General features: G+C 40.8%; 100 protein-coding genes and 1 pseudogene (2 of these 101 only partly in view). 83 read left to right on the top strand and 18 right to left on the bottom strand.

Translation table 11 applies throughout. The features are described from left to right. The 9 genes from WAA20_RS14185 to sdaAA form a co-directional block, all read left to right on the top strand. A protein-coding gene (locus tag WAA20_RS14185; RefSeq protein WP_073385587.1) for an alpha/beta hydrolase-fold protein crosses the window boundary here: on the top strand, positions 1–769 show its 3' portion. Its footprint begins 314 nt before the window's first position; the window shows 769 of its 1,083 coding nt (coding positions 315–1,083); the start codon falls outside the window, past its left edge; its stop codon occupies positions 767–769. Between the two features lie 125 nt (positions 770–894). Further along, positions 895–1,206, top strand: a complete 312-nt coding sequence (locus tag WAA20_RS14180; protein WP_073385586.1) for a hypothetical protein — start codon at positions 895–897, stop codon at positions 1,204–1,206. Positions 1,207–1,356: 150 nt separating this feature from the next. Next, the gene (locus WAA20_RS14175; RefSeq protein WP_073385584.1) at positions 1,357–2,370 is read left to right on the top strand and encodes a metal ABC transporter substrate-binding protein; all 1,014 of its coding nucleotides are present in this window, start codon (positions 1,357–1,359) and stop codon (positions 2,368–2,370) included. Between the two features lie 106 nt (positions 2,371–2,476). Next, on the top strand, positions 2,477–3,193 hold the full coding sequence (locus tag WAA20_RS14170) for a metal ABC transporter ATP-binding protein (RefSeq protein WP_073385583.1): 717 nt from the start codon (positions 2,477–2,479) through the stop codon (positions 3,191–3,193). Next, positions 3,183–4,028 (top strand): metal ABC transporter permease, encoded by an 846-nt coding sequence (locus tag WAA20_RS14165; RefSeq protein WP_073385581.1) that lies wholly within the window; start codon positions 3,183–3,185, stop codon positions 4,026–4,028. Before WAA20_RS14170 ends, WAA20_RS14165 begins: the two co-directional genes overlap by 11 nt. Next, positions 4,025–4,855 (top strand): hypothetical protein, encoded by an 831-nt coding sequence (locus WAA20_RS14160; RefSeq protein ID WP_073385580.1) that lies wholly within the window; start codon positions 4,025–4,027, stop codon positions 4,853–4,855. Before WAA20_RS14165 ends, WAA20_RS14160 begins: the two co-directional genes overlap by 4 nt. Positions 4,856–5,193: 338 nt before the next feature. Continuing rightward, the gene (locus tag WAA20_RS14155; RefSeq protein ID WP_073385578.1) at positions 5,194–6,948 is read left to right on the top strand and encodes a glycoside hydrolase; all 1,755 of its coding nucleotides are present in this window, start codon (positions 5,194–5,196) and stop codon (positions 6,946–6,948) included. A gap of 156 nt (positions 6,949–7,104) precedes the next feature. Beyond that, the gene (sdaAB, locus tag WAA20_RS14150; protein ID WP_073385576.1) at positions 7,105–7,770 is read left to right on the top strand and encodes an L-serine ammonia-lyase, iron-sulfur-dependent subunit beta; all 666 of its coding nucleotides are present in this window, start codon (positions 7,105–7,107) and stop codon (positions 7,768–7,770) included. 4 nt (positions 7,771–7,774) lie between these two features. Next, positions 7,775–8,650 (top strand): L-serine ammonia-lyase, iron-sulfur-dependent, subunit alpha, encoded by an 876-nt coding sequence (gene sdaAA, locus WAA20_RS14145; protein WP_073385619.1) that lies wholly within the window; start codon positions 7,775–7,777, stop codon positions 8,648–8,650. A 71-nt stretch (positions 8,651–8,721) separates the two neighbouring features. Here the strand turns inward: sdaAA and WAA20_RS14140 are convergent, their stop codons facing one another. Further along, a complete protein-coding gene (locus tag WAA20_RS14140) occupies positions 8,722–9,600 on the bottom strand; it encodes an aldose 1-epimerase family protein (protein WP_073385575.1) in 879 nt (292 codons plus the stop codon). A gap of 223 nt (positions 9,601–9,823) precedes the next feature. On the opposite strand from WAA20_RS14140, the gene WAA20_RS14135 reads away from it, so the two are divergent. The 16 genes from WAA20_RS14135 (at position 9,824) to WAA20_RS14060 (ending at position 26,965) form a co-directional block, all read left to right on the top strand. Further along, on the top strand, positions 9,824–10,945 hold the full coding sequence (locus WAA20_RS14135) for a DUF5692 family protein (protein WP_073385573.1): 1,122 nt from the start codon (positions 9,824–9,826) through the stop codon (positions 10,943–10,945). A gap of 344 nt (positions 10,946–11,289) precedes the next feature. Beyond that, a complete protein-coding gene (gene metK, locus WAA20_RS14130; RefSeq protein WP_073385572.1) occupies positions 11,290–12,477 on the top strand; it encodes a methionine adenosyltransferase in 1,188 nt (395 codons plus the stop codon). Positions 12,478–12,643: 166 nt separating this feature from the next. Next, entirely contained in the window at positions 12,644–13,555 is a 912-nt protein-coding gene (locus WAA20_RS14125; protein ID WP_073385570.1) for a cysteine synthase family protein, read from the top strand. A gap of 73 nt (positions 13,556–13,628) precedes the next feature. After that, positions 13,629–14,798 (top strand): aminotransferase class I/II-fold pyridoxal phosphate-dependent enzyme, encoded by a 1,170-nt coding sequence (locus tag WAA20_RS14120; RefSeq protein WP_073385568.1) that lies wholly within the window; start codon positions 13,629–13,631, stop codon positions 14,796–14,798. A 171-nt stretch (positions 14,799–14,969) separates the two neighbouring features. Then, positions 14,970–16,457 (top strand): nitrogenase component 1, encoded by a 1,488-nt coding sequence (locus tag WAA20_RS14115; RefSeq protein WP_073385567.1) that lies wholly within the window; start codon positions 14,970–14,972, stop codon positions 16,455–16,457. Next, positions 16,458–17,798, top strand: a complete 1,341-nt coding sequence (locus WAA20_RS14110; RefSeq protein WP_073385565.1) for a nitrogenase component 1 — start codon at positions 16,458–16,460, stop codon at positions 17,796–17,798. It begins immediately after the preceding gene. Between the two features lie 29 nt (positions 17,799–17,827). Beyond that, the gene (locus WAA20_RS14105) at positions 17,828–18,214 is read left to right on the top strand and encodes a NifB/NifX family molybdenum-iron cluster-binding protein (RefSeq protein WP_073385563.1); all 387 of its coding nucleotides are present in this window, start codon (positions 17,828–17,830) and stop codon (positions 18,212–18,214) included. A 68-nt stretch (positions 18,215–18,282) separates the two neighbouring features. After that, the gene (locus tag WAA20_RS14100) at positions 18,283–19,158 is read left to right on the top strand and encodes a radical SAM protein (protein ID WP_073385561.1); all 876 of its coding nucleotides are present in this window, start codon (positions 18,283–18,285) and stop codon (positions 19,156–19,158) included. A gap of 165 nt (positions 19,159–19,323) precedes the next feature. Continuing rightward, the gene (gene nifH, locus WAA20_RS14095; RefSeq protein WP_073385560.1) at positions 19,324–20,184 is read left to right on the top strand and encodes a nitrogenase iron protein; all 861 of its coding nucleotides are present in this window, start codon (positions 19,324–19,326) and stop codon (positions 20,182–20,184) included. Between the two features lie 45 nt (positions 20,185–20,229). Beyond that, entirely contained in the window at positions 20,230–21,015 is a 786-nt protein-coding gene (locus tag WAA20_RS14090; RefSeq protein ID WP_073385558.1) for a methionine ABC transporter ATP-binding protein, read from the top strand. A gap of 23 nt (positions 21,016–21,038) precedes the next feature. Further along, positions 21,039–21,866, top strand: coding sequence for a methionine ABC transporter permease (locus WAA20_RS14085; protein ID WP_081373668.1), 828 nt, complete (start codon positions 21,039–21,041; stop codon positions 21,864–21,866). Then, a complete protein-coding gene (locus tag WAA20_RS14080; RefSeq protein WP_139263608.1) occupies positions 21,781–22,734 on the top strand; it encodes a MetQ/NlpA family ABC transporter substrate-binding protein in 954 nt (317 codons plus the stop codon). The genes WAA20_RS14085 and WAA20_RS14080 overlap by 86 nt, the downstream gene beginning before the upstream one ends. 33 nt (positions 22,735–22,767) lie before the next feature. After that, positions 22,768–23,733 carry a LysR family transcriptional regulator gene (locus tag WAA20_RS14075; protein ID WP_073385557.1) on the top strand — a complete coding sequence of 322 codons (966 nt, stop codon included), beginning with the start codon at positions 22,768–22,770 and terminating at the stop codon, positions 23,731–23,733. Between the two features lie 130 nt (positions 23,734–23,863). Further along, positions 23,864–24,853, top strand: coding sequence for an acyltransferase (locus WAA20_RS14070; RefSeq protein ID WP_167562657.1), 990 nt, complete (start codon positions 23,864–23,866; stop codon positions 24,851–24,853). Between the two features lie 20 nt (positions 24,854–24,873). Further along, positions 24,874–25,992, top strand: a complete 1,119-nt coding sequence (locus WAA20_RS14065) for a macro domain-containing protein (RefSeq protein ID WP_073385554.1) — start codon at positions 24,874–24,876, stop codon at positions 25,990–25,992. Positions 25,993–26,230: 238 nt separating this feature from the next. Further along, positions 26,231–26,965, top strand: coding sequence for a vWA domain-containing protein (locus WAA20_RS14060; RefSeq protein ID WP_073385552.1), 735 nt, complete (start codon positions 26,231–26,233; stop codon positions 26,963–26,965). A gap of 130 nt (positions 26,966–27,095) precedes the next feature. On the opposite strand, the gene WAA20_RS14055 is transcribed toward WAA20_RS14060, so the two are convergent. The 4 genes from WAA20_RS14055 to WAA20_RS14040 form a co-directional block, all read right to left on the bottom strand. Then, positions 27,096–27,722: an SOS response-associated peptidase family protein gene (locus WAA20_RS14055; RefSeq protein ID WP_073385551.1), complete on the bottom strand. Its 627-nt coding sequence runs from the start codon at positions 27,720–27,722 to the stop codon at positions 27,096–27,098. Between the two features lie 31 nt (positions 27,723–27,753). Next, positions 27,754–28,005, bottom strand: a complete 252-nt coding sequence (locus tag WAA20_RS14050) for a hypothetical protein (protein ID WP_073385549.1) — start codon at positions 28,003–28,005, stop codon at positions 27,754–27,756. A 91-nt stretch (positions 28,006–28,096) separates the two neighbouring features. Continuing rightward, entirely contained in the window at positions 28,097–29,503 is a 1,407-nt protein-coding gene (locus WAA20_RS14045) for a hypothetical protein (protein ID WP_073385548.1), read from the bottom strand. Further along, the gene (locus tag WAA20_RS14040; protein ID WP_073385546.1) at positions 29,503–30,210 is read right to left on the bottom strand and encodes an XRE family transcriptional regulator; all 708 of its coding nucleotides are present in this window, start codon (positions 30,208–30,210) and stop codon (positions 29,503–29,505) included. The genes WAA20_RS14045 and WAA20_RS14040 overlap by 1 nt, the downstream gene beginning before the upstream one ends. Before the next feature lie 323 nt (positions 30,211–30,533). On the opposite strand from WAA20_RS14040, the gene tnpA reads away from it, so the two are divergent. The 4 genes from tnpA to WAA20_RS14020 all read left to right on the top strand — a co-directional run bounded on the left by tnpA (position 30,534) and on the right by WAA20_RS14020 (position 33,983). Then, positions 30,534–30,962 carry an IS200/IS605 family transposase gene (tnpA, locus tag WAA20_RS14035; RefSeq protein ID WP_073385545.1) on the top strand — a complete coding sequence of 143 codons (429 nt, stop codon included), beginning with the start codon at positions 30,534–30,536 and terminating at the stop codon, positions 30,960–30,962. 3 nt (positions 30,963–30,965) lie between these two features. After that, entirely contained in the window at positions 30,966–32,288 is a 1,323-nt protein-coding gene (locus tag WAA20_RS14030) for a transposase (protein ID WP_073385543.1), read from the top strand. Between the two features lie 260 nt (positions 32,289–32,548). Next, complete coding sequence (locus tag WAA20_RS14025) at positions 32,549–32,851, top strand: hypothetical protein (RefSeq protein ID WP_073385542.1); 303 nt, start codon at positions 32,549–32,551, stop codon at positions 32,849–32,851. A 226-nt stretch (positions 32,852–33,077) separates the two neighbouring features. Continuing rightward, entirely contained in the window at positions 33,078–33,983 is a 906-nt protein-coding gene (locus tag WAA20_RS14020; RefSeq protein ID WP_073385540.1) for a DUF2268 domain-containing protein, read from the top strand. A gap of 121 nt (positions 33,984–34,104) precedes the next feature. Here WAA20_RS14020 and WAA20_RS14015 read toward each other — a convergent pair whose 3' ends face one another. From WAA20_RS14015 to WAA20_RS14000, 4 genes are all read right to left on the bottom strand, one after another. After that, positions 34,105–35,271 (bottom strand): AI-2E family transporter, encoded by a 1,167-nt coding sequence (locus WAA20_RS14015; protein WP_073385539.1) that lies wholly within the window; start codon positions 35,269–35,271, stop codon positions 34,105–34,107. A 15-nt stretch (positions 35,272–35,286) separates the two neighbouring features. Further along, entirely contained in the window at positions 35,287–36,108 is an 822-nt protein-coding gene (locus tag WAA20_RS14010; RefSeq protein WP_073385538.1) for a permease prefix domain 1-containing protein, read from the bottom strand. A gap of 86 nt (positions 36,109–36,194) precedes the next feature. Beyond that, complete coding sequence (locus WAA20_RS14005; protein ID WP_073385536.1) at positions 36,195–36,524, bottom strand: PadR family transcriptional regulator; 330 nt, start codon at positions 36,522–36,524, stop codon at positions 36,195–36,197. 279 nt (positions 36,525–36,803) lie between these two features. After that, positions 36,804–38,384, bottom strand: coding sequence for a DUF3472 domain-containing protein (locus WAA20_RS14000; protein WP_073385535.1), 1,581 nt, complete (start codon positions 38,382–38,384; stop codon positions 36,804–36,806). A gap of 214 nt (positions 38,385–38,598) precedes the next feature. Here WAA20_RS14000 and WAA20_RS13995 point away from each other — a divergent pair, with 214 nt between their 5' ends. The 11 genes from WAA20_RS13995 (at position 38,599) to WAA20_RS13945 (ending at position 53,903) form a co-directional block, all read left to right on the top strand. Then, positions 38,599–39,780: a MerR family transcriptional regulator gene (locus WAA20_RS13995; RefSeq protein ID WP_073385533.1), complete on the top strand. Its 1,182-nt coding sequence runs from the start codon at positions 38,599–38,601 to the stop codon at positions 39,778–39,780. A 405-nt stretch (positions 39,781–40,185) separates the two neighbouring features. Beyond that, positions 40,186–40,887, top strand: a complete 702-nt coding sequence (locus WAA20_RS13990; RefSeq protein ID WP_073385532.1) for a LytTR family DNA-binding domain-containing protein — start codon at positions 40,186–40,188, stop codon at positions 40,885–40,887. A gap of 86 nt (positions 40,888–40,973) precedes the next feature. After that, a complete protein-coding gene (locus WAA20_RS13985; protein ID WP_073385530.1) occupies positions 40,974–41,636 on the top strand; it encodes a GHKL domain-containing protein in 663 nt (220 codons plus the stop codon). Positions 41,637–41,845: 209 nt separating this feature from the next. Further along, a complete protein-coding gene (locus WAA20_RS13980) occupies positions 41,846–43,711 on the top strand; it encodes an ABC transporter ATP-binding protein (RefSeq protein WP_073385529.1) in 1,866 nt (621 codons plus the stop codon). Next, positions 43,671–45,548 carry an ABC transporter ATP-binding protein gene (locus WAA20_RS13975; RefSeq protein ID WP_242951141.1) on the top strand — a complete coding sequence of 626 codons (1,878 nt, stop codon included), beginning with the start codon at positions 43,671–43,673 and terminating at the stop codon, positions 45,546–45,548. The genes WAA20_RS13980 and WAA20_RS13975 overlap by 41 nt, the downstream gene beginning before the upstream one ends. 271 nt (positions 45,549–45,819) lie before the next feature. After that, the gene (locus tag WAA20_RS13970) at positions 45,820–47,394 is read left to right on the top strand and encodes a hypothetical protein (protein ID WP_073385527.1); all 1,575 of its coding nucleotides are present in this window, start codon (positions 45,820–45,822) and stop codon (positions 47,392–47,394) included. A 98-nt stretch (positions 47,395–47,492) separates the two neighbouring features. After that, positions 47,493–48,635, top strand: a complete 1,143-nt coding sequence (locus WAA20_RS13965; RefSeq protein WP_073385526.1) for a hypothetical protein — start codon at positions 47,493–47,495, stop codon at positions 48,633–48,635. Between the two features lie 24 nt (positions 48,636–48,659). Next, positions 48,660–50,276, top strand: coding sequence for a hypothetical protein (locus WAA20_RS13960; protein WP_139263606.1), 1,617 nt, complete (start codon positions 48,660–48,662; stop codon positions 50,274–50,276). 227 nt (positions 50,277–50,503) lie between these two features. Next, complete coding sequence (locus WAA20_RS13955) at positions 50,504–51,841, top strand: O-acetylhomoserine aminocarboxypropyltransferase/cysteine synthase family protein (protein ID WP_073385523.1); 1,338 nt, start codon at positions 50,504–50,506, stop codon at positions 51,839–51,841. A gap of 263 nt (positions 51,842–52,104) precedes the next feature. Beyond that, complete coding sequence (locus WAA20_RS13950) at positions 52,105–53,076, top strand: hypothetical protein (RefSeq protein WP_073385521.1); 972 nt, start codon at positions 52,105–52,107, stop codon at positions 53,074–53,076. Positions 53,077–53,243: 167 nt separating this feature from the next. Further along, positions 53,244–53,903: a dimethylsulfonioproprionate lyase family protein gene (locus WAA20_RS13945; RefSeq protein ID WP_167562654.1), complete on the top strand. Its 660-nt coding sequence runs from the start codon at positions 53,244–53,246 to the stop codon at positions 53,901–53,903. A gap of 345 nt (positions 53,904–54,248) precedes the next feature. Here WAA20_RS13945 and WAA20_RS13940 read toward each other — a convergent pair whose 3' ends face one another. Further along, positions 54,249–54,587: a cupin domain-containing protein gene (locus tag WAA20_RS13940; RefSeq protein WP_073385518.1), complete on the bottom strand. Its 339-nt coding sequence runs from the start codon at positions 54,585–54,587 to the stop codon at positions 54,249–54,251. A 178-nt stretch (positions 54,588–54,765) separates the two neighbouring features. On the opposite strand from WAA20_RS13940, the gene WAA20_RS13935 reads away from it, so the two are divergent. From WAA20_RS13935 to WAA20_RS13900, 8 genes are all read left to right on the top strand, one after another. Then, a complete protein-coding gene (locus tag WAA20_RS13935; RefSeq protein WP_073385517.1) occupies positions 54,766–56,232 on the top strand; it encodes a histidine kinase in 1,467 nt (488 codons plus the stop codon). Next, complete coding sequence (locus tag WAA20_RS13930) at positions 56,217–56,957, top strand: response regulator (RefSeq protein WP_073385516.1); 741 nt, start codon at positions 56,217–56,219, stop codon at positions 56,955–56,957. The genes WAA20_RS13935 and WAA20_RS13930 overlap by 16 nt, the downstream gene beginning before the upstream one ends. 450 nt (positions 56,958–57,407) lie before the next feature. Continuing rightward, complete coding sequence (locus WAA20_RS13925; RefSeq protein ID WP_073385514.1) at positions 57,408–58,553, top strand: TRAP transporter substrate-binding protein; 1,146 nt, start codon at positions 57,408–57,410, stop codon at positions 58,551–58,553. A 146-nt stretch (positions 58,554–58,699) separates the two neighbouring features. Further along, positions 58,700–59,230, top strand: coding sequence for a TRAP transporter small permease (locus tag WAA20_RS13920; protein ID WP_073385512.1), 531 nt, complete (start codon positions 58,700–58,702; stop codon positions 59,228–59,230). Further along, complete coding sequence (locus WAA20_RS13915) at positions 59,227–60,528, top strand: TRAP transporter large permease (protein WP_073385511.1); 1,302 nt, start codon at positions 59,227–59,229, stop codon at positions 60,526–60,528. Before WAA20_RS13920 ends, WAA20_RS13915 begins: the two co-directional genes overlap by 4 nt. Positions 60,529–60,637: 109 nt before the next feature. Beyond that, positions 60,638–61,111: a hypothetical protein gene (locus tag WAA20_RS13910; protein WP_073385509.1), complete on the top strand. Its 474-nt coding sequence runs from the start codon at positions 60,638–60,640 to the stop codon at positions 61,109–61,111. 68 nt (positions 61,112–61,179) lie between these two features. Then, positions 61,180–62,250, top strand: coding sequence for a TRAP transporter substrate-binding protein (locus WAA20_RS13905; protein ID WP_242951140.1), 1,071 nt, complete (start codon positions 61,180–61,182; stop codon positions 62,248–62,250). 212 nt (positions 62,251–62,462) lie between these two features. Beyond that, positions 62,463–63,671: a hypothetical protein gene (locus WAA20_RS13900; RefSeq protein ID WP_073385508.1), complete on the top strand. Its 1,209-nt coding sequence runs from the start codon at positions 62,463–62,465 to the stop codon at positions 63,669–63,671. 350 nt (positions 63,672–64,021) lie between these two features. Here the strand turns inward: WAA20_RS13900 and WAA20_RS13895 are convergent, their stop codons facing one another. The 3 genes from WAA20_RS13895 to WAA20_RS13885 all read right to left on the bottom strand — a co-directional run bounded on the left by WAA20_RS13895 (position 64,022) and on the right by WAA20_RS13885 (position 67,150). Then, entirely contained in the window at positions 64,022–64,681 is a 660-nt protein-coding gene (locus WAA20_RS13895; RefSeq protein ID WP_073385506.1) for a TrkA family potassium uptake protein, read from the bottom strand. 68 nt (positions 64,682–64,749) lie between these two features. Further along, positions 64,750–66,138, bottom strand: a complete 1,389-nt coding sequence (locus tag WAA20_RS13890) for a potassium transporter TrkG (RefSeq protein ID WP_242951139.1) — start codon at positions 66,136–66,138, stop codon at positions 64,750–64,752. A 148-nt stretch (positions 66,139–66,286) separates the two neighbouring features. Then, the gene (locus WAA20_RS13885; protein WP_073385504.1) at positions 66,287–67,150 is read right to left on the bottom strand and encodes an AraC family transcriptional regulator; all 864 of its coding nucleotides are present in this window, start codon (positions 67,148–67,150) and stop codon (positions 66,287–66,289) included. Positions 67,151–67,452: 302 nt separating this feature from the next. Between WAA20_RS13885 and WAA20_RS13880 the strand changes: the two genes are divergently transcribed. Together WAA20_RS13880 and WAA20_RS13875 are read left to right on the top strand one after the other, a co-directional pair. Then, positions 67,453–68,853 (top strand): MATE family efflux transporter, encoded by a 1,401-nt coding sequence (locus WAA20_RS13880; RefSeq protein WP_073385503.1) that lies wholly within the window; start codon positions 67,453–67,455, stop codon positions 68,851–68,853. Positions 68,854–69,187: 334 nt separating this feature from the next. Then, on the top strand, positions 69,188–70,624 hold the full coding sequence (locus WAA20_RS13875; protein ID WP_073385501.1) for an amino acid permease: 1,437 nt from the start codon (positions 69,188–69,190) through the stop codon (positions 70,622–70,624). Between the two features lie 117 nt (positions 70,625–70,741). Here WAA20_RS13875 and WAA20_RS13870 read toward each other — a convergent pair whose 3' ends face one another. Together WAA20_RS13870 and WAA20_RS13865 are read right to left on the bottom strand one after the other, a co-directional pair. Continuing rightward, a complete protein-coding gene (locus WAA20_RS13870) occupies positions 70,742–72,103 on the bottom strand; it encodes a sensor histidine kinase (protein ID WP_081373664.1) in 1,362 nt (453 codons plus the stop codon). Then, positions 72,104–72,811 (bottom strand): LytTR family DNA-binding domain-containing protein, encoded by a 708-nt coding sequence (locus WAA20_RS13865; protein ID WP_073385500.1) that lies wholly within the window; start codon positions 72,809–72,811, stop codon positions 72,104–72,106. A gap of 510 nt (positions 72,812–73,321) precedes the next feature. On the opposite strand from WAA20_RS13865, the gene WAA20_RS13860 reads away from it, so the two are divergent. The 3 genes from WAA20_RS13860 to WAA20_RS13850 all read left to right on the top strand — a co-directional run bounded on the left by WAA20_RS13860 (position 73,322) and on the right by WAA20_RS13850 (position 79,325). Next, positions 73,322–75,682 carry a glycoside hydrolase family 3 C-terminal domain-containing protein gene (locus tag WAA20_RS13860; protein WP_073385498.1) on the top strand — a complete coding sequence of 787 codons (2,361 nt, stop codon included), beginning with the start codon at positions 73,322–73,324 and terminating at the stop codon, positions 75,680–75,682. Positions 75,683–75,768: 86 nt separating this feature from the next. After that, positions 75,769–76,326, top strand: a complete 558-nt coding sequence (locus tag WAA20_RS13855) for a GtrA family protein (protein WP_073385497.1) — start codon at positions 75,769–75,771, stop codon at positions 76,324–76,326. 74 nt (positions 76,327–76,400) lie between these two features. Next, positions 76,401–79,325: a glycoside hydrolase family 3 protein gene (locus WAA20_RS13850; protein WP_073385495.1), complete on the top strand. Its 2,925-nt coding sequence runs from the start codon at positions 76,401–76,403 to the stop codon at positions 79,323–79,325. 154 nt (positions 79,326–79,479) lie between these two features. Here WAA20_RS13850 and WAA20_RS13845 read toward each other — a convergent pair whose 3' ends face one another. Beyond that, complete coding sequence (locus WAA20_RS13845; RefSeq protein ID WP_073385493.1) at positions 79,480–80,394, bottom strand: DMT family transporter; 915 nt, start codon at positions 80,392–80,394, stop codon at positions 79,480–79,482. Between the two features lie 275 nt (positions 80,395–80,669). Here WAA20_RS13845 and WAA20_RS13840 point away from each other — a divergent pair, with 275 nt between their 5' ends. The 14 genes from WAA20_RS13840 to WAA20_RS13775 all read left to right on the top strand — a co-directional run bounded on the left by WAA20_RS13840 (position 80,670) and on the right by WAA20_RS13775 (position 96,987). Further along, complete coding sequence (locus tag WAA20_RS13840; RefSeq protein WP_073385492.1) at positions 80,670–81,698, top strand: lysylphosphatidylglycerol synthase transmembrane domain-containing protein; 1,029 nt, start codon at positions 80,670–80,672, stop codon at positions 81,696–81,698. Beyond that, the gene (locus WAA20_RS13835; protein ID WP_073385490.1) at positions 81,698–82,366 is read left to right on the top strand and encodes a CDP-alcohol phosphatidyltransferase family protein; all 669 of its coding nucleotides are present in this window, start codon (positions 81,698–81,700) and stop codon (positions 82,364–82,366) included. Before WAA20_RS13840 ends, WAA20_RS13835 begins: the two co-directional genes overlap by 1 nt. 100 nt (positions 82,367–82,466) lie before the next feature. Further along, a complete protein-coding gene (locus tag WAA20_RS13830) occupies positions 82,467–83,279 on the top strand; it encodes a phosphatidylserine decarboxylase (RefSeq protein WP_073385489.1) in 813 nt (270 codons plus the stop codon). A gap of 222 nt (positions 83,280–83,501) precedes the next feature. Continuing rightward, complete coding sequence (locus WAA20_RS13825) at positions 83,502–84,050, top strand: hypothetical protein (protein WP_073385487.1); 549 nt, start codon at positions 83,502–83,504, stop codon at positions 84,048–84,050. A gap of 104 nt (positions 84,051–84,154) precedes the next feature. Then, complete coding sequence (locus tag WAA20_RS13820) at positions 84,155–84,838, top strand: response regulator transcription factor (protein WP_073385486.1); 684 nt, start codon at positions 84,155–84,157, stop codon at positions 84,836–84,838. Then, on the top strand, positions 84,838–86,070 hold the full coding sequence (locus tag WAA20_RS13815) for an ATP-binding protein (RefSeq protein WP_073385484.1): 1,233 nt from the start codon (positions 84,838–84,840) through the stop codon (positions 86,068–86,070). Before WAA20_RS13820 ends, WAA20_RS13815 begins: the two co-directional genes overlap by 1 nt. Before the next feature lie 163 nt (positions 86,071–86,233). Continuing rightward, positions 86,234–86,914 carry a hypothetical protein gene (locus WAA20_RS13810; protein WP_073385483.1) on the top strand — a complete coding sequence of 227 codons (681 nt, stop codon included), beginning with the start codon at positions 86,234–86,236 and terminating at the stop codon, positions 86,912–86,914. Positions 86,915–87,116: 202 nt separating this feature from the next. Further along, on the top strand, positions 87,117–88,457 hold the full coding sequence (locus WAA20_RS13805; protein ID WP_073385481.1) for an extracellular solute-binding protein: 1,341 nt from the start codon (positions 87,117–87,119) through the stop codon (positions 88,455–88,457). Positions 88,458–88,622: 165 nt separating this feature from the next. Continuing rightward, a complete protein-coding gene (locus tag WAA20_RS13800; RefSeq protein ID WP_073385480.1) occupies positions 88,623–89,534 on the top strand; it encodes a carbohydrate ABC transporter permease in 912 nt (303 codons plus the stop codon). Beyond that, positions 89,527–90,372: a carbohydrate ABC transporter permease gene (locus WAA20_RS13795; RefSeq protein WP_073385478.1), complete on the top strand. Its 846-nt coding sequence runs from the start codon at positions 89,527–89,529 to the stop codon at positions 90,370–90,372. Before WAA20_RS13800 ends, WAA20_RS13795 begins: the two co-directional genes overlap by 8 nt. 145 nt (positions 90,373–90,517) lie before the next feature. Then, positions 90,518–92,371, top strand: coding sequence for a sensor histidine kinase (locus tag WAA20_RS13790; RefSeq protein ID WP_338801256.1), 1,854 nt, complete (start codon positions 90,518–90,520; stop codon positions 92,369–92,371). 99 nt (positions 92,372–92,470) lie between these two features. Continuing rightward, a complete protein-coding gene (locus WAA20_RS13785; protein WP_073385475.1) occupies positions 92,471–94,048 on the top strand; it encodes a response regulator in 1,578 nt (525 codons plus the stop codon). A 143-nt stretch (positions 94,049–94,191) separates the two neighbouring features. Beyond that, positions 94,192–95,625: a TldD/PmbA family protein gene (locus WAA20_RS13780; RefSeq protein ID WP_073385474.1), complete on the top strand. Its 1,434-nt coding sequence runs from the start codon at positions 94,192–94,194 to the stop codon at positions 95,623–95,625. Between the two features lie 87 nt (positions 95,626–95,712). Then, on the top strand, positions 95,713–96,987 hold the full coding sequence (locus WAA20_RS13775) for a metallopeptidase TldD-related protein (RefSeq protein WP_073385472.1): 1,275 nt from the start codon (positions 95,713–95,715) through the stop codon (positions 96,985–96,987). Positions 96,988–97,052: 65 nt separating this feature from the next. Here the strand turns inward: WAA20_RS13775 and WAA20_RS13770 are convergent, their stop codons facing one another. Next, a complete protein-coding gene (locus tag WAA20_RS13770) occupies positions 97,053–98,108 on the bottom strand; it encodes an AraC family transcriptional regulator (protein WP_073385470.1) in 1,056 nt (351 codons plus the stop codon). Between the two features lie 249 nt (positions 98,109–98,357). Between WAA20_RS13770 and WAA20_RS13765 the strand changes: the two genes are divergently transcribed. The 15 genes and pseudogenes from WAA20_RS13765 to lgt all read left to right on the top strand — a co-directional run bounded on the left by WAA20_RS13765 (position 98,358) and on the right by lgt (position 114,257). Then, a complete protein-coding gene (locus tag WAA20_RS13765; protein WP_338801251.1) occupies positions 98,358–99,836 on the top strand; it encodes a sugar ABC transporter ATP-binding protein in 1,479 nt (492 codons plus the stop codon). Between the two features lie 12 nt (positions 99,837–99,848). Next, positions 99,849–100,826: an ABC transporter permease gene (locus WAA20_RS13760; RefSeq protein ID WP_073385467.1), complete on the top strand. Its 978-nt coding sequence runs from the start codon at positions 99,849–99,851 to the stop codon at positions 100,824–100,826. Between the two features lie 29 nt (positions 100,827–100,855). Continuing rightward, positions 100,856–102,058: a substrate-binding domain-containing protein gene (locus WAA20_RS13755; protein ID WP_073385466.1), complete on the top strand. Its 1,203-nt coding sequence runs from the start codon at positions 100,856–100,858 to the stop codon at positions 102,056–102,058. A 16-nt stretch (positions 102,059–102,074) separates the two neighbouring features. Beyond that, positions 102,075–103,058: an ABC transporter permease gene (locus tag WAA20_RS13750; RefSeq protein WP_073385464.1), complete on the top strand. Its 984-nt coding sequence runs from the start codon at positions 102,075–102,077 to the stop codon at positions 103,056–103,058. Further along, positions 103,051–104,592: a family 78 glycoside hydrolase catalytic domain gene (locus WAA20_RS13745; RefSeq protein ID WP_073385463.1), complete on the top strand. Its 1,542-nt coding sequence runs from the start codon at positions 103,051–103,053 to the stop codon at positions 104,590–104,592. Before WAA20_RS13750 ends, WAA20_RS13745 begins: the two co-directional genes overlap by 8 nt. Further along, complete coding sequence (locus WAA20_RS13740; protein ID WP_073385461.1) at positions 104,593–106,353, top strand: glycoside hydrolase family 3 N-terminal domain-containing protein; 1,761 nt, start codon at positions 104,593–104,595, stop codon at positions 106,351–106,353. Positions 106,354–106,377: 24 nt separating this feature from the next. Beyond that, on the top strand, positions 106,378–107,010 hold the full coding sequence (pgmB, locus tag WAA20_RS13735; RefSeq protein ID WP_207649268.1) for a beta-phosphoglucomutase: 633 nt from the start codon (positions 106,378–106,380) through the stop codon (positions 107,008–107,010). 313 nt (positions 107,011–107,323) lie between these two features. After that, positions 107,324–108,223, top strand: coding sequence for a helix-turn-helix transcriptional regulator (locus tag WAA20_RS13730; protein ID WP_073385460.1), 900 nt, complete (start codon positions 107,324–107,326; stop codon positions 108,221–108,223). Positions 108,224–108,350: 127 nt separating this feature from the next. Then, on the top strand, positions 108,351–108,503 hold the full coding sequence (locus WAA20_RS13725) for a Maff2 family mobile element protein (RefSeq protein ID WP_073385458.1): 153 nt from the start codon (positions 108,351–108,353) through the stop codon (positions 108,501–108,503). A 715-nt stretch (positions 108,504–109,218) separates the two neighbouring features. After that, the gene (locus WAA20_RS13720; protein WP_242951138.1) at positions 109,219–109,944 is read left to right on the top strand and encodes a hypothetical protein; all 726 of its coding nucleotides are present in this window, start codon (positions 109,219–109,221) and stop codon (positions 109,942–109,944) included. Beyond that, complete coding sequence (locus tag WAA20_RS13715) at positions 109,931–110,869, top strand: nucleotidyl transferase AbiEii/AbiGii toxin family protein (RefSeq protein ID WP_073385455.1); 939 nt, start codon at positions 109,931–109,933, stop codon at positions 110,867–110,869. Before WAA20_RS13720 ends, WAA20_RS13715 begins: the two co-directional genes overlap by 14 nt. A gap of 91 nt (positions 110,870–110,960) precedes the next feature. After that, positions 110,961–111,755 (top strand): sugar nucleotide-binding protein, encoded by a 795-nt coding sequence (locus WAA20_RS13710; protein WP_073385454.1) that lies wholly within the window; start codon positions 110,961–110,963, stop codon positions 111,753–111,755. Between the two features lie 95 nt (positions 111,756–111,850). Beyond that, a pseudogene (locus WAA20_RS13705) lies at positions 111,851–111,943 on the top strand (Maff2 family mobile element protein); the annotation flags it as partial. A 174-nt stretch (positions 111,944–112,117) separates the two neighbouring features. Further along, complete coding sequence (gene ychF, locus WAA20_RS13700) at positions 112,118–113,215, top strand: redox-regulated ATPase YchF (protein ID WP_073385453.1); 1,098 nt, start codon at positions 112,118–112,120, stop codon at positions 113,213–113,215. Between the two features lie 13 nt (positions 113,216–113,228). Beyond that, a complete protein-coding gene (lgt, locus tag WAA20_RS13695) occupies positions 113,229–114,257 on the top strand; it encodes a prolipoprotein diacylglyceryl transferase (protein ID WP_073385452.1) in 1,029 nt (342 codons plus the stop codon). Between the two features lie 157 nt (positions 114,258–114,414). Here lgt and WAA20_RS13690 read toward each other — a convergent pair whose 3' ends face one another. After that, positions 114,415–115,017, bottom strand: coding sequence for a zinc ribbon domain-containing protein (locus tag WAA20_RS13690; RefSeq protein WP_073385451.1), 603 nt, complete (start codon positions 115,015–115,017; stop codon positions 114,415–114,417). Positions 115,018–115,166: 149 nt separating this feature from the next. On the opposite strand from WAA20_RS13690, the gene WAA20_RS13685 reads away from it, so the two are divergent. Beyond that, a protein-coding gene (locus WAA20_RS13685) for a helix-turn-helix transcriptional regulator (protein WP_073385450.1) crosses the window boundary here: on the top strand, positions 115,167–115,343 show its 5' portion. Its footprint extends 210 nt past the window's final position; the window shows 177 of its 387 coding nt (coding positions 1–177); the start codon lies at positions 115,167–115,169; its stop codon lies off the right edge, out of view.

Below are 115,343 nucleotides of genomic sequence, written 5' to 3'. Positions count from 1 at the left end.
CGAGTTCACACATGCAACTTATTATTCTGAAACCTGCGGACTGGAGAGGGGGTATAGCATACTTCTTCCGGCAGATTATAGCGAAGATAAGAAGTATCCGGTTTTATACCTTTTACATGGTATCTTTGGTAATGAGTACTCTTTTTCCTCAGATGGAGAGAATAGAATTAAAGAGATCGTAGGCAATATGGCGGCAGATGAGCTCATAGATGAGACAATCGTTGTGTGCCCTAACATGTACGCAACATCTGATCCGAACCAGCAGCCTGGTTTTGATAGCGAGAGCGTTCTTCCTTACGACAATTTCATCAACGATCTTGTTAATGACCTGATGCCTCACATTGAGAGCGAATATTCAGTTCTTACAGGTAGAGAAAATACTTATCTTGCAGGCTTTTCAATGGGCGGCAGAGAGACAATTTATATCACACTTCAAAGACCTGAGCTCTTTGGTTATGTATGTGCAATCTCTGCAGCACCGGGAATCGTTCCCACAACAGATAAATTCATGACTCACGAGGGAATGATCGAAGAGAGCGAGATGAAATTTGCTGATGGCGCAGTAGAGCCTGAGGTATTCATAATCTGCTGCGGTAGCAAGGATTCAGTAGTTGGAACATATCCGAAGCAGTATCACGAGCTTTTAGAAGCTAACGGAGCTGATCATATCTGGTACGAGATCACTGGCGCAGATCATGATAATACAGCTATCAAGAGCGGACTGTTCAACCTGTTTAAGCAGATCGCATTTGATAAGGCTAATAGCTAAAAAAGTCGATCAATATTTATCCCCTCAATATGAGGGGATATTTTTATGGTTGCTAAATCAAAACGTTGGTTGTATAGTAGTTGGGAACGGTTCTCAAAATAAATTCAAGAAGGGAGGAAACAGCAATGCCAAATTCAGATGTATCTAAGCAGAAAAGAATTGCGGCAGGTATCATTGGTATGTTAATGATCATTGTTATGCTGTTTTCTGCCTTTTATATTTCTACTGAAACAGGCCATGATTGTATAGGAGAAGACTGTCCAATCTGTGCCTGCGTTCAGCAGTGTGAGAATGTGCTTCATAAAATAGGCGGTGGCCTTGCATTTATTATTTCTGTCATCGCTCCTGTTATTTGCGCTATAATCTGCGCGATTCTTTTCGTCTCTGATATTCAGAAACAGACTCTTATTTCTAGAAAAATCCGTATGAATAATTAAAAAGACCTCCAAGGGATAACTATACCTTTTATTGTTGTACACGCTTTTTGATATATAACTTAGGCGTGTGTTTTGGTATAGCCTTTTAATTCACGACAGGAACATTAAATAATTATTGACTTGAAAGCTTATTATTCTTGGAGGTTTTATATGAAAAAATACATATCTATCATTATGGTCGCTGTTATGACAGCGGTCCTTCTTTGTGCATGTGGCAATAAGAGCACAGCACCTTCTGAAAACACAGTATCTGCAGCTGGCACAGACAAGCTCCAGATCGTAACAACTATTTTCCCTGAATATGACTGGGTTATGAACGTACTTGGTGACAAGGCTTCCGATGCGGAAGTAACAATGCTTCTTGATAATGGCGTAGATCTTCACAGCTACCAGCCTACAGCAGATGACATTCTTAAAGTCGCAACCTGCGATCTGTTCATATATGTAGGCGGCGAGTCTGATGAATGGGTTGAGGATGCTCTCAAGGAAGCTACAAACAAGGATATGGTAGTTATCGATCTTCTCGACGTTCTTGGAGATTCTGTCAAAGAGGAAGAAGTAGTCGAAGGTATGGAAGCTGAAGAGGAAGAAGAGGAAGAGGCCGAAGAAGGTGAAGAAGAGGAAGTCGAGTACGATGAGCATGTATGGCTCTCTCTTAAAAATGCGCAGGTCCTCGTTCAGAACATCTCAGATTCTCTTCAGAAGATAGATCCTGATAATGCCAGCTCTTACGCAGACAACACTGCAGCATATATTGAAGAGCTCAAAACTCTCGACGAGAAGTATCAGTCAGCAGTAGAGAGCGCTACATATAATACTCTTTTATTTGGTGACCGCTTCCCGTTCAGATATCTTGTTGACGATTACAACCTTGACTATTATGCCGCTTTCGTTGGATGCTCAGCTGAGACTGAAGCAAGCTTTGAGACCATCAAATTCCTTTCTGAGAAAGTAGATGAGCTTTCACTTCCTGCTGTTATGACAATCGAAGGTGCCGAGCACAAGATCGCAGAAACAATCGTTTCAAACACCAAGGATGGCAACAAGCAGATCCTTACAATGGACTCAATGCAGTCAACAACTTCAAAGGACGTCACGGCCGGCGCTTCATACCTTTCTATTATGGAAAAAAATCTTGAGGTTTTGACTCAGGCTTTGAACTGACAGTGATTTGGTTGAACAAAAAAGTTTATATCTACTTTGATGATTTTTATAAAAAAGATATATATTAAACAATTGGTTATATAACTGGCTGGAAAAGAGGATAAACATGGCTTTGATCACAATTCAGAATCTGTCGCTCGGGTACGAGTCGAAGGCTATAATAGAGAATCTAAATTTCTCGGTAAATTCAGGTGACTATCTTTGTATAGTCGGAGAAAATGGCTGCGGCAAAACTACGCTTATGAAAACCCTGCTGCATCTTCAGGAGCCGATAGACGGCAGCATTTTGACAGGTGACGGGCTTAAGAAGAACGAAATCGGTTATCTTCCCCAGCAGACAATAGTTCAAAAAGACTTTCCTGCATCTGTGAGAGAGATTGTTCTCTCCGGATGCCAGGGGCGTTGCAAATTAAGGCCCTTTTATACAAGGGAAGAAAAAGAGCTTGCTGATACCAATATGGAGCGCATGGGAATTCTTGATCTAAAAAACAGATGCTATAGAGAACTGTCAGGAGGCCAGCAGCAAAGAGTTCTCCTTGCAAGAGCCTTATGTGCGACCAGAAAGATCCTTCTTCTTGATGAGCCGGTTTCAGGACTTGACCCTAAGGTTACATCACAAATGTATGAAACTATACAAAAGCTAAACAAGGAAGGCATAACCATAATCATGATATCTCATGATATTAAGGCAGCAGTCCGCTACGCCAGCCATATTCTTCATATTGGTGAAAAGATCTTTTACGGCACAAAAGAAGAGTATATGAAAAGTGATATAGGAAAAATGTTTCTAAGAGAGCAAGAGGTGATAAGTAATGATAGATGAGCTTTTTATGTATCTTCAATATCCATTTGTAAGGTACGCACTTATAGTTGGCGTACTAATAGCTTTATGTTCGTCACTACTTGGCGTAACCCTCGTGCTCAAGCGCTTTTCATATATTGGGGATGGATTGTCACATGTCGCCTTTGGAGCTTTAGCAATAGCATCAGTTTTAAATTTTACTAATAAAATGATTTTGATACTTCCGATAACTGTTATAAGTGCGGTGCTTCTTCTTCGAACAGGTCAGAATGCGAAGATAAAAGGCGACGCAGCCATAGCAATGATCTCTGTCGGAGCGCTTGCATTTGGTTATCTTCTAATGAATATTTTCTCTACATCATCAAATCTTTCGGGTGATGTGTGCAGTACCTTGTTTGGTTCAACTTCAATACTTACCCTTACGCAGAAAGAAGTGTGGGCTTGTATAGCCTTGTCTATTGCGGTTGTAGTGATATTCATTCTTTTTTATAACAAGATATTTGCAGTGACATTTGATGAGAACTTTTCAAAGGCAGCAGGCACTAATGCAGGAGCCTATAACCTCCTTATCGCAATAGTCATCGCTGTAATTATCGTTCTTGCCATGAACCTTGTCGGATCACTTCTGATATCAGCTCTTGTTATATTTCCTGCACTTTCTGCAATGAGAGTGTTTAGAAGCTTTAAGGCAGTTACGGTCTGCTCAGCAGTTTTCTCTGTAGTATGCGCATTTCTTGGAATGGTAATATCTATCCTTGCGGGGACGCCGGTAGGATCAACTATTGTGGCTGTTGATGTGGCTGGCTTTCTGGTATTTTGTATCACAGGAAGAATCAGGGAAGGAGTGCGGATATGAAGAATTACAGATTTGTAAAGGGTAATAGCTGTAAAGATGGTACGGATTATAGCGGTTTATGTAATAAAAATGCTATTGGTATAAATAGAAAGTGGAATAAAATTTTTGCTATATTCGTATGCACTTCAATTATGGCTTTGACTGGATGTAGCGACATAAGCCCGTCAAGACCAAATACACTCGCACCTACAGTTGATGATGTGCTTCAGCAGGGAATGGCAAACGAGGATCAGAACAACGCATCCGGTCAGGATTCATCCGCTCTGGATTTCTCCAGTCAAAATACTACTAATCAGAATTCATCAGCGCAGTCCAATAATGGTCAAAATTCTTCTATGACTGGTAATGACCAGAATTCTTCATCTCAGAATTCTGCAAGTCAGGCTTCGAATAGCACCGGAAGCGGCAGACAGAGCGGTGTTAATGATGGCGCACCGGAGCCGGATCCTATCAGTGAATCAGATCTTACAAATAGCAGCACTGATGGAATTGATATAGATCTTACAACGCTGTCTGCAACAGTTGTATATTCCGAAGTTTATGACATGATGTTCTATCCGGAGAACTATGTTGGTAAGACAGTGAAGATGGACGGAATGTTTACGTACTATTATGATGAAGCTAATGATAAGTATTATTTTGCATGCATAATAATGGATGCAACTGCATGCTGTTCACAAGGCATAGAATTTGAGCCATCTGAGGATTTCACTTATCCTGACGACTTCCCGGAAGATGGAGGGGATATCTGCGTTGTGGGAGTCTTTGATACATACGAGGAAGACGGCTTTACATACTGCACTTTGCGGAATGCAGAAATAGTTTAAAAGTATAGCATAGTAGAAAATTCTTGAGGCTATCAGGTAGCTGATGAGTTGTATTTTATCGATGCATTATATTTTTTGTGAAGAAGGTTTTTTTCCGAAAAATATAATGCATTTTTCATGCTTTTCTAAGAGCAGAAGTGTAGAATATTCTTATAACCTGCAGCGAAGAGGGGGGAATAAAGTTCACTGCAACGGCAAAAGTATTTTTTATGGGAATAGTAAATACTACGTGAGGGGAAGTTTGAAAATATAAAATTTTCAAACTTCACAAAGTGGTGTCGCGAGCTCCACCACTTAAACCATTAGTCACTCGTTTTACTCGCGACATGAGGTTAACTATGAAAAAAGGAATTAAGAAAGCCGCAACCCTGGGGCTTACAGGAATGCTAGCAGCATTTGAAATCGGATGCGGCGCCGGGACTTCTACGTCAGGCGTGGGAAGTAGTGAAGGAAATAATACTAATGTGGAGAATGGGAACATGGAACTGGAAGTAACTAAAACTATCAAACTTGATCTGTCTAAGGCGCAGACTTTTAATGATACAAATGGCGATGGCTATGGAGAATTCCAGGGCTTTGGAACGTCACTTTGCTGGTGGGCTAACAGGCTTGGTTATAGCGAGAAGCTTACAAGCGAAGCTGCCACAGCTTTTTTTGACCCGGTTAATGGACTTGGAATGACTATCGGAAGATACAATGTTGGCGGCGGTGATAATGTATGCGACTTGTCTGATTCTGAGATTGAAAGCATGCAGGATGAAAATCCATTCCTTCATAAATCTCATATCGAGCGCTCAGACTCTATCGTTCCGGGCTATTGCGTAGATGTTACCAAAATAGACCTGACAGCAAATTCAAAAGAATACTATGAAGAGAATTTTGACAGGGCAGATTTTGAGTGCGGCTTTGCATGGAACTATGACTGGGAAGCTGACAAGAATCAGATGAATATATTGAAAGCTGCTGCAGATGCGGCAGGAGATGAGTTCATTGCAGAAGCTTTTTCAAACTCACCGCCTTATTTTATGACAGTTAGCGGTTGCAGTTCAGGAGGAGCTGACCCGTCAGCTGACAATCTTCGCGAAGATTCCTATACTGCTTTTGCCTGCTATATGGCTGACGTCATTGAGCATTGGGCAAATGAAGGTGTGATCAATTTCCAGAGTGTATCGCCTATGAACGAGCCTGCAACAAGCTATTGGGAGTACCTGAGCCCCAAGCAGGAAGGATGTCATTTTTCACCGGGAGAGTCTCAGTCAAAGATACTGGTAGAACTTAATGAGCAGCTTCAGGAAAAAGGTATAGATATAGTAATATGCGGTACCGATGAAACCAGCATAGATTCTGCATATCAGTCATATATCACACTTACAGATGAAGCTAAAGACGTAGTTACCAGAATCGATACTCACGCTTATCAGGGCACTCAGCGTAGCACACTTAAGGCTCTTGCAGAAAATGAAAATGTGAATCTCTGGATGAGCGAAGTCGACGGTACCTATTCAATTGGTATGCTGGAGACCGGAATGCAGGCAGCGCTTGGCTTTTCAGATGAGATCATCAGAGACTTAAATGGCATGATGCCAACAGCATGGATCATGTGGGATGCAGTGGATGTCCATGTGGATTCTAATAACAAGTTCGACACCTGCACAAGAGCTGAGGCGGATGAGATAATCGCAACAGGCGTTCCGTTCTGGGGAATTGCGATTGCAGACCATGACACAGAAGAACTCCTTCTTAGCAAAAAATATTATGCTTTTGGTCAGTTCACTAGGTACATAAGGCCTGGTTACTGCATAATTGGCGCAGACGATTATACAGTAGCAGCCTATAATCCTGCTGACGGTTCTATAGTAATTGTAGCTATTAACACAAGACCGGATGACGTCAAGTGGGAATTCGACTTATCTGACTTCGAAGGCCAAATGTCTGATAAGACCATTACAGTTACAAGAACCAGCGGAACCATGACAGATGGCGAAAACTGGGCAGAAGTTTCAGACTGCGTTGACTTGACTTCAGCCTCTAACGAGCAGTCATTCACCGCTACACTTAAAGGCAGCTCAGTTACAACTTTTGTGATCAAATAAGAAATACGGCATGTGCACTCTAATAACAGGCACATGCCTTTTTTGACATGTGAAAAAAATACATAAAAGATTGAAGTTTATTAATCCACCTCGCCATTTTATGTGATAATATAGGTGAGTCCTAATGATGATTTCTATATTTAGAGGAGATACAAATTGAATCTTTTTGACATAATAGGCCCCATAATGGTTGGACCATCAAGCTCCCACACTGCAGGAGCCGTAAAAATAGGATATGTTTCAAGAAAGCTCATGGGTGAGCCAATTGCGGAAGCGACAATTAACCTGTATGGCTCTTTTCTTGCAACCGGAATGGGCCACGGCACCAGATTTGCTATAGTGGCAGGCCTTCTTGGAATGAAGCCTGATGATAAAAGAATCCCGGAGAGCTTTAAGTATGCCGACGAAGCCGGAATGAAACTGAGCTTTGGAGAAGCTGAGCTTGCAGAAGCTCATCCTAATTCAGCACAGCTTATTTTGACAGGCGTATCCGGAAGAAAGCTTGAAGTAATAGGAGAGTCTATCGGAGGATCTCTTATCAATATAGCCCAGATAGACGGAATCAAGGCTAACTTCTCAGGAGACTATCCTACACTGATCGTACACAATGTGGATCAGCCCGGCCATGTTGCAGAAGTTACCAGCATGCTCGCTCACAAGGCTATCAATATCGCAACCATGCAGCTCTACAGATCCAGCAGAGGCGGAGAGGCAGCTATGGTAATCGAGTGTGATAAGGAAGTTCCGCTTGAGTCAATCAAGTGGCTTGCCCACCTTGAGGGTATTACTAAAGTTATCTACTATAGTTTGGATGAAGGATGAGCCTATGAGTTTTGCAAAATTAACAGATATAATTAAACAGTCCAATGAGCATAATATCAGCTTCTGGGAAGTTGTAATGCTCGATGACATGAAGGAGCGTAACGTATCAAGAGAAGAGAGCTTTAATGAAATGCTCGTTATGCTTCGCGCCATGAGAACAGCCGACCAGGAATATGATCCCACACTTCGTTCTGCAAGCGGCCTTGCAGGAGGAGACGGAGAGAAGCTCCATCAGTACAGAATGAAAGAAAATAGGCTCATCGGCGACTATCTTGTTGAAGTTATGGAAAAAGCGATCAAGATGGGCGAATCCAATGCCTGTATGAAAAGAATAGTAGCAGCACCTACAGCTGGTTCCTGTGGCGTAATACCTGCAGTTCTTCTGACATATGAAGAGCAGAAGAATGTCGATGAGGAAAAGATAGCTCAGGCACTTTACGTAGCAGCCGGTATAGGAGAAGTTATCGCTGCAAGTGCATGCATAGCAGGAGCTGGCGGCGGATGCCAGGCTGAGATTGGCTCAGCAAGTGCTATGGCAGCAGGTGCTCTTACATATCTTGAAGGTGGCAATAACGAAGAGATAGTTCACGCAGCAGCTCTTTCTCTTAAAAATATGCTGGGACTTACCTGCGATCCTGTAGCAGGACTTGTAGAAGTGCCCTGCATCAAGAGAAATGTTTCAGGAGCAGTTAACGCAGTAGTATCATCGCAGATGGCTATCGCAGGTATCAGAAGCGCGATAGAGCCTGATGAAGTTATAGATTCTATGCGCCGTATCGGTAAGCAGATACCGGAGTGCCTTAGAGAGACATCCAGAGAAGGACTTGCAATAACACCGTCTGCTATAGCTGTAACAAAGCGCCTTAGAGGTAAGAAATAAAAATATATAAATGATATAGGCCCCGTCTGCACTATGAAGCTGCAGCCAGGGCCTTATTTTTTGAAGTTATATTAGAAAGTCATTGTATAGCTTTCTTCAAATACCTCATCCTTTTTGAGTGTATTACCATACTTTCTATTCTCAAGCTTCTTATCAAAGTCATCACCATCAGCTCTGCCATACCAAGGCTCGATGCACATGAATGGTGCACCTTTACCGGCAGGAGACCACAGACCAAAGAGAGGAGTATCGAAGTCGACAGTAACGATTCTCTTATCATTTTCAAATAAGGAAACGCTTTTTGCCTGAACATCCTCAACTACGAGAGCATCCCCAGCGAAGAGCTCATCAGACAGATGAAGCTTTCCGTCATCAAGTGTATATTCATTTGTCTTAGAAGTTATGAGGCCTTCTGAATTAAGTACATATGAAGTGAGTTTTTCCTTGGAAGGAGCGCTTGCTGATGCACCTTTTTCCTTAGAGAATGTCAGGTAGGAATCTTGGAGTTTGCAGTTAAATGCAGGGTGAGCGCCGATTGAGAAGTAGATAACTTCCTGATCCTTGCCGGATATGCGCCAGATAACTTCTACGCTTCTTACTGAAAGGATATATTCAATCTCAAGCATAAATCTGAAAGGATACTTTTTAAGAGTATCGTCGTTATCTTCAAGGCGGAATACGATTCTGTCACTAGAGCTGTCTACAAGAGAGAATTCCATATCTCTTGCAAAGCCGTGCTGGGACATTTCGTAAGTCTTGCCGTCATATACAGACTCTTTGTCCTTATAATTACCAACCAGTGGGAAAAGAACCGGTGAAGTGCGCTTCCAATATGCAGGATCAGCCTGCCACATATATTCATGGCCGGATTTATCTTTGACGGAGCGAATCTCGGCGCCAAAGCTTTCAATAGATACTGTAAGTTCTTCATTAGAAATATTGTAAAGCATATCAGCCTCCTGGAATGTTTGTAATACAACTTGCTGCTGTTTTTAGATCATGACATAGATTATATACGAATCAGCCTATTATCATCAAGAATCTATGTTTGGTTGCTGGGGTGTTTAACGTGCATTAATCTTGATACAGTGAATTAGTACATTGAATTTTGTTTGCATAATACATATAATTAATTTGTAGCTTTAACTATTTGAAATCAAGGAGGAAATACATATGATATTTCAGCTTTACTCATCTAGTGCTTCTATGCAGCTTCTGGGATGGATCCTGGTTTTTGCAGGCCTGATCCTTATCAATGAGATTGGCCGTCGCACTAAAATTGGCGGAATGATCGTATTTGTTATCATTCCTGCGATTCTGACGGTATATTTCATAGCTATTCATTGCGGTGCATTTGGCGGTGATGCAAACCCGACAATGGCATATATGGATGGCTGGTTCCATTACTTCAAGCTATATGCTGCTGACATCGGCTGCGTCGGCTTCATGATGATCAAGTATAAATGGGGCCTTGGTAAGAAAGAATGGTTCAAATGGTGGCCTTGGTTTATCGTAGCTGCTAATATCATGATCGCGAACGTATCTGATCTTGAATCAGCATGGGCTGCATATAATATCACTGGCGACCTTTCAGGCGCATGGTGGGCTTCAAATGAAGGTGTATTCATCTATGGCGGATGGTGGAATGTTCTTAACTGCATCGCAGGTATGATCAACATCTTCTGTATGACAGGCTGTATTAAGCTGTTTACATCTAATGACAAGAATAAGAGCGATATGCTCTGGCCTGATATGACTATATGGTTCATTCTTGCTTATGATGTTTGGAACTTTGAATATACATACCTCAACCTTCCTACACACAGCTGGTATTGTGGTGTTGCACTTCTTCTTGCTCCTACATTTGCAAATGCATTCTGGAACAAGGGTGCATGGATCCAGAACCGTGCAAATACACTTGCTATCTGGTGTATGTGGGCTCAGGTTATCCCGCTCTTCCAGCTTAAAGGAACATTTGCAGCAGCTCTTCCAAGAGTATATGGCGGGGCTACAGAAGCTGGCATTACAACAATGGATCTGTATGAACAGGCTATCGCTCTTTACAATTCAAATGTTGGAAAGACAGCTGCTGCAGGTCAGGCTATTGAACAGATGGGTATTACAGCTGATCCTACAGCACAGGGCGTTATCGCAATCCTGTCTGTTATCGTCAATGTAGTCTGCATCATGGTTATCATCAAGCGCTCTATCAAAGCTGGCCGCAATCCTTATTCCAATAACGTATTTGAAGGAACAAGAGATTTCGAAGAAGCTATGGCAAGAGCAGAGAAATAATCAGCACATAGAAATTCATCCATGAATTTCTAAACATTTGCGCAATGCATCCGTGCATAGCATTCATATAAGGATAATAAGACTCCTGATATGGTCGTGAGACTGTATCAGGAGTTTTTTGTTGAGCCAATTGGCAAGACCACATACAAATTCATTTGCCAGATGGTGCGCCTTTCATTGGAAACTCCCCATTCTATAGCCATAAAAGAACAGCCTATACCCTGTTATAGGAAAAAACTATTATACAAACCTTGAAACGGGTGCTAATATACAATCATTCAATTCCTAGCGGAAAAGTATGAAAACAAAAAACACGGTCAATAGGCAAGAAGGAGGAGACAAATATGGGAAAATTATTCACATCAGAATCAGTAACTGAAGGACATCCGGATAAGGTAGCAGATCAGATTTCAGACGCAATACTCGATGCACTTTTGGAACAGGATCCTACGTCAAGAGTTGCAGCTGAGACAACAGTAGCTACAGGACTTGCTCTTATCGTAGGTGAGATCACAACTAAAGCATACGTTGATATCGCTAAGGTAGTAAGAGACACCGTTAGAGAGATCGGATACACCAAAAACTTGGATGGATTCAATGCAGATTCCATATCAGTTCTTCAGTCAATCGATGAACAGTCAGCAGACATTGCACTTGGTGTTGATAAAGCATACGAGTCCAAGCAGGAAGGCGCAGACAAGGACTACGGAACAGGCGCCGGCGATCAGGGTATCATCTTTGGATACGCAACTAATGAGACACCTGAGTATCTGCCACCTGCAATCTCTTTTGCCCACAGGCTTACAAGACAGCTTGCCAAGGTAAGAAAAGATGGAACACTCGCTTACCTCGGACCTGATGGTAAGAGCCAGGTTACAGTCGAGTTTGATGACTCAGGCAAAAAAGTTAAGAGAATCGATACCATCGTAATCTCAACTCAGCACAGCGCTGATGTATCTCAGGAAACAATCCATAAAGATGTAAAAGAATATGTTATAAACGCTGTTATTCCAGCAGAACTTCTTGATGAAAATACAAAGTATTTTATCAACCCTACAGGAAGGTTCGTAATCGGAGGACCTCACGGAGATTCAGGTCTTACAGGCAGAAAGATAATCGTTGATACCTACGGCGGTGCAGGACATCACGGCGGCGGTGCATTCTCCGGTAAGGATCCGACAAAGGTTGATAGAAGCGCAGCTTACGCAGCAAGATGGGTGGCCAAAAACCTTGTAGCTGCTGGAGCAGCAGATCAGCTTGAGATCGAACTTGCATATGCGATCGGCGTTGCAGAACCTGTTTCTATCTCAGTTGATACATTCGGAACAGGTAAGTATTCAGATGAAAAGCTTGTAGAGGTTATCGAGAAGGTATTCGATCTTCGCCCTGAAGCGATCATTGATTCACTTGATTTAAGAAGACCTATTTATAAGAAGACTGCAGCATACGGGCATTTTGGAAGAGATGATGCAGACTTCACATGGGAGAAGCTGGATAGAGTTGATGAGATTAAAGGAGTTTTAAATGCGTAAGCATTTAAAACTCCGGAAGGCAAATCTTCTTCGAAGATTCGACTTCCAGGGAAAGGAATGCGTAAGCATTTAAAACTCCGGAAGGCAAATCTTCTTCGAAGATTCGACTTCCAAGGCTGAATTTTATGGAACGGTAGAGAGATGTAGACAAGGAGGAGACTAAGAGATGAAATACTACGAATCATTAAAGGACGCTATCGGTAACACACCAATGCTCAAGCTCCAGCGAGCTGACGAGAGCATTACATCAGATATATATGCTAAGCTGGAGCTTTTCAATCCTTGCGGAAGCGTCAAGGACAGAGTTGGATATGCAATGGTTGAAGATGCAGAGAAAAGAGGAATCTTAAAACCCGGTAGCGTGATCATAGAGGCCACAGCGGGGAATACCGGAATTGGAGTTGCATTTGGCGCCCTTAATAAGGGATATAAGGTGATATTCGTAGTTCCTCTTAAATTCTCTCCTGAAAAGCAGACTCTTATGAGAATGCTTGGCGCCGAGATCATAAATACTCCTACAGAAGGCGGGATGCAGGGCGCGATCAAGAAGGCAGATGAACTAGTAGCATCTACCCCCGGAGCTGTTCAGCTTGGACAGTTCGTAAACCCTGAAAATCCTGGAGTTCATTATAGAACAACAGGTCCCGAAATCTGGAGAGATATGTCAGGACACATCGACTACTTCGTAGCAGGTGCCGGAAGTGGCGGAACATTCTCAGGTATCGTCAAATATCTCAAGGAGCAGAACCCTAATATAATAGCTATTTTGGCAGATCCTGTGGGCTCAACTATGGGAGGAGGAGAGCACGCTGATTATAAGATAGAGGGAATTGGTAATGACTTTATTGCCGACACCATGGACATGTCACTTGTAGACAGAGTCGTTAAGGTTAACGACGATCAGGCATATGGTCAGGCAAGAGAACTTGCTCATACAGAAGGCGTTTTTGCTGGAAGCTCATCAGGAGCGGCTTTATATGTAGCTAAGCAGATTGCAAAAGAAGTACAGGGCAAGAATATCGTTACAGTATTCCCTGACAGAGGAGACAGATATTTCAGTGAACATCTGTATGAATAATGGTATGAAATTGATTCATATTAATTATATGTAGTAAAAGAATTTATTTGGTAAATATAGCGAGGTGACGATCATGGCTGTTAGCAAATTCAGTAATCATAAAATAGAGACAAAGTTAATCCACGGCGGTATCTACGGCGACGAGCTTACAGGCGCCGTAAATGTCCCGATATATCAGACATCAACCTATGAACAGGAGATTCCAGGCGTACACAAGGGCTTTGAATATTCCAGAACCGGTAACCCCACAAGAAAAGCCCTTGAAGCCCTCATCGCAGATATTGAAAACGGAACCCAGGGCTTTGCCTTCGCATCAGGACTTGCTGCTATTACAACGGTTCTCAGCCTTTTCAAGCAGGGCGATAAGCTCATCATATCAGACAACGTATATGGAGGAACCTACAGAGTCTTAAGCAAGGTCTTCGATAACTTTGGCATTGGTTTTATCTCAGTTGATACAACAGATCCTGCCAAGGTTGAGGCAGCAATAACAAGTGATGTAAAAGCTATTTATATAGAAACTCCAACTAACCCGCTTCTTGGTATTACAGATCTTCAGGCAATTTCTGATATAGCCCATAAGCATGGACTTCTTCATATAGTAGATAACACTTTCTATACTCCTTACATCCAGAGACCAATCGAATATGGTGCAGACATAGTAATCCACAGCGCTACCAAGTACCTTGGAGGTCACAGCGACCTTGTTGCAGGTCTTGTAGTAGTTAATGATTCAGTACTCGGCGAAAAAATTGCATTCATTCAAAACGCAGCAGGAGGCGTTCTCGGACCCTTCGACTCATTCCTCCTTATAAGAGGTATCAAGACACTTGGCGTTCGTCTCGACAGACACGTAGCTAATGCAGAGAAGATAGCTGACGCTCTTAAGAACAATGCAGATGTGAAAAAAGTATACTATCCGGGCTTTAAGGATCATCCCGGCTATGAAGTAAATAGGAAACAGGCTAAGAACGGCGGAGCAATGATCTCCTTTGAGCTTACAGAAGGTCACGATATCAACAAGTTCTTCAGAGCACTTTCCATCTTTGCACTTGCAGAAAGTCTTGGCGGCGTTGAGTCACTCGTATGCCACCCTGCAACAATGACACATGCAGCTATTCCGAAGGAAGTAAGAGACAGTGTTGGAATCACAGACGGCCTTATTAGAGTATCTGTCGGTATAGAAGACGGCGACGAACTTGTAAGAGATATTCTTCAGGCAATTGAGGCATCACGAGCTTAAAAAACATCAGGTTACTTTTGGAAATAGAGTTATCACGAGATTAAATTCACCTGGATATATCTTTTAACTATAACTGGAGATATCTTACAAGTATTATTCAAAATTTTTTAACAATGATATAGTTCTTTTCAACAAATAATCAAAGTTAAGAAATCAGGCAGGAGGAAAGAAATGGGCAAGTTAGATGTAAGTATTCCCGAGGTTTCCATAAGAGAGATAAGACTTGGTTCGATCACAGGTTATCAGGGATCAGCCAAAGGTCTTGTTAATGAATCGGGATGCGGCGGACTTAAGAACAGGGATCGTAAATTCCAGCAGTGTGCGGGATGTTCGATCAGCAAAGCCGCATGTATGGTCACTCTTATTCAGGATGCAGCGGTTATCATACATGGACCTGTGGGATGTGCATCATGCCTTCATGAGTTCAACTTTACATACTATGTAAATGCAAAACCAAGAAGAGGCATCGACAATCCTACTCAGAGAAAGATCTTCTCAACCAATCTCAAAGAGACAGACACAGTTTACGGCGGAGCTAATAAGCTTGCAAAAGCGATCCGTGAAGTAAACGAAAGAACAAATGCATCAGCAATCTTTGTACTTAGTTCCTGTGCATCAGCAATCATCGGTGATGATATCGAAAGCATCGCAAATGAAGCTGAAGAAGAGATCGGAAAGCCGGTAGTTGCTATCTACTGCGAAGGCTTCAGATCAACAGTATGGACAACAGGTTTTGATGCAGGCTATCACGGAATCGTAAGAAAGCTGGTTAAGCCCCCGGTAAAAAAAGACAACGGACTTATAAATGTTATCAACTTCTGGGGTTCAGATGTATTTACCAAGTGGTTCGAGCCATTTGGAGTAAAGCCAAATCTCATCACACCATATTCAACAGTAGAAGGCCTTGCACATGCTTCTGAGGCAACAGCTACAGTTCAGATCTGTCCTACACTTGGTTCATACCTTGGAGCAGCTCTTGAACAGGAATACGGAGTACCGGAGATAAGAACAGCAGCTCCATACGGAATCATTCAGACAGACAGATGGTTCAGAGAACTTGGTAAGCTTCTTCATAAAGAAGACGTTGCAGAAAAGATCATTAAAGAGAAAAAAGAGAAATATCTCCCTAAGATAGAAGAGCTTCGTAAGAGACTTAAAGGAGTAAGAGCATACGTAACAGCAGGATCCGCTCACGGACATGCACTTTTGAACATAGTTGGTGACCTTGGAATGGAAGCTGTAGGAGCAAGCGTATTCCATCATGATCCAACTTATGACGGAGGCGACGGCGCAGCAGATCTTCTTGAAAGAAGAGTAAGAGACTACGGCGATGTTCCTAACTACAATGTATGCGCTAAGCAGGAATTCGAATTCGTAAATGTACTTAACAGGATTCGTCCTGACATCCTTCTTGCAAGACACGGCGGAATCACACTTTGGGCAGCAAAGCTTGGAATTCCTTCACTTCTTGTAGAAGACGAGCAGGCTAACATGGGTTACGAAGGACTCATAAGCTATGGTGAGAAGATCGTTGAAACTCTTGAAAACACAGAGTTCATCGAGAACCTTTCAAAGCATGCTTCAAATCCATACACAGAGTGGTGGATGAACGAGCAGCCTGACACATTCCTTAAGGAAGCTAAGACGGAGGTTATTTAAATGGGAGCAGGAATAATTGAACAGGAAAGATTTACATGTGCTCTTGGCGCAATGCAGACAGTAGTTGCAATCCCGAAGGCACTTCCGATCTTACATTCAGGACCAGGTTGTGGTGATATGGTTTCAGGTTTTTTCCAGAGATCAAAGGGATATGCAGGCGGCAGTACAACACCTTGTTCCAACTTTTCAGAAAAAGAAGTTGTATTCGGTGGTGTAAACAGATTAAGAGAGCTTGTAGATAATTCATATAAAATACTTAATTCAGATCTTCAGGTTATTTTCACAGGATGTACAGCAGGTATTGTAGGCGACGATGTACAGTCTGTTGCTGAAGAGTTCAGAGATCAGGGTAAACCAATTGTATATGTTGAAAGCCCCGGATTTAAGAGTAACAACTACGTATCACACTCAGTGGTAGTCAATGCCATCATCGATCAGTACGTAAGTCAGTACGAGGACGAGTCCACATTCAGAAGCCAGAAGAATACAGTCAATGTATTTGCTTCAATCCCTTATCAGGATATGTTCTGGAGAGGCAACCTTGATGAGTACAAGCGCCTCCTTGAAGCTATCGGACTTAAGGTCAACATCCTTTTTGGCGACAAGTCAGAGGGTGTGCGTGAGTGGCAGAGTATACCAAAAGCAAACTTCAATATCCTGGTTTCTCCATGGTATGGAAAAGATATAGTCGATCATCTTAAGGATGTATACGGCCAGCCATATGTGCAGTATCCAAACATTCCGATAGGCGCAAATGAGACAGAGAAGTTCCTTAATAAAGTCATTGCTTTTGCCATAGAGCAGGGCGCAGACATCAACGAGGTTGAGGCTAAGAGATTTATAAAAAGAGAATCAGATGCCTACTACGCTCAGCTTGAGGACCTTGCAACATTCCTTCTCGAGTTCAGATACGGACTTCCAAACCATGCACACATCATCCACGACGCAGGATATGTTCTTGGAATCTCAAAGTTCCTTATAAACGAAACCGGAGTTATTCCAAAGGAACAGTTCATCGTAGATGATACGCCTGAAAAATATCAGGAAGAGATAGAAAAAGAACTAAAGAGTATATCAAAGAAAAGAGAGGTGCCGGTTTTCTTTTCACCAGATGCAGGTCTTGCACAGAACAGGATAAGAGAAACAGAGCATAAAGGCAAGGGCATCATCATCGGCGCAGGCTGGGACAAGCAGATAGCCCGTGAAAAGAACTACGACTTCATATCAGCTGCGATCCCTACAGATTACAGACTTGTCATGAGAACAGGATATGTCGGATTCGCTGGCGGCCTTCGTCTTATCGAAGATATCTACAGTAATACACTTTCAAAGTTCGCATAAAGAATGAGGAGAGCCCGAAGGAGGCTATTATGGGAAAATTTAGAGTGGCATTTGCCAGCAGTAATAATGCATATATAGATGAACATTTTGGTTCAGCACAGTATTTTCAGATATATGACATTGACGAAGAGGAAGCTGAATACGTAGAAGAAAGAAGGATCAATCCTCTGTGCAAGGGTCACTGCGAAGGCGGATTTGACGCAGCGTATGACCTCTTGATAGATGCAGATGCGATCTTCGTTTTAAGGATCGGCGAATCCGCAGCTTCGTACATGATACAGCATGGCAAAAGAGTCTTCGAAGCACATGGCTTTATTGAAGATATTGTAAAAGAGCTGATAGCTGACGGCTTTGCAAAAGATGAAGACAATGCGCAGGAAAATGATACTGAAAGTAAGACCCTGGCAGCAGGCTAAAGGTTGGTTTACTAAGGAACAGCCGAAGTTGCAGGCTAAGGGAAGTTTTATAGAAAAGAGGCAGTACAGTGGCAAAAAGTTACCAGGAGCTTACGCAGAACCATCCATGCTTTGCCCGTGGCCAGAAGAGCAATAAAGGAAGAATACACCTTCCTGTGTCACCGGGATGCAATATAGCATGTAAATTCTGCGACAGACAGATAAATGATTATGAAGACAGACCGGGAGTTGCAAGTGAAGTAATATCACCGGAGGAAGCACTAGAAGCAGTAGGAAGGGCGATCGCAATAAATCCTGACATCCACGTTGCAGGAATCGCGGGCCCTGGCGATACACTCGCTACAGACTTTGCACTTAAGACATTCAGACTTATAAAGGATAAATTCCCTGATCTTATCAAATGTATGAGTACCAACGGACTCATGCTTCCCGACAGGGCAGATGAGATCATAGATGTAGGGGTGGATTCTCTTACAGTTACAGTCAATGCAGTAGATCCCAAAATCCAGGCACAGCTTAATAGCGCGGTTGTATATCATGGGAAAAGATATACAGGCGAAGAAGCAGCTAAGATCCTCATTCACAATCAGCTTGAAGGAATAAGGAAAGTAGCAGCTTCAGGGACATCCGTTAAGGTTAATACTGTTCTTGTCCCTGAGATCAACAAAGATCATATAGAGACTATAGCAAAGACAGTTTCTGAGGCGGGAGCCAAGATCTACAACATCATCCCTCTCATACCACAGGCAGAGCTTGCATGGTGCAGTGCACCGACTTGTCACGATATTGAGAGAGCAAAGGCTACAGCAATTAAATACATAGATGTATTCATGCACTGCTCAAGATGCAGAGCCGATGCGGTTGGAGTTCCGGGAGGAATTGATATTTCAAAACTTGTATATCTTAAAGTGCTTAATACAAAACAGACATTTAGCCACGGGTAATATGAGTTTAAAAATAAATTTTTAAACTCTGGAGTGTAAGGGAGTTTAAAAAAATTTTTTAAACTCCTGGAGTGTAAGGGAGTTTAAAAAAAATTTTTAAACTCCTGGAGTGTAAAACTGCGTAGCAGTTTTAACTCCACAAATAAAAATTGGAGGAAGATAGAGATGGCAGAGAAAGAGCTTAGACAGATAGCGATATATGGAAAAGGTGGAATTGGTAAGTCAACTACAACGCAGAATCTTACAGCAGGTCTTGCTGAACTTGGAAAGAAGGTAATGGTTGTAGGTTGTGATCCTAAAGCGGATTCTACAAGACTTTTACTTGGAGGTCTTCATCAGAAGACTGTTCTTGATACACTTCGTGAAGATGGAGATGTACAGCTTGATTCAATCATGAAGGAAGGCTTTGGCGGTACAAGATGCGTTGAGTCAGGCGGTCCTGAACCAGGTGTTGGATGTGCTGGTCGAGGAATCATCACATCAATAGGTCTTCTTGAAAGACTCGGAGCTTATACAGAAGATCTTGATTATGTATTCTATGACGTACTTGGCGACGTTGTATGCGGCGGTTTCGCAATGCCAATCCGTGAAGGTAAGGCTAAGGAGATCTACATTGTAGCATCAGGCGAAATGATGGCTCTCTATGCAGCCAACAATATTTCAAAAGGTATATCAAGATACGCAAGAACAGGCGGCGTAAGACTTGGCGGAATCATCTGCAATTCAAGAAATGTTGATAGAGAAAAAGAGCTTCTTGAAGCATTCGCAAAAGAGCTTGGAACACAGCTTATCTACTTCGTACCAAGAGACAACATCGTACAGAGAGCTGAGATCAACAAAAAGACTGTTATCGCATATGATCCAAATTCAAAGCAGGCAGATGAATACAGAAGCCTTGCAGAAGCGATCGACAAAAACACATTCCTTACAGTACCAAAGCCAATGACTCAGGAAAGACTTGAGGAGATTCTTATCGAGCATGGACTTATAGATACAGAGGAATACGCTCAAGCACAGGCAATCTGAGTTTCAAATATATTTGAAACTCAAAATAGAGGAAGGAGCGGATATATGGCAGAATTCGTTACTATCAAAAACTTACATAAGAATTTTATAAAAGATTCCGTTCCTATCAAGGTTTTAAATGGCGTCAATCTCACGGTCAACAAGGGAGAGATATTCGGAGTAATCGGTTTTAGCGGAGCCGGCAAATCTACGCTTGCAAGATGTATCAACAGGTTAGAGACTCCTGATTCAGGACAGATCATTGTTGATGGAACTGAAATACTGAGCCTTTCTGACAAGGAGCTTAGAAAGAAGCGCAAGAAGATCGGAATGGTATTTCAGAATTTTAACCTTTTTGAATCAAAGACCGTATATCAGAACATAGCTTATCCCCTTGCAATAGATGGATACAAGAAGTCTGAGATTAAGAAAAAAGTTATTGAGGCAGCAGAAATGGTCGGTCTTTCAGATAAGCTCTCAGAATATCCTGGAGGACTTTCAGGTGGACAGAAGCAGAGAGTTGGAATCGCAAGAGCACTTGTCGGTGATCCTGATCTTCTTTTATCAGACGAGTCCACATCTGCTCTTGATCCGCAGACTACTATCCAGATCCTGGACCTTCTAAAAGAGATCAACAAAAAGACCAATATCACGATACTCATGATCACTCACGAGCTTGATGCGATCAAGTATACCTGCAGGAAAATGGCAGTTTTGGAAAACGGCGAGATCACAGAAGAGGGACTTGTTGAAGATATTTTTAAGAATCCTACAAGCAGGACCGGAGCTCTTTTTGCAAAGGTATTTAATGAGATGCAGCATACGGAGCTTGGTGATGGTGCAGGAATTTAGAGATATACAGGGAGGAATTACAGATGAGCTTGCTTAATGAACCGTTTTGGAAAGTATTCTTAGCTTCTTTTTCCAAGGAAGTGTGGGACAGTATACTGCCTTCAGTGTGGGATACGCTTTATATGACTTTGATCGCAAGCGCCATAACGCTGGTATTTGGAGTGATACTCGGGATCGTGCTTACGGTGACTAATCCTACGGGACTTGCGCCTGTCAAGCCTTTATACACAGGAATGGGGGGACTTATAAATGTCCTTAGATCACTTCCCCAGATGATAATGATCATATTGATGATCCCCGTTTCAAGGCTGATCTTCGGAAAGTCCTACGGAACTAACGCCTGCATAATCGCTATAGCAGCAAGCTGCATACCTATGTACGCAAGAATGGTCGAGTCTAGCCTTCTTGAGATCGAGAAAGGCAAGATCGATGCTGCGAAGGCACTTGGAAGTACAAATTATCAGATAATCACAAAGGTTATCATTCCAGAGACTTTCCCGTCACTTATCAGAGGATTCACGCTGGCAGTCATATCTGTAATATCAATGACAGCTCTTGCAGGAAGTTTTGGAGCAGGCGGAATCGGCGATATCGCTGTAAGATTCGGTTATCAGAGATTTCAACACGATGTTCTCTTTGCAACTGTATATGTCCTGGTGATCTTAGTGCAGGGCATTCAGCTTCTTGGAGACCGCGTTTCGAGACATATACTTATAAAAAGGCATCTGCTTTCGGCAGGTGTGAGGAGAAAAAGGAGGAAACATTATGAAAAAAAATCTGACAAAGACACTGAAAATAGTTACAACAGCACTGGTGTCAACAGCCATGCTGGCAGGGTGCTCACAAACTAGTGAAGGAGATACAAACGTAGCACAGGCAGCAGGTGAAGAGGCAAAGGATAATGCTGGTACTGATGCTAGTAGCGAAGAAGTTTTAATTGACCTTTCAGCTTATGACATCTCACAGTCCCAGCTTGGAACAGTAAACGCAGATGGCCTTAGAGAGATCACTGCGATCGCAGATCTTACACCTCACTCAGAGCTTCTTGAGTACATTGAGCCATCACTTGAAGCAGCAGGACTTAAGGTTGTACTTGTAGCCACAGCAGCAGACTCTACAACACTTGAAAAGACTCAGAATGGCGAGATCGATTTCAACTTCTATGCACACTGGCCATATGTAAACGATCAGAATGAAACTAATGGTTTTACTTTAGTTAATGCAGGAGACATTCACGTTGAGCCTATAAGAGCATATTCGGATAAGTATACATCAGTAGATGAGATATCTGATGGTGACGTAGTTGCAATTCCTAACGATGCAACTAACGAGTACAGAGCACTTAAGATTCTGGAAGAACAGGGCCTTATCACACTTGATGACAGCGTAGATTCAACACTTAGCGCAACAGTTGACAGTATCGTGTCTTACGAAAAGAATATCGAGATCGTAGAGCTTGATTCTGCTCAGATCATTCCAACCAAGGATGATTTCGATTTCTTTATTACAAATACTAACAAGGCACTTGAGGCAGGTATCACATCAAACGTACTCTTTAGCGAGAGCGGTGATAATAACCCATTTGCAAATATCATCGCAGTAGCATCAGGCAATGAGAATGATCCTGCAATTCAGGCAGTAGTTGCAGCGCTTCGTTCAGAAGCTGTTCGTAAGTATATCGAAGAGAAGTATAACGGAGCAGTAATACCGGCGGACTAAGAAGTTCAAAAGGTAACAAGGGAGACGGACTATATGACTATAAATCAGATCAGATACGTGATATATATTGCAAAGTGCGGTTCTTTTAACAAGGCAGCAGAGCAGCTCTTTGTAGCGCAGCCGTCACTTACAAATGCTATACAGGATCTGGAAAAAGAGCTTGGGATAACTATTTTCATAAGAGGATCACACGGAGTATCTCTTACTCCCGATGGTTCAGAAGCCCTGCTTCATTTCAGGCACCTGTATGACCAGTACGAGGATATCATCGACAAGTACTGTGTTAATCGCGATATCAGAAAGAAGTTCGGAGTCTCGACCCTTCACTATTCATTTGCAGTAAAGGCATTCGTTGAACTGGCAAGGAACCTGGATACAGCCAAGTATGACCTTGCTATAAGAGAGGGAAGAACATTAGACGTTCTGGAAGATGTTCAAAAGAACAGGAGCGAGATTGGAATCCTTTATCTTAACGATTTCAACAGAGTCTTTATCAAAAAATTACTTAGACAAAAAGAGCTGGAGTTTCATCATCTTATCAATTGCAGAGCGTATGTATATCTTTGGAAAAAGCATCCTCTTGCCGACCGTACAAAAATAAACTTTGATGATTTGAAAGCGTATCCATGCCTCTCCTTTGAACAAGGTGATGAAAGCTCTTTTTATATGGCTGAAGAAGTACTCAGCACAGAAGATTATGACAGAGTGATCAAGGCCTGCGACAGGGCTACGATGCTCAATCTTATGAGGGGACTTAATGGTTACACTTTATGCTCCGGAATAATCTGCGAAGAGCTAAATGGCGATGACTATGTAGCGGTTCCATTTGAAGATGACAGGATCGAGACTGACAGTTCGATGGAGATAGGGTACGTGACGGTCAAGCACAAGAGTCTTAGCAGTATCGGGGAGAGGTACATCGAGGAGATAAGAAATTATCTAGAAGCACTCGGGGGGCTTGACGAAGAACCTGAGGAACCATTGAAGAAAATCGGATAGGAATTTAGAACTGGTAAACCTTATGTTTATCAGTTCTTTTTTATTCATATTAAAGATAATTGTTGGAATATTTGGTAAAATAGAAAAAATAATACTTGATAAACAGGTTAGTAAAGGGATGGGGAAAGGGATGAAAATAAGTAAAATCAGTACGCACAGGGCACCACTCATGGGATTTGCCATGATCATGATAATTATTTTTCACACAGATATTATTTATCCGCATTGGCTGGATCTTATCAAGAATTTTGGAGACTTTGGAGTTAATCTCTTTTTTGCTATTTCAGGATTTTCAATGTGTTATGCATGGAAGAAAAATCCGGATACTAAAGTCTTTTTGAAAAACAGACTGCTCAGGATATTGGTCACTGTATTACCGGTTTCTATACTCTGGAATCTTTTTGCAATTGCTACAAAGGAGACAACGATAGCAAGTGCAGTATTAAAAATACTTACTTTACAGTACTGGATTGACGGGAATCTGTTTCAGTGGTTTGTAAGTGCGATAATCGTTTTTTACCTGATAACTCCACTGTGGATGAAGCTTTATGACCGAAACAGGAGCATATGCTTTGTGGCCACTTTTTTGATAATTCTTATAAGCTGCATTATTGCTTCTATGGGTATGTTCAATCACACGGAAGGATTTGTTTTCAGGATTCCGGCTTATTTTATTGGTTTAGTACTTGGCAAGATCGTTAACAGGGAAAAAGAACTGTCTGTTTATATCAATATTGCTTTTATAGTTTTGCTGATAATTAGTATAGTTGGATCTTGGATTATCCGTTTTGATACACTGCTGTATCCATGGAAATATCTGATTTATGTCTTTTTGACACTTCCTGTTTTATTTATACTTGCGGCTTTTTTTGACCTGATCAAAGGAAAACTTTTTTATAAGATATGCGGCCTGGGCGGCGTGATAACGCTAGAAACATATCTTTTTCAGGAGAAGATCTTAAAGGTAGTGCACTTTGTGTGTGATAAGATCAATAATACTTTTGATGCTAAAAACATTATAATAAATATAGTTACGATAATACTGACTATAGTTGTTGCTGTTGTATATCATAAGATAGTAAATAAAGTGACATTAACTCTTAGAAATAAAAATAAATAAAATTCTGGGGATTTCTGAGTATGGCATTTCAGATCATAAGAAATGATATTACAAAAGTGAATACGGATGTGATCGTTAATACGGCTAATCCGGAAGTGGCGATCGGTGATGGCGTAGACTCTGCAATATATATGGCTGCAGGAAAAGACAGACTTCTTGCAGAAAGAGAGAAGATTGGATATCTTACACCTGGAGAAGTTGCCATTACCCCCGCATTCGGCCTTACTGCAAAGTATATAATTCATGCAAGTGGACCTTCATGGGATGGGGGAGATAAGGGCGAAGCTAAGCTTTTAAGAGCCTGCTATGATAAGTCGCTTAAACTTGCTTTGGATAATGAGTGCAGGTCGATTGCTTTTCCGCTTCTTGCAACGGGTTCTTATGGATTTCCTTCAAAGCTTGGTATTGAGATCGCGGTAGATTCTTTTACAAAGTTTCTTGAAGATCATGATATGGAGATATTCCTTGTGGTCTTTGAGAAAGAGACACTTAAGATCTCCGGCGAACTTGTTGAGGAAATTGCAAGTTTTATAGATGATGAGTATGTGTCGAAAGCGCTGAGCGAAGAATATGGGCGTGATGGTGCTCCGGTAGATATGCTAGGAGCTTCTGCATGTAAATTCGACGCTGTTATTGAAGGGATGCTTGATGCACCTGTATTGAGTCCAAAGGATGCATCAGCTATAGGAAAGCGTAGGAGTGGACGATTACTTGCATCTAAAGCTGCATTTGGATTGGAAAAGCCTCAGAAGGATCTTGAAAGTGATGCTTCACTTGATGATGTGATCAAGGGGATTTACAAGGAATCATTCGAGAAGCATCTTCAGAAGATGATCAATAAAAAGGGACTCAGAAATTCAGAGGTTTACGCTGCTGCAAATATATCAAAACAATATTTTTCCAAACTTTTGAAAGGTCAGGTTAAGCCGTCCAAGGAAAAGGTTCTGGCACTTGCTGTAGGGCTTCGGCTTAATATGGATGAAACGATAGATTTCTTGAAGCTTGCAGGATATGCGCTGTCGCCTATATCTCAGACGGATGCGGTGGTAGAGTATTTTATAGAGCATGAAGATTACAATGTTTTGAAAATAGATATTGTGCTGTTTGATTACGGACTAGATCCGCTGTCAAAAGGATAATTACAAAGGTCGCCTTCGGGTTGACCTTTTTTCTTTTGCCAAAGGGTATTATCAAATCATCAGATAGCCAAAGCCTCAATACAGTATAAGACATAGTCCATGAGCCAAAATAAGAATAGAAATTACTGGATTAGACAATGGATAAGCAAGATAACAGGAGTCAATATCTGGCGCGCAAGGTAATGGAGCCTGTATAAAAGTTCGGTTGGAGGCGTAGAAAATCAGGAGGGCAGAGAAAATGAGTAAAGGTTATACAGAGATAGTTTATATTTTGGATAGATCAGGTTCGATGAGCGGTCTTGAAGCAGATACCATTGGTGGCTTCAATTCTATGATCAAGCAGCAGAAGAAAACAGGCGAAAAGGCTGTAGTATCAACTCTTTTGTTTGATGATACCTGCGAAGTTATTCATGACAGGATTCCGATCGAAAAGATCGAGAAGATGACTGATAGGCAGTACTATGTAAGGGGCTGCACGGCACTCCTTGATGCAGTGGGTGGTGCGATCAAGCATATAAGCAACATACATAAGAATGGTTCAAAAGAAGATAGGCCGGAAAAGACGATCGTAGTTATTACCACAGACGGTATGGAGAATGCCAGCAGGCACTATTCTCGCGAGAAAATTGAGAAGATGGTAAAACATCAGCAAAAGAAATATGGATGGGAATTCATATTTATAGGTGCTAATATTGACGCCTACGCAGAAGCTCAGAAGTATGGTATCCGCAAAGAAAGAGCTGTTAATTACGTATGTGACGATATCGGCACTGCTAATGTATATGCCGGCGTATCTAAGGCTGTATGCTCAGTAATGAAGGCAGATAGTTTGTGTCAGGCATCTGCAAGTCTTGATAGAAGCGGATGGGATGAAGATATAAAGACGGACTATGCGAAGCGCGGGAAGAAAACCGTAAATAAAGGTTTGAAGAGGGGATTTATGAAGCTTGGAATAAATAATTGGGAAAATTGACAACAATCAGCATTAGTGAGACATTCAATATATAAAGAGGTGCTACCCGTTCAGCAACGGTTAGTCCGAAATTGGATTATTGATGAAAGATAAAAATTTTAGTTATGTTAGCGGCAAAAAGCTGAGAGCGTCAACTCTCAGCTTTTTCTATAACCATATCTTCAAGCGCATACCTGGCTATCTCTTCAGGATCTGACGATGGGCTTATCCAGTCATCAATCTTATCTGTTGGAAGGATAAGAGGCATTCGGTCGTGAATCTTGGAAAGTTCTTTGGTGGGATCTTTTGTCAGGACTACAAAGACAGGATAGCCGTCTTCAATACGGTACAGGCCGCATAGCCAGGTCACTGTTAATCCGGCGGGCTGTATTGCAAACTTGTCACCTGTTTTTTCTTTACCATCAGGGCTTTTGAAGTGTTGCCATTCATAGTAGTAGGAAGCTGGGATGATGCATCTGTGAGATTTCCAGGCATCTTTAAAAGTCGGCTTAACACCTGCTGTTTCCATGCGGGCATTGAAAAGGGTTCTCTTGTTATCTTTAGATAGAAATCCCCACTGCATGGGATATGCACATCTTTCGCCTTTGGGATTTGGAGCCAGGACAGATACGATATCTGTAGGACGGATTTCACCATATGTTATAAATGGCCTTGCGTGGGTATCAATAAATTTCTGTACGAGTCTCGATCTTGAGGCTGCATCTATTATATCTTTTAATTCCGGAAGATCTTTTTCAAGGGCATATCTGGTACACATAAACTTCTCCTATAGCTGTTAGAAAATTATGCTATGGCGCTTCATCTATTGAAATGGTATCGTCAAGGTAATTGTCTGTTACATCTGCCTGCGTCTTTACAAGTTCATCATCAAATCCCTTAAGTGCATCAAATGGGCTGAATATCTTCGCTCGTCTTGAAAGGTCCATGGCAGGATGCTTTAATGAAAAACTGTCGTATTTATCATGCACAGGCTTTCCTTTCTCTAAGACATTTTTATATCTGAAAGAGGAAGGGAGTGCATTGCTATATGTGGTATTCATAGCGTTCCTCCTTCGTTACATAATTCAATAAGTATAAGGTTATATCGAATCATCATAATATAGAATCGTTCGCGCTTTTATTTCATAAGGCTTAAGCCTTATGGCCACCAATCTGCTCGTTTCTCATTCTGGTGGTAGCGCCTTCTAAAAAGTTTGTTCCTTTTAGTAGGGCATTGGCTCCGTACTTGTTTCTGACTTCAAGAAGAGCAGCGTGAATTTTCTTCTCCCTATCCAAGGCATCATAATCAGTAAAGAGATCCAGCTGATATATTCCATCATCGCTTGTAACATCGCAGGCACTGACACCGAGCCTTCTAAGCAGGATCCTGTGATCGCTCTTTTTTGCAATGTCCTGCATGATCTTAGGAATGATGATATTTGCAGCATTAGTAGCGGCAGTTAATCTGACAGTTCCGTTGGAGTGAGCAGGATGGAGTCTTCCGTACCAGTCGATGGAAAGTCTGCCGTCATATTCAGGAAAGTATTCCATGCTCTTGTAATCGTAGCTGATCCACCATGTGAATCTTGAGGATACAAGGTCCTTTTTGTACATATCGCAGCACAGGACGTCGATCATCTCTTTAAATACAATGCAGGCTTCTTTATATTTGTAAGGTCTTGGAAGCACCTGACCATTGGTAAGAGAGTGGTTGTCGCTCTTATAGTGCTTGATATCATACATGGTGACAGGTTCTATCCCCCAGGCGTGATCGATCAGTATCTCTGCATCAATACCGAAGATCTTATAAAAAAGCTCTTCATCCAGCTGTGAACGTTCTGCAATATCACCCATGGTGTACATATGATTTTTTTCAAGTCTTGCGGCCTTACCGCGGCCTATCTGCCAGAAGTCGGTGAGAGGCCTGTGTTCCCACAAAAGAAGTCTGTAGCTTTCTTCCGTAAGGGCTGCGATTCGCACGCCGTCTTTATCGGCAGGAGCTTTCTTAGCCACTATGTCCATGGCAACCTTGGCAAGGTATAGGTTAGTTCCGATTCCGACAGTTGCTGTGATGCCGGTATTCTTAAGAACATCACGTATTATGGTAAGAGCCATGAAGTGGGCCGGATGCTGGCAGGCCTTTCTGGCGGCATCTTCATAGAAGTGAAGATAAGGCGTGCAGTCAATAAAACATTCATCAATGCTGTATACATGGACATCTTCCGGCGATACATACTTTAGGTATATTCCATATATCTTTGCAGAGATCTTTTCATATTCCGCCATACGCGGAGTCGCCGTGATATAACGGACTTTAGTATTGTGCAGCTTTTCATATTTACTTATCGCCTGTTTTGCTTCAAAAAGTCTTGGCCTGCTTGGAACGCCGATAGCTTTAAGAGCAGGAGATACCGCAAGGCAGATGGTCTGATCTGATCTGCTTGCATCTGCTACGAGAAGCTTGGCGGATAGGGGGTCGAGGCCTCTGGCAACACATTCAACAGAAGCATAGAAGCTCTTCATATCTATGGCGATGTAAGTTCTTTGGTTAGTATCCATTAATCTTCAGCAAGCTTGCCAAATATTTTGAAGGTGCTGTATTCGCCCACTTCAATAGGTTTGTATTTGGCATTGAGTGAAACAAGGAATGTTCCTGATTTATTAACTACATATTTTTTGATATAAGTCATACCATCCAGGAAAAAGAGTCCGATGTCACCTGATTCGAGCAGGTCTTTCTGCTCGATCCAGACAAGCTCTTCGTCATGGAACCTGGGTTCCATACTGTCTCCTGTGATGTATACGCCAAAGTTGGCTTTCTTGGGAACCGGTTCTGAGATCTCCATCATCTCGAAGTTCTCTTCATCAAGAAGATTACCGGTACCTGCTGATGCAGAGATGAGGGCTATCTTCATAAGACGAGGTTTAATATCAATAAGTTTTGCACTTTGCTTCTTGTAATCTCCGGATTTCTTAAGAAGATCAATGTATTCGAGCGCCTTCTGAGTGCCTTCAGTATTGAGGTCTTTAAAAGGATCCAAAGGATTCTCACCAATGAATTCTGTGTAAATATCGTTGATCTTAAGTATCTCACATACCGTCAGAAGAGCTTCGGCACTGGGGGTGGTGTTCCCTTTCTCCCAGGCGCTGATTCCTGCGTTGGTAATAACGATATTGTGCTCTGCAAGCTGGCCTGCAAGGTCTATCTGGGATAGTTTCATGGCTTTGCGATGTTTGGCAATGACTTTACCTATGTCTTTTTTCATATATTCCTTCCTGCTGCGTTGGTTTTTCGAAGGCTGGTTTTTCGAAGCTCAATCAGTATCAATTCTACAGTTAAAATATAACATATGTTTATACAAAAATCAATTTGCAATTGATAATGTATTTTACAGGGATTATAATATCATTGTACAGTTGAAAATTACACGTTAGTAACCTGAAAAATCAATTTTTGGTCGAAAGCCAAGTGTCAAGGCGATTGTTGATAACATTGGCGGCGCACACTCGTGACTTCAGCCTCGTGACTTTAGTCATGAGTTAGCCGCATTTTCTTGACTTTGCTAATTACGTATGGTATTATACGGACATGGATAAAAATAGCATATTTGCAATAAATTCAGATGTAACGCATGGTAGAGGATATGTATACTGCTTGCAGTACCATATAGTATGGTGCACCAAGTATCGTAAGAAGGTCATTATTGGCAATATAGAGTCAGATGTTAAAGAACATCTTTACCGTACAGCCGAAGATTTAGACATTAAAATCCTTGCTATGGAAACAATGCCTGACCATATACATATGCTTATAGAATGTAAACCTCAATGCAGGATTTCAGATGCAATTAAAGTATTCAAAGGCAATACTGCAAGATGGCTGTTTCTTACACATCCAGAAATCAAAACTAAGCTTTGGGGTGGACATTTATGGAATCCATCATATTTTGTAGCAACTGTAAGTGAGCGTACTAAAGAGCAGATCACTAATTATATAAGCAGTCAGAAAGAAAAGTAACACATGAAGATATACTCCACGTATTCCGTTAAAATAAAACAATACAATCATATATTTTCTGAGACAGTAACTATATACAGGGATGCTGTCAATTTTCTTATGGATGTATGTCTGGCTGAATGGGACTTGGTTTATGCCATAAAAGGTAATCAGGCTCAAATGATGTATGTAGAGTCGCTTTGTCATAAAACCAAAGAGAACTCTTCTCCTAAATACGATTTCGATTCCAGATTCTATAAGATGCCGTCATATATACGCAGAGCAGCAATATCTGAAGCTATAGGCAAAGTATCATCTTATAAGTCTAACCTTGCTAACTGGAAGTTAACTCCTACTGGTAAGAAACCTACTCTTAATAACTGTGGGTACGTGTATCCATCCTTATATCGCATAGGAATGTATAATCTCACAGGCGATTATTCTGCACAGATTAAGATATACCATAACAACACATGGAATTGGCTATCCATTAGTCTTCGCAAATCAGACATGGATTATATCTATCATAGGTGTAATGGTCGTAAGATGTGCGCTCCTACGCTTCAGAAACGAGGTAAAGAATGGTTTTTAGACTTCCCGTTTGAAGAAAAGGCTACTCTTATAGATACAAACAACCTTGTAGTTGGCGTTGACCTTGGTTTAAATTCAGCATGTACGTGTTGCATCATGGATTCAAAAGGCACTATCTACGGCAGACGTTTCCTTAGACTGCCAAGTGAAACAGACCGTTTGAACCATGCTGTAAACCGTATAAAGAAAGCCCAGCAGTATGGCAACCGTAAGATGCCGAGGCTGTGGGCTAAAGCTAAAGGTATTAACGATGATATAGCTGTTAAAACAGCTAACTTTATCATAGAAACAGCCGTAATGTACAATGCTGACACCATAGTTTTTGAACACTTGGATCTTGCAGGTAAAAAGCGTGGCTCTAAGAAACAAAAGCTCCATATGTGGAAGGCAAAGTACGTGCAATCTATGGTAACAGACAAGGCTCACAGACTTAGTATGAGGATATCTCATATTTGCGCATGGGGAACATCACGACTTGCTTTCGATGGCAGTGGCAGAGTTCTTCGAGGTAAGGACGCAGATATGCCCTCATACAGTTTGTGTAAATTTCAAAATGGCAAAACATACAACTGCGATCTTAATGCTTCGTATAATATAGCAGCTCGCTATTATATACGAGAAATTTTTAAATCCTGTTCGGTGACGGACAGGTTGGACATTGAGGCTAAAGTCCCTCAGTGCTCTAAGAGAAGCACCTGCACGTTGGCTGACCTTATTAGCTTAAATGCGGTCTTAGACAACATATTAGTTGCCTAAGTACTGAGTTTTAGCCGTATGGACAGAAACGCAGTCCGATGCCCTAAAAGGCAACCGCAACGTAGATTGCGGCAATAGGAAGCACGCGACTTTAGTGTGAGGCTTCACGGGAGAGTTAGAAGTTGACAGCGTCGTTCAAAATAAGAATGATAACAATATCAATGAAATAGTTGATAATCTGGACTTATTTGACGATGATCTGATGTCACTGGTTTTCAAGAAAAATATACCGGCAACAGAGCTGGTGCTCAGATTTTCAATTGCTGGCAGATGGACTTCGCCATTACAAGGAAACAGAGAAAGGTCGTGAGATTGTGAGCGAAAAAGTTGAAAGATATGCCAAAGAATATGCCAAAGAACATGTTAAAGAATATGCTGAAGACTATGCTAAAGAATATGCTAAAAAATATGTTGAAGAAAACAGAATTAGTACACTAGCTAGTAATGTTGAGATGCTGATGAAAAATACATCTTTTACGTTGGAACAGGCATTTACAAATCTTGAAATTTCTGATGATGATAAGGTTATTATTACCAAAATAATACAAGAGCATCAATCATAAGGTGTAAAAGAGAACTTTTCATCTTGTGATAACCACACTACATTCGCAATCATCATAATATTGTGTTTATTAGGGCAGTAGATTCAAAAAGATCTACTGCTTTTTCTCTTGACTCTGACGTAGCGTAAGAGTTTATAGTTTTCATATGAAGCCAACGGGTACAGACGTATACCTACTTCATATGACATAAATTAACCAAGGCAGAACCCTTACGGAGGAATTAACAATGAAAGTAAACCGCGTATTTTCGCCGGATATCTACACTAAGATAATGCTGGCAGAACCTGATAAAAAAGACGATATCTACCGCTACGAAATGATGATGCCATTTAAAGGCAAATGGGATCTATATCACATCCCTATGAAGCCAACGCATCCTGGCGGGTACGATATCATTATGGCTAATAACAGACTTGGACTTATGCCGCCATCAGAAATAGACAGTAAGTTAAGAGAAAGCATTGAAGCTTTATATGACGAGAGTATCTGGGATTCATGCCAGAAAGCTATAGAAACGGCGTTAAAGAGATTTGAAGATCAGGGAGTTGAGCTTAAAGTTAAAGAATATCTTTATTCTATATTCCTTGCTAATCCAAAGAATGCTTATACGATCATGAATGAGGGCTACTGCGGTGATGGAGGCATTCCGGGATACATCATGGGATGGCTGATTCCATCTGCTGACACTATAAAAAGGCTCCCGGCTGCGCTGGCACATGAGACCAATCATAATGTAAGGTATCAGTATATAAAATGGACAAATGATATAAATCTTGCTGAGATGATCGTTAGTGAAGGTCTTGCAGAGAACTATGCTACAACAATATTTGGAGAGGAGTTCCTCGGACCATGGGTTACAAAAACAGATATGGAGCTTATGCCTCTTATCAAAGAGATAATACACGATGGTCTTAATGTAACTGGATTTGCCGAGATAACAGGTTATCTTTACGGTGATGAGATGGCTGAACTTCAGCAGTTTCCTAAAGCTGGCCTTCCATACTGTGCAGGATATGCAACAGGTTATTATCTTATTAAATATTATCTTGAGAAAACTCATATCCCGATCGAGAAGGCAACTATACTTCCTGCCGATGAAATACTTGGAGAAGTGGAAGAATTCTGGACATAGAACTGCATCCATGCAGTTCTAAACATGTCCTAACTACGTCCTGTAATTTTGGACATAGAATGATTTTGTGAACTACCCATCACCTAAAGGTAATGAGCTTCTAAGAGCCTAACGGCTCCATTTAATTATCGTTGTTTTCATTTCTATTGGCATCAGTTACATCATCCTTGCTAACAGCTTCGGATTCCTCTAGCTTCCTTTTATCAGCCATTTTCTGAAGATATCTCTCAAACTGTAGTTTAATAAGAGCTGCGCATGGAACTGCGATGATCATGCCGGCGATTCCGCCGAGGGCACCACCGCCGATTAAGGCTGCAACTACAAGTAAGGGGTGTACTTCGACGTTATCGGATAAGAGCTTTGGATTGATGATGTTACCATCGATAAACATTACGATAGCAAATATGATGACACCAAGTATCATCTTGTCAAAAGCACCTGAAGGCAGGCAGACAACAACGCAGGTCAGGTATCCGACAACAGGTCCCAGATATGGGATGAGATTGCCAAGGCCTGCAAATACACCGACTACAACAGCATAAGGAACACCAACTATAGAAAGAATGATGGTGATAAGTACGCCAACTATAAGAGCATCTGTAAACTGGCCGCGGATGTAGCCGGAGAAGGCGTTGTCGGCGTCTGTTAAAAACAGTTCAAGTCTTTCTTCTGCCTTATTACCAAATATAAGCTTGAAAGCTCTGGTCCAGTATCCTGAAAGGTGGCTACTGTCAAGCAGGAAGTAGATAGAGAAGATCACTCCGAATAACAGTCCTGAGAAGAAGCTTCCAACAGCTCCGGTTACAAGAGATACCACTTGGCTGATGTTTACAGAAGATATACCTTGAGCTTCCAACTGCTGTACTACGAACTTCCAAATAGATTCGTAGTCTTCTTTTAGTTTGAAAAATATATTTTTGATAGATTCAATATTTATTGATTCTATATTCTTATAGATAGCAACTGCGATCAAAGTCAGTATCAGAGCGATAGCAGCAAGTACTATGAGAAAGGTAAGAAGGACACTGAGAGGCCTTGCCCATTTATGTTTCTTTTTTCTGTTAAAGAGCTTTTCTAATCTGACTACTATTGGCAGAAAGAGGTAGCAGATGATTCCGCCGATAATTATGGGCTTGAGTACTGCGGAAAAAATTGACCACAGTTTGATCCAGAAGGAACCACTACTGATAAGCAATAAGATGATGCCTATTGTTATAAGTGTTGTTATAGAAGCATATAAGCATATCTTTAAATATTTTTTATCGAATCTATCAAAAAATTTATCCAAATCTATACCTCCGGATTACTTGTTCTTAAGCTCAAGAAGTGTCTCGCAAGGACTTGTTGTTCTTGTGGAGTTAAGAATACAGAATACGCCGGCACCTACAAGTGGGAAGATGAGAGCAGGTCCAAGTGCTTCTGTGAAGAAGTCAATAAATGAAATGATTCCGAAAAATGTAACCGGAACAACGCTTATTATGCAAAGGAGAACTCCAAGAGCCAGCATAAATGTTTTGGTTTCCTGATGTTCCATAAGTTCATTCTGTACACCGGGTTCTGCATCCAGGGCCAGAGCGCAAGGTTCTTTTTCCAGGAATTCCCATGCTTTACTCTTGCTACATGATACAAGGATAAAGCCAACTCCGATAGCAACAAATAAAAATAAAACTGCAACTCCTAAAGCATCAAATATACCTGAAAAAAGGCTAAGGAAGAAGATATTGCCAAGCCCGGAAGCAAGTATAGGTCCGATCGGAGCAAGTATGCACATGAAAACGCCAAGACCCAGAGTACTTCTTGAAGCTGATACATCAGAGATATATTTGAATGCTTCATCCATGGATATGATGCGTCTGTTTGCAACATTCTGGTTATTTGGAATATCTCTTACGACTTCAAGTGCTGTGTCATTACTGTTTTGTCCAAGGAATTCCATAAGATCTTCTTTGTTGCCAAATTCGGAGATAATAGTACCGATTATCTCATTTTCAGGCATGCCGCTTTCTTTAAGTTCATTGTATTTGTCTTCCATCATAGACAAAAGTTCCTGCTTTGCCTTTCTGGACTGTGGCGAGTCCGGAATAGTAGCAAACATAGTTTCCAGATAATTTTTGATTGTCTCCATAATGATTCCCCTATTTCATTTTTCTAATTATTATTGTAACAAATTCAAAGATATAAAGCTTTTTTAATTATCGTTTACTACGTGCTTTACAAATCAATGAATCTTTCGATTACATCCTTGGTCAGCTGCCATTCTTCACACTTTTCCTGATAGTACTTAAGGCCGGAATCTGTGATCCGGTAATAGGTACGTTTTTTGCCATTGTCAGCTTCCTTACTAAAGGAGGTTATGTAGCCGTTCTTCTCAAGCCTTGTAAAAGCTGAGTAGAGCGTGGTCTCCTTGATAAGGTACTTGTCATCGGACACGGCTTTGATATTCTTGGATATCTCGTAGCCGTAGGATGGCTCTTTTCTCAGGAAAAAGAGGATGATGGTGTCATTATAACCTCGGATCACATCACTGCTGATCTCTTGCATAAGATGAGCCCTCTTTCAAATTTATATGTTTAATTAATCGCAAAAGGTATTAGATGAAGTCTTGATTGTTGTGCCGGTAACGCTTTTCCTGGTACTTACTTCACTCGTCATTACTGTACTGTCCATTATTATTCTCCTTAAAAAGCTCATATACTACGACAAACATACTACGACTGTCATAGTAAATATACTACTACTGTCGTAGTATGTCAACAGAGAATAGTAACTAACGAAAAATCCCCGCCACCTTAAGGTGACGGGGGATTGAAAATTGCGGCATTATTCGAATATATAGTCGCCAAGAACTCCGTTTGAAATTGAGCAAATTGGAAAATACCATGCGCCTGTATAACTTCTTGTTAAGTAATCATCACGGTATCTTATTTCCTGGTATCCAGTAGAATCTGTAATGATAGCATAGCAATCTGTTTCTATATCGTTTATGAGTGTCTCCCAGGAAATATTGTATGTAATATCATTTCTAAATATTTGGACTGTATATCCATTTTCATTTGTAGTAATACTGTAAACTTTTTCTTCGATACCATTTACAAGCGAGTAATAAGTATCAGTGTTGCCATCAGAATCAATTCTATCGGAAAAAGCTACAGATGAATTTCCATCTGATATATTTACAAAAGTATCGTTTTTATCGCCATCAATTGTAGGATCATCGTCATATATGCCATATGGATCACCATCGAAATAAGTCCAAGTTATATCTATTGTATAGATTGGTTCGGAGCTTACGGTTGTCTCGAATCCGTAATCATGGGCGAAATCAAAGTCAGGAGCGGAGTCTGTCATTTTAATAGTGAAAGTATCCTGAGTAGGAAGTGAAGTCTGGGTTTTTACAAAATCATCGCCACTTCCGCAGGTGTAGCCCCAGAAATAGTCCTCTGTAGCACCAAAGTTATAGCCGCCTTTTTTGTTATCATGCTCAGCATCAGGAGTATCAACTTTGAGAGTAGCAGTGTCTATAGCAGTCCATTTATCGCTACCATATTCCATAACATAGATGTTATTAAGATTCATGCTTCTAAGCTCGTTACAGGTATTTCCAATATAGTTCTCCATGAAGCAAGACATAGCTCCTTCAAGATAAGAGTTCTTGATATGGGTGTCATAAGCTGCATAAAGAGTCCATTCACCGCTTTCTTTATCTTGGATCCACTCTTCAACAACGGTTGTATCTGTCCATTCGGGATCGAAAGCTCTGATGACCATCCTGTACCAGTGGTTTTTTTCCCATGAATATGTTTTTATATGCTTTACACCGGAACCTTCATTGTCAAAATTTTCTGCAGTATCTTCTGGATAGATTAAAGTTGCAAAGGCTAAATTAGGATCGGATACATTTTCATTTTTCCAAAGAGAAAGAACTGCAACTCTATTGCCTCCATCGTTCTGTAGTCCAGCATAGGCACCGGCTCCATTATGCATGTTCCAGTTACACAAAGCCCAATAGGTATTTTCAGGATCATCAGAAGTTTTGAAGTCAATACTAAACGCGCTGAAAGCTTTGGATGTACCGCTAAGATCAGGATCAAGATAAATATTATGCGCCATGCGATCTTCCGGATTAGGATCAGAAGGATCTATATCATAAGGGTAGCCTTCTGTTCCGAATAAAGATTCTACTGAAGCTTCCGTATCATCTGTTGCAGATGAATTGCTATCAGAATCATTTTCCTTTTCATCATCAGATTCATTTTGGTTATCTGATGAATTGTCTTTATCACTTGATGTTTCTTCATCATTTTTTGACATATCAAGCGATACACCTGATCCTGAACAGCCTGTCAGTAACGAAACGGTCATGATAGATGACATAAAAAGACTTAATATTTTTTTTCTCATATCAATTAACCCCTTTTTATTTTGTTCAATTCATTATCCTTCAAAATAGATTATAGGTAAAGAGTGAAAAAATTATTGACTTCGCCCTTGGGGCAACCTTTATCGTATAATTAGTGATAACAAACGCGCGTATTTGGAAAAAGAGATATGGAGTTTGAAATTGTTATTTCAACTCATATAGTCGCTCTTTTACTTGCAACATAAGGAGGAAAGTATGGAAGAGAAAATGACATCAGGCGAGTTTGCGAATAAGGCGGGGGTATCTGCCAAGGCTCTTCGTATCTATGACGAGAAGGGACTTTTAAAGCCGGTTGGCTATTCTGAAGGCAATTACAGATTGTATGATAAGAGTTCTTTATTAATATTAGAAAAAATAATTGCACTTAAGCATGTAGGCTTCAGCCTTGAGGAGATTAAGTCGAGTCTTGAAGATGATGATAACAGCTCGATCAAGGATACTCTTAAGAAGCAGCTTGAAATGATGGAAACTAAGATCTATGAGATGCAGAAGGCTGCGCAGTGTATCAAAACAGCGCTTATAAGGCTGGAAGAAGATCCTAACTGGGATGACGTTGCTGATACTATCAAGAAGATGGAGATGGGTCAGGGCGCTGATGAAAGAAGATGGTTCGCTCAGTCACATGCGGCAGATGACGTAGAGTGGTATGAGAAGATTTGGGATTCAATGGATTTTAGGGGAGGGGATCAGGTTCTTGATCTTGGCTGCAGCTATGGACTTCTCTGGAGGGAAAATCTTAAAAAGTTCCCTGAGAATTTCAAGGTAGATGGCTACGATCTTCACGGAACCTGGGCTGACGATCTGGTAAGTGACATGGATTCTATCAAGGCGAATATTCCGGAAAGCTCAGATATAAAGGTTTATTTTGAAGATCTGGAAAAAGATGAGACGTGGGATAGTATACCAAAAGAAAAGTATACTAAGATCATTGCTCACTACCTTATTCTATATTTAAACGATCCGGAAAAGTTTGTAGAGCATGTATCCAAGGTTCTCAGGGAAGACGGCGTATTTTCTGCGACCTATTGTAATACTTCAGCAGAACACGATTTCTGGGAGCAGGAGATTGCAGAGATGGGGCTTGATAATTCTTTTGTCAAGAAGAGAAGGAAATATCTGGACGACAAGGACAAATGGTTACAGGATATCCTTGAAAGCTACTTTGCAAGAGTTGATAGGGTAAGGCTTCCGGGACCTATGCGATTCGATAAGTCAGAAGAGCTTTATGACAGACTTACAAGGAGATTTTCTGCCTGCAAGAAGTATCTGGAGGATAATAAGGAGATTTTCTGCAGCTATTTCGATAAAAAGATAGAAGCAGAAGGATCCATAGTCATCGATATCGACACAGTTTTCTATCGCTGCTATATGAGGTGATTTGCGAAGGGGAAATGGCTCGGTTGTCGAGTGCTCCTGGGGCCGACAGTAAATAAATGGTTTTCTTGTCAGGATAGTTTTATAAAATTCAAGGCATGATATCTGGAGATTTCTATTCCCAGGGTCCGAAACTACAGGACGTAGTTACGACATGTTCAGAAGTTCATGGATGAACTTCTATGTCGGGAACTCGCTTCGCTCAGACATGCGGACCCTAGGCGGGAATATAAATCTCCATCTATCAAGCTCTTGAATTTAATAAAACTCTCAAAGACAAGAAAACCATTTATTTACTGTCAGCCCCAGGAGCACTCGACAACCGAGCCATTTTCGGAAGTACGAAGTAGGAGAGGATTAGTATGAATAAGTGCGCCGACTTTTGGCTTTTTGTGCTAGTATAACAGTATGAGCGATTATAAGATAGCGATCTGTGATGACACAGAAGTGGATAGAAACTATATAAAAGATATTGTAAGTAACTGGGCACGTCAAAGTGGTCATAGCGTAGACATCTGCCTTTTTTCTTCAGCAGAAGAGTTTCTATTTGAATATGAAGAGGATAAGAGTTACCAGATCCTTCTGCTTGATATTGAGATGGGCAAGATGGACGGCGTGACTATGGCCAAAAAGATACGAAAGACAAGTGACAGCGCCCAGATCGTATTTATCACAGGCTATTCTGATTATATAGCTGAAGGATACGAAGTAGCGGCGCTGCATTATCTGATGAAGCCGGTCAAGGAGGATAAGCTGTTTGAAGTTCTTGACAGGGCTGCTAAGAAGATCTCAAAGGACGGGAAGGTGCTTATACTTGAATCAGGCGGCGAGATAGATATGGTTCCGATCTACAGGATTCGCTATGTTGATGTCAGGGCTAACTATATAACTGTTCATGCGGATAAGGATATTACGGTTAAAAAGACTCTTAGCGAGATAGAAAAAGAGCTTGATGAGAGATTTTTCAGGGTCGGAAGATCCTGTATTGTAAATCTGACTTGCATAAGCAGAGTTACAAAGACGGATATCTACTTTAATGATGGCGGATCTGTACAGCTTCCGAGGGGAAGCTATGAGAAGGTTAATCGCGCGATCATTAATAACTCCTGAATCAGTAATATGTTTGATTTAGAATAGTTTTTGATTAAATTGCTGAAGATGACATCAATGAATCTGAGTACGAGTGGAATATCATTATGAATATTTTTACAAAAAAGATAGACAAAGAAATAGAAGTATACCAGCGCGAACTTGTAGAGACTCACTACAAAGAAGTTGATAACATGTACAGGAAAATGCGCGGCTGGAGGCATGACTACCGTAACCACATCCAGATGATGAAGGCTCTTGCGGCCAATAATGACATGGATGGGATCAAGGCGTATCTGGATCAGCTTGATACGGATCTTAATACTGTTGATACCGTTATCAAGACAGGTAATGCCATGGCGGATGCAATCCTTAACAGTAAGATATCTCTTGCTCAGTCCAAAGATATAAATGTTCAGGTGGATGCCCACATTCCTGTTAAGCTCAAAATGTCAGAACTTGACCTTTGCTGTATCATAGGCAATCTTTTTGATAATGCGATAGAGGCGAGTTTAGAGCTTCCTGCCTCCGAGCGCATTATCCGTGTATATATGGACATGAAGGGCACTCAGCTCTATATTTCTTTTACCAACTTTACAGCAGGTAAGAAGCTCAAGAAGATCGGTAAACTCTTTAGCACCACCAAAGGTGAAGGGCACGGTTTTGGCCTTATCAGAATTGACGGAATCGTAGAAAGGCTCGGCGGTTACCTTAGCAGGAACAGTGAAGACGGAGCGTTTACAACAGAGATTCTGATACCGCAAATGTAAGTAAAACACAAATTCATCCCCAGAATAAAGCAATTCATCCCCGAAGAAATTTGGGGATGTTTTTTATGCTATGATTACAATGTCAAAAGACATGTAGCGAATCAATCCGGAGAAAAAGCTGCGAAAACACAAAAATAGAATTAAAGAAAACAGAATCAAAATGATTCGGGCACCAAGAGATTAGAACGATAATAAATGGGGCGGTAATTATGGATAATAATACTGATAAAACGAAGGAAAACAAGAAAAAGCCAAAATATTCCATTCCAAGTAATATAGCATTCATGATAAGCAAAGCCTGGAACGGTCATAAGATAGTACTTGTCATCTGTCTTGCAACGGCTCTTACAACATTTGGTAAGAACGTAATTCAGATGCTTGTAGCACCATTGATCCTGCAGGTTGTTGAAGAGGGCGGAAGCTTTTCATCATTTGTGATAAGGGTGGCAGTATTTACACTTCTTATGATCTTCTTTGGCGGATTACTTGAGTATCTAAATGGTAACAGTCTGTTTGGAAGAGTCGGCACTAGAGCCGGCATTGTCATAGATCTGGAGCGGAAGCGCTGCACGACTTCATATCCCAATCTATATAATACCAAATTCATAGAGGCTTCTGAAAAAGCTTATGAAGCTGTTGGCGGCAATAATGCTGCTACTGAGGCTATCTGGGGGACGCTGGAAGGTCTTATTGCAAACAGTCTCGGATTTATCTTTTATCTGATACTGATATCTGGCCTTGATGTAAGGATAGCAGTTATTGTTACGGTGCTCACAATAATAGGATTTGTTGTTAATGCCAAGATTTCCAACTACAGCTACAAGCATAAGGAAGAAAAAGCGGAGATCGTTAACAAGCTGTTCTATTGTAATAATGTACTTAAGGATAGAAATTATGCAAAGGAGATCAAACTGTTTGGAGTAGCGAACTGGGCAGGTGATCTTTGGGAAAAGAATATGAAGCTTTTGGCAGTTTTTATCAATAAAAATCAAAAGCGTCTTTTCCTTGGAAATCTATTGGATGTGGTACTTACCTTTTTGAAAAATGCAGTTGCATATTATGTACTGATATTCATGGCAATAAGCGGAAAGATTACGTTGTCAGAGTTTCTCCTATATTCTGCGGCCGTTACAGGATATTCGGAGTGGGTTGGGGGAATCCTTAATCAGCTTCTTGAGCTTCATAAGCAGAGCATAGATCTTTCTATCTTACGCGAATTCATCGATTGGGAAGAACCTTTTAGATTTGAAGGCGGAAAAAAGGTACCTGAGGCTCCGTATGTTTTTGAATTAAGAAATGTTACTTATCGCTATCCTGAAGCTGATAAAGATACTATCAAAAATATGAACCTTAAGATTGAACCCAAGGAAAAGATAGCGATCGTAGGACTTAACGGCGCTGGAAAGACAACACTCATAAAGCTTCTTTCAGGATTCCTTGATCCGACTGATGGACAGGTACTTCTTAACGGAATTGATATAAGAGAGTTTAACAGGCAGGAATATTACGATATTTTCTCAGCGGTATTCCAGGAGTTTTCGGTTATTCCAGCTACGATAAAAGAAAACGTCACTCAGACAAATTCTGATTATGATGAAGATACACTTAAGGAAAGCCTTGAAAAAGCAGGCCTTTTAGAAAAGATAAACAGTCTTTCAAAAGGTATAGAGTCTCAGATAACAAGAAATGTATTTGAAGATGGCCTTGAACTGTCAGGAGGCGAAACACAAAGACTAATGCTTGCAAGAGTTCTTTACAAAGATTCTCCGATCATCCTTCTTGATGAACCGACAGCAGCGCTTGATCCTATAGCAGAGAACAACATCTACCTTCGCTATAACGAGATGACAGAAGGTAAACAGTCTGTTTTCATATCACACAGACTGGCTTCAACGAGATTCTGCAACAGGATCCTATACTTAGAGGATGGACAGATCAAAGAAGAGGGAACTCACGAACAGCTGATGGCTAAAGACGGAAAATACGCAGAAATATATGGTGTTCAGAGTAAATACTATAAAGAGGATGGCGACAATGAAGGATCAGATTTCGATGAAAACAGCGCTAGTGCGTGAATTTAAAGCTTTAAAAATCTGGAGCAGGTATTCAAAGGGTATGATAACACTGATCATAATATCAAAGCTCTTTTCAAAATTTTCTATTTATGTACCAATTGCTCTTACAGCAAGATTTATAAATATGATAGCAGCATCAGAGCCTGCAGAAGATATATCAAAAATGGTGCTTATAACACTCTTGATAACAGCAGGGCTTTCTGTAATATCTTCGTTACTGGCAAGACTTTTGGAAAAGCATAGAAATTATAATATACTATGGCAAATTGTCGAGAAAATTCTTGCAGACAAAAAGTCAAGTATGGACTATGTCGATGTTGACAGTCAAAAGATTGCAGATATGCAGGCGCAGATAGAGCAGAACATGAACTGGTCATCCTGGGGGCTGCTCCGTTCAATATACTGCTTGGAAAATCTACTTGATTCTGTACTTTCAATTATCTGCTGTCTTGCTTTATCAGTTAGTATGTTTGTACTACCTGTTACAAAAGTCAAATTTACTATTCTTAATAATCCGCTGATTGCTGCTTTGATAGTAGTACTTATGGTAGTTAATGCAACACTTTCCGGATACTTTTTTAGCTTCAGGCAGAAGGCATGGTCTGATTATTCGGATGAAGCAAGACTTGGAAACAGAAGATTTTCAGCCTATGGATGGTTTTCTCACGACCGTTCAAGGGCAGCAGATATAAGACTTTACAGACAGGATAAGATTACAACAAGTTATATGAGCAGCGGTGATATATTTACAGAAAAGTCTTCAATTGCTGAAAAGTTTATAGGTAAGGTAGGCATTCTTTCATCCCTCTCTGTTGTTTTTCAGAATATAATGGCCGGCATCATATACTTTTTTGTATGCGCCAAGGCATGGGCAGGAGCTTTTCCGATAGGCTCTGCTACTCAGTATATTGCAGCTGTTACAGGCGTCTTTTATGGAATAAACGGACTTATATCTCAGATTGAAGAATTAAAGAGTAACGGTAAGTTCCTAGAGGATACTTTTGAATTCTTAAGTCTCCCCAACAATATGTATCAGGGAAGTCTCACAACTGAAAAAAGGCGTGATAACAAGTATGAGATCGAGTTTAGAAATGTCTCCTTCAAGTATCCGGGTAGTGATGATTATGCACTTAGAAATGTAAATCTTAAGTTTAATGTTGGTGAAAAGCTGGCTATCGTTGGCATGAACGGATCCGGCAAGACAACTTTTATTAAGCTTCTCTGCAGACTTTATGATCCTACGGAAGGTACTATCTTCCTTAATGGAATCGATATCAGGAAGTACCGCTATGATGAGTACATGAATATCTTTTCTATAGTTTTCCAGGATTTCAAATTGTTTGCAATGCCGCTTGGTGAGAACGTTGCAACAAGCCATTCATATGATGAAGCTAAAGTTATGAAATGCCTGAGGGAAGCAGGCTTTGATGACAGATTTGATAAGATGCCCAAAGGCCTTAAGACACATCTTTACAAGGATCTGGATAAAGAAGGCGTTGATGTCTCCGGCGGCGAAGCTCAGAAGATCGCTATTGCAAGAGCTCTTTACAAGGATGCACCATTCATCATCCTCGATGAGCCGACTGCAGCTCTTGATCCTGTTGCAGAAGCAGAGATATATGAGAGATTCAACGACATGGTGGATGACAGAACAGCAGTATACATAAGCCACAGGTTATCTTCCTGCAAGTTCTGTGATGAGATAGCTGTGTTCCATGAAGGTCAGGTAATTCAGAAAGGGACTCACCAGGATCTTCTCAAAGATGAATCCGGCAAGTATTATGAACTCTGGAACGCCCAGGCCCAGTACTATACTGATGAAAAAGCTGTGTCATGAGGGGAGAAGTGGATTACTATTAGGAATATGGAACTGGTAAACGGATGTGTTTATCAGTTCTTTTTTTATTTACAGGTTTAGTATCGATCATTATTAGGCTGTTCATCCGGGAAAAATGTCATTTCGTCGGATTGTGAAGAAATAGAGCTAATGGTTATGTACAATAATGTGGGGAATTTAGGACTTGCTCATTTTTATACAACATATTATTTCAAGTCTTACAGTAGAGACTGCTTATAGAAACAAGGAATAGGTAATTAAATAGAGAACAATGAGAAAAAAGATACTATTGATATATGTCATATGTACATTTGCTATGACCGGATGCAGACTGACAATGCCCGGATCGGATGATTTAAGCCATGATAACCTTATGATAGATGAAACAAGTTCGTCAGATACTTCTATTGAAGATAATGATGATGGTTCGGCTGATGCCAGTAATAGTTTGATAGGGTCAGCAGACGATTTGCCTTGGGAATCACCTATGGCAGATTATGTTCCGGATTCACCGTATTCAAGTTATATCAGCTTTGTTAGTGGAAAAGTAATTACTAAATGGGATGATGAATATTTCTCTGATTATGTAACAGGAAAATATAAATATGCATGTTGTGATCTTAGCGGAGATGGAGTGCCAGAACTGGTTATATTGTACCAGGAAGGTGATAAAGAAAAGATAATAACATTTAGCTATGATGAAGAAGATGGAACAATATATGAGTCATTAAAACGAGGTTTTAATTCGGAATGTGATTATATTTCTAATAATGGCTTTGTACTTCTTTATGAATATGAAGATACAGACGGTAAAATTACTTGTGGAAAAACAGAAGATGAAAACTATATTCAGAGGATTCACGTTAAATTATCAAGAGGTTTTAATGATATAAGTGATTCAGCTTTTTTATGGGAAAGAGGAGCTGGAAGTAGTGAATATGAGGGACCTTCTGAAGAAATATATAATCGGGTCATGGAAATGGCAGAAGATCAGGTGACCCTATTTGACGGAGATAATCCTGAAGACATAATCCCTTATCTTGAAGAATGCGAAGAAAACTTTGAAAATTCATATGAATATTTCAAATTATTCAAGCAGCAGGGAAATGGTCTGTTTTATCGTAATAACTCTGATATTCCTGATAATGAATATAAAGATGCAGAGTCTGCATATGAGGCATTCATAAATGATGAAACATGTGTTAGATGTGAATATGTGAAAGAACCTTTTAATTCTGATTTTTCATATGTTTATGGGGATAAATATAATATGTCTTCCTTGTTTTATCCTGAATATTCTCAAACAATGGATTCTCATTTAATTGATTGTGGTAGTGATGGAAGCAAGGAACTTGTAGTAGATATTACAAGTACTTTGAGCCCGGAAACTATCGACTATTTATACGTTATTAGTTTTTATGAAGGACATCTGTATTTGAGATTTGCTGGACAGAGCAGCTCTCGGGCAAGGATTGATATAGGAGATGACGGCTATATTATTTATAGTGGAAGTTCAAGTGTAAATAGATGCGGAGTAGACGAAGCGTTCTTAGATAATAACATTGAATTTCATTATGTATATAAGTCAGATGAAGTAAGTAATGAAGGATTAAAAGACTTTTTCCCGGAAGCTTACGAAATATCTCCTGCTGGAGACGTTATGACTATCTATATCTATGATATAGATGGCAAAAAATACTATGTTCCGTATTTTTTTGAAGAAGTGACAGATGAAGAAGACTATTCTGATTTCATGAACGCATGTATTGAGTGCGGAATATCTTTCTCCTCACAGGAAGAAGTTGACGCCCTGATTGAGGAGAAAAAGGCTGAATATGGTTTCTGATTAGTGGCTTAATATCATCTAATAATGGCAGGGGTGAGCTAGTGTAGCCCCTGCTATTACTTGAGGTGTGTGAAGAGGTAAAGGGAGAATAAAGATTGATGGGAAATAATAAGAAAAGAAGGTGTTACATTACTGTAATTCTATTGGCAGTTTTGACTGTAGTATCAGGATGTAACAAGGTCAATGATTCGAATAAAGGCAGTGAAGCGAGTGCTAGAGCTGGTGCAAGTGATACAAATAGCAGCAATAATGCGACTGATGCAAACGCAAGTAATGGCGCTAGCGATGATGCTCAAACAATTGTAGACGATACTGCTATAAATGGTGATAATGACGCTGCTGAAGCAGATTCAGAAGTGACAACTGAGAATCAGTATGAAATATATAAAGAATATATTTCACCTAAGAAAAAGGATGAAATCCAGCTGGATAGTGAATCTGAAAGTCTGTATAAGGGATTCTTAAATGGAGATATTGAAGCTGAATATGCTTCAGATGGGGATATAACCAGAGCTTTATGCTTAGCAGAAGTGCTTACAGATGGAGAGAGCTATACATTAACAGAGATTGAAGAAAAATTGTGTGACGGATGTGAGTATGCTGAAGATTGGATATATGAAAATAATATATGTGAAGAATATATCGATCTTGGGCTGGATGGAACGTATGAATTAAAGACAGATATTGGTGCGGCCGCTTTTAACTTGACATTGGTTGTAAAAAATGTTGATGGACATCTAAAGATATGTTTTGCAGGAGATTCATGGGATAGTAGTTTTATCACAGTGTTATTTACGGGGGAAGTTTCTTTATTTAATAGAGAAAGTAATAGTGTTCACTCTGCTGAACAAGGATTTTTAGATGAAAATGGTAATTACAAATTTTGGAACAGATCAAAAGAGGAAGGATTTCATATAGGCGAAACTGGTGATCTTTACTATAATGATCAGTTTATTGGTTCAGGAATAGGATTATATGTAATCGAAATAAGTTTTGATACAGAAGCAGTAGAACCGTACTATTATGTATATATTGTTGATATAGATAATAATACCTTGGAAGAAGAGAATTCTAATCCTCAAGATCCTTATAATCTGGCGAGAGCTGCACTTGAGGCGGAAGGAAAAAATGCTATAACGATGGATGAATTACAGATACTTCAGGATGAGAAGCGTCAGGAAATAGGTTTTGACGACAAGCTGTACTATTATGGAGATGAACTTAAACCAGATGAAGAATAAAAAGAATTATTCATAAATTCTTGGATGAAGATTTTGATTATTTCAGCTAGAGGATTAAATGATTTGACAATGAGAAAAAAGATACTATTGATATATGTTATATGTACATTTGCTATGACCGGATGCAGACTGACAACATCCGGGGCGGATGATTCAAGCCAAGATAACAGCCTTAGCATGGATGAATCGAGTTCGTCTGATTCTTCTATAGAAGATAGTGATGATAGCTCGACAGATTCCAGTAATGGTTTGATAGGGCAAGCAGATGATTTGCCTTGGGAATCTCCAATGTCAGATTATGTTCCTGAGTCACCTTTTTCCCAATATATCGAATTCGTAAAAGGAGAAAAAACTACAAAATGGGATGATAATCATTTCTCAGACTATATATTAGGAAAATATAAATATGTTTGTTGTGATATTAGCGGAGATGGAGTACAAGAACTAATAGTTTCATTTAATACTGATGATGCAGAAAGACTGATAGCCTTTAGTTACAATGGTGAAGAAGATACTATTTATGTGGTTTTAGACCAAGATACTAATTCTGAATATGATCGTATTTCAAAAAATGGTTTTGTACTTGTAAATATATATAAAGATGAATCAGGTAACATGATTAGTGGAAAGACCGATGAGGTATCTTGTACTCAATGGATAGATGCAGTAATGACAGATGGGTACAATCATGGGTATGCTGACTATGTTTATGAATGGAAAAGAGAGGCGGGAAGTAGTGAGTTCGAAGGCCCATCTGAAGAAATTTACGATCAGATAATGGAAATGGCAGATGATCAGGTAACATTATATGAAGGTGTGAATCCTGAAGACATGATTCCTTATCTTAAAGAATGTGAAGAAAATTTTGAGAATTCATATGAAGATTTCAAATTATTCAAGCAGCAGGGAAATGGTCTGTTTTATTGCAATAACTCTGATGTTCCTGATAATGAATATAAAGATGCAGAGTCTGCATATGAGGCATTCATAAATGATGAAACATGTGTTAGATGTGAATATGTGAAAGAACCTTTTAATTCTAATTTTTCATATGTTTATGGGGATAAATATCATATATCTTCCTGGTATGTTCCTGAATACTCTGAGAGTGTGGAAACTCGCGAGCTTGATTGCGGTAGTGATGGCAGTAAGGAACTATTGATAGACATTACTAGTACAACAGCTATAGATAATGTGTATGTCATCAGTTTTTATGAAGGTCATTTATACTTGAGATTTACTGGAGAGAGTAGCGCACGTTCACGTTTTGATATTGGAGATGACGGATATATTTATTCTAGTGGAAGTTCGAGCGCATATACTTCTGGAGAAAAGGAAGCGTTCTTTGATTCTAATGTTGATTTTCACTTTATATATGTGTTACACGTGGTAAGTAGTGAAGATTTAGAAGAGTATTTCCCTGAGGCATTCGAAATATCTGGTGCTGGAGAAGGTTCGACAATATATATCTATGAGATAGATGGCGAAGAGTATTATGTTCCTTATTCTTTGTGGGAACCAGCGGATGAAGAAGATTACACTGATTTCATGAACGCATGTATTGAGTGCGGAATATCTTTTTCCAAACAAGAGGAAGTAGATGCCTTGATTGAAGAGAAAAAGGCGGAGTACGGTTTCTGATCGATTTCTTCAGGACTGAGGCTCTACTCTAATACATAGGAACTATAGCTGAACACATAGCGATAGTTCAGTAATATAGCCAAAAGCAATACCAAGCTATAGCTAAAATCTATAGCTACAGGTATTGCTTTTTATTTTGATGGGGCGTATTATTCATTTAACAGTTAATCCTACCGAAACGGTATGAAAAGTATGAATATAGAAAACGGCAAGAGGAGGACATGGTTATGAGCAATATCAAATCTATTGAAAAAGAAGAGAACTGGGGAATAGGAACTAAGTGCATACAGTCAGGATACAGACCAGGGATCGGAGAGCCAAGAGTTCTTCCTATCTACCAGTCTACTACATATAAATACGAGGACCTTGATCAGGTTGAGCGACTTTTTTCACTGCAGGAAAGCGGTAATAAGTATTCAAGAACAGGCAATCCTACATTGAATGCGTTAGAAGCTAAGGTTGCAGCACTTGAAGGCGGAGTTGGAGCTCTTACAACAGCTTCCGGTCAGGCAGCAGTATTCCTTGCAATATCCACTATAGTTCAGGCGGGCGATCACATCGTAGCATCCAACGCTATCTACGGCGGAACATATACACTTCTTGATGTAAGACTCAGAAAGCTTGGCATAGAGACAACTTTCGTTGATCCCGAAGCTCCAATAGAAGAGCTGAGAAAAGCATTTAAGCCTAACACCAAGATCGTCTATGGCGAAACGCTTGGCAATCCGGCACTTGGAATTCTGGACTTCGACAAATTCTCAGCACTTGCTAAAGAGTTTGATGTTCCATTCCTTGTTGATAACACTCTGGCAACACCATTCTTAAGTAAGCCTATAAAGCACGGAGCTGACATTGTTATCCATTCAGGAACAAAATATATGGACGGACATGCAGTTGCCCTTGGCGGAATAATAGTAGACGGCGGAACCTACAACTGGGCTAACGGCAAGTTCCCTGACTTCGTAGAACCGGACGAGCAGTATGCTAATACATCATATACAGGAAAGTTTGGCAACAAGGCATTCATCACCAAGGCAAGAGCCCAGTACTTAAGAGATTACGGCCCAGTACTCAGCCCTCTTAATGCATTCCTTATAAACCTTGGCCTTGAATCACTTCACTTAAGAGTACCAAGACATTCAGACAATGCGCTTAAGCTCGCCAAGTTCCTTCAGAATAACGAAGCAGTTAACTGGGTCAACTATCCAGGCCTTGAAGATAACAAAAATCATGAGAGAGTGAAAAAATATTTTGACTATGACGGAGCAAGCGGAGTACTTACCTTCGGACTTAAAGGCGGAAGACAGGCTATAAAGACTTTCTTTGCATCCCTCAAAGTAGCTGCACTTGTAGTACACGTAGGAGATGCAAGAACATCAGTCCTTCACCCCGCAACCAGCACTCATTCCCAGATGAGCCCCGAAGACAGACTCAAAGCAGGCATTCCTGAAGACATGATCAGAGTCTCAGTCGGAATCGAAGACGCAGATGACATTATCGCAGATTTTGCACAGGCAATTAATAAAGCAGTAAATATAAGCGAAGTAGAGCAGAAAGCGGTTTGACTTAAACTCGTTGTACCAATAGACAAGTACTTTCAACTGAATTCAGACCTCCGGCAAATAGATACAAATGCCGATTTTGAAAATGTTCCTGATTTTTGTTAGGGGGTTAGGAGCGAAAGTACAGCGTGTTTACGACAGCGGATAACCCCCTTACAAAAATCAGGAACATTTTCACATGAGGCATTTGTATCTATTTGCCGGAGGCCTGAATTCAGGGCGAAAACCCTAATACAACGAGCTTATGAAGCATTTTGGAGGACGGTATGAATATTGAAGTTGATATAAAGAAATACTTTGAGTTAAAAAATGATACAGATCATATAAAGGATAAAGTTGACATCTCAGTTGAGTCTCACGCTTATCTGCCTCAGGTCGAAGATGTTAAGAGCGACTGGCTGTCATTTGTATCAGTTCCTGCATTTAAGATTGCAAGAAAGGAAAACGGTAAGGACTTTGATTCCTTCCTTTCCCTTGGAACAGGCTCCGGCCTTGACGTTCTTGCAGGTGCAGAGATACTGGGCGCCCAGACCCTTGGCTTTACAGACCTTCAGAAAAGCGTTGTAGATATAGCAAGGCAAAATGTAGAAAAAGGCCTTAAACAAAATGACTCTTACAATCTCCTTAGCGGCGCAGGCGACCTCTTTGCTCCATTTGCAAACGAGACAGAACCTGAAAAGCGTCCGAAGTTCGACGTCATATACGAGAACCTCCCGAACGTGCCGCTGACAGATGACAAGGAAGTAACAGACAGCCGCAACAGTGGTCATTATCTTGAAAAAAGAGTCGAAAGGATCCCTTCTGAGGTTCACGAAGACATGCTGGATCTTCACTATCTGGCACTGGTTCAGTCCGGTGAATACCTTACAGATAACGGATTTGTCTTCTCTCTGATGGGTGGAAGAGTACCTCTTAGTTCTTTTATCAGACTTGGAGAACAGGCCGGGGTTAAGTCCGAGATCTATACCTATCAGTGGAAGGTTCAGGCTGAGCCATTAGACGTTATCGGCGGCTATGCCCAGCAGGAAAAAGAGGGATTTGGCCCCTTCATCTTCTACAGAGCAGAGGATCTTGAGAAAGCATTTGAAGGCGTAAGTGTAGAAGAGTCCGGAAAGAAAGCTTTTGAAATTGAGAAGTCCTTGGAAGATAAGAGACTTACTGCAACACAGGCTTTTGAAATCTGGAAAAACGGAGGCACTATCGGACACACAGTTGTCGTGCTTAAATCACATGTATAAAGAAATCCCAGATTAAGAAAATACTGAATTAAGCGATACTGGATCAAGCGATAACGAATCAATAAATACTAAGGCAGAGATCTTGATTAAGATATGTTAAGTCAAGAAATATTTGATCAACATATCTTGAATCAGAAATGTTCAATCAAAATATACGGAATCAAGATATGGTAAATCAAAGTATACTAAGTCAAGACATATTAAATCAAAAGATAATAACTATAATCGGCGAAGCATTTAAGCTTCTTAATAATCAAGGAGATCTTTTGGATGGTTATGCGTCAGATGTAAGTATACCAAAAGACGATATAAGTAAAGAAATAGCAAAGGTGACATCATTAGTCATTCCGGATCAGGTCGAGCCCTTTGAAAAGAGCTCATCCCCTCTTATTCAGTATGTAAGGTCATCTACCCTACATGGGAATACTGAAACGGAGCCTTTGCTGGATTTAATAAAAGAAGTGGCAGACTACCTTCCATGGAAATACAACTATGAAGATCGAAGTGACCTCGGTTCCTACTTGGGCTGGGCCGAACTCATCGGCCCCGAAGCTCCCTTTAGAACCTCTGAATACTGCCTCGGCTTTACTCTTATATCCCCCAACACACTCTATCCCGAACACAAGCATCCAGCTACTGAACTTTATAAAGTCCTATCAGGAACATCAGATTGGACCCTCGAAGGAGTTACAACTCCAAGATCTCCAGGAGACATTATACTACATCCATACAATAGAGTTCATAAAATGGAGACACATGAAGAAACACTATTAGCTCTTTATACCTGGACTGGGAATGACGTGGTTACATTGTCGACATATACATAACATCGTACATATAAGAAAACATCGATACTTTGAATATTCCTGAGGATGGCCGTTGATAAATGATTTGGTTGTCTTTGAAAATTATATATTAAATTCAAGAGCTTGATAGATGGAATGATATATTCTGTTTGGGATTCATTGTCTGAGCGTAGCGAGTTTATGAATCCCAGAATATATCATTTCAGATATCATGCCTTGAATTTTATATAATTTTCATGACAACCAAATCATTTATCAACGGCCATCCTCAGGAATACGCCAAAGCCCTTGCTTTTTTTACAAGCAAAGGCTTTTATTGTTGTCTAAAACATGTTATTAATAAATTGAAATATGAGGTATGGGGGATTAGTCGTTAACGAAATCTTCACGGTATGGGGCAAAGATATCTAAAAGGATTCCCTCTTCAAGGCATACGCAACCATGCTCAACGCTGTCTGTCTTAAGAAGTGTGTCGCCTTTTTCTACAATGTGTTTTTCACCCTCAATTTCAAACTCAAACTTACCGCTTACCACGTAAGTTATCTGAGTATGAGGATGGTGATGAAGGGCTCCCACAGCGCCTTTTTCAAAATGATTCTCAACAGTCATTACATCGCCGCTGTAAGCCAGAACACGTCTCACTACGCCATTGCCAAGATCCTGAGCAATTGCATCCTTGTGATAAACCCATCTATCATTTTTCATACTATACCTCCGTTGTGTTTACTTTTATTATGATATGCTATCAATATATAAGCATAGTTATAAATAATATAAAAGGGAAAATCTGAACTATTTATACTGAAGATATACTCCTGATTTACTATTGATAATTATAAATTATTAACTGCCTTCCACGGGCACCGACTAACAAAGAAACAATATGAAGAATCTGTGGCTTAAACTCTCAATTGAAAGAAAGACAAGAATCTACTCACTTACCATCATTGTGTTGATCGTTGCGGTAGGTGTTTTTAACATGTTCATAATTGGCGGTTCCATCAAAGAGCTTGGAACCGTTCTTTCAGACCTCACCAAGTGCGTTAATGTCCAGACTGCTTTTGAAGAAGAGAACGATGCTTTTGAAAAATACATGCGAAGCGATATAGACGTTAACCGCGAAAACTACGAAAAAGCCTGCCTTCACACAAGAGCATGCATTACAGCTCTTCCCTACATTTACAGCATGATTGGCCCTGAGAGATATGCAAGGACCTGGAGGATCATGAACGCCTATGACTACTATGAATCCCAGAGAGATGAAGTCATTGAAGAGATACTAAATGGCGAGCTCAATCAGAAAATCTACGACCTTTATGATATGCAGGATAACATCAATTCTTACATTCAGGATCTTACCAGGATCACTGTCAAAGACGGCAGCGCTCTTTATTCCAAAAAGGTTACACTTATCGACAGACTTCCCCTTGCTCTTGTGATTATCAGTACTATAGGTCTTTTTCTGACAATAGCTTTTGGAAGAGTGCTGTCAGCGACTGTTACAAGGCCTCTTAAGAAGCTGGCGGAAGGTGTTCATGATATCTCTGAGAAAAAATTTGATTCGCCTGACATAAAGGTGTCGAATAAGGATGAGATCGGAGAACTTGTAGATACCTTCAATATCATGAAGCACGCCATGTCCGAGCACATCACTACCCTTCATGAAAATCAGGAGCTTACGGAACGTGTCCATAAAGAAGAAATGGAAAAGGTCGAGATAGAAAAGCAGCTCAACCTTGCAAGACTGGACCTTCTTCAAAGCCAGATCAATCCGCATTTTCTTTTTAATACCCTTAATGTAATATCCGGCATGGCAGAACTTGAAAATGCAGATACGACCCAGAAGATGATAACCAGCCTTTCACATCTTTTCAGATACAACCTTAGAACCAGTTCCCAGTTTGTATCCCTGTCTCAGGAGATAAGCATTGTTGACGACTATATGTATCTCCAGAAGATGAGATTCGGATCAAGACTTATGTATACCAAAAATATATCGGAGGAACTTGATACAAACAGTATCACAGTCCCTGCTTTTCTGCTTCAGCCTGTTGTTGAGAATTCCGTCGTTCATGGAATTGCTCACATGGAAGAAGGTGGAAGAATAGAACTTTCGGCCTGGAAAGAAGATGATGCGCTCTACATAAGCGTTATGGATACCGGAGCAGGAATGCCCAAGGATAAGGTTGATGAGCTTAATGCAAAGTCAATCTCTGTAACCCAGGAACATACAGGCATCGGACTTTTTAATGTTCAAAAGAGGATAAACAGTCTGTATACAAATAGTAAAGTTATAGTTGACAGTACTCAAGGAAAAGGAACAACGGTGACCATATGTATAAGATCCTGATCGCAGATGATGAAATGATAGAACGAATGGTTCTTCGCAAAAAACTTATAGACAACTTTGGAGATAGCTGCGAGATAACAATTGCAGAGAATGGAAGAGAAGTCGTTGATAAGTACGAGCAAAAAGGCGCAGACCTTCTGATCCTCGATATCGAAATGCCCGGCATGAACGGCCTCGACGCCGCCAAAGCCATAAGAAAGATGGGGAGTGAGTGCAGCATAATCTTCCTCACCGCCTTCAACGAATTCGACTACGCCAGACAGGCAATATCTGTCCACGCTTTAGAATACCTCTTAAAACCCTGCGATGAAAAAGAACTTGTTCTCTCCGTAGAAGAAGCCATAAGAGTAAGTAAAAATCACGATTCAAGGCGTCTTCTGGAACTCTGCGAAGCCAGTGCCAGAACCCAGGCAAGCACAGCTGATGCGATCCTAAAATACATCGAAAGAAACTATAGTGAAGAACTCTCCGTACAAGTTATGGCAGAAAAATTCGCTTATTCGGAAGTTTACTTTTGCAGACTTTTTAAGCAGCATTTCGGTGAAAGTTTCATAAGCTTTCTTACCAACTATAGAATTAAGAAGGCTGTGGAGTTATTAAAGACAACTAAAATGAGCGTAAAGGATATAGGTAAAAATGTAGGTTATGAAGATTCTAACTACTTTACTAAGGTATTTAAAAGAGTTATGAAAGTTCTGCCTAGTGAATATCGACAAAGTACTTGAAGATTCCTGGGGATGGCAGTTGATAAATGATTTTAAGACCTTTGAAAAATATATAGAATTCAAGAGCTTGATAGATGGATATTTATATTCTTTTCAGGGTCCGCATGCCCCCGCGAAGCGAGTTTCGGACCCTAGAATATAAATATCCAGATATCATGCCTTGAATTCAATTTATTTTTCATGGTCATAAAATCATTTATCAACTGCCATCCCCAGGAATCTTCTCTGCTATTGTGTATATTGTACATAAATACCTTCTGTATATTGTTTATATTATACGTAATTTAAAATTCTGGTTAAGATTTTACTATCTGATGTAAAAATATTGCTATTTTTGGCCTTTTTTTCCGCTTATATAATGTGCTTGTAAACAATAAATAAGTTACAGAAAAACGGAGTTTATAAGGAAACTCTCAATTCTGTAACCGATCATAGGCGGGAGGGAAGACCATGAGAAAAAAACTTTTTAGTGCTTTAATGAGCGCATCTATCGCAGTAGCAATGATGTCCGGCTGCGGACTTAATGCACCTGCAGAGACTGGCGCTGGTGCTACACAGGACACCGCTCAGGACACCACTCAGGAAGTTAAAGAGAGTACTGAAGATACAGGTGCCAGTGAAACAGGTTCTGAGTATGAAGTTAACGAAGCTGCAGCAGCTGATCCTGCTGTAACACTTACAATGGCAGAGGTTAATCCACTTGATGGAACAATCTGCGGTGCCATGGATATGAAATTCAAAGAAGCAGTAGAAGCCATGTCTGGCGGTTCTATTACTATCGATCTTCAGGGCAGTGGTGTTCTTGGCGTTGAAGCAGACATCCTTGATGGTATGCTTGGCGGAACAGGAACAGTTGATATCTGCCGTATTTCAGCATTTGCTCTTAATTCATATGGTTGTGACAAGGCAACACTTCTTTCACTTCCTTATACTTTCCAGGATAGAGATCACTTCTGGACGTTCGCTAATTCTGAACTTGCTCAGGATTTCCTGAATCAGTCTTCAGAGCTTGGCCTTGGTGTTAAGGGTCTTTACTATGGCGAAGAAGGATTCCGTCATTTCTTCACAGTATCTGATAAGCCTATTTCTTCACCTGATGATATGAAAGATATGAAGATCCGCGTATCTAATGACCCTGTTATGACAGCTATGGTTGAGAACCTTGGTGCAACACCTTCACCTGTATCTATGGCAGAGATCTATCCATCCATGCAGAATGGTACTATCGATGGCGCAGAGCAGCCAACAGTTAACTATCAGTCAAACTCTTTTGACGAAGTAGGTCCTAACCTTACACTTGATGGACATACACTTGGCGCTATGATGACTATCATTACAGAGAAGTCATGGGGCGAGCTTACAGAGAATCAGCAGCAGGTAATCCTTGATGCAGGCAAGATCGCTTCTGATTACTGCAGAGAAGTTTCAGAGCAGAAGGAAGAAGCAGTTCTTGAGCAGCTCAAGGCTGATGGCCGTAACATAATCGAAGTTACAGATAAGACACCTTGGCAGGAAGCATGTAAACCAATCGTAGAACAGTATGCTACAGGAGATCTTGCAGATATCTATCAGCAGATTCTCGATATGGCTAAATAATTGAAACAGTATTTACTAAAAATATAGTTCACGGCCTCGGAATCTTGATGAGTTATGCTCTTTGAAAAGATTATGACTTAGGTAATTCCGGGGCCCGTGTGCTGTTTTGTATACAGTAGTTCGCAGTTTATGATTGGGGGTTATATATGCCTGGATTTTTTATAACACTTAGAAAAGTAGAACCCGTATATCAGCTTGTTTACAAGATATTTCTGAACATTTGTAAAGCTTTGCTGGTTGCGGATATTCTGATAACAAGCTGGATCGTTCTGGCTCGTTATATTAAAGTGATTCCTGCTCCAAACTGGGGCGAGGAGCTCATACTTACTCTTATGGCTTATATGGCAGTTTTGTCAGCATCACTTGCCATAAAGAGAAACGCACACATCAGGATGACATCTTTTGACAGATATCTTCCTAAAAATCTCATCATCGCACTTGACCTTTTGGCAGATATAGCAGTTCTTATCCTTGCTATCATCATGCTTGTTGTTGGCTGGAAGTACGCACTTTCAATAGGAGCTAAGGGCTCATATATCAGTATGCCCTGGCTGTCTAAATTCTGGATGTATTTCCCGATTCCACTTGCAGGTGTAGCTATGATCTTCTTTGAAGTGGAAAGAATTGTTCTTGATTTCGAAAGATTTTTTGTTAAGGAAAAGGAGGATAAGGCATGACTATAAATACTACAGCTATCGCCATCCTGCTTATCAGCTTTCTGGTAATGGTATTTTTGAGATTTCCGATTGCTTATTCAGTTGCTATATCATCTATACTGTGTCTTGCTTATCAGGGGCTTCCCCTTGCAACACTTTCACAGCAGATGATCAAAGGCATCAGTTCTTTTTCACTTATGGCGGTTCCGTTTTTCATCACCATGGGTGTACTTATGGGATCGGGCGGTATCTCGGAAAAACTTTTAAATCTTGCAGATGCCTGCGTAGGATGGATGACAGGCGGACTAGCAATGGTTAATATCGTAGCTTCCTATTTCTTTGGCGGAATATCAGGATCTGCAGCAGCTGATACAGCTTCTCTTGGATCACTTGAGATCCCGATGATGGTAGACAGAGGCTACGACAAGGATTTCTCTACAGCAGTTACGATCTCATCTTCAGTAGAGGGTATGCTTGTTCCACCTTCTCACAACATGGTCATCTATGCGACAACAGCCGGCGGCCTTTCAGTTGGAGCCTTGTTCCTTGCAGGCTATCTTCCTGGAGCACTTCTTGCTGTATGTCTTATGATCGGATCATATATCATTTCTAAAAAAAGACATTATCCAAAGGGCGAAAGATTCAGCATTGGTAGACTTTGGAAGGAATTCACCACTTCTATCTGGGCCCTTTCTGCAATACTTATTGTAGTAGTCGGAGTTGTAGCCGGTGTATTTACAGCTACAGAATCAGCGGCTATTGCTGTTATCTACTCACTTCTTGTAAGTGTTTATGTTTACAAGGGAATTACATGGAAAGGAGTATGGAAAGTAATCGATTCCTGTATTGATACTTTATCTATAGTTTTGATACTTATAGCAACATCCAATGTATTCGGTTACTGTCTTACAACTCTTCATGTTCCGGAGCTCGCAGCCAGAGCTATAACGGGAGTATCAAGGAATCCATATGTGATTGCCCTCCTTTTGAATTTGATACTTCTGATACTTGGTATGATCATGGATATGGCACCTATTATCCTGATCTCAACACCAATCCTTCTTCCTATCGCAACCGCTATTGGTATCAATCCTATACAGTATGGCATCATGCTGGTACTCAACTGCGGTATCGGACTTCTGACTCCACCTGTCGGAGCAGTTCTGTTCATAGGTTCAGCTATTGCTGAAGAGCCCATGGAGAAGGTAGTTAAGGCCGAGCTTCCATTCTATGTGATGATGATAATCGCACTTATCCTCATTACATTCATTCCTGCGATAAGCCTCATAATACCTCAGCTTCTTGGCTATACTTTGTAGGAAAAAAACTTTGGACCCTTTGCTGTCACAGGCAGAGGGCCTTATCGATACTTTTTGTATGTCGTTGATTAATGCTGCATAATACGGTTATTATAAAAGGGGGAAGCAAATGAAATATGAGTATAAGTATAGAAATACTGCGGGGGATTTCTTCTTTTTCAATATGACTAACATCTACAGCCAGTGGACTGCACTTGTAAATATCATATTCACTGCAGCTATGGTAGTTCTTATTGCAAGCAGATGGAGCGATTCTCATATTTTTTTCCAAGGTATAATGGTTGTTGGACTGCTTTTGTTCCCTGTAATTCAGCCTGTATGTATATATTTGAAGTCTTCTAGGCAGGCGGAAAGTACATCTTGTGATACTGAGCTTTGTTTTGATGAAGCAGGTATGCATATTAGAGTTCAGAATCACAATCAGCTGATAAAATGGAAAGATTATAAAGCTACTGTTAACAGGCCTTTTGTGCTGGTTCCTGTGCCTGATGGGAAGCATGCATATATACTTACTGAAAGGATTTTAAAGGGACAGCATAGGGATCTTTATGAATTCATAAACGGAGCAAGTAGTAGGAATTGACTTTGTAGATGAGATCATAAACTAAGTAGGAATTGACTTTTGAGATAAGATCTTAAACGGAGCAAGTAGTGGCAGGAAGAGATTTTGTTAATAAGATCATATATAGAATAGTCTGCGTAGCTATAGCAGTTACGCTTATTGTTATGTGCATTCCAGGGTGCGGAAGTAGCAGTTCAAAAGAAGATATAGCCCCTGAATATCAGACTATCTGCGAAGAGTATAAGGATGTAAGCCCTAAGTATGTGTTCTCATATGCTGAGAATCAGGCCAAAGACTATCCGACTTCTCTTGGCGCTATCAGGTTCGCCTACCTTGTACATCAAAAGTCCAAGGGCCGTATTCAGATAAGGGTTTATACGGATTCCGAACTCGGCGACGAACCTGACCTTGTAAGAGAACTTACAAGAGGCGGACTTGATTTTATCAGAGCATCCATGTCAGGTCTTACTGAGTACAACTCTGAAGCCAATGTCCTTGTCATGCCTTATTTGTACAAAGATGCAGACCATATGTGGAAGGTCCTTGATGGTGATATTGGGCAGGAGATAATGGATTCTTTTGAAGGAACGGGGATGGTTCCTTTGTCCTGGTATGATGCAGGCGTCAGGAATTTCTATTCAAGCGAGCCGGTACATACCTTAGAAGATATCAGCGGCAAGGTCATACGTATTCAGGAGTCTGACATTATGGAGGATATTATCACAGACCTTGGTGCTGTTCCGTATCCGACTATGTTTGATGAGGTATATTCGGCTCTTCAGACAGGGCGTGTCGATATGGCTGAGAATAACCTCTCAAGCTATGAATCCATGGAGCATTATAAGGTGGCGCCTTATTATATCGTCGATGAACATACAAGGATTCCTGAGCTCCAGCTTATATCCCAGACAACCTACGATAAGCTTACCGACGAGGAAAAAGAGATAATTACCTCCTCCGCACAGGAGTCAGCTTTGTACGAAAGAGAGCTCTGGAAGGAGAGGGAAGAAGTATCAAGGAAACGTGTCATTGAAGGCGGCTGCGAGATAATTTATCTTTCAGATAATGAAAAGGAGCGATTCAGGAAAGTAATCGAGGGCGTTTACAGTAAGTACTGCGGCGATTACATGGATTTGATCGAAAGAATACAGAAGTACTGAGATATATAGTATTTAAAAGAAGAGTATCTTAAGTCTTTAAAAAAAGATATCAAATAAAAGGCAGCTCATCTAATATGTATTCCAGATTCTGATTATAAGATAGTTTCAGTTAATAATTAGAGGCTGTTTACCGATATATAGATAGAGAAAACTATCATTATATCCTGCTGGCAAGGATGTATTTATATGTGCGTTACAAGGAGGTAAGCGCTATGGCAGGAAGTTTCAGGATTGAGGCTTATTCAGCTTTATATAATAGTTTGAACAATAAATCCGGAAGTAAAGGAGACAGGTTTGCAAACTCCTTTTCTTCCAGTGTTTTTGTGTCCGGGAATACTTCAGGCAATGGCTTATCCGTAGCAGGTAGCACCTCTAAATCAGAAATATATCAAGGTATATCAGAAGGCATAAAGGAAGATACTAAAAGAAGAGAACAGGAAGAACTTAAGCGTATCCATGATCAGCTTCGTCAGATGAAGAAAGACGAACTGAGAAAACAGCAGATCAAGCAGGAAAAACTTACGAATCCAAATGCGGATTTCCCTATATCGCCAAGTAGTATCGATGACTTCTTAAAACTCTCAGGAGCGCCTGAAAATGAAGAGGAAAAGGAAGAAGAATTAGAAGTTACAAGATATAACTACAAAGACGTAGCCAATAAAATAGTAAGAGCTAAAACCTCGCAAAGCGCTGGTCAGGCAGTACTTAGCGCTAAGAGAAAAGTTGTTGAAGTTAAGCGCATGATAAGTAAAGGCGACGGAGACCCTGAAGAGCTTCAATTAGCCCTCACTCATGCTAAGCGAATGGAAATGGCTGCCCGCAAGAAAAAACACCACCTTGAACTTGAAGAATACGCAGAAAACACCCACAAGCTTGATGAGAAACTAAACAAAGAAGAAGACCAGGCACAAAACATCCGCTCCATGGAGACCCTTGCAGCAGAAGATGAGCTATCCAAACAGGAAGACGCCATCTTTGAAGTAAGACAGGACATGATAGAAGAAGTCATGGACAGCATCAGAGAAAGCAGCATGGAAGTATCAGATGAGGAACTTGCATCTATAAATGAAATGATCTCAAACTTCGGCGAAGAACAATTAGAAATGCTTGAAGAAACCATGCAAATGCTCGAAGAAATGGAACTCATCAACCCCCACATGAGCGAAGAAGAGCTTGAGAAAGTTAAACAAAGGCACAGAGCTTCTGAGAATAAGGCAATCGTAAAAGCTAACATGGACTATCTAAAAGGAATGTTCAAACACCTTGAAGATAAGAAAGGCATAACTCCATCAATAGGTACGGGCTCCTCACACATGTCAATGCCCGCTTTTACAGCGTCGGCAGCGCCATCACCAACACCAGCTCCAACCGCCTTTGTTGACACAGGCGCCCAGGCAGGCTCCGTAGATATAAGCCTTTAAGCTTTGAACTATACGTAATAACTTTACTAGGTGGAATGTCTCATCATTAATTAACCCAAATGCTCGGCTATAAATTGCTCTATTACGCATTAACGATAAAGCAGTCCGAGACAGTACATTAGAACCAATTAACCAAAACGTTTTGAATATCGCAGTAAAACAGGCAGATGCCCCTGAAATAATCCTCGAGCGTAATCCGTACGAGGAGTGTTCAGGGGCATCGTATGTTTAATCGTAAAGCAACTTATCGTCCTCAATATAAATGCAATGCGAACTGCAAAAGCCCCTACGACGAGTGGCAAGGTAGCTCGAGGATTATTTCAGGGGCATCTGCCGTCCCATTGCATGCATCAAGAATGTATGCTGCGATCCAGCTTAGACAGGTTGTTCTTGTGAAGGATCATGATGAGCGGATTGCAAGCCTTAAGTGGCTTGTCCGGATCAACGGATTCCTCGACCTTGCCGTCTTTTATGGCAATAACGTTCACCCCGTATTTTTGTCTGAGATTGAGCTCCTTAAGTGTCTTTCCAACCCATTTATCCTTTGGCACCATCTCAACAAGGCAAAGCTCATCACTTACGTCAAAGTACTCAAGGAAGTTACTTGCGATAAGTCTTTTTGCAGTCCTGATTCCACTTTCTTCTTCAGGATAGATGATCTCATCTGCTCCGACTTTGGTAAGAACCTGGCCCATTCTATCGCTTCCGGCTTTTGCAACGACCCATTTTACGCCGCATTCCTTAGCTACCATAGTGCATATGATACTTGCTTCAAGGCTCATACCCATGCAGATGATAGCACAGTCTATATTTGAGATTCCCATTGCTTTAATGGCTGTAGGGTCTGTGAGGTCAGCTTCTATAGCAGCAGTGGCTTTAGCTGAATACTGCTCGATTATATCTTCGTCATTATCAACTACCATAACGTCAGCGCCGCTTTCAAGAAGCTTGTCAGCGATCGCCTGACCGAATTTTCCAAGTCCAAGTACTACGAATGAATTGTATTTCATTTTATTAAATCCTCCATATGATCAATCTATCAGGTAATATAGCTCCCTGAAGTTTGAAATGTTCTTTTTTATCCAACTATAAAGTGTCCGTCTGAATACTTAATATCGTTCTTGTCAGCGTGTGATGTCTTGAAGAACAGCGCCATGGATATAGGTCCTATTCTTCCCGCATACATGCCGATCATTACTATTATCATTCCGGATAGACTTAAGTTAGGTGTAAGTCCTCTTGATAATCCGACTGTTCCTGTAGCGCTGAAAATTTCATAAGTAGCAGCTAAAAGAGAAATTCTTGCAGTCTGCATCAGTGCCATTATCAGGGCAAAAGTGATGATAAGGTTTGATGTAATGATCGCAGTAGCTTTGTTTATCAGCTTTGGAGAAACAGACCTTTTGAAGACTACAGCTTCTTTTCTGTCTCTGATAAAAGATACTGAGTTCATAAAAAGTACGAATATCGTAACTGTCTTAACTCCGCCCGCTGTACCAACAGGAGATCCGCCTATGAACATATAGATACAGCCAATAAGGCAGGTCGATGGTGTGAGACGATCCTGTGGGAGAGTGGCAAATCCGGCAGTTCTGAATGTAACTGACTGGAAGAAGCTGCTAAGGATCTTATTACCCAGAGGAAGATCTGCAATTGTTCTTGGGTTATTCCATTCGAAGAACAGTACAAACAGTGTTCCTGTTATCAGTAAAAAGAGTGTAAGGCTGATGACCAGTTTGGTGTGCTCATTAACTTTTTTCCAGAAGGTTATAAAATTGTATCCTCGCTTATAGCTGATCTTGGCAGTTTCAATGATATCGAACCATACGACGTAACCAAGACCGCCAAGTACGATCAAAGTGATGGTTATGGCATTTACTGCTACATTTGTGTTGTAATCGATAAGGGAATTGGGACCTATAACATCCATTCCGGCGTTACAAAAAGCTGATACGGAATTGAATATAGATATCCATAGACCTCTCAAAAATCCGAACTTAGGGATGAATACAAAAGAATAAAGAACCGCACCTACGCCTTCAACAAGGAGCGTGTCTCTTATTACCCTTCGCAGGAATTTTATAAGTCCGTGTATGGAATCGAGATTGTAATAATCCTGAATCAGGAGTCTGGTGCTTAGAGAGAACCTTTTTTTCAAAAGGATCATTATCTCAGAATAAAGAGTGATAACACCAAAACCACCTATCTGTATAAGGATAAGGATTATCATCTGGCCGAAGATTGACCAGTGTGAAAAGGTATCTACAACTACAAGACCTGTAACACAGATTGAAGTAGTTGCAGTAAACATAGCTGTGGAAAAGCCTGTGTGCTGGCCACGTGCAGTAGCAAATGGAAGCATCAAAAGAGCTGCTCCAACTATGATAGCGAGCAAAAAGCCAAGAACGATGATCTGGGTAGAAGACATTCTGGCCTTTGCTTTATAGTTTTCATTGATAAGTTTCAAAATACTCCCCCCAATGGTTAATTAATTCACGACTTAACCATTATATAGTAATGCTTTATGATAGTCATCATCAAATTTTAGTGTCGTCAGTATCCTCTGAAACGAAGTGTTTATCAATGGCTTGGACGATCCTGCAGATGCAGCGTTCTCACACAGTAACCATATATTTACGGAACTGGCTTGGTGAGCAGTTCTTGATCTGGTGAAAGACTCTGTTGAAAGTCGAGATGCTCTTAAAACCTGACAGATAGGCAACTTCCGTGATAGGAATCGAATCATCTCCAAGGTATCTCTGAGCTTTCCTAACCCTTTCTATCATCAGGTATTCAACGAAATTGTAGCCTGTTGTCTCTTTGAACATCCTGGAGAAGTAGTTGGGGCTAAATCCCGCCATGGAGGCTACGTCATTTAAAGACAGATCCTGATTGCAGTTCTTATTTATATAGACGCAGGATTTCTGTATCTTATAGAGGGCTTCGGAATTGATGCTGTCAGGTGTATAAGCTGACTTATCATAGGCATTATCCGCTTCCCTGCACAAAACGGTCATGAATTCCAGAAGGTTTATTATTTTCCTTACTCTGTAAAAAGAATCCTGGTCTTTATCCAGATCACAGATCTTATCAAGATATTCTGATAAAGACTGCAAAAGGTCCGGATGTTCGCTGCATTTAAGCAGGTGAAGTCTTCTTAGCTTAGGAATATAGGGTATAAAGTCATTAAGACTTTGCAAAAGAGCAGAGTCGAACTGAAAACCTATAAGTCTTTTGGCAGCATTTTTTATGGTCCTGTGAAGTTCTCCCTGCCATACAAGCAGGATATCACCGGGATTTAAAGAGTATTCCTTGCCGGAGATTTCTGTTATAGGGCTATCGCTTACAGCGGAGCTCTTTGGATAATAGATTATCTCTATCTCTTTGTGCCAATGGACGGGGTAATTGAGGGGATAATTCTCTGTTGGTATTACGTTTACATCAAAGTCTAAATTAAGGATTTCCTGTATATTTTCCATTACATAACCTCATGTTGCGAGTGACTAATTTCAATGTTTTTAAGTGCTTATTTTTTGCTTTAATAATTTGAAGTTTTTTAATGCGCATGATAAACACCAAAATCTTGATAAAGCTGATAAACACTGCATTTATACGGCTTTGAGCACATTTCTTGCTGATATTCATCATACGCTTTTTTCTATCTATAAGATATAGATTTTATATTTTTTTCATAAAAAATGAGAAAAATGAGATTGAAAGTAGAGAGTTATTCATGACAGGCACGAATATAATTTGAATTTAAAGGAGAGAGTGATTAATTATGAAAAAATATAAGATCGTAGATATGACTTCGGGTAGTCCTCTTAAGCATATCCTTATTTTTACGATTCCGCTTGTGATCGGTAATCTGTTCCAGCAGCTTTACAACATGGTGGATTCAATTGTTGTAGGACAATATGTAGGAAAAACAGCTCTTGCTGCGGTTGGTGCATGTGGTTCCATGAACTTTTTGTTCTTTTCCCTAAGTTTTGGTCTGTCCAATGGCGTGGGAATCCTGGTATCTCACAGATTTGGGGCTAAGGATGAGCAGGGAATCCGCAAGACGATTGCAAGTTCTTATTATGTGCTTACGACCGTGTCTGTGCTTATTACGACAATAGCTTTTTTCCTAGCGCCGGTCCTTTTAAGACTATTGGATACGCCATCAACTATAATCAATGATTCAACTGCATATATCAGGGTCACATGCCTTGGAATCCTTGGAATAACGCTCTATAATGGCGTTGCTGCAACGCTTCGTGCTCTTGGAGATTCAAGGACTCCTCTGTACTTTCTTATCTTTTCAAGTATACTGAACATCGCACTTGACCTGGTATTTGTTATTAATTTCAACATGGGAGTCGTGGGAGTAGCCCTTGCGACTATCATATCCCAGTATGCATCAGCTGTTGTGGCTTATGTATACGCTTTTAGAAATGTTGAATATTTCAAGGTTTCAAAAGAGGATCGTAAGGCTGACAGAAATTATATAAAGCAGGAGATCCGCCTTGGAGTTCCGCTTTCACTTCAGTCATCAATGATCGCTGTTTCATGCCTGGTGCTTCAGGGCGTTGTTAACAGCTTTGGTGAAAATGTCGTAGCTGCTTTTACCATAACAAGCCGAGTAGAGCAGCTTGTACAGCAGCCCTATAATTCTATCGGAACAGCGCTTATGACCTATGCTGGTCAGAATATTGGAGCCGGAAATATTGAAAGAGTTAAGAAGGGCTTCTGGCAGGCAGCAGGCCTTGTCGCAGGATTTAGCTGCATCATGGTGGCAGTAATGTATATATTTGGTGCGGGTATTTCAAGGATATTCGTATCAGATGCAGAAGTAATAAAGATGAGCTACACAGCACTAAAAATAACCAGTCCGTTTTATCTTGCGCTTGGTATGATCTATGTTCCAAGGGCACTGTTAAATGGATGCGGTGATGCAGGCTTTGCTATGATCAACGGTATCACAGAGGTGGCAGGAAGAATTCTGTTCTCTCATTTTATGCTCTTTTTCGGTTTTTTCGGATTCTGGTCAGTATGGGTTACAACAGGTGCAACCTGGCTTCTTACAAGTATCGTGTGTATGTTGCGATTCTTTAGCGGCGTATGGATGAGAAAAGCAGAGGTAAGCCCCAGAAGAAGATTACATCTGACAGTGCCGAGGGCACTTGTTAGAAAAGCCTGATCGAAATTGTGATAAGTTTAAAAATCCCTTACGTTTTACTTTGGTAAATCGTAGGGGATTATTATTTTACTTGGAATTCCCTGTAAAATAAGCATTTATATTTATCACTATAAAGCATAAGAGCGTTGAAGGGGTAAAACGTTGGCGCGTTGGCGTAGCAAAATATATCAAAATACTTGATTTAACTTGTCATTTACTCGTAATAGCGTTATAATTACTTTTCTGCGTTGAAGTTATGCGTAAGTTAAGTGCTTCTGCTTTTTGGCAGAAAAACTTAAGAATACATATGGCTTTTGATCGCAGAAAAAACTTCTAGGGAAAAGGAATAAAAACAATGAAACAAGAAAAGAAAATGACAGGAATGACACTTGCGTTCATTGCGTTTTCAACTGTTTGGGGGTTCGGAAATGTTTTAAACGGATTTGTTTATTTCAACGGAATTCAGGTTATCTTCAGCTGGATCCTTATGTTCGCTCTGTACTTCATTCCATATGCACTTATGGTTGGAGAACTCGGTTCAGCATTTAAGGAATCCGGTGGTGGTGTAAGCTCATGGATCCACTCTACTACAGGTCCTAAGCTTGCTTACTATGCTGGTTGGACATATTGGGCATGCCACATTACTTATATTGCTTCAAAGTCATCAGGTGGTCTTAAGGCTCTTAGCTGGGCTGTGTTCCAGAATGGTGAGAAATATGACAGCTTCCCGACTTGGGCTGTTCAGCTTGTTACTTTAGTAGTTTTACTTGTATTCTGCTATATCGCTTCTCGTGGTCTTAACCCACTTAAGAAGCTTGCTACAATCGCTGGTACATCTATGTTCGTCATGTCAATTCTTTATATTCTCATGATGTTCGCTGCACCGGTGATCAATCCAAATGCTGGATTTGTATCAATGGAGTTTACAAAAGAGGCACTTATCCCGACTTTTAACTGGAAATACTTTACATCTCTTTCAATCCTTGTATTTGCAGTTGGTGGTTGTGAGAAGATCTCTCCTTATGTAAATAAGGTTGAAAAGCCAAGCAAGAACTTCCCTAAGGGAATGATTTTACTTGCTATCATGGTAGTTATATGCGCTATCCTTGGAACAATAGCTATGGGAATGATGTTTGATCCTGCTGTGATCAACGAGTCCGAAGAATCTTTCAATTCTTATAACTCAAACGGATCATATTGGGCATTCCAGAAGCTTGGTGAGTACTATCATGTTGGAAATGCTATTATGATCATATATGCTATCTGCAATGCGATCGGACAGCTTTCAACACTTGTTATCAGTATTGATGCTCCTCTTAGAATGCTTCTTGATAACGAAGATTCAAGAGAGTTCATCCCTTCAGCTCTTCTTAAGAAGAACGACAAGGGCGCTTATGTTAACGGTATCATCATGGTAGCTATTCTTTCAGGCGCGATCATCCTTATTCAGTCATTTGGATCTGGTGCTGCTGAGGTTCTTACACAGCTTACAAAGCTTAATTCAGTATGTATGCCACTTCGTTACCTTTGGGTATTCTTTGCATACATCATGCTTCGTAAGGCTAGAGATAAGTTCAATCCTGAGTACAAGTTTGTTAAGAATCAGGCAGTTGCTATATTCTTTGGATGCTGGTGTTTCGCACTTACATTAGCAAGCTGTATCCTGAAGATGTACGATAAGAATCATACAACATTTGCACTTAATGTAATCACTCCTATTGTTCTTATCATACTTGGACTTGTGCTTCCTGTTATTGCTAATATCGAAAAGGAAAATAAAAAGAAAATATAAGATAAGCATATAGAAATCGATAAGCATAAATAACCTATCAAAAGTAAAAGCAGATCGGATCATTTTCGGTCTGCTTTTTATCATGTTATTTTCGTTTTATAAAAAATACTATTTTTACTATATATCTCCGGCTGCCAGTAGAACTTTAACTTTGAACCAGCCTTCTTCATAGCTGCAGTTCATGGCACCTCCATACTTTTCTGCAACCTGAGCTATTGATTTAAGACCGTATCCGTGCCTTACACTGTCTACTTTTGTAGTCCTTGGCAGGTTATCATTTCTGAAGATACCTCTTTTTTGTTCATTACAAAGGCATACATTAGCGCTTTCTGAATAATTATCACATTCAACTATTATAAAGCTGTTTCTGCTTCGTACAGACAGCGTTATAAGTCTCTTATCAGGCTCCAGTACCTGCTGGGTTGCTTCAATCGCATTATCAAGTATATTTCCAAACAAGGAACAGATGTCCTTAACATGAATATCAGAAAGGAGCTTACCATCGACCATAGCATTTAAAGTAATACCTTTCTTTTGGCATTGGAGACTTTTGGTCGTAAGCACTACATCAAGAACCTTATTTCCTGTATTCATAAAGGATTCCTGAATGGCTATTGCCTGTTCCATATCAGCAAGGACTTCAGCCCTTCGTTTTGGATCATCCTCGTTTTTCAGGGCCATGACATAATGCTTCATATCATGCATCTCTTTACGAAGAGCTTCAGAATTATCTATTGTCTGCTTATACTGCTCATACTGTTTTTGGAAAAGCTGATTGATCGCTGTACTTTCTTTTTTGAGAGCAAGCTCATTCCTTCGTCCCATCTCAGTCATCAGCATAAGCAGCCCTCCGAAATCGACCAGTGTACGTACATACAGCATATTTTCCGTCGCAGAAAAAGGAGTCCTACTGTTTACAAAGCTGATATTTGACATGATAAATGCACCGATTCCTGTTGCAAGAACACTTATCATTTCTTTGGTTGTGACATTAAGATTTCTGTCAGAAGGAACATTACCTTTTTCAAAACGATAATATATAACGAAAACAGCTGTATATACTATTGCCATACATATGAAAGATCCAATAAATCCCTCATGACCTGTGATCCACACACTCCAGACGTACAATTGCGTATAGAGACTGGCTGTAAACTCAGCAAGAACAAAAGCGTGCGTTGCAAGAACTGCGCAGTCACTCCTCTTAATATCAAGCACCACATAAAGTGATATGTACATCAGTACAACAGCACTTATCATAGAAGGAATCCAAAAGCCAAGCGGAAGCATACCCGCTATAAACTGAACTCCGACCTGAGCTAAAAAGGTCCCGATAAGAAGGAGTACATAGATCTTGTCATATCTTTTTTTCTTATAGATATTAAAATAAATAAAAACCGCCAGCCATTCAGCTAAAGCGGTAAAAAATCTTGGGGTGTCCTGAATCTGAGCCGGATCAATAAATTCAACTAAATACATTTAAAGAATATCCTCCGTGAGTGCAGCCATAAAATCCTTTTTTCTGGCACGGCTGATAGGAAGAGTTACATCATTAGAAAGAACTACTTCCTCTTTTTGCACCGCATGAACACAGGACAGATTGATAAGATATGCGTTATGGCACTTGCTAAAACCGTGCTGCATAAGCATTTCATCGAATCTCTTTAAAGGTCCCTGAGTCACATAACTATTATCAAGGCAGTGAATGATAACATTATTGCGCTGACTTTCAATATAAATGACATTGTTACAATCAAGCTTAAGCTGCCTTCCATCATCAACTGAAACCTTGATATAAATGTGCTGTTGTCTGGCCTGAACCCTTATGATAGCCTTATCAAAGATCTGCTCAAACTGAGTATAAGGAACCGGCTTAAGAACATAACCAAGCGCATCAACCGCATATCCCTGAACAGCATACTGAACAGTAGAAGTGATGAATATGATAACAACATCCGGATCAAGCTTCCTGATTTTCTCAGCAGCCGCCATACCATCTAAAAACTTCATCTGGATATCGAGCAGTATGATATCAAACTGCCCCTTGTAATCATCAACAAGGTCCATGCCATCAGGCAGATGCGTTACCTCAAACTTCTGATGCTTGGCTTCACCATATTTATTTATATAACTTTCTAGCAGATGAGCTGCATCTAACTCATCTTCAACAATACATACATTAATCATGTTCTCTACATTATCACAATTTTTTTGAAAAATAAATCAATAAACCACTCTTAAATATATTAAAATATTGTAAACAATTAAATATCTTACTGGTTTTACATATATGAAATTTCACTTATACCTTGAGTATTCCTGAGGGTGGGGGTTAATAAATGATTTTATGGTCTTTGAAAAGTATATTAAATTCAAGAGCTTGATAGATGGAATGAATATATTCTGTTTGGGATTCACCTGTTTGAGCGAAGCGAGTTTGTGAATCCCGGAATATATTTATTCCAGATATCACGCCTTGAATTATATATACTTTTCATGACCATAAAATCATTTATTAACCCCCATCCTCAGGAATACTCCGCTATACCCAAAATTCTATATATGCAAATCATTTGAAAATTACAAATCGTCCGAGGATTTCTACCAGTTATCCTTCGGACAATTTTTTTTGAGTTTTTATGGTGTAGATTATCCATGTCAGTTACATGGACATAGAGAAATAAATGGAGGATGTACATGGACGCTAAAGAAATACTTTCAAAGCTTACATTGATAGAGAAGGCAGCTCTTTTGAGCGGTAAAAATGAGTGGGAATCACGCGATATTGGGCGCGTAGGAATACAGTCAATCTCTTTTTCAGATGGACCTCACGGACTTCGACGTCAGGAAGGAGCGGGAGATCATCTGGGACTTAACGCATCTCTTCCTGCAACATGCTTTCCAACAGCGGCAACAGTTGCTAACAGCTGGGATCCAAGTCTTGGCGAAGAGATAGGTGCAGCGCTTGGTGAAGAAGCTCTTGCCCAGAAGGTTGATGTACTTCTTGGACCCGGACTTAACATGAAGAGATCACCTCTTTGCGGCCGAAACTTTGAGTACTTTAGTGAAGATCCGATTCTTGCAGGTAAGATGGCAGCTTCTTATGTAAGAGGTATTCAGAGCAGACACATTTATTCTTGTCCTAAACATTTTGCAGTTAACTCCCGTGAGTACCGCAGAATGGCAATGAACGCAGTTGTAGATGAGCGTACGCTTCGTGAGATCTATCTGACAGCATTTGAGATTGCTGTTAAGGAAGGCGGCGCTAAGGCGATCATGTCTGCCTACAACGAAGTAAATGGTAAGTATGCAAATGAAAATGAACATTTGCTTGTAGATATTCTTAGAAAAGAATGGGGATTTGATGGAATAGTTGTTACTGACTGGGGTGCAAGTAATGACCACGTTGCAGGTGTTAAATGCCAGTCTAACGTTGAGATGCCAAACCCGGGTCTTGATTCTGCAAGGCAGCTGATAGAAGCAGCAACCAAGGGCGAAGGCCAGATCACGGAAGAAGAGATCGACAGAGCAATCCTTCCTATTATCGAGGCAGCTATTTATTTTAAAGAAAATGATCATACTAAGGGATTTGATAAGAAGGCTCATCATGACATAGCAAGAAAGGCAGCAGTAAATTCTGCAGTTCTTCTTAAAAATGATGACGATATCCTTCCTCTTGCAGGCGGTACTAAGGTGTGCCTGAGAGGACCTTTTGTAAATAAGCCACGCTATCAGGGTTCAGGAAGCTCACAGGTTAATTCAACCAAAGTTGAGACTATTGCAGAAGAGATTAAAAATTATGCATTTGAAGTTGTAGATGACCCTGAAAAGGCAGATGTTGTTTTGTTCTTCTTCGGTCTTGATGAGATCGCAGAGAGCGAAGGCGCAGACAGAATGTCTATGGATATTCCTGAATATCAGATCAAAGAGCTTGAAGAGCTTAGCACATATAACAAGCATATAGTTGGTGTCATGAGCGCAGGTTCTGCAGTGAAGATGCCATGGCTTGATAAGCTTCAGGGACTTCTCCACGGATACCTGACAGGACAGGCAGGAGCATCCGCTCTTCTTGACATTATCATCGGTAAGGAAGTGCCTACAGGAAAGCTCTCAGAGTCTTATCCTTTCTCATATGTAGATACAGTAGTCGTAAACTATTCAGATCAGGATAAGAGAAATCTTCAGTACAGAGAAGGACCTTTCATTGGATACAGATACTACGATACAGCAGATGTAAAAGTTCAGTTCCCATTTGGATACGGCCTTAGCTATACAACATTTGAGTATTCAGACCTGACAGTAGGTGAAGGCGGCGTAAGGTTCACTATTACTAATACCGGTAAGTGCGATGGCGCAGAGATAGCTCAGCTCTATGTTGGAAAAAGAGAAACAGGCCTTATAAGACCTAAAAAAGAGCTTAAAGGCTTCAAAAAAGTCTGGATCAAAGCTGGCCAGTCAGTGGAGGTCATGATTCCATTTGATGACAAGACCTTCCGCTATTTCTCAACTGTTTCTAATAAGTGGGAGATAGAAGGCGGAGAGTATCAGATATATGTTGGTGCAAACGTAAGGGATATAGCTCTTACAGGAGAGATTTTCGTAGAAGGAACTACTACAGAGCTTCCTTATAACATCGATGATCTTCCAAGCTATAAGACAGGAAAAGTCAGAAATGTCCACTACGAAGAATTTGAAAAACTCTATGCCGCGCCTCTCCCAGAAGAAAAGGTCGGACCACTTGATATCAATGATGCCTTGTGTCAGATGAAAGACGCCAAGAGCGGCATTTGCAGAATGGTTTATAAGGTACTTAAGAAAAAACTTGATAAGTCTTATGAAAAGGGCATTCCAGATCTTAACATCATGTTCATCTATAACATGCCATTTAGGGCTATCTGCAAGATGTCAGGCGGAATGGTATCAAGGCAGATGGTCGAGAGCATCGTTATGATCGCTAACGGACACTTTTTCAAGGGCCTTGCGGGAGTTATCGGAGGTTTCTTTAGAAACCAGAGTGCGAATAAGAAGTACGAAAAGAGACTTTTGCACGAGGAATGATTAGTAAGTCTGTGTATTTAAGAATTCAAGGATAAAAGAACCTGTGAATATAAATAATAAAACAGCAGACTATATGGAGGAATTATATGAATTTATGGAATAGCTTTGCAGCTAAACATCCTGCAGCTGCCAAATGGGTTCGTGAAGGCGGACTGTTTGTGATCGTAAGTAACCTGATCACGGTATTCAAGTATTTACTGCTTACTTTTTTGCCGGCAGCATTTGCATTTCTTGGAGACAGAGCATTTGGATGGCCGGGGATCCCTGTTACTATCGCAGGAGAGACCTTTGACTGGAACATCCTTGGCTATGATCAGGCGCATGGAGGACTTGCTTACTTTACAGCCTACATGATCGCAATGGTAATTGGTGAGTGCATCAATTTCCCTATTCAGAAGGTATTTGTATTTAGAAATCATGATAAGCCCGGCAAGCAGATTGCATGGTATGTTGCAGCATTTATCGTGATCACATGCATTGTTAACTCGATTAATTGTATCTGGGTTGCAGTTGCAGGAATGTTTGTTCCGGCATGGCTTTATAACATCGGAACAACAGTGCTTAATGGCGGTGTTTCAATGGTGGTCTTTTTCTTTGTAAACAAGATCATCTTCCCGGAGACACCAAAGCAGGAAGCAAAATAATGTACTTAAAGCTTGAAAAAGCTTTGAGATAGATTCCACTACTAATTTTTTTCACAGAGGAAGGAGAAGGGAAAATGTTATCTATCAATATTGCGGACGTTATCGCCGTAATACAAACAATGATTCCACAACTTATAGTATTGGGTGTGGCATTAGTACTTGCGATCATCGTAACTATCTGTGCGGTGAAAGCTAAGAAGCCGTTAAAGGGCTTTATCAGAAAGCAGACATGGCTTGTTTTCGCATTAGTAGTAATCGTAGTAGTTAATTCTATTTTACTTGGACCTGTTTACTCAATGGTAAACATGGCAATGGGCGGCGGTACTATTTCAAACGACGCTATTGAAGAGGCTAAAGCTCTTTGTACAGAGATTGCTGAAGAAGGAATCGTTCTTTTAAAGAATGAGGAGTCAGCACTTCCTCTTGCAGAAGGCACAAAGGTCAATGTATTTGGCTGGTCTTCAACAAATCCTATTTATGGTGGTACAGGTTCTGGAGCATTATCTGATGCTTATCCTACAGTAGACTTCCTTACAGGTCTTACAGATGCCGGTATTGAGTACAATAAGGATCTTGTAGGCTTCTACACAGGTTGGAGACAGGCAAGACCTACAGTTGGTATGATGGGACAGGACTGGACAATTCCTGAACCTACAGTTTCAGAGTATGGCAGCCTTATCACAGATGCCAAGAATTTCTCTGATACAGCAATTTTCTTTATCGCTCGTTCAGGCGGTGAGGGAGCAGACCTTCCAACATCTTATGATGGTGAGGATACATTCTCAGAAGAGGGAATGTTCGGAGCTTCAGGTGTTCGCTACTCTGACCAGGAAGATGACCTTGATGCTTCAAAGTCTTATCTTGAGCTTTCAAACAGAGAGCAGGCACTTCTTGATGAAGTAACAGCTAACTTTGATAATGTTATCGTAGTTGTAAACTCAGCTAACGCTATGGAGCTTGGCTTTGTAAATGAGTATTCACAGATCAAGTCAGTTCTTTACTGCCCTGGAACAGGTCAGACAGGTTTTGACGGACTTGGAGAGATCCTTGCTGGTAAGGTTAATCCTTCTGGTAAGACAGCAGATACATTCGTAGCAGATCTTCTTGCTACACCTACAGCTAACAACTTTGGCGATTTTGATTACACTAATATGGAAGAGTATGGTGTAGATAACATGTTCGCTGAAGGCGGTAAAGCTTATCCTACATTTGTTAATTATGTAGAAGGTATCTATGTTGGATATCGTTTCTATGAGACAGCTTATGCAGAAAGCCTTGCAGGTAACATGGATTTTGATTATGACGCTACAGTTGTTTATCCATTTGGCTATGGTCTTTCTTACACAACATTTACCCAGGAGATGGGCGAAATCACAAATGACGGTACAAACGTAACATTTGATGTAACAGTAACTAACACAGGTGATGTAGCAGGTAAGGACGTAGTAGAAGTTTACTACAATCCTCCTTATACAAATGGTGGTATTGAAAAGTCAGCAGCAAACCTTATCCAGTTTGCTAAGACATCTACACTTGAGCCTGGTGCATCTGAGACTGTAACAGTTACATTTGCTCTTGAGGATATGGCTTCATACGATACATATGGCGAGGGATGCTATGTTCTTGAAGCAGGAGATTATGAGATCTCTATCAACTCTGATTCACACAACAAGATCGATACAGATACTGTTTCTGTAGCATCTACAGTTGTTTATGATGAGTCGGGTAAGCGTGCATCCGATGAGGTTGCTGCTACAAACCAGTTCCAGTTTGCAGAAGGTGATGTTACATACCTTTCACGTGCAGACGGATTTGGAAACTATGCTGAAGCTACTGCTGCTCCTTCTTCTTATGAGCTTGCTGATGAGTATAAGGCTAATTATTACAATGAGACCAACTATGATCCTACAAACTTCAACAATGATTCTGATGTAATGCCTACAACAGGTGCTAAGAACGGCGTTATGCTCAAGGATCTTCGCGGTCTTGAATATGATGATCCTAAGTGGGATGAGCTTCTTGATGAGCTTACAGTAGAAGAGATGAACACTCTTATCGAGCTTGGCGGATATGAGACATCAGCTATTGATTCTATCGGTAAGGTTATGACTTACGACTGTGATGGTCCTGCTTCTATTAACAATAACTTCACAGGTCAGGGTTCTATCGGATTCCCTGCAGCAGTTATGATCGCATGCACATGGAACAAGGATCTTGCTCTTGCATTTGGTCAGTCAATCGGCCGCATGGCTAATGATATGGATGTATCAGGATGGTATGCTCCTGCTACAAATACTCACAGATCTGCATTTGCAGGACGTAACTTCGAGTACTATTCAGAAGATGGCGTTCTTGCAGGCTGGATGTGTGCAAATGCTGTAAACGGTGCGAGAGAGTGGGGCGTATACTCATACGTTAAGCACTTCGCAACTAACGATCAGGAGACTAACCGTACAGGACTCCTTTGCACATGGCTCAACGAGCAGTCCATGCGTGAGATCTACCTTAAGTCATTCGAGATCGCATTCAAGAATGCTAATCCGGGTGCAACAATGGTTGCATTCAATAACATAGGTGTTGAGCCTGCTGAGGCATGTTCGGCACTACTTAACACAGTACTTCGTGGTGAGTGGGGCTTCAGAGGATTTGCTGAAACAGACTACTTCGGTGGATATGGTTACCAGGATTCTGACAGAATGATCAGAAACGGCTGCGATCTTATGCTTGCAACATATTCAACACCTCAGTCAACAGTTACAGATCAGACAAGCGCTACATCAGTGATCGCAATGAGAACTGCATCTCATAACATCCTTTACACAGTAGTTAACAGCCGTGCATATGATTCAGATATCAGCACAGGCCTTCCTACATGGGAAAAGATCCTGTTTGCAGTAGATGTACTTCTTGTACTTATCCTTGCTTGTCTTGAGTTCTTCGCAGTTAAGAAGTATCTTGCAAAAAAGAAGGAAGCAACTGTAGAAGTTACAAATAAATAAAACTGATGTAAACCACTGGATTTACATAAAAAGTTCCAAACAAAAGGATCGTCGCACTTTGTGATTAGTGCGACGATCCTTGTTTTAGTTCTGATTTTAAAGGGGATGAAGTTTATTTTGATGCAATATATTCTCATTGCAAGAGATATATTATTTAGTCCCCTTCGATAACTGCAAGAATAAGTATTCCGACTATTACCATGAATATGAAGAAATACTGATTCTTTGTCAGCTTTTCCTTAAGGAATATACGTGAAAGAATAAGAGATACTACACATACTGCTGAGATGATAGGAGCTGCTATAGCGCCGTTTCCGCTCATTGCAAATACATAAGTGAACTGTCCTGCGGTCTCGCAGATTGCTGCCAGGATCTTATCACGCTGCTTGGGAATCTCGTATTTAACACCTCTTAATCTTATAAATATGTAGAGAATGATAGCTACAAAAGCAAATGTAAGTTCATAGCTTGTATTTGCTACTTCTTCGATAGTATCTTCTGTAATATTTACAAGAGGGCTGGATTCTACTTCATCCAAATAGAAGATATCAAGGAATGATCCGAAGGCATCAAGGATAGCATACATGAAAGGCATAGCGAAGGCGATTATAGCCATTTTCTTACCAATCTTATCACTTCGTTTGGTAGAACCTGTGTTTTCAAGAAATCCAACACCAACTACGCCAACTGCGATAATAAGGATTGCTGCAATTGATGGGAATTCAAGCTTTTCATGAAGGAATATTACGCAGAGCAGAGCTGCGATAGCGCCTGAAGTGTTCTCAATAGGGTCAGAGATGGATTCTTCTATAAAACGCATTCCAAAAAATGAAAACGCCATGGATATAACATAGAAAAGTGAAACCGGAAGATATCTGATAAGGTTTTCCGGATCATAACCTATATCCTTGGTCAAAAGAGTGAAGATCGCATGAAGACCCATTACAAAACCTACAGAGATGCAGATCTTAAGGTGTGCATATTTCTCGTTGGGTCTGGCACCCTTTTTATAAAATAGTTCGGCAAGACCCCATATGAAGGTTGTTGCCAGTGTGAAAAAAAGCCACATTGTTTTTCTCCTTTTTTGATATAAAAATTGAAAAAAAGTCTTTTTGAATAAAAAAGCTATATTTATTTAACTTAATATATCTATCATAAAATAATATTAAGTGCAATGAAAAAATATAGATTATTTTCCTTTTTAAGGTATTTTTATTGTACGAGCAATATTAATGTGATATAAACAATACGGTACTTTATTTTTTAATAGAGTTTTTTGAAATTTTTAGATAAGCTATTTAGAATGACTTTTTAGTTTACAGATATATATGAAGGGTACATATAATGGGAAAAAATAAGATTTTATGGTCTATTCTTTTTCTTGTTTTTGCGGCACTGACGCTTGTGGCTGTAGTATCGCAGAGCAAGAATTTTTCTCCCGATATTATGGTACGGCTGTTCGAAGATTCTAATAAAGGCTGGCTTTGCCTGGCTTTTATTTCTATGTTTGGATATATCTTTTTTGAAGGTTTTGCGCTTGTTCGCATGGCCAGAAGACTGGGATACAGGGTTAGTGCTATAAATGGGATGACCTATGGCGGCGCAGACGTGTATTTTTCTGCTATTACACCATCTGCAACAGGCGGACAGCCTGCCAGTGCTTACTTTATGATAAGAGATGGTATTGCACCATCGATGGTTGCAGTAATGCTTCTCATCAACCTTGTTATGTATACGGCAGCGCTTCTTATTACAGCAGTATGTGTTGTCGTGTTCGGACACCATATTTTCTTTGGCTTTTCTCTGGTGGGTAAGATACTTATCGGAGTTGGAGGCGTGATACTTGCAGGCCTCATGTTCGGATTTTTTTTATTGCTCAAAAAGACTTCTTTTTTACATAATATATTTGATAAGCTGCTTAGCTTCCTTGTGAAGATCCATGTTATCAGGCAGTATGAAAGAAGAAAAGCACAGCTTGAGAATACAATGAGAGAGTATAAAGAGTGCTCTGATTTCATTTTCGGAAGAGGCAGGCTCCTTGCAGAGGTGCTTGTCTGGAATCTGCTCCAGAGGATATCATATCTGCTCGTAATCTTTATGGTATTTATGGCTACAAACAATGGGATAATAAAGGCCATAAAGGCAATGGAGATTCAGAGCCTTGTTACTGTAGGATCTAATTGCATTCCTGTTCCGGGAGCAATGGGTGTTGCAGATTTTCTGATGATTGACGGCCTTGGTCAGATACTGAATGCTGACAGCGTTGTTGCTATGGAACTTATTTGTAGGGGTATGACGTTTTATTCGAGCGTTATTGTAGGACTTTTTGTTGTCATCATCGGATATTTAAGAAGAAAGGAAAAGAAGAACTGATGTTAGGTTTTTTTGATTATACTTGTTGGCTTACATATTTATCTTTATTATCTGCGGGATCTGGAATATTACTGTGTCTTAATGACGAGGGACATCCTTATATAGGAATATTCTTTTTAATGTTCAGCGGACTTTGTGATGCTTTTGACGGCAAAGTTGCCCGTACCAAGAAGAACAGATCAGAAGTAGAGAAGAACTTTGGAATCCAGATCGATTCCCTTACAGACGTTGTCGCTTTTGGCGTACTTCCTGCATGTATCGGATATGCTATGCTCCGTAAGTTCCCATTTATGGAAAGATTCCCGCTTATCAGCGTGTTCTTTGCCATCATGCTTATCTACATGCTGGCTGCCATGATCCGTCTTGCATACTTTAATGTAATGGAAGAAGAAAGACAGAAAAAAGAAGATACAGTAAGAGAGTACTATTCAGGACTTCCTGTAACATCTTCAGCTCTTATCTTCCCGGTTATACTCCTTGTACATTACATAGTTATCTGGGATATAACACCAATTTACTTTGCAGCTATGCTCTTTACTGCATTTGCATTTATTCTGCCTATTCCTGTTAAGAAGCCTAAGCTTAACGGAATACTTATCTTAGTAGGAATTGGAGCCGTTATCTTTATTGCACTTTTATGGCTTATCATATCAAGAACAAGACTGTAGTACCTAGAAATACATCCCTGTATTTCTGAACAGGTACGAGATACATCCTGTATCATGCACCTAGAAATAATTAAAGATTGAATTTCAGAAAGGATAAGTTATGCTGGATTTTTTGTATGGAACAAGCTTTGGAAGGATGATCCTAAAGGTTCTTATTAACCCGCGAATTTCAAATGCTGCGGGCAAAGTTCTTGATTCCGGAGTATCCAGGGTGCTTATCCCTTTTTTTATCAAAAAAAATAATATCTCACTTGAGGAATATCAGGAAGAAGAGTACAAAAGCTTCAATGACTTTTTTACCAGAAGGATAAGACCTGAGTGCAGGCCCATAGATTCTGATCCTCATCACTTTATCGCTCCATGTGACGGATATTTAAGCGTATATCCTATAGAAGATGGAATGATAATCCCTGTAAAGCACAGCAGATACAGTGTTTCTGATCTTCTTAGAGACGAAGGCCTTGCTAAAGAGTTTGAAGGCGGAACCTGTATGGTCTTTCGCCTGTGCGTACATCACTATCACAGATACTGCTACCCGGACGGGGCGTTCAAAGAGTGCAATACTCCTATAAAAGGAGTACTTCATACAGTTCGTCCTGTTGCTCTTAGAAAAGTCCCTGTATTTAGTGAAAATTCCAGAGAATATACAATACTTCATACAGACCACTTTGGCGATATCATTCAGATGGAAGTTGGTGCCATGTTCGTTGGTAAGATAGATAACTATCACCAGGAAGGCCGTGTTGAAAGAGGTCAGGAGAAGGGACGATTCCTTTTTGGAGGATCAACTATAATAGTTCTTACCAGGAAAGATGCGGTTAAGATTCCTGAAAGCGTATTCGATAAGACAAGAAGACAGAAGGAAGTGCCGGTTAAGCAGGGACAGAAGATTGGTATACATAAGGCGAAGTAAAGCCATAAATAAAAAGATAGATAAAGCAGATTTTATAAAAAGCAAATAAAATATACAAAAAGTATAGAAATATCTATACGTAGGATCATAGTAAAATTAAAAAAATTAATTTGTATTTTAATCTAATTTTAATCTTACTAAAATTTTATTTTAATTTTGGCCCTGTATCATTTCAGATATCAAATGAAACACACAAACATATCTGAAAGGAAGGTAATAATTATGGAAAACTACGAAAAGGTTGAAAAGATCAGAGAGAAGACAGGCGTTTCTTACGAGGAAGCCAAGAAAGTTCTTGAAGAAAAGAACTACGACATGCTTGAAGCTATCATAGAGCTTGAGCGTCAGGGCAAAGTTAGCCAGCCGCAATCCGGAACTTATACAGCAGGAGCAAGCAAGGAAATGGAAAATGTTCAAAAGTTCGAACTTGCCCAGAAACAGTATGAGAATGATTGCAAGAAACCAACATTTAAAGAGTGTATGAGAAAGGTGGCTAATATGTTCAGAGCAATTTTCAAAAAGAGTATGGAGATCAACTTCTGTGTTAATAAGGATGGCAAGAATATAGCAAGTGTTCCGCTCCTTGTACTTGTACTTCTTTTACTTGGATTCTTCTGGATCACACTTCCACTTATCATCATCGGTCTGTTCTTTGGCTTTACCTACAATTTTACAGGTATCGATAAGGTGGTTGTAGATGTAAACGGTGTTTGCAATAAGGCATCACAGACTGCTGAGAGCATCAAAAGCGAATTCAAGAAAGAAAACTAAGAATATCAGGAATGAATTCAAAAATACTAAGAATATCAGAAATGAATTCAAAAAGAAAATAAGAATATCAAATACGAATTCAAAAAGGAAAACTGAGAATACTGATGAGTAAAATATTGATCGTAGAGGATGAAGCACAAATAGCACGTTTTGTAGAACTCGAACTTATCCACGAGGGTAATACCGTGGATAAGGCAGAGGATGGAAGAGAAGGCCTTGATAAGGCACTTTCAAATGACTATGACCTGATCCTTCTGGATGTAATGCTTCCGGGCATTAACGGTTTCGAAGTTCTACGCCGCATAAGAGCAAGGAAAGATACACCTGTTATCCTTCTTACTGCAAGAGATGCAGTTATGGACAAGGTGTCTGGTCTTGATGCAGGTGCTGACGATTATATTACCAAACCCTTTGCAATAGAGGAGCTACTCGCACGTATCAGAGTAGCTCTCAAAAGGAAGGGGAATGCTTCACAGGCAGGAACAAGGCAGATCACAGTAGGTAAGGTTATGATCGATCCCGACAGACATGAAGTTGTGGCTGACGGCAATCCTGTTGAGCTTACCAACTACGAGTTTGAACTACTCAGGATCCTTATGGAAAGCCGTAACATAGTCCTTGACAGAGAACGTCTTATAAACGAGATCTGGGGCTATGATTACGATGGTGAGAACAATGTTGTAGATGTTTATATAAGACATCTGCGTACCAAGATCGATGACAGGTATGGTATCAAGCTTATCCAGACTGTCAGAGGTGTTGGATATGTAATAAAAGAGGGTACTTGATGAATATCAGCAAACGCGCATCATCAATTGCACGAGGTATAAATAGAGCTTTCTGGTTTAATAAACTGAAAGCTTTTTTTACCGTAGATTTTCTTATTATTCTGGTTTCATTCGGGCTGTTCTGCTACCAGTGCTACCAGTCCATTCCGACTGATGAATACGTAAGAAGATTCGACATAACAGGTGAAAGCTTTGATACGATAATCCTTAAATATGTTACGGACAGTTCGCAGTACAGCTTCCCTATGAGGGAATATGTATATTTTATTGGTATAATCCTGGCAGCGATACTGGCTTATCAGTTTTTGAATCTCCTGGGATCTTTTTCCTACACAGCAAGGATAAGAAAAAAGCTTAAGCCTTTAAATGAGCTTGCATTAAAAGCGGAAGCCATAAGTGAAGTGCCACTTGATACTACCAAGTTCGAAGAGCTTGAAGCAGCGATACTCAAAGTGTCTGCGGATAAGAGCGGCGCAAGGATCGCGACAGGAGATCAGGATCTTGCGAGTATAGAGGCTGCCCTTAATAACCTTCTGTACAGGATGCAGGAAGCGAGAATGCAGCAGGCAAGGTTTGTTGATGATGCTTCTCATGAGCTTAGGACACCTATTGCAGTAATACAGGGCTATGCCAATATGCTTGACCGCTGGGGCAAGGATGATCCGGCAGTTTTGGAAGAGTCCATTCAGGCTATCAAGAATGAATCTTACAATATGAAGGAGCTTATCGATCAGCTTCTTTTCCTTGCAAGGGGAGATAATGGCCGTCAGAAGCTTTCTATGGAGAGGATTGACCTGTCGGCTATCATGAGAGAAGTATGGGAAGAGTCCACTATGATAGACCCTGACCATAAGTATTTGATCGACGATAGTGAAAACTGCTTTATATACGGCGATTTTGCCATGATCAAGCAGTCTATAAGGATATTCGTCCAGAATGCAGCCAAGTATTCTGCCAAGGGCAATAATATAAAGCTTTCTGTTAAGAATAACGGAAATAAGATAGCATATGTGGTTCAGGATGAAGGTATCGGTATTGCAGGAGAAGAGCTTAGCCACATATTTGAACGTTTCTACAGGTCCGACAAAGCCAGAAACTCATCTACAGGCGGATCAGGCCTTGGTCTTTCCATTGCAAAGTGGATAATAGATGCACACAGGGGCAATGTTGAGGTCCTTTCACGTCAGGATATCGGTACCAGGATCACAGTATTTTTTGATATGGTAGCTTAAGGGAGTTTGAATAAACTTATGCTTTCAAACTTCGTGAAAAGAGAGTAAACGGGGAACAGGAAGCTGGGGGTTGAAATTTAGTCAATTTTAAGATACTCTTAAGTTCTGTTTGCTTTAATCGGTTTTTATCAGAAGTTTTAAAGGGAACTCTTATCGAATAGTAATGAAGATGTTTAATAGAATTACCAAAAAGCTATTGGGCATAGTACCTGATTATGCGTATCTGCCCCTGGCTTTTATGTTTTTTATAAATTTAGTTACATATTATGGAACGAGATTATTAACTGATCACTTTAAGCATTACGACATTTCTGTATCACTTGATAGCCGCCTGCCTTTCTGGCCGGTGTTCATTATCCCGTATCTGTTTGCTTTTTTGCAGTGGACAGTTGGATTTATAGTGATTTCAAGAAACAGTAAAGCGTACTGTTATAAGGTTATAAGCGGAGAGATATTATCAAAGCTTATCGTGTGCCTTATTTTCGTGCTTTTTCCGACAACGGTTTTTAGAAATGAGATCTGTGGTCAGGACTTTTGTAGCCGTATAGTTGCGCTTATTTATGCTATAGATGCTCCTACCAATCTTTTCCCGTCTATTCATTGTTTGGAAAGCTATATATGCATGAGAACAGCTCTGGAGATGAAAAATGTCAGCAGGAATTATAAAGTTACGATGATAGTAACTGGACTGCTGGTATTTATGAGTACACTTCTTGTTAAGCAGCATGTGGTACTTGACGTACTTGGTGCTGTGGTCGTAGCTGAAACAGGAAGATTCATTGCGGAATTTATAATTGCGCACCCTCTTCGAAGGAAAAAAGCGGGCAGAGAGTACGAGTATTGATCGCATCCTATAATGCGTAGCGTTAGCTGATCTTCAATCCTTAAAATGAAATATTTGAAAATATAAAAAATGAGATTTTCGAAATTTACAAAAACAATTTCGGAAATCTCATTTTTATTTGCGCAGGTCATTTTTATAATGATTACAGTAAATAAAACGTAGTTCCTTTGTGGAACTCACCAAGAGAAGGGTAGGGTAAATTATGAAAAAGAAAATTCTTAGTACTCTCATGTGTTTCTCTGTAGTAGCTACAACAATTATGGGTTGCGGAGCAAATACTACAAATGAAACAGCAAATGGCGGATCTGAAACTTCCACAGATACCAGTGCTAATACACAGTCAGACAGCACTGATTCAGGTGATAAGATCACTCTTAGCATCTACACACAGTACGCTGATGATGATACAAAGGTTCCTTATGACTATGCTGTAGAGCAGCTCAAAGAAGCTTATCCAAATGTTGAGCTTAACCTCATCGTTCAGGCTCAGGATGATGGACAGACACTTAAGACTCTTGCAGCAACAGGTCAGCTTCCTGATATCTATCAGGCTTCTACTGACGTGATCAACACATTCCGTGAATCAAATCAGATCATGGTTCTTAACGATGTTGCAGAGAAGTCAGGCTTCCTTGATAAGCTCTATGATGCAAACAAGGATCTTGCATATGCTGAAGACGGCAATATCTATGCATTCCCATTCTCAGGACAGGAATATGTTCTGTGGTATTACAATAAGGCACTTTTCGAGGAGTACAACCTTGAAGTTCCTCAGACATACGATGATCTTCTTAACTGCGTAGAAGTATTCACAGAAAATGGAATCACACCTCTTGCTCTTTTCGGACAGGAAGGCTGGAATACAGCAGCTGCTTATGACGTAATCGCAACAAGATACGTTGAAGGCGGAATCAAGGCTCTTGATGAGGGTTCAGCTTCTATCACAGACGATGGATATGTTAAGGCTGCTGAGAAGATGGAAGAGCTTGTAGCTGCAGGTCTTTTCCAGGAAGACGCTACAACAACCAACTATGACCAGGCTTCTGAGAAGTTTCTTTCAGGTGAAGCTGCTATGTTCATCAATGGTCAGTGGTACATCGAAGATGCTACAAAGACACTTGGTGATGATGTAGACTGGATGTTCTATCCTGCTGCAGATGCTGCTTCATACGAAGCTGGCAAGGCTGTATTCTCAGGTGGCGGATCAGCTTCAGGATTTGCTGTAAACCCTGATTCACCTAACGCTGAGCTTGCTGCAGAAGTTGCTGAGTTCATCACAGAGAAGTACTGCGAAGCTAAGGTTATGTACAGACATAATCCACTTGTAGCTATCGACACAGGTAAGGAGCCTGATTCTGAATATCCTGCAATGATGCAGAAACTATCAGATACACTTCCTACAATCACAGCAACAACTAAGTTCACATGGGGACTTACAAACTCAACATTCAACGATGCAATACAGTCTGAGTCACAGGGACTTGTTTCAGGACAGTTCACTGCTCAGGAATTCATAGAAGACATCGCTGATACCATGGAATAAACAGTATATTTTTTGAATGAGATGTTTTGAAAAAATAAATATCCAAAAAACATCAGATTCATTTTTAGAGAAGGATCATAAAAAATATTGTGCGGGGCTACGGCAGAATAAGGGGTTATATCCGCCAGCTCCGCATTATATTTGAAAAAGAATTGGAGAGAGTCCATGAAAAAATACATGGGAAATAAGCTGGCAATTTTCCTTTTTGTCTTACCGGCACTTGCTATTTTTATTGCTTTTGATTTTATTCCGATCATCCAGGTTTTTGCTTATAGTTTTACTAACTGGAATGGTCTCACAACACCGAACTTTACAGGACTTCAGAATTATTTTGACCTGTTCACAGATAGAGTTTTTACAACATCTAACAGAAATCAGCTTATATTTGCTATAGTCATCACAGTTTATCAGATGCTCTTTGCAACTGTATTCGCTATCACTATTTCTGATAAGAAGATGAAAGGTAGGAAATTCCTCAGAGTAGCATACTTTATACCGGTTATCTTATCAGTAACTGTTGTATGTCAGCTCTGGAGCGCTATTCTTTCAGGCGATGGTCTTTTGAATCAGTTCGTAAGACTGTTTGGGTCTGATTTTAAGCAGAACTGGCTTGGTGACAGATATAAGGCTATCTATGTTATCGCATTTGTAAATGCATGGCAGTGGATGGGATATCAGTTTGCACTTATCGTTGCAGGTATCAAGTCAATTCCATCTGACTATTATGAAGCAGCAAGAATTGACGGATGTTCCAATGTACTTGCTCATCGTAAGATCACGATCCCGCTTCTTGCAGAGACTTACAAGTTCTGTCTCATCATTTCACTTACAGGTGGTATCAAGGCCTTTACTGAAATGAACATTTTGACAGGCGGTGGTCCTAACAAATCCACATTTACTCTTACTTACATGATGTACAACGCAGCATTCAAGAAGTCTGACTATGGATATGGTCTTGCGGCTGCATCAGTAATGGTTCTTGAGTGTATGATGGTAATGCTTCTTATCAATTTTATTTTCAGAGATAAGGATCAAAAGAAGGAAGAAGAGAAAGCAAGGAGGAAACGAAGTGCGTAAAGATAGTAATAATAAGGCACTGCATTACATATTTGTGGCATTTTGCTGGATTTATGCAGCGTTTTCACTTTATCCACTTATCTGGATGTTATTTTATTCATTTAAGACCAATCAGGAAATCTTTGTAACCAATCCATTTGGTTTTCCATGGCCGCTTCACTATGAGAACTACATTACAGCATGGACCAAGTACAATGTACCTTTGTATTTCCTGAACAGTTTACTTGTATCAATTGGAACAGTTACTATCACAATTTTCTGCGCTCTGCTGTTTTCATATGCTACAAGCAGAATGGTATGGAAGCTTAAGACATTTACAAGACTCTTCCTTGGTCTTGGAATGTTTATCCCGGTTCAGGCGATCATGATCCCTGTTGTTAAGATAGTTCAGAGCTTTGGACTTATGGGAACAAGATGGTCACTGATATTCCCTTATATAGCTATAAACCTCGCCTTTGCATGTATGGTATATTATGGATTCTTTAAGGGAATCCCGATGGAGCTTGAAGAAGCTGCATGTATGGATGGAGCTAATATATATCAGACCTTCTTTTTGATAATCGAGCCTCTTGTAAGACCGGCTACAGTTACACTTGTTATCTACATTTTCCTTAATGCATGGAATGAATTCATCCTTGCAAATGTAGTAGTAGGAAGCATTCCGGAACTTAAGACACTTCCTCTTGGAGTACTGTTCTTCCAGGGCGAGTTCACAACAGACTGGGGCGGAATGGGAGCAACAATGGTTATCGCTTCATTCCCTGCGATCATTGTGTACTCTATTTTCTCAGAGCAGGTTGAGAGCGCTATGACAATCGGCGGAGCTGTTAAAGGATAAACCGACATAGAAAAACTTCCATGTTTTTCTGAACATGTCGTAATAACATCCTGTAATAAAAGCCACTGCAATCTTGCAGTGGCTTTGTTTTGCGTTGGGCGTATATGGTAAAATTATGGATATGAAACATATAGATATTCGAAATATGACATTGAAGGACATGGAGAAGGTTACCTCTAATAAAGGCGTAGCCAGAAACATGTCCATTAAATACAAGATAGCTTTTATCACTCTTTTGGTAGCACTGATCCCTATGGTGGTACTTTCTTCTCTTATGCTCTTTTTCTATAACAGAGCCATTATGCAGAGGGCTGACAAGCAGATAGAAGAGAATATCAGGATCATGTCGGACAGATTGTCATCGGTTCTTCAAAATGGTGAGCTTTGTTCTAATAACCTTACTATCGAATTTGGTAATTACTATAATGACAAGTCTTTGAAGCAGGTAACAAGAGACAGCAAGGTTACAAGTCAGTTATCGCAGTCTCTACTGATTTACAACGGCATTTCCTCGATAGTATTTATTGACTGTTACGGAAGATTTTTTTCTTCAGATCCTGGTTTTCTAAACAAAAGTGATGAGATCATAAATTCTGATTTTGTTGCAGCTCTTAAGGATGAGGGTGGCAAGACTCTGATGATGCCTGTAGATGACAATCCTTTTGACAAGGAGGATAAAGAAGTCATCACTATGGGTAAGCATGTTCTTAATATCGTGTCAGGAACTCATCTTGGATATCTTTTTATAAATATGGATAAGGATTATCTGATCGAGTCATCTCAAAGTGAGATCAGTTACTATTTCCTTTTCGATACAAACAGTGACATTGTGATCCAGTCTAATATCGTAGATCCAATCTTCACGGATGAAGAGCTTATGGACAGCCTTTTGGAGACTGGCAAAAAGCGCATCAGCTACAATAAAGAATCTTATCTGCTTGCAAGAGAAGAGATAGATCCTTACAAGTGGACTGTTGTTGGCATTACTAATCTTAATAAGTTTAATGTTACGGGTAGTGATCTGTGGTTTATCCTTCTTACGACAGGCTCTTTTACGGCAGTTCTGCTTCTTGTATCTGTATGGTTTTCTGCGAACTTTGTAACAAGGCCTTTAAAAGTCCTTCACGACGGGGCTGAAGAGATCGCAGAAGGAGATATGAGCGTAAGGTTCAGGTTTAAGACAAGGGATGAGATAGGCCGGCTTGGCAGAATCTTTAACTATATGACACAGCGTAATTTAGAGCTTTTGCAGCAGGTCGAGGATGAAGCCGATAAGAAAAGAGAGTACGAGCTTGCCCTTATTCAGGAGCAGGTTAAGCCTCACTTTTTGTATAACACACTAGATATCATCATTATGCTCATCGAGATGAACAGGAGTAAAGAAGCTTCAAGGGTAACTCATAAGCTTGCAAGTTATTATAAGAACTCTCTTTCAGGTTCTGATGAGATAGTGTCTGTAGAAAGAGAGATTCAGATCATACGAGACTACCTTGATCTTCAGACTATGCGTTACGGCGACAAGTTCAGCTATGAGATAGATGTTGATGAGAAGGCTTATAATTCGCAGATTCCAAAGATGACTCTGCAGCCGCTTGTTGAGAATGCTATATACCATGGGGTAAAAAATAAATCATCATCCGGAAAGATACTGGTCAGAGGAAGAATTATCACCTGCGCTGAAGCTGGGATAGAACAGGATGGAGATAACCTTATCGTTGAGCTAAGCGTTATCGATGACGGTGTAGGAATGGCAGAAGATGAACTAGCAAAGCTCAATGCTCTTCTTTCGGAAGAAGACGCTTTTGACAGTGATGAAAAGAAGGCTTTAGAGGAAGCTAGAATCACAGACCATGATAAGACTAAGGGTGGTAGCCACTTTGGACTTTATAGTGTGGCTAAAAGGATAAGGCTTTATTTTGGTAAGAGTTATGGCGCTAAGATAGAGAGCGCAGAAGGTAAAGGAACGACGGTGAAGGTGTACGTTCCACATGGGGCATGAGTTTGAAAATTTAAATATTTTCAAACTCCGAAAGTGGTGTCGCGGGCTCCGCCACTTCCAGCCATTAGTCACTCGTTACACTCGCGACATGAGGTTGAAATGATACGAATAATGATAGTTGACGATATGCCTATTTTTCTGGAGTATCTTAGGGGGTGTATCGACTGGAATTCATATGGATTTGAAATATGCTGTGAGGCTCATGATGGTAGAGAAGCGCTTGAGAAGATAGAGCAGTTCTACCCTGATGTGGTGCTTACTGATATAACTATGCCCTATGTTAACGGGCTCGAGCTTGCAGAGAAGGTGACAAGGGACTATCCGGAGATATCTGTAATCCTTATCACCGGCAACAACGAATTTGAATATGCAAGGAAAGCAGTAAAGCTGGGAGTCTGTGACTATATAGTCAAACCCTTTGAAAAAGAAGAGCTGATCCTTAGCCTTCTTAAATTACAGGATAATATCGGGAAAGCTGTGGAAAGCACTGAGATAAAGAACGAGGAGCACTATGATGATCTTCGTGCTTTGATCTATGCAGGCGTTCCTGATGTGGAATCAGAGAATAAATTTGAAGAGAAGGTCTTTGGCGGCAGCAGGCAGGGTAGCGGATATCTTCTGGCTCTTCTTCGTTTTGACGTATCAACATATGCCGCTATGGACACAGAAAGCAGAGAACAGCTGATGAACTGGGAGAAGCTCATCGCCAAAATGCTGTCTGATAAGCTTGAGATACAGGGCGAATTCAAGATATTCCATGATTTTGAAAATAATATCGTTGTGCTAATGAGATTTGATCATGCCTCTGAGCTTGATTCTTACAAAGGATATGAGTTTACTGATATCATTCAGATAGTAAAAAATCAGCTTGGAATAGGTAGCGCTATAGCCCTGTCCAAAGCTGACAGACTTATTGATGTCAAAAAAGCTTATGAAAAGGCTCTTGTATATCTTGGAGGTAAGGCTTTCGGCCAGCTTTATGATATTAGAAACAATAATGATGAAGTTGCCTATTCATCACTTGATGCCATCATAAGACTTAACAAAGACCTTGAAACACTTCAGTCAGAAGATGCTGAGAATGCCATTAATATACTCTGGGAGAGACTTACTGGAGCTAAGGCGATAAGTGATACAGAGATAAGGATCTCTGATATGAACCTTCTGACCAGCGCCATAAGTATACTTATGACTAACATTATCAGTAAAGGATTTTCTATAGAAAAGATATACGGGGACGGCTTTTCTCCAGAAAAGTACATGGCTGATGCCAAGAGCACTCAGGAGATGAAGGACAGAGTTGTCTTTTTATACAAGAAGAGAATTGACTTTGAAAGAGGCAAAAAAGAGTCAAAGACCCATGATATCGCCACAGCTGCAAGAGAGTACATTGAAGCCAACTACGCTGACAGCGAGCTTGCTATCGCGGATATATCTGAGAAGCTATGCGTTAACCAGACATATCTTCGCAAGATGTTCAAAAGTGAAATGGATATGACACTTACAGAGTATATTACTCAGTACAGGATGCAGAAGGCGAAAGCTCTTTTGACAAGTACAGATGAGAAACTCTCGTCTATAGCGGAAAGCGTTGGATATAAGGATGTAAGTTATTTCTCCAATGTATTCAAAAAGTATTATGGGGTGTCACCTAGGAGTATGAGCAGGGAGATGTGATATCTGTTATATTTTTGATTGATAATAAGGAAACTCCCTACTATAATGGTGATTATCGTGGGAGTTTCCTTTTGTTTTGCAGTAAAACATGGAGATAACGGTATTGCATTCGATAAAAAGTATTATTTGAAAGGGGCAATTTTATGAAGGCTAAGTTTTCACCTTATTTAACTAAGATCGCACCAGGCCTAAAAGATCTCATAGCCAGACTTGGCAATAGCTATGATTATGTCAGCGTACTTGCTACTGATTCTGTGGGCTTTAGGATGAGTGCATCACAGAAGGTAAAGAGCATCAGCGGAAATACACTTTCAGTTGAGAGAGGAAATGTTGTAAGAGTTTATAAGGACGGACTTTACAGCGAGTACGCTTTTAACTTATTTGATGTAAGTAAAGCCGACGAACAGGCAGAAAAGATCAAGAAAGTACTTGATAGCCAGCTCGCAGTATTAAAGGCTACAAATTCTAAGGTCTATAACACAGATAAGCTCGCGGATGAACCTCATGAGCTTTTTGCAGAGATGGAGACAACTGATCTTCCTGAGGATGCAGATCTGGATGAACTTATCAAGAAGCTCAAGAGCATAAGTGACAGAGGAAAAGCACTTTCTGATGAGATCATAGATTGCTCCGTATCAGCAGAGTCTAATCATATCTGCAAGATGTTCCTTTCAGCAAACAGGGACCTTCGCCAGAGCTATGTTTACTCATGCGCTCATGTATTTATGGTAGGTACTAGAGATGGCAAGACAGATCAGGCGTTTATTGGAATTTCAGATAGAGAAGGCCCTGCAATTTTTGAACAGCTTGAAGATCTTCCTGAGAAGTGTTACGAAGATCTTGCTGCCAATCTTGGAGCAGAGCATGTTATCCCGGGAGAGTATGATGTCATCACAACTCCAGAGGTTTCAGGACTTATCGCACACGAAGCTTTCGGGCACGGCGTTGAGATGGATATGTTTGTTAAAAAGAGAGCTCTTGGACAGGAATACATTGGAAAGCGTGTAGGTTCTGACCTTGTAACAATGCATGAGGGCGCCCTTGTTTGTAAGGATGCTTCAAGCTATGCATTTGATGATGAGGGAACTCTTGCAGGAGACGTAATTGAGATCGATAAGGGAATCCTTAAGACTGGTGTCTGCGATGCCCTTGCAGCTCTTCGTCTTGGAACAGTAGCTACTGGTAATGGTAAAAGAGAAAACTTCGAGCATAAAGTATATACCAGAATGACAAATACTATGTTTGACAGCGGCACAAGTACTAAGGAAGAGATGATCGCTTCTATCAAGAAGGGATATCTTCTGTCCGGATTCTTTTCTGGTATGGAGGATCCTAAGCATTGGGGAATTCAGTGCATTATCGCAAGAGGCCATGAGATCATTGATGGCAAGCTTACAGGTAAGGTTGTAGCTCCTGTAGTACTGACAGGCTATGTACCGGATCTTCTCGGTTCCATAAGCATGGCAAGTACAGATTATGAGTCTTTTGGTTCCGGTATGTGCGGTAAGGGACACAAGGAATGGGTCAAGACTGTTGATGGCGGCCCATATCTTAAGTGCAGAGCAAGACTTGGATAAATGAGTTAATTAATAGATTAACTCTACGAAGTGGTGTCGCGAGCTCCACCACTTCAAAAATTACTCACTCGTGACATGAGGTTAACTATGACAGACAAGATAATAGAATTATTAAAAGCGTCCGGAGCTGATGCCTGGGCTGTTACAGATACAGTTACTGAGGGCTGGGAGTTCTATTTTATAAAGCACCAGCTTGACCAGAACAGAGTTCGTGACGTTGAGCATATAAATGTAGAAGTTTACAAAAAGATTGGCGATGGACAGTTCCTTGGAAAGGCTTCTGAGGAGATAGCTCCTACAGCTTCTGTGGAAGAAGCAAAGAAGACGATCGATCAGCTTTGCGAAAGAGCTACCTTTGCTCCTAATCCATATTATGAGCTTAATAAAGAAAAGGTTCAGGTAGAAAGCAAGTCTTATGACCCTCAGCAGATGGCTAAGGACTTCATTGAAGCCCTTCAGCAGGTTCCTGAAACAAGCGGCGAAGACATCAACTCCTATGAGATCTTTGCTGAGTGCAATAAGAGAAGATTTGTAAACTCAGAGGGCATCGATGTTACAGTAACTTACCCCAAGTCCATGGTTGAAGTTGTTGTAAATGCCAGAAATGATGAGCATGAGATCGAGCTCTATCGCATGTATAAGGCTGGAACCTGTGACAAGGAGTATCTGGTCAAAGATATATCAAAAACTCTTAAGTTCGGTAAGGATAGACTAAGTACCAAACCAACTCCAAAACTTGAGAAGACTACAGTTGTATTTTCAACAGGTGATACCTATGAGCTCTTTAAATGGGCAGCAATGAATATGCACGCAGCCTATAAATATATGGGTTATTCTAAGTTTGAAACAGGAAAAGAAATTTTGCCAGATGTAACCGGAGATAAGATTACTTTAAAGGCAGTAAAAGAGCTTCCGAACTCATCTTATAATATTGCAATAGATTCAGAAGGTGCTATGGTTCATGACATGTACCTTATTAGAGATAATGTGGCTGAAAATTATTGGGGCAGCTGCCAGTTCCGTTATTATCTTGGAGTTAAGGATTCATATGAAGTATGCAACTTTGCGGCAGAGGGCGGCAGCAGCACTGAAGCAGAGCTACGATGCGGCAAATACCTTGAGCCTGTTGAGTTTTCAGATTTCAGCGTTGATCCTATTACTGGAGAGATCGCTGGCGAGATAAGACTTGCATACCTTCACGATGGTGACAGTGTTGTAGCTGTAAGCGGCGGCTCAGTATCAGGTAACCTCAACGAGCTTATGAAAAATGTTAAGTTTTCTAAGGAACTCAAGCAGTACAACAACGTTGTTGTTCCTTCTGTAGTAAAGCTTGAAAACGTTACTATCGCAGGAGCAGAATAATTTCTGTACGATGATTCACACTGATTTTAATGACATTTTAAATAGAGAGCATTCCTGTAAGTATTTTACCTGTTCCTACTGGATGCAGACTCCTTTCGATAAGCGGAAGGAGTCATTTTTGTGTGCTTTTTAAACTGACGGATATAGTGCTCCGTGGTGTCATATCCAACAGCTTCAGCTATGGTGGCAACACTCATGGTGGAGTTTGCAAGAAGATCCTGACTTCGCTCTATTCGCACGGTCCTGAGGATCTCGGTGTAGGTCATTCCCGTAAGCTCTTTTATCAGTCTTGAGGTGTACTCGTTGGAATAATGGAATTTCTCGGAGAGGTCCGAGAGAGTTACCTCCTTGTAATTCTCCTGAATATACTGGATAAGGGCATATCGCTGTACATCTATGCGGCTGTCAAACAACGGCATCTGAACGGATTCCGAGTAGTTCCTTATTATCAGATAAAAATCAAGAAGCAGGGTATTTGTGATGGCCTGGTAGTGGTACTCCTGTCTGTTGAGGGATTCTGTCAGCATCCAGATAAAGGAAGTGGCTATGTCCTCATCGGAGCCTGTGTGGAACATGATGTAGTCGTTGGCTTTCTTGGCATATATATTATTCAGGAAAAAAGAACTGAGTATATTCGGGGTGTTCAGGAAGGAATAGAACATGGAATGTAAAGTATCCCTTCTAAGCATTATGTTTATGACTATGGTGTCGTCAAACACGCTGATGGAGTGTTTGATCCCGGGAGGAATAACGCAAAAATCTCCCGTACGCATCTCTATGGTTCTTCCGGAGATGGTCTGGGAGCACTTGCCGTCATAGACGTAGCTCAGCTCAAAAAAGGTATGACTGTGCTCAATGGCCGGTGAATACCTCTCGTGTTTTTGTACCACTATACTGTCATTATTTGACAGATCGAAAAAGAAGGAATCTTCGAATACCTCTGGTATTGTCTCGGGCTTTTCCAGGATCAGAAGGTGTCTGTCTAGAACAAACTTCATATCAAGTCCATTAAGAAAAGCCTTCAGGCTGTCTTTGCCCATCCTGGCATAATAGTAGTCTCTGTAAAATTTCTCAACTTCGGTAATGTCGTATATGTGCTGCCTTACCGCTGTATGATCCATATCCTTAAGTCCCTTATATATCTGAAATGAACGTCTGATTAAAACAGCTAAATAATACCCCTAATGAAGGAGAATGTCAAAAAAGTTCATATTAGTATCCGAAAAGGTAGATTTGCATCATAATAAGTCAATAAAATTGAACGATTATGTGAATTATGTAAAAGCCATTTGCTCAATATAATGAATCCATAAACAAGCAATGTCTCAGACAGAAAGGATTCGTTGGTTATGAATACTCCGATTCTGGAAATGAAAAACATAACAAAAAAATTCGGAAGTGTGACTGCTCTAAACGGAGTAAACCTTGAGGTTTACCCTGGAGAGATAAGAGGTCTCATAGGTGAGAACGGTTCGGGCAAATCCACCATATCATCCATCGCGGCGGGAATGCAGAAGGCAACCTCGGGACAGATGTTGTATGAAGGAAAGGCCTGGGAGCCCGAGAGCATGATCGATGCACTGAATAAAGGTATAGGAATGGTGGTCCAGGAGAGCGGAACAATAACGGGGATCACCGTTGCGGAAAATATATTTTTGGCAGAGATGAAGAAGTTTAAAAAGGGCCTTCTTGTGGATAGAAAAAGACTCTACGAGGAAGCGGACAGAGCCCTTTCCAATATAGGAATAACCTCCATTTCCGGAAGGGATATGATGGACAGCCTTTCCTTCCAGGAGAGGAAGCTGGTGGAAATCGCAAAGGTCATACTTAAAAAGCCGAAGATCCTGGTGATAGATGAAACCAGCACGGCACTATCTCATGACGGAAGACAGATCATGTACGGCATCATGAAAAAGATGAAAAAAGAGGGCGGTTCAGTACTTTTTATCTCCCATGATCTGGAGGAAATAATGGAGGTCTGCGACACCCTGACAGTCCTAAGGGACGGGAATCTTATAAGAACTTTCGCTAAAGAGGAATTTGATGAAGAACTTATAAGGACCAGCATGATAGGAAGAGAGATAGAGGGCGATTACTACAGACCGGACTTTAGCTGCAGCTTCCTTGATGAAGAAGCCATTGTGGTAAAGAATCTGTGCTTTAGGGACAAACTTAAGGACGTGTCCCTGACACTTCACTGCGGAGAGATCCTGGGAATCGGAGGACTTGCGGACTGCGGGATGCATGAGCTTGGAGAGGCTATATTCGGAGCGCTTAAACCCGAGAGCGGAGCTGTCATATCCCCAAGAGGAAGGCAGATAAAGTCTCCCCACAACGCAATGACTGACAAGATAGGCTATGTATCCAAGGACAGAGACAGAAAATCCCTGTGCCTTGAGGCCAGCATCAAGGACAATATCGCGATTGCGGGAATGAACATATTCAAATCCGGGGCGGGACTTATAACCAGGTCCGCGGAAAGAAAATATGTAGACGCGCAGATAGATGCCCTGAGGATCAAATGTTCGGGAAGAGATCAGGCAGTAGCCCAGCTCTCCGGCGGCAACAAGCAAAAGGTAGTCTTTGGAAAATGGATAGGTTGCGACAGTAGGATCCTGATACTGGATTGCCCCACGAGAGGTGTGGACATCGGTGTCAAGCAGGCAATGTATCAGCTTATGTCACAGCTTAAGAGCGAAGGGAAGGCCATTCTCATGATAAGTGAAGAGCTTCCTGAACTCATCGGGATGAGCGACAGGGTTCTTATCATGAAGAACGGTGAAATAACAGGAGAATTTCAGCGGAGTAAAGATCTGTCCGAGAGCGACATCATAGGATGCATGATCTAGGAGGCAAAAGAAATGAATATAAAGAAAATCATAAACAGGCAGAATATCATAGCTCTTTTGCCCATGGCGGCGCTGGCGGTGCTCTTTCTTGTTTTCTGCACAGTAGTTAATGCAAAGGGTTACAGACTTGATATGTATCTGAAGATTGTGTTCAATGAGGCGCTGGTTCTGGCAATCGTAGCAACGGGAGCAACTTTCATCTATACCCTTGGAACCTTTGATATCAGCCTTGGCGCTTCCACACTGTTTTCGGCAACTCTCGGAGTAATGGTCTACAACAGAACAGAGAATATAGCGCTGATGATGACGGTGATACTGCTTACGGGAATTGTGTGTTCGCTGCTCAATTCGGTGCTGGCCTCAATCTTCCACATACCGGCCTTTGTAACCACGGTCGCGATGATGTCCGTACTGTCAGCTGTATCTGCGCAGATAATTACGGTAAACGGAGGAGCGCTGGGTGGGATAAGCATTCCCAGCAGCGTAGTAAAGCCCTTTGACAATATGCCCTTCAAGATAGCAACTCTTTTGCTGTTCTTTGCAGTCTCAGTCTTTGTATTTGAGTTCACAAAGGTGGGAAGAAGGATGAAGTTCGTGGGAGGAAATCCCCTCTGTGCATATCTTACAGGCATCAAAGCCGACAAATACACGATACTGGCTTTTGTTATGGCGGGTATCGGTATAGGACTCGGAGCATTCCTTACTCTTGTGTATACCCCTTCGGTCACTACGACAACGGCTTCAAGTATAGGAATGAATATCTTTATAGCTATAGTATTCGGAGGAATGCCAATATCGGGAGGCGCAAGATCCAGGATATACGCCGCACTGGTTGGAGGCTTCTCATATATGCTGCTGAACGACATTCTGGAGATAGTGATTGATTCCAGTGCAGCATACGGAATAACACAGGTGATCAGCGCAGTTTTCTTCCTGATAGTGGTATATATCACGGGAATGAATTACAAAACCGCACTGTTGCCAAGGTAAAGAACTTTAGAAAAAACGGAGGAAAGATTATGAACAGGAAAGTAACAAAGGTACTCGGATTTGCCATGGCAGCAGCCATGACCGTAATGACAGGATGCGGTAACAGTGCACCTGCTGCGGTTTCAGACACAACAGATAACAGCACTGATAATGCGGTTGTAAGTGAAGCTTCCGCGGATCAGGGTGAAACTCGTAAGATCGGTGTTCTTGTGGCCGACGTCAGCGGCGAGGAGGCACTTGGATTCAGAAACTACTACGAGAAATATATTCAGAACAACTATAACGTAACCTTTGATTATACAGATGCTCTTGCCAGTGCTGAGGATGAGAAAGCAGCCATCGAGAAGTTTGCATCAAAGGGATATGACGCCGTTATCTCGCTCTCCAGCAGTGACAGAGCTCAGCAGATCGAAACCTGTGAAGAGTATGGCATATACTATGCGGTTGCATCCGGCGTGCTTGATGAGAGTCAGTATGAGACCTACAAGACTTATGAGCATTTTGTCGGCCAGGTTGGACCTTCAAACGAGACAGAGTTTGAAGCCGGCAAGGAGATGGGAAAGTACTTTAAGGATAAGGGAGTAAAGAGCGTTGCCATCTACGGAGCGTTTATCCCCAACCCCATGCACGTATACCGTGCAGCAGGTGTGATCGCCGGACTTGGTGATACCTACGGCGGAACAGATGATATGAACGGTATGATCGGACAGATATTCCAGGATCAGGGTGTTGATCTTACAAAGGTTTCGGGAGATGTTGAAGTGGTAGCTTACCTCCAGGGATATGGCGACACAACCACCGATGAGCTCAATGCAGCAATCCAGAAAGCTCCTGAGGCATTTATCTCAGTGGGAATGGCAACAACTTTCTTTGCTCAGACACTTAGCCAGGAGAACATCCCTTTCTCCGATATCGACTCCTTTACAGCCATGAACAGCGAATCAATGAAGAACGGCTCTCTTGAGTATCTTGCAGGCAAGTACTCTTCTTCCATCGGACCTGTATTTGCTCTGGTAATGGATGCGATTAACGGAAATGTTATAAGAGATCCCGAAGGAAATGCGGTCTCCTTTACTCAGGGCTATCTTGTGGCAACAGATGCAGAATCCTTTGACCAGTACTATGTAAACGACAACGGTGATACACCTATTTTTGACAAGGCAAGTCTTGATGGCATTATCGGTCAGGATGTTACCTATGATGATGTAAAGGCACTTATCGAGAGTAAGTGATGAATGGAGGCAGTTCATGAGCACCCTTAAGAAGATTTTAAAGACATTGGCAATCCCTGCGGCTGTGGCAGTGGTATTGGAAGGAATCTGCCTTGCAAACGGGCAGACCATCATATCGGGAGCAAAGAGCTTTGATAACTTTGTGGTGTATACAGCCATCGTTATGATCACCACCATGGCGCTCTCCATAAACTTAAACAGCGGAAGATTTGATTTTTCCCTGGGGGCAATGGCAGGACTTTCATCTGTGATAGGTGCGAAGATCACATACGGTTTTCTTAAAGGGGGCTCTGGTTCTGCACTTCTTATGCTGATAATAACGGTTCTTGCGGGAGCACTGCTGGGACTTATATCGGGAGCTGTGTACTGCGCTTTGAGGCTTCCGCCCATTATCGTCTCTCTTGGTGTGACCCTGGTATACGAGGGAATAATGTATACCATAACAGGCGGCAAATACCTTATGAGTGAGGTTCAGAACAGATCCATGTCAGGCTTTGTTGGAACCTGGCTTTACGCAGCCGTTATCATTGCGGCGGTTCTTATCTTTATGATCATTGTCTTTGAGCGGACCTCCTTCGGCTATGATTACAACGCCCTTAAGTCAGGACAGAAGGTAGCTGTAGCCACCGGCATCAATGAGGTTAAAAACGCCCTTATCTGCTACACGATCTGCGGCGGACTCATGGGACTTGTGGGTATGCTGAATGCCGCAAGAAATACCACTATAAACGGAGGTCAGCTGAATTTCGGAAGTATAGCCATAATGTTCACGGCCTTCCTTCCAATGTTCATTGCAGGCTATATCGGAAGATTTGGAAATGAGAAGGTGGGCTTTTTGCTTTCTGCCCTGTGTATGTCCCTTCTGAATTCCACCTTTGCGGTTTTCTCAAACCAGATAAATGCCACGACTCAGTCGATCATAAACGCAGTACTGCTGGTGATCTTCTTAATCTATTTAAACAATAATCATTTGATCAAGAGAATATTTGCACATGTATAACGAGAAATTATTACGGGAAGCGACAGCTCTTTTCCCTGAAATAAAGAAAAAAAAGATAAACGAATGTAAGTGTATCGACTTAATGAAGGATGGGGATGTCATAAAAAGAGATCCCCGTCCGGCATATAGGTCTATCGCACTGAAAAAAGACGACTCCATCATCCTGGATTTTGAGGACCACTATGTGGGATACCTGACCCTGGACCTTGGCTATGAAGGGGCTCATCCCGACTCTCCGGTACTTCTGAGGATCCGTTTTGCGGAAAGAGAGATCGAGCTTTTTGAGGATGCCTCAGAATATAAGGGCTGGGTCTCACCGGCCTGGATTGAGGAGGAGCTTATCCATGTGGACATAGTGCCCTCAGTTGTGGAACTGGACAGGAGATACTCCTTCAGATACGTGAGGATAGAGGTGGTTGATATCAGCTCCAGATTCTCCTTAAGGGTAAATGATGCATCCCTCACAGCAGTATCCTCTGCCCCGGATGAAGCTCTTTTGCCCTACTACAGCAGTAATGAGCTGGACAGGGAGATTGACAGGGTGGCTGTAAAAACACTCCATGACTGTATGCAGACAGTCTTTGAGGATGGACCCAAAAGGGACAGAAGACTATGGATCGGAGACCTGCGAATTCAGGCTCTGGTGAATTATGTCACATACAACATGAATGACATGGTAAAGTCAAATCTTTATCTGTTTGGAGCTTTAACCCAGGAGGACGGACGGGTGGGAGCATGTATCTTCCTTGATCCGAAACCTGAGGTCGATGACACGAACATGTTTGACTATTCCCTGTTCTTTATCGTGATACTTCTGGATTATTACAAAAAGACCGGGGATAAAAAAGCTGTGGTGGACCTTTTCGACGTCTGCAAAAGACAGATCCAGCTGGCAAGTAACAGCCTCGATGAGCGGCATGTGGTAAGGGACTCGGATGTTCTTGGCTGGTGTTTTGTGGACTGGAATCTTGCCCTCAACAAACAGGCCTCCGCTCAGGGAATCTTCATGTATGCCCTTGAGGCAGCCATCGAGCTTGCCCAGTGCGTCGGAGACGTTCTTGCGGAGGAGGAATATGCGCAGCTTTATCTCAAGCTCAAGGAAGCTTCCAACAGATTCCTTTATGATGTTGAGAAGAAGCTCTATGTAAGCGGAGCGGAAAGCCAGATCTCTTTTGCCTCGCAGATATGGATGGTGCTTGGAGGAGCAATGGAGGGAAAGGCAGCAGAGCGGCTCTTTGACAGAATGGAGGCCTGCCCTGAAGCAGTGACCATGGTGACTCCCTACATGTACCATAACTACATAGATGCGCTTATTAAAATTGGAAAAAAAGATGTGGCTCACAGGAAAATGTCAAAGTACTGGGGAGGAATGGTGGCAAATTCCGCCGATACCTTCTGGGAACTGTATAATCCGGAAAATCCCAACGAGTCGCCCTACGGCGGCACCATTGTGAACAGCTACTGCCATGCATGGAGCTGCGGACCGGCATATTTTTTGAGAACCTATTTTAATGATACAAAGGATGAACTGTAAATGAGCATAAAGATTGATTATAAAGCAAATCCGTTCTGCCTTGATGATGAGGCGATAAAGTGGGTAGAGGATACTTTTACCACTATGACAGAAGATGAGAAGTGCGGGCAGGTATTCTGCCCCATGGGTTTTTCCAATGACGAAAATGTTCTTCGGGGCATAGTTGAAGGCGCAGCTGTGGGCGGAATGATGTACAGAAGCGGCCCGGCAAAAGAGCTGAGAGCTACCCACAAGAAGATTCAGGACATGGCAAAGATCCCTCTTCTTATCGCTGCCAATACAGAGGCCGGAGGAGACGGACTCTCCTTTGAGGGGACGAGTTTTGGAAAACCAATGGCGGTAGCTGCAACTAACGATCCGGAAAACGGATACCGGATGGGGTATGTTGCCTGCAAAGAAGGCGCAGCGCTTGGGCTTAACTGGTCCTTTGCCCCTATCGTGGATATCAACAGGGAATTTCACAATCCCATAACCAATGTAAGGACCTTCGGAGATGACCCGAAGAAGATCGAAGCCTTTGCCTCAAGATACATGGATGGAGCCGATGAATGCGGCGTAGCGGTATCAATCAAGCACTTTCCCGGAGACGGCATAGATGAGAGGGACCAGCACATCGTTACAAGCGTTAACTCACTGAGCGTCAGGGAGTGGGATGAGAGCTTTGGCTATATCTACGGATCGCTTATAGGCAAGGGTGCAAAGACCGTGATGGTTGGGCATATCGCGCAGCCTGCCTATGTAAAGGAGATTAACAGGGATGCCACAAAAGAGGAGATGCTTCGGCCCGCCTCTCTTTCTAAGGAGCTCCTGCAGGGACTGCTTAGAGGAAAACTTGGCTTTAACGGTCTTATCATCACTGATGCAACCCCGATGGTGGGCTTTACCTCAGCAATGCCAAGGAGCAGGGCCATCCCTACGGCAATTATGAGCGGCTGCGATATGATCCTCTTTAACAAGGATCTTTCCGAGGACATCGGCTTTTTGAAAGATGGACTGAAAAGCGGTCTTCTTACAAATGAGCGCCTGAATGAGGCGGTTCTTCGCATCCTTGCCACAAAGGCCTCACTGGGGCTTCATGTAAAGCAGAGGGAAGGAAGGCTTGTCCCCCCGGAGGATGCCATAGACATTGTTGGCTGCAGTGAGCATAGAGCCTTTGCAAAAGAGGTTGCCGATAAGGCCATAACCCTTGTCAGGGATGAGAAGGCTCTTTTGCCTGTAAATCCGGGTAAGTATAAGAGGATATACCTTAATGTTATAGACAAAGAGATGGATCCCTGCAGCGATTTTGCGCTGATGTGGAAGGAAAAGCTTGAGAAGGAAGGCTTCGAAGTTACCGTAAGGGACAGGAGAACGCGGATAACGCCCATGGATTTCATGGATGTTGAAAACCTCCCGGACAAGAAGAAGGCTCTTTTGAATGAAATGTACAGAAGCGTTTCCGAGATGAAGAAGGATTACGATCTGTATATCTATGTCTGCAACATGGAGAATGCATCCAATAACACCACCCTGCGTCTTAACTGGAATGTGCTTTTTGGCCTCGGTGATGATGCCCCCTGGCATGCAAAAGAGATACCGATGATAATGATCTCCACCGCATACCCCTATCATCTTTTCGATGCACCCATGATCGGAACCTATATCAATGCATACAGCGGCAATGAAGACTTCTGCAACGCCGTGATCGAAAAACTCATGGGAAGATCTAAGTTTGAGGGAGTAAGCCCCATAGATCCCTTCTGTGGAAAGGATTACATATAAAGAGAAGGAGAAAGGATGGGCAAAATGAATATAAAAGGGATAATCTTTGACCTGGACGGAGTCATCTGCAGCACCGATGAGTATCACTATCAGGCGTGGAAATCCATCGCGGATGAAGAAGGCATATATTTCGACAGGAATATAAATGAAAGACTCCGGGGAGTCTCAAGGGCTGAAAGCCTTGAGATCATACTTGAGAGAGCGACTGCTTCATACAGCCCGGAGCAAAAGGCTGCTCTCATGGAAAAAAAGAACAATATCTACAGAGAACTTCTGAAGAATATGGGCCCCAGGGACGTCACTGAGGAAGTGAGAAGCACCTTAAGGAAACTTAGAGAAAAGGGATATGGTCTATCCATTGGCTCTTCCTCTAAGAACACCAGGTTTATCCTGGAGAGGACAGGCCTTACTGATGCCTTTGACGGAATCAGCGACGGCAACATGATCTCCAGGTCTAAGCCCGATCCCGAGGTGTTCATAAAGGCAGCAGGTATCCTGGGGCTTAAAAACGATGATTGCCTTGTGATAGAAGATGCTGTCTCCGGCATAGACGCGGCAAATGCAGCGGGCTTTCACAGTGTCGGAATAGGCCCTGCTGCGGAGTATGAGGGAGCAGAGTTTAAAATACAGAACTTATCTGAAATTTTGGATATCTAGTTTCAAAAATTAATAATTTCCTTTAAAACAAGTGAAGAGACTTCAAAATGGATTTCCGAAAGGCAACAATAGTAATCTGAAGATGAGCTTAAGATAGGGCGTATAAACTATAAGGTTTATGCGTCTTTTCTTTTCTAATAATTCTAATAATTCTAATAATTCTAATAATTCAGCCCAAACATCAAATTATGGTTGATATTTGGGCTGATATAGAATTAAAGTTAACTTGCTGTTGATATTTGCAATGGTTAACAACTTATTGTAGGGATATAATACGTGCAAATAGACAAACAACCAACCGGAGGAAAAAACAATGGGCACAGAAAGCATATTCTCAAAAAATCTACAGGAATTACGTAAAAAACAGGGAGTGACACAGGAACAGTTGGCTAGCCATTTGGGAGTGAGTCCTCAAGCAGTATCCAAATGGGAAAACGGAAGTTATCCTGAGGGAGACCTTCTTCCCAAGATATCAGATTTCTTTGGAGTGTCCATATCTTATCTGTATGGTCAGGAAAAGGAGAAAGTATCGATTGAACAGGGCGTGCTGGAAGCGCTTGCTGAAACAATCGAAAACAATACAGGAATAAATAGTCACGCTGAATATTTTGACAAGATGCTTAGCATTGCATGGGCGTTCCAGATAGGATGCTGGAGAAATAATAAGAATTACTATGATAGAGGAGTCCCTGCTAAAGATAACAGGACTGCATCAGTAATAACAGACGATGCGGGATTTGGTTTTTTTAGTCTTAATAAAGAAAATCAGTTTTTCATTTTGAACAGAGAAGCAGAAGATGGTTATGTAAACAATATCACGATTAGTGAAGATGTGAGGGGATTTTTTAAGCTTCTTGGCGAAAAAGGCGCATTGGAAATAATCAGATATATGCTCACCCTTAAATGGGGAGAATGCGTTACGGCGTCAAATATTGCGCAGAAGACAGGAATTAGTGAAGACAAGGTTTCAAAATTATTGGGAGATGTGGGACAAATGCAGGGGAAAAATAATTCTCCATTTACCTGTATTCATATTATTAATAAGGATGGCATAGAGAAGGGCTATGGGATTAACCAGTCATCAGCAGTGCTGTTTATACCATTGTTACAGATTGCTGACCAGCTGATCAATCCACCTTGTGGATATCAGATGCAGGTCAATACCAGAGGTAAAAGTTGGTTTGACAGAGATACAGTAGAAAAAACACATTAACATTTTCAATAAATAAAATGTTGTTGGAAATTTTGAAAAGGACTGCAGAAACACCGCAGTTCTTTTTTCGTGGAGGTAATTATGGTGAGGATTAGATCGCCCGATATGGGCTAGTGAGGCAGTAAAACTGAATATTGTGACTAAAAGAGTTTTTGGTCAAAAGGCCCCCGGCGCAGGCCTTGGAGTATGGGGCGTTGTAAACCTTCTCGAGGGTTACGGCAACGATAACCCTGGCGCTAAGTCACAGGGAATGAAGCAGCTCATGGCCGGTGGTGTATGAAAGTTGTCACTACACGTTTTTACAAATCCGTCCTGACATGGTAATATATATTCGCTGTGTCAGGGCTATTTTTATGTCATAATAGATAAATGGTGCCCGGCGTGGTACTCGGTACAATAATCTGAGATAACAAATGGCTTAAATAAAGCATTTTTAGAAGGAGATACATAGAAAATGAAACTAGGAATCGTTATTTGAACGCCTTTTTCATATATCTCCATATAAAACATTAAATCTATTCAAAACCGCATAAATACTTCATTTGCGGAAATTCCAACTCTGATATAACTTGATAAAGGTTCATATATTTTATAAAAAAATGGCACTCGTGTGGCACTTGGTGGCACTCGATATGGCACTCGATGGCACTCGTTTTTGGGTAGTCCTATGAGGGAATACTTCATGCCATTTTTGGTAACTTTCTAGTTTAAAAGTCCCAAATTAGCATTTAACAAATCAATTTTGAAAAAATGGTATTTGTATCTGACCGGAAATATTGAATAATCTATGTTGTTTGGTTTAAATATTGTATGATAGTTGCAACAAACATGGTAAAAAAATACATAAACTTAACTTGACAAGGCAACTCTATGATGGTAAGTTAAAAATATGTATAGAAATGACATATAATAGAGTAAAATCAGACAAATAATTAACATCATGGAGCGAGTATATGAACTTATATTATGAACTGTTACAATACCCAATTTTTTCCATGAAAGAAGTTAATGGCCTGTATTCAAGTGAACGGACAGCAAGGATTGCATTAGGAAAGCTTCTGAAGGAAAATATGGTGCTAAAAATTCGAAATGGGTTATATACGTGTCTTAGCGGTGAAAATGGCGGACCAGTGGCTAACAGATTTCAAATTGCCAGTGCTATCACTCCATCTTCATATGTATCACATCATACAGCATTTGAATATTATGGAACTGCCGATCAGGTTTTCTATGAGGTTTATGTTGGATCAGAGACACGTTTTCACGACTTTGAATTTGATGGGTATACTTATCATTATGTAAAAGAACAGATGAAGGATGGTATAGTTTTTCCGGAATTTGGTGGCGGCGTGAGGATTACGGATAAGGAGCGGACTATAACAGATTCCATAAGGGATATGAATCTCATTGCCGGGCTGGAAGAGGTGCTTTCATGTCTCGTGTCCGTGAACAGTATTGATGAAACAAAAATGTTAAAGTATCTGGCCTTATATGACAATGCCTTTTTATATCAGAAGACAGGTTTTATCTTTAGTGAATATCAGAGGGAACTTGGCATAAGCGATGATTTTATAAAGATATGTAAGGATAGGAGCGGAGATTCAAAACGATATCTGGCAACCGGTATAAATGAGCCTTCTTATTCCAGCGAATGGAAGTTGGTTTATCCAAAGAATATTAAGAGAATGAAAAACGGAGGGCTAGAAGATGCCGCAATTTAATAGAAGAGAGCTTGATGTAAGAGCTCGGGAATATGGTTTTAATCGCGATACATTTGAGAAGGTTCTTCGATTGAGGACAATTCTTGATTTTTTAAATACGCATGAATATATGTGTGAACATCTGTTGCTTAAGGGTGGAACGGCAATAAATCTGACTGTTTTTAACCTTCCAAGATTGTCGGTTGATATAGATTTGGATTTTGTTCCAAATCTGACAAGAGAAGAAACGGTAAATGAAAGAGAACATCTGACGGAGATTCTGAAGGGATTTATGTCGGAGCAAGGATATTCCCTCTCTGAGGCATCAAGATTCAGTCACAGCTTGGACGCATTTCATTATAATTATGTGAATGCGGCTGGTAATAGAGATATGATCAAGATAGAAATCAACTATTCACTGAGAACGCACGTGCTATTGCCAGAGGACAGGGCATTAGTGACTGATGCTTTCGGAGAACCGATAAAAGTCAGGACGGTCAATGCAATAGAAATCTTTGCGGCAAAAACTAATGCTCTTATAAGTAGAGCAGCTGCAAGAGATCTGTATGACTTCTGTAATATGGCTGATATTAAGCTGTTTGCAGGAGAGAAAGACTTGTTTAGAAAATGCATTATTTTCTATGCAACAATCTCGGCAAAAGAAGTGAACAAAACCTTTGATACATCTGCCATAGACAGTCTTGTCTTTTCAAAAATAAAATCAGATTTGTTCCCGGTTCTGGCTGTGAAGGATAAATTTGACCTGGAAGGAAAGAAGCAACAGGCAAAGAAGTACATAGCTTCGCTTATGAAGCCGACAGCTCAGGAAATGGAATATATGGAAAGGTTTATAGCAAAGGAATATAAGCCGGAGCTGCTTTTTGAGGATGTAGAGATTGTAGAGCGCATACAGAACCATCCGATGGCACTATGGAAATGTAAATGATTTGTTATAGTACTCTCTACAAATAGGGTAATAACTGATATGATGGAAGGTGTGATTAAGCTTCTAATATCATGAAGGAGAGGACGAGATTATGCGTAAAGTAATGATTTTAGGTGGTACAGGTCTTGTAGGAAAAGCAATAGCAGAACACCTTAAAGACTCCTATGAAATTATTATTGTTTCAGGCCATCATGAGATTAACCAAGGCTATACTTGTCTGGTGGAAGACACGGAAAGACTATTGGATATATTGAATAGAGAAAATCCTGATATAGTGATATCAACGTTAATGGGAGCATTCGACGCTCAGTTAAAGTATCACGATATTCTGGGGGCATGGCTTAAGAATCACGGGAAAAAGATGATATATATTTCTACGCTTAATGTATTCGACAAAAATACAACAAAGCCTGTTGATGAGAGATCTGAGGCCGAGCCAGAATCAGAGTATGGCATTTTTAAGCTGCAATGCGAAAAGATGCTCATGAAATATTTGGGAGATGACTTGGCGATTATCAGACCTGCAGCTGTTTGGTCGCGGGACTGCAAAAGAATGAATCAACTTAAGGATTGCTCGGCTAATGGAAAAGAATTGAAGTCATATCCGGGTTTGATGTTTACTATTACCCTTGCTGACCAGATTGGTGAATACGTGGATTATATCTTGGAAAACAATCTTTCAGGAGTATTTCATGCGGGAAGTGAGGATATGGTGGACTATAACAAATTCGAACTTATGGTATGCGACAGGCTGAGCATCCCATATCCTAAGTTCGAGGTAGTAGAGGTGGAGCAGCCTGCATATCAAGCTTTTTTACCAACTGTCAGAGATATACCATCAGGGATGAGAAGGACGATAGCGGATATACTGGATAGTATCTGTTAGCAAGTCAAAGGAGATATTTGATTTTAGGTAATGGAATTGACATTCAGTATGGTGGCTTAGATTTAATAGGAAATGAGGCTATAATAAAAAGAGTATGGGGCGTTGTAAACCTCCTTGAAGGGTATGGCAATGACAACCCTGGCGCTAAGTCACAGGGAATGAAGCAGCTCATGGCTGGTGGTGTATGAAAGTTGTCACTACACGTTTTTACAAATCCGTCCTGACATGGTAATATATATTCGCTGTGTCAGGGCTTTTTTTATGTCATAATAGATAAATGGTGCCCGGCGTGGTACTCGGTATAACAAGCTGAGATAACAAATGGCTTAAATAAAGCATTTTTAGAAGGAGATACATAGAAAATGAAACTAGGAATCGTAGGTTTACCAAACGTAGGTAAGTCAACACTTTTCAATTCACTTACAAACGCAGGAGCACTTGCTGCAAACTATCCATTTGCAACAATCGACCCTAACGTAGGCGTTGTAGCAGTACCGGATGAGAGAATCAAAAAGCTCGGCGAGTTATATAACACTAAGAAGGTTACACCTGCAACAATCGAATTCGTTGATATTGCCGGTCTTGTAAAGGGTGCATCCAAGGGTGAAGGCCTTGGTAACCAGTTCCTTGCCAATATCCGTGAGTGTGATGCTATTGTTCACGTTGTAAGATGCTTTGAAGATACCAATGTGGTTCACGTTGACGGATCTGTAGATCCTGTTAGAGATATAGAGACTATCAATCTTGAGCTTATTTTTGCAGATCTTGAGGTACTTGAGAGAAGGATTGCCAAGACTACCAAGACAGCTCGTATGGATAAGGAAGCAGCTAAAGAGCTTGACCTTCTCAACAAGATCAAATCTGTTCTTGAAAACGACAAGCTCGTTAAGGATATGGAAGACCTTACTGATGATGAAAGAGCTCTTCTTAATACATATGACCTTCTTACATCTAAGCCTGTTATCTTCGCAGCTAACGTTAAGGATGAAGATCTTGCAGATGACGGCGCTTCTAACCAGTATGTTCAGGCAGTAAGAGAGTGGGCATCTAAGAATAACAGTGAAGTATTCGCGATCAGCGCTCAGATCGAGTCTGAAATTGCAGAGCTTGATGATGAAGAGAAAAAAGAATTCCTTGCAGATCTTGGACTTACAAAGTCTGGTCTTGATAAGCTTATCGAGGCAAGCTATAGAACGCTTGGTCTTATGAGCTTCCTTACTGCTGGTGAAGACGAGTGCAGAGCCTGGACTATCAAAGTTGGCACTAAGGCACCTCAGGCGGCAGGTAAGATCCATACTGATTTCGAGAGAGGATTCATCAAAGCTGAAGTTATCAACTATCAGGATCTTCTTAACGAAGGATCACTTTCAAATGCCCGCGAAAAAGGCCTTGTAAGAATGGAAGGAAAAGAGTATGTCGTTCAGGACGGCGATGTAATCCTTTTCCGTTTCAACGTTTGATCGGGAGATTATTATGCCTAATATTATGGATGAAATGTCCATTGCATTCCCTCATCTGGGAGTTTATTTAAAATATGTTCCCAAGAGCTTTACTGTATTTGGTTTTACCGTAGCCATGTACGGACTCATTATTGGAATAGGAGTTTTGTGTGGAGTATCACTGGCAGCGCACGTTGCCAAGATGACCAAACAAAACCCAGACTGGTACTGGGACCTTGCAATATACCTCCTTATCTTTTCCATAATGGGAGCAAGACTCTACTACGTAATATTCGCATGGGATTATTACAAAGATGATCCTATTCAGATATTAAATATAAGAAATGGCGGCCTTGCCATATACGGCGGCGTAATAGTTGGATTCATAACCCTTGCCGTATACGTTAAGGTTAAGCATAAAAGCTATAGGCTCATGGCTGATACCGGAGTCTTCGGCGTTATCATGGGACAGATAATAGGAAGATGGGGAAACTTCACTAACCGTGAAGCCTTTGGCGATTACACCGATTCCCTCTTTGCTATGAGAATCCCTGAAGCTATGGTCAGATCAGGCGAGATAACAGCTAAGATGCAGGCTCATATGTCGGATGCGACCAACTTCATTCAGGTTCATCCAACATTCCTGTATGAAAGCTTATGGAACGTAATGATTCTGACCCTCATGCTCTTATATGTAAAGCATAAAAAGTTCCATGGAGAAGTGGCCCTTTTATATCTTGGCGGTTACGGATTTGGAAGAGCCTTGGTCGAATCATTAAGAACCGACCAGCTCCACCTTCCAGGAACAAACTTACCAGTATCCCAGCTCCTTGGCTTCACGTTATTCGCACTGGCACTTATCACTGACGTAGCAGTCCGCATCTACATGAAGACTAAATCCTACGAGATCCTTCCTTTAGATGAAGTGATCAACGAGAAAGTAATACTTGATATGGAAGCTGAGGCTGAAAACAAAGAAGATGCCGAAGGTAAGGACGAGGAAGAAAACGAAACTGAAGAAAAGCTTGAAGATAATACTGAAGACGATACTGAAACTAAGTAAGATAAAGCCTGATAAGCAACAAAAATTTCAACTAAAAACCTCTGCAACTGCCAACTAACATGGTATTGCAGAGGTTTTATTTATTCATTCGTCGTAAAAGGTGCTTTTGACACCTACATCATTATATAGATAAGTACATGAGATTATCTGGGAAGAATTAATCTTTTTTCAGATGAAATAAGACTTTGGTTCCTGTTCCGTCTGAAATATAGTATATGTTGGGATCGATTTCTCTTGCCCACAAGAAAAGAGGTGGTACCCAGAAACAAGCTATGTATAATTCGACTTTTAAAAAGGCAATGTAGCCTTTGAGTGCACACAGAAGAACTGCTTTGATTTTGTTTCCGGTAATATGCTTTTTAATTGGTATTATTGACGGAAGCATGAAAAGCAATGACACTGCTGCATAAGGCAGTGATGCCAAAATGATTGAAAGTGCGTTGGAAAAATCGAATTTCGGATCAAAGATACAGCATACACCGAACACGAAACCTGTAATACTTGCTAAAACCGCACCTACGCCAAAAGAAGTCATGAAGCATGCAAAGCCTGAGCACAAGCGTTGTGGTGCATTTACAGGACTTAGATTACTATAAATATCAGGCTGTATGGCATTGCTTGATGCATTATAGCTGTTTGCTCCTGTGAACTGAGTTACTGTTGGCTGGATTTTTGGAGCATTTCCATTTGTTGTTGCTCCGCATGAGCTGCAGAATGCTGCTCCGTCTGAAATTTGCGTTCCGCAATTTTTACAAAACATTTTTTTCCTCCCTTAAATAAAACTTTTTTGCGTTAACGTGCATAATTGTAGCACAAAAGTATAGCTAAGACTATAGAAATATTCTAATAGAATATTATTCTGATATATTAAGAACTATAGAATTAAGACATGTTGAGGGGGTATTCTTCATGTCTAAAACTCAGGATGATAAGAATAAATCAGACGGTTACGGCGATCACGATACAGCTTCACTGGATTACAAAGCTATAGGATTAAAGATAAAGAGCAGAAGAAAGGCTCTTGGGATAACACAGGAACGTGTTGCTGATAAGCTTGGAGTTAATGTTACACATGTTAGCAACATT

Source organism: Butyrivibrio fibrisolvens (genome assembly GCF_037113525.1).
Classification (GTDB): Bacteria; Bacillota; Clostridia; order Lachnospirales; family Lachnospiraceae; genus Butyrivibrio; species Butyrivibrio fibrisolvens.
Note: the sequence above shows the minus strand (reverse complement) of the source record. Positions and strands in the feature narration are given on the sequence as shown.

Coding starts and splice junctions, on each gene's coding strand:
- WAA20_RS14115 (WP_073385567.1), top strand. CDS start 14,970: ATGGGCAAGTTAGATGTAAGTATTCCCGAGGTTTCCATAAGAGAGATA.
- WAA20_RS14020 (WP_073385540.1), top strand. CDS start 33,078: ATGAAAGTAAACCGCGTATTTTCGCCGGATATCTACACTAAGATAATG.
- WAA20_RS13980 (WP_073385529.1), top strand. CDS start 41,846: ATGGATAATAATACTGATAAAACGAAGGAAAACAAGAAAAAGCCAAAA.
- WAA20_RS13835 (WP_073385490.1), top strand. CDS start 81,698: ATGTTAGGTTTTTTTGATTATACTTGTTGGCTTACATATTTATCTTTA.
- WAA20_RS13810 (WP_073385483.1), top strand. CDS start 86,234: ATGAAGATGTTTAATAGAATTACCAAAAAGCTATTGGGCATAGTACCT.
- WAA20_RS14125 (WP_073385570.1), top strand. CDS start 12,644: ATGAAATACTACGAATCATTAAAGGACGCTATCGGTAACACACCAATG.
- WAA20_RS13740 (WP_073385461.1), top strand. CDS start 104,593: ATGAGCATAAAGATTGATTATAAAGCAAATCCGTTCTGCCTTGATGAT.
- WAA20_RS13920 (WP_073385512.1), top strand. CDS start 58,700: ATGCCTGGATTTTTTATAACACTTAGAAAAGTAGAACCCGTATATCAG.
- WAA20_RS13925 (WP_073385514.1), top strand. CDS start 57,408: ATGAGAAAAAAACTTTTTAGTGCTTTAATGAGCGCATCTATCGCAGTA.
- WAA20_RS13785 (WP_073385475.1), top strand. CDS start 92,471: ATGATACGAATAATGATAGTTGACGATATGCCTATTTTTCTGGAGTAT.
- WAA20_RS13780 (WP_073385474.1), top strand. CDS start 94,192: ATGAAGGCTAAGTTTTCACCTTATTTAACTAAGATCGCACCAGGCCTA.
- WAA20_RS14160 (WP_073385580.1), top strand. CDS start 4,025: ATGAAGAATTACAGATTTGTAAAGGGTAATAGCTGTAAAGATGGTACG.
- WAA20_RS14105 (WP_073385563.1), top strand. CDS start 17,828: ATGGGAAAATTTAGAGTGGCATTTGCCAGCAGTAATAATGCATATATA.
- WAA20_RS13730 (WP_073385460.1), top strand. CDS start 107,324: ATGGGCACAGAAAGCATATTCTCAAAAAATCTACAGGAATTACGTAAA.
- WAA20_RS14155 (WP_073385578.1), top strand. CDS start 5,194: ATGAAAAAAGGAATTAAGAAAGCCGCAACCCTGGGGCTTACAGGAATG.
- WAA20_RS14180 (WP_073385586.1), top strand. CDS start 895: ATGCCAAATTCAGATGTATCTAAGCAGAAAAGAATTGCGGCAGGTATC.
- WAA20_RS13875 (WP_073385501.1), top strand. CDS start 69,188: ATGAAACAAGAAAAGAAAATGACAGGAATGACACTTGCGTTCATTGCG.
- WAA20_RS13850 (WP_073385495.1), top strand. CDS start 76,401: ATGTTATCTATCAATATTGCGGACGTTATCGCCGTAATACAAACAATG.
- WAA20_RS13765 (WP_338801251.1), top strand. CDS start 98,358: ATGAAAAACATAACAAAAAAATTCGGAAGTGTGACTGCTCTAAACGGA.
- WAA20_RS14110 (WP_073385565.1), top strand. CDS start 16,458: ATGGGAGCAGGAATAATTGAACAGGAAAGATTTACATGTGCTCTTGGC.
- WAA20_RS14175 (WP_073385584.1), top strand. CDS start 1,357: ATGAAAAAATACATATCTATCATTATGGTCGCTGTTATGACAGCGGTC.
- WAA20_RS13855 (WP_073385497.1), top strand. CDS start 75,769: ATGAATTTATGGAATAGCTTTGCAGCTAAACATCCTGCAGCTGCCAAA.
- WAA20_RS14005 (WP_073385536.1), bottom strand. CDS start 36,524: ATGCAAGAGATCAGCAGTGATGTGATCCGAGGTTATAATGACACCATC.
- WAA20_RS13960 (WP_139263606.1), top strand. CDS start 48,660: ATGAAGATTTTGATTATTTCAGCTAGAGGATTAAATGATTTGACAATG.
- WAA20_RS13755 (WP_073385466.1), top strand. CDS start 100,856: ATGAACAGGAAAGTAACAAAGGTACTCGGATTTGCCATGGCAGCAGCC.
- WAA20_RS13775 (WP_073385472.1), top strand. CDS start 95,713: ATGACAGACAAGATAATAGAATTATTAAAAGCGTCCGGAGCTGATGCC.
- WAA20_RS13900 (WP_073385508.1), top strand. CDS start 62,463: ATGGCAGGAAGTTTCAGGATTGAGGCTTATTCAGCTTTATATAATAGT.
- WAA20_RS13845 (WP_073385493.1), bottom strand. CDS start 80,394: ATGTGGCTTTTTTTCACACTGGCAACAACCTTCATATGGGGTCTTGCC.
- WAA20_RS13970 (WP_073385527.1), top strand. CDS start 45,820: ATGAGAAAAAAGATACTATTGATATATGTCATATGTACATTTGCTATG.
- sdaAA (WP_073385619.1), top strand. CDS start 7,775: ATGAGTTTTGCAAAATTAACAGATATAATTAAACAGTCCAATGAGCAT.
- lgt (WP_073385452.1), top strand. CDS start 113,229: ATGCCTAATATTATGGATGAAATGTCCATTGCATTCCCTCATCTGGGA.
- WAA20_RS13935 (WP_073385517.1), top strand. CDS start 54,766: ATGAAGAATCTGTGGCTTAAACTCTCAATTGAAAGAAAGACAAGAATC.
- WAA20_RS13840 (WP_073385492.1), top strand. CDS start 80,670: ATGGGAAAAAATAAGATTTTATGGTCTATTCTTTTTCTTGTTTTTGCG.
- WAA20_RS14045 (WP_073385548.1), bottom strand. CDS start 29,503: ATGGATACTAACCAAAGAACTTACATCGCCATAGATATGAAGAGCTTC.
- WAA20_RS14080 (WP_139263608.1), top strand. CDS start 21,781: ATGAAAAAAAATCTGACAAAGACACTGAAAATAGTTACAACAGCACTG.
- WAA20_RS14140 (WP_073385575.1), bottom strand. CDS start 9,600: ATGCTTTACAATATTTCTAATGAAGAACTTACAGTATCTATTGAAAGC.
- WAA20_RS13815 (WP_073385484.1), top strand. CDS start 84,838: ATGAATATCAGCAAACGCGCATCATCAATTGCACGAGGTATAAATAGA.
- WAA20_RS14065 (WP_073385554.1), top strand. CDS start 24,874: ATGGCATTTCAGATCATAAGAAATGATATTACAAAAGTGAATACGGAT.
- WAA20_RS13760 (WP_073385467.1), top strand. CDS start 99,849: ATGAATATAAAGAAAATCATAAACAGGCAGAATATCATAGCTCTTTTG.
- WAA20_RS13965 (WP_073385526.1), top strand. CDS start 47,493: ATGGGAAATAATAAGAAAAGAAGGTGTTACATTACTGTAATTCTATTG.
- WAA20_RS13800 (WP_073385480.1), top strand. CDS start 88,623: ATGAAAAAATACATGGGAAATAAGCTGGCAATTTTCCTTTTTGTCTTA.
- WAA20_RS13830 (WP_073385489.1), top strand. CDS start 82,467: ATGCTGGATTTTTTGTATGGAACAAGCTTTGGAAGGATGATCCTAAAG.
- WAA20_RS14000 (WP_073385535.1), bottom strand. CDS start 38,384: ATGAGAAAAAAAATATTAAGTCTTTTTATGTCATCTATCATGACCGTT.
- WAA20_RS14060 (WP_073385552.1), top strand. CDS start 26,231: ATGAGTAAAGGTTATACAGAGATAGTTTATATTTTGGATAGATCAGGT.
- nifH (WP_073385560.1), top strand. CDS start 19,324: ATGGCAGAGAAAGAGCTTAGACAGATAGCGATATATGGAAAAGGTGGA.
- tnpA (WP_073385545.1), top strand. CDS start 30,534: ATGGATAAAAATAGCATATTTGCAATAAATTCAGATGTAACGCATGGT.
- WAA20_RS13805 (WP_073385481.1), top strand. CDS start 87,117: ATGAAAAAGAAAATTCTTAGTACTCTCATGTGTTTCTCTGTAGTAGCT.
- WAA20_RS13750 (WP_073385464.1), top strand. CDS start 102,075: ATGAGCACCCTTAAGAAGATTTTAAAGACATTGGCAATCCCTGCGGCT.
- WAA20_RS13985 (WP_073385530.1), top strand. CDS start 40,974: ATGAATATTTTTACAAAAAAGATAGACAAAGAAATAGAAGTATACCAG.
- WAA20_RS13930 (WP_073385516.1), top strand. CDS start 56,217: ATGTATAAGATCCTGATCGCAGATGATGAAATGATAGAACGAATGGTT.
- WAA20_RS14170 (WP_073385583.1), top strand. CDS start 2,477: ATGGCTTTGATCACAATTCAGAATCTGTCGCTCGGGTACGAGTCGAAG.
- WAA20_RS14120 (WP_073385568.1), top strand. CDS start 13,629: ATGGCTGTTAGCAAATTCAGTAATCATAAAATAGAGACAAAGTTAATC.
- WAA20_RS13975 (WP_242951141.1), top strand. CDS start 43,671: ATGAAGGATCAGATTTCGATGAAAACAGCGCTAGTGCGTGAATTTAAA.
- WAA20_RS13860 (WP_073385498.1), top strand. CDS start 73,322: ATGGACGCTAAAGAAATACTTTCAAAGCTTACATTGATAGAGAAGGCA.
- WAA20_RS13950 (WP_073385521.1), top strand. CDS start 52,105: ATGAATATTGAAGTTGATATAAAGAAATACTTTGAGTTAAAAAATGAT.
- metK (WP_073385572.1), top strand. CDS start 11,290: ATGGGAAAATTATTCACATCAGAATCAGTAACTGAAGGACATCCGGAT.
- WAA20_RS13820 (WP_073385486.1), top strand. CDS start 84,155: ATGAGTAAAATATTGATCGTAGAGGATGAAGCACAAATAGCACGTTTT.
- WAA20_RS13745 (WP_073385463.1), top strand. CDS start 103,051: ATGTATAACGAGAAATTATTACGGGAAGCGACAGCTCTTTTCCCTGAA.
- pgmB (WP_207649268.1), top strand. CDS start 106,378: ATGAATATAAAAGGGATAATCTTTGACCTGGACGGAGTCATCTGCAGC.
- WAA20_RS14075 (WP_073385557.1), top strand. CDS start 22,768: ATGACTATAAATCAGATCAGATACGTGATATATATTGCAAAGTGCGGT.
- WAA20_RS14055 (WP_073385551.1), bottom strand. CDS start 27,722: ATGTGTACCAGATATGCCCTTGAAAAAGATCTTCCGGAATTAAAAGAT.
- WAA20_RS13715 (WP_073385455.1), top strand. CDS start 109,931: ATGCCGCAATTTAATAGAAGAGAGCTTGATGTAAGAGCTCGGGAATAT.
- WAA20_RS13995 (WP_073385533.1), top strand. CDS start 38,599: ATGGAAGAGAAAATGACATCAGGCGAGTTTGCGAATAAGGCGGGGGTA.
- WAA20_RS14085 (WP_081373668.1), top strand. CDS start 21,039: ATGAGCTTGCTTAATGAACCGTTTTGGAAAGTATTCTTAGCTTCTTTT.
- WAA20_RS14030 (WP_073385543.1), top strand. CDS start 30,966: ATGAAGATATACTCCACGTATTCCGTTAAAATAAAACAATACAATCAT.
- WAA20_RS13940 (WP_073385518.1), bottom strand. CDS start 54,587: ATGAAAAATGATAGATGGGTTTATCACAAGGATGCAATTGCTCAGGAT.
- WAA20_RS13870 (WP_081373664.1), bottom strand. CDS start 72,103: ATGTATTTAGTTGAATTTATTGATCCGGCTCAGATTCAGGACACCCCA.
- WAA20_RS14090 (WP_073385558.1), top strand. CDS start 20,230: ATGGCAGAATTCGTTACTATCAAAAACTTACATAAGAATTTTATAAAA.
- WAA20_RS13865 (WP_073385500.1), bottom strand. CDS start 72,811: ATGATTAATGTATGTATTGTTGAAGATGAGTTAGATGCAGCTCATCTG.
- WAA20_RS13770 (WP_073385470.1), bottom strand. CDS start 98,108: ATGGATCATACAGCGGTAAGGCAGCACATATACGACATTACCGAAGTT.
- WAA20_RS13955 (WP_073385523.1), top strand. CDS start 50,504: ATGAGCAATATCAAATCTATTGAAAAAGAAGAGAACTGGGGAATAGGA.
- WAA20_RS13825 (WP_073385487.1), top strand. CDS start 83,502: ATGGAAAACTACGAAAAGGTTGAAAAGATCAGAGAGAAGACAGGCGTT.
- WAA20_RS13880 (WP_073385503.1), top strand. CDS start 67,453: ATGAAAAAATATAAGATCGTAGATATGACTTCGGGTAGTCCTCTTAAG.
- WAA20_RS13945 (WP_167562654.1), top strand. CDS start 53,244: ATGGTAAATCAAAGTATACTAAGTCAAGACATATTAAATCAAAAGATA.
- WAA20_RS13915 (WP_073385511.1), top strand. CDS start 59,227: ATGACTATAAATACTACAGCTATCGCCATCCTGCTTATCAGCTTTCTG.
- WAA20_RS14010 (WP_073385538.1), bottom strand. CDS start 36,108: ATGGAGACAATCAAAAATTATCTGGAAACTATGTTTGCTACTATTCCG.
- WAA20_RS14050 (WP_073385549.1), bottom strand. CDS start 28,005: ATGAATACCACATATAGCAATGCACTCCCTTCCTCTTTCAGATATAAA.
- WAA20_RS13990 (WP_073385532.1), top strand. CDS start 40,186: ATGAGCGATTATAAGATAGCGATCTGTGATGACACAGAAGTGGATAGA.
- WAA20_RS14135 (WP_073385573.1), top strand. CDS start 9,824: ATGATATTTCAGCTTTACTCATCTAGTGCTTCTATGCAGCTTCTGGGA.
- WAA20_RS13910 (WP_073385509.1), top strand. CDS start 60,638: ATGAAATATGAGTATAAGTATAGAAATACTGCGGGGGATTTCTTCTTT.
- WAA20_RS13710 (WP_073385454.1), top strand. CDS start 110,961: ATGCGTAAAGTAATGATTTTAGGTGGTACAGGTCTTGTAGGAAAAGCA.
- WAA20_RS14070 (WP_167562657.1), top strand. CDS start 23,864: ATGAAAATAAGTAAAATCAGTACGCACAGGGCACCACTCATGGGATTT.
- WAA20_RS13885 (WP_073385504.1), bottom strand. CDS start 67,150: ATGGAAAATATACAGGAAATCCTTAATTTAGACTTTGATGTAAACGTA.
- WAA20_RS13720 (WP_242951138.1), top strand. CDS start 109,219: ATGAAAGAAGTTAATGGCCTGTATTCAAGTGAACGGACAGCAAGGATT.
- WAA20_RS14040 (WP_073385546.1), bottom strand. CDS start 30,210: ATGAAAAAAGACATAGGTAAAGTCATTGCCAAACATCGCAAAGCCATG.
- WAA20_RS14165 (WP_073385581.1), top strand. CDS start 3,183: ATGATAGATGAGCTTTTTATGTATCTTCAATATCCATTTGTAAGGTAC.
- ychF (WP_073385453.1), top strand. CDS start 112,118: ATGAAACTAGGAATCGTAGGTTTACCAAACGTAGGTAAGTCAACACTT.
- WAA20_RS13895 (WP_073385506.1), bottom strand. CDS start 64,681: ATGAAATACAATTCATTCGTAGTACTTGGACTTGGAAAATTCGGTCAG.
- WAA20_RS13690 (WP_073385451.1), bottom strand. CDS start 115,017: ATGTTTTGTAAAAATTGCGGAACGCAAATTTCAGACGGAGCAGCATTC.
- WAA20_RS13790 (WP_338801256.1), top strand. CDS start 90,518: ATGACATTGAAGGACATGGAGAAGGTTACCTCTAATAAAGGCGTAGCC.